The organism is Naasia sp. SYSU D00057 (genome assembly GCF_017916505.1).
Lineage (GTDB): Bacteria > Actinomycetota > Actinomycetes > Actinomycetales > Microbacteriaceae > Naasia.
On record NZ_JAFMSZ010000001.1, the window covers coordinates 959182 to 1069658 of the forward strand.

Genomic DNA, 110477 nt, shown 5'->3' on the forward strand with positions numbered 1-110477 from the left:
CTGCGCGGGCCTCTGCTGTGTCGCGCTCGCGTTCGCCCGCTCGGCCGACTTCGCGTTCGACAAGCCGGCGGGCGAGCCGTGCACCCATCTCGCCGACGACTTCCGCTGCCGCATCCACGCCGACCTGCGGCCGAGCGGCTTCAAGGGCTGCACCGTGTTCGACTGCTTCGGCGCCGGGCAGAAGGTGACGCAGCAGACGTTCGGCGGCCGCACGTGGCGGCAGGACCCGGAGGTGCGGCGCGGCATGTTCGCCGTCTTCCCTGTGATCCGCTCGCTGCACGAGCTGCTGTGGCACCTCACCGAGGCGCTCGCGCTGCCGGCCGCGCGCCTCCTCGTCCCGGAGTTGACAGCGGTACGCGACCGCGTCAAGCTGCTCACAGCGGCCTCGCCGGACGACATCCTCGCCGCGGACCTGCCCGCGCTCCGGCGCGAGGTCGGCGACCTCCTCGGCCGGGCCAGCGGCCTGGCACGGGCCGGACACCGGCCGCCCGGCGGGCGGGGGAGGCGAGTCGGCCCGGGCGCGGATCTCCTCGGCGCGGTGCTGACCGGCCGCGACCTCCGCGGCGCCGATCTCCGCGGCGCCCTGCTGGTGGCCGCCGACCTCCGCGATGCCGACCTGCGCGATGCGGACCTGCTGGGAGCAGACCTTCGCGACGCGGACGTCCGCGGCGCGGACCTCTCGACGGCGATCTTCCTCACCCGTCCGCAGCTCGAATCCGCATCAGGGGATCGGCGCACCCGCGTTCCCGATCACCTGGGCCGCCCCGCGCACTGGCGCTGAACCCGCGGCGAGAGTCAGCTTCCGGCGCGCGTCGGGTGCAGCGCGGTGAGGAACCTCTTGGCGTAGTGCCGCTGCGCGAGCCGCAGCGCGGTCACGGTCGGCCCCCACTTGCGGCCGGCGGGCGCGGAGATCGACCGGATGGTGAGCCACACCGAGCCGTCCTCCTCCCTGGTCACGTACTGCAGCTGCTCGGCGCGGGACGGATGCCCGTGCCGCGTGCCGTAGGCGAAGCCAACGCGGTCGGGCTCATCGATGACGTAGACCACCTTCACGGGTGCCGGCACCGTGAACGGCCCGATGCGCAGCTGCATGACGGCGGTGGTCCCCGCCGAGACGTAGGGCACGCCCTCTGGCGAGAACAGCTCCTCGGCGGGCTCCGACGGGCCCAGCGGGCGCCCGGCGGGATCGAATTCGATGCCGTTGTAGACGGTGTTCGCGTCGCGCGTGATGTCGGTGACGGCGATGCCGCTGTTTCGGTGGATGCCCCATGTCATCAGCGCGCGGGACGCGAGCTCGAAGCGCTCGTCCCCGCTGCCGATGCGGCGGCTCGACTGGAAGGGCCGGAACCCCTTCGGCGGGTACACGACGACGTCGGGGCTCTCGGTGGCGCCCACCGAGGCGTAGTTGAGAGCGCTGTCACTGCCGGTCGCCGTCGAGCGGCGCCTCGGTCCCGTCACGTTCGGTCTCCATCCTGTTCGGCCCTCTCGAGGGCCCCCGGGGTCAGATCGTAGGTGACCCACTCGGTTGCGGTCGCGACGGCGTCGTAGAGGCGCCGCGCGCGCGAGTTGTCCTCGGCCGTGATCCAGCGGACCACCGCCGCGCCCCGCGCGACGGCGATCCCGTCGACCGCGGCGATCAGCGCCCGGCCCACCCCGCGTCCACGGGTGTCCTCCGCGGCGAAGAGATCGTCGAGGTAGATCCCGAGAGTGCCCGTGGCCGGACGGAGGAACGGGCGCCAGTGAGCGAACCCGGCCAGCCGCCCGTCCGCCTCCGCCACGACAGCGTCGAGGTCGGTGGCGTCGTCGCGCAGCCAGCCCCAGACGCGATCCACGACCGCCTCGTCGGGCATCACCTCGTAGAAGCGGCGGTAGCCGCGGAACAGCTCGGCCCACTCGTCCCGATCGCGCTCCTCGAGCGGGCGGACGGCGACGGTGGACGTGTCCGTCGACGTCATGCCGCCGCCCCCGCGCCGGCGTCGCCGAGGGGATGCGGAAGCGGCGAAACCTGGAGGATCCTCACGCCTCGACGCTACCCTCTCCCGCGCCTGCCGCCTGAATGCGCCTGAGCTGCGCGAGGTCGTGAGCGTCGACGTCACGGTGCCGGTAGCCGCGGCGCAGCTCGATGAGCCGCTCCACCCGAGCGACGGTGACCGGCCGGCCCGCCACGCGCGCGCGGGTCCGGTCCGTGGCCCGATGGACGAACTCCGCGTCCCCGCCGCCCCGCTGCACGCCGTTGCCCTCGGCGTCGAGCGCCATGGGGTGGACGTCGACGACCTGCTCGCCCCGGCGCAACTCGACGCGCGCCGGCAGCTCGTCGGTCTCCTCGGTGTAGCCGCGCTCGGTCAGCCAGGCGATGAGCCGCGGCACGGCCGCCTCGTCGAGGAACACGTCGAGGTCGCGGTGCACCCGCGTCTGCCGCCCGACGAGCGCGTCGACGGCCCATCCGCCGTTCACCTGGTACACCGCGCCCGAGTGCTCGAGCCACTCGACGACCGTCATCACCTCGTCGGACGGCATCCCACCGTGCGCCGCGCCATCGCTCACAGCACGAGCATGCCGCCTCGCGGTCCGGATGTCAGGACGGTTTCCCCTCCCGGGGCGCTACTTCTTCTTCGCGGCCTCGGTGTCGCCGGAGAGCGCGGCGATGAACGCCTCCTGGGGGACCTCGACGCGGCCGACCATCTTCATCCGCTTCTTGCCCTCCTTCTGCTTCTCGAGCAGCTTGCGCTTGCGGGTGATGTCGCCGCCGTAGCACTTGGCGAGCACGTCCTTGCGCATCGCGCGGATGTTCTCGCGGGCGATGATGCGCGCGCCGATCGCGGCCTGGATGGGCACCTCGAACTGCTGGCGCGGGATCAGCTCGCGAAGGCGGCCGGCCATCATCGTGCCGTAGGCGTACGCCTTGTCGCGGTGCACGATCGCGCTGAACGCGTCGACCGTCTCGCCCTGGAGCAGGATGTCGACCTTCACGAGGTCCGCCTCCTGCTGCCCGGCCGGCTCGTAGTCGAGGCTCGCGTAGCCCTGGGTGCGGCTCTTCAGCTGGTCGAAGAAGTCGAACACGATCTCGCCGAGCGGCAGCGTGTACTTCAGCTCGACACGGTCCTCGCCGAGGTAGTCCATGCTGCGCATCGTGCCGCGGCGGGTCTGGCAGAGGTCCATGATCGCGCCGACGTAGTCCTTCGGCGCGAGGATCGACGCGTTCACGATCGGCTCGACGACCTTGTCGATCTTGCCGCCCGGGTACTCGCTCGGATTCGTGACCGTGACGGTCTTCTTGTCCTCGGTGGTGACGTCGTAGGGGACGCTCGGTGCCGTGGTGATGAGGTCGAGGTCGAACTCGCGCTGCAGGCGCTCGGTGACGATCTCGAGGTGCAGCAGCCCGAGGAAGCCGCAGCGGAAGCCGAAGCCGAGCGCGACCGAGGTCTCCGGCTCGTACTGGAGCGCGGCGTCCGACAGCTTCAGCTTGTCGAGGGCCTCGCGCAGGTCAGGGTAGTCGCTCGCGTCGATCGGGTAGATGCCGGAGAACACCATCGGCAGCGGATCGGTGTACCCCTCGAGCGCCTGGGTCGCCGGCTTCGCCGCGGTGGTGACCGTGTCGCCGACCTTCGACTGGCGGACATCCTTCACGCCGGTGATCAGGTAGCCGACCTCGCCGACGCCGAGCCCCTTCGACGGAGTGGGCTCGGGCGAGCTCACGCCGATCTCGAGGATGTCGTGGGTGGCGCGGGTCGACATCATCTGGATGCGCTCGCGCGGGTTCAGCTTGCCGTCGACCATGCGCACGTAGGTGACGACGCCGCGGTAGGCGTCGTAGACGGAGTCGAAGATCATGGCGCGCGCCGGGGCGTCCGCGTCGCCCTTCGGCGCCGGGATGCGCTCGACGACGCGGTCGAGGAGCTCCTCGACGCCCATGCCCGTCTTGCCCGAGACACGGAGCACGTCGTCCGGGTCGCCGCCGATCAGCTGCGCGAGCTCGCGCGCGTACTTCTCGGGGTCGGCGGCGGGCAGGTCGATCTTGTTGAGGACCGGGATGATCTCGAGGTCGTTCTCGAGCGCCAGGTAGAGGTTCGCGAGGGTCTGCGCCTCGATGCCCTGCGCGGCGTCGACGAGGAGGATCGCGCCCTCGCAGGCGGCGAGCGAGCGGGACACCTCGTAGGTGAAGTCGACGTGGCCCGGCGTGTCGATCATGTTGAGCGCGAACGTCTCGCCCGCCGACTCCCACGGCATGCGGACGGCCTGGCTCTTGATCGTGATGCCGCGCTCGCGCTCGATGTCCATCCGGTCGAGGTACTGCGCGCGCATGTCGCGGTCGGCGACGACGCCGGTGATCTGCAGCATCCGGTCGGCGAGGGTGGACTTCCCGTGGTCGATGTGGGCGATGATGCAGAAGTTGCGGATCGCCGCGGGATCGGTGGCCGCGGGTTCGAGCGGTCGGAGGGCGCGGGGCATGGCGATCCAGTCTCCCACGTCGGGCGGCCGTTGCCCTGCCCTGAGACCGCGCCCCTTCTCGATCCGCCCGTTCGTCCGCCTGGCCGGGGGCTTCGGTCCGCCTGAGCAGGCGGTCGGCGGCACGTAGGGTGACGGCATGCCGGTGCCCGAATTCGTCCTCACCCTGCGCGAGAAGGTCGGCACCGATCCGCTCTGGCTGCTCGGCGTCACCGCGATCGTCGTCGACGGCGACCGGGTGCTGCTCGGCCGCCGCGCGGACACCGGCCGCTGGTCGACCGTGTCCGGCATCGTCGAGCCGGGCGAGCATCCGGCGGTCGCGGTCGTCCGCGAGGTGCTCGAGGAGACCGGTGTGACCGCCGAGGTGGAGCGGCTCGCGGCGGTGTCGGTGACGAAGCCGATCGTCTACCCGAACGGCGACCGCACGCAGTACACCGACCTCACCTTCCGCTGCCGGTACGTCGCCGGCACCGCGGCCGTCGGGGACGACGAGTCGCTCGAGGTCGGCTGGTTCCCGATCGACGCGCTGCCCGACCTCGACGAGGGCGCGCTCCGCCGGGTGCGGCAGGGTCTGTCCGAGGACCCGGCGGCGGTGCTCGACCTCGAGCCGCGCTGAGGGCCGCGGGCCGCCTGACAAATCAAGGAGATTCCGCCCATCCAGAACCTGGTCATGCGGATCCGGGCGCGTCCGCGGGGAGATCTCCTTGATTTGTCACCGCGCCCTCACGGTCACGCGGGTGCCGGGGCCGGGAGGCGCGACAGGCCCTCGAGGAGGTCGTCGCGAGAGGCGGCCGCGCACACGCGGATCCAGCCCTCGCCCGTGCGGCCGAAGGCCGAGCCGGGGGCGACCGAGACCCGCTGCTCGAGCAGGAAGCGCTCCGCCCAGCCCGCCACGTCACCCTCGGACGCGTGCGACACGTCGATCCAGAGGTAGAACGCGCCGGTCGGCTCCAGGTAGCGGATGCCGCGCTCGTCGAGCAGCGCCGTGGCCGCCGCGAGGTTCTCCCGGTAGTGCGCCGCCGCGCGCCCCACGTGCTCCTGGTCGCCGCGGATCGCCGCAACGGCCGCGCGCTGCGCCGGGGTGTTCACGCAGGAGATGATCGCCTCCTGATAGATCCGCAGCTCGGTGGCGAAGCCGGGCGGCGTGACCAGGTAGCCGACCCGGGCGCCGGTCAGCGCGTACGTCTTCGAGACCGAGAACGCGCTGAACACGCGGCCGTCCCGGTCGAGCGCCGCGACGCTCGTGTGCGGCGACCCGTACGTGAACTCCTCGTACACCTCGTCGCTCAGCACCCAGAGGTCGTGCCGGGCGGCGAAGTCGAGCAGCGCCGCCACCACCTCCGGCGGGAACACCGCGCCGAGCGGGTTCGAGGGCGAGTTGATGACGAGCAGCCGCGTCCGCTCCCCCACGAGCCGCTCGAGCTCGCCGAGGTCGGGCAGGAACGCCGCGTCCGGGCGCAGCGGATACGGCACCGCGACCGCGTGCAGCATCTGCGCGTTCATCGCGAACGTCGTGTAGCCGGGATCCGGGAGGAGCACCTCGTCGCCGGGGCCCAGGGTGAGGCTCATCGCGAGGTGCAGCGCCTGCGTCGCGCCGTTCGTCACCCAGATCTGCTCCAGGTCGACGTCGATGCCGTTGCGCCGGTGCAGCTTCTCGCGGACCGCCTCCCGCAGCGGCAGGATGCCGCCGTTCGGCGTGTAGTCGGTGTCGTCCTCGAGCCAGGCGGCGCTGCCCTCCGCGAGGATGTGCGGCGCGACCGGCACGTCCGGCTCGCCGATGGCGAGGCCTATGACGCCGTCGAGGCGCAGCGCGAGCTCGTGGATGCGCCGGATGCCGGACGCGGGGACCTGGGCGACATGCGGCGCGAGGAGGGGCACGCCGAGTCAGCGTAGTCTCGCCTGCATGGGTCCCTCGGTCGTGCTGCTGCACGGCATCCGGACCTCCGCGAGCATGTGGCGCGCGCAGCTCGAGGCGCTGGCCGCGGCCGGCATCCCGGCCCGGGCGGTCGACCTCCCCGGGCACGGCACCCGGATCGGCGAGACGTTCAGCCTCGACGGCGCCCTCGACGCGATCGACGAGGCGGTCGACGCCTCCCCCGGCCCCGTCATCCTCTGCGGACTCTCCCTGGGCGGCTACCTCGGCCTGCACTGGACCGCGGAGCGCGGCGCCGGCCGGATCGACGGCCTGATCGCCGCGGCCTGCGGCACCACCCCGCGCGGGGCGCCCCTCGCCGGCTACCGCGGCATCGCGGACCTGATCCACCGGCTCCCCGACCGGGGATCGGCGATCAACCAGTTCATGGTCGACCGCTTCATCCCGGACCCGGCGGCTCGCGAGGACGTCGTCAGCGGCGGCGTCGCGCTCGACGTGATGGCGGATGGCCTCCGCGCCATGGCGTCCGTCCGCCCCCTGGCCGCGATCGCGCGGATCCGCGTGCCGATCCTCCTCGTCAACGGGCGCTTCGACCACTTCCGCCTCGAGGAGCGGCGCTACCTCCGCGCGGCCCGGGCTCGTCCCGGCATCCCGCAGTCGTGGTCGCAGCTCGCGATCGTGCCGGGCGCGTCACACCTCGTCAGCCTCACGAGGCCCCAGGAGTTCACGCGTATCCTGGTCACGGCCGCTCGTGCGGCGGCCGACCGGGTCTGAGTCCGCTGGCGGCGGGCCCCGCGGCCTGGTAATGTTCCCTGTTGGCTTTGCGCGCCCCGACGGGCGCGATCCGCCGGTCGAGAACCGCCGTCATCGCGGTCGCCGGCTCCCCCGCCCAGCAGCAACCAGAAGGCATCTCCATGGCAAACATCAAGTCGCAGCTCAAGCGCATCGGCACCAACAAGAAGGCTCACGACCGCAACAAGGCCGTCAAGAGCGAGCTCAAGACCGTCATCCGCCTCACCAAGCAGGCCATCGCCGCCGGTGACAAGGAGAAGGCGGGCGCCGCCCTCGCGACCGCCGCCAAGAAGCTCGACAAGGCCGCCTCGAAGGGCGTCATCCACAAGAACCAGGCCGCGAACCGCAAGTCCGCGATCGCCAAGCAGGTCTCGTCGCTCTGACTCGACTTCCCGGAAAGGCCCCGCTCCGGCGGGGCCTTTCCGTTTTCCGGGCCGGTTTCGCCCCGTCCTAGGATCGAGGAGTGGCGACCCTCCTCAACGTCCTGCACGTCGTCGGCGCTGTGTTCCTCGTCGGGCCGATGGCGATCCTGCCGATGACCGGTCTCCGCGCCCTGCGGGCCGGCGACGCCGACCAGGTGTCGACCCTCGCGCGGTCCACCTTCGTCTTCAGCCTGCTGTCCCTGCTCGTCGCGGTGTTCGGCTTCGGCGTCATGTCGCTCGCCGACGACCGGTTCGATCTCTCGGTGACCACGCCGTGGATCCTGTGGTCGATCGTCCTGTACGCGGTCGCGCTCGTGCTCAACCTGCTCGTCGTCGTTCCGGCGATGCGCTCGGCCGCCGAGGCCCTCGAGCGCGGCGACCTCGGCCGGGGCGGCTACGGCCGCATCGCCGGCGCGTCCGGCGTCTCCTCGCTGCTGCTCGTCGCGGTCGTCGTGCTCATGGTCTGGAAGCCGCAGTAACCCACCCGGCGCGATCTACGCGAGAAGCGGCAGGAATCCGGCGGCGCAGCCGCTTGCCGTACCGGGAGACTGCGGGAATGACGATCACCTCCCCCTCCGCCGCAGCTCCGCTCGCGGTGGCCGCCGCCGCCCACTTCCGCGCCCGCCTCCGGTTCGAGACGGACGTGTCCGACGTCGCAGCGGCCCTCGACACCGGCGAGCCCGGCTTCGTCCTCGTCGACAGCCGCGGACACGCGGCGTGGGCGCAGGGCCGCCTGCCGGGTGCGGCGCACGTGCCCACCGCGACGATCCCGCAGGCTGCGCCGGAGCTCCTGGCGCCCGGCACCCCGGTCGTCGTCTACTGCTGGGGTCCCGGCTGCAACGGCGCCCAGAAGGCGGCACTCGCCTTCGCCGAGCTCGGACACCCGGTGCGGGAGATGCTCGGCGGGTTCGAGTACTGGGCGCGCGAGGGGCTGCCGGTGGAGACGGACGCGGGCGTCGACCGGCGCGTGCCCGATCCGCTCACGGCGCCGAGCACCGTCCCGGTCTGCGACTGCTGAGCGTCAGAGGGCGCCGCGGGCGGCGACACCGCGCACCATGCGCTCCAGTGCGTAGTGCGGGTCGCGGCCCGCGCCCTTGATCCGCTCGTCGGTGTCGGCGAGCAGCTCGAAGCATGCGCCGAGCCCGGCCTCGTTCCAGCCCTCGAGGTCGCGGCGCGCGCGGTCGACCTGCCAGGGCGCGAGACCGAGCGACGACGCCACGGCGGGACCGGAGCCGCGCGCGCCCATCACCTTGGCCATGGTGCGCAGCTTCGCCGCGAAGGCGGCGACCATCGGCACGGGATCGGAGCCGCCCGCGACGGCGTGCCGCAGCAGGGCGAGCGCGTCGCCGGTGCGGCCCGCGATGGCGGCGTCGGCGACCTTGAACGCGTTCGTCTCGATGCGCCCGCCGTAGTACTTGTCGACGACGCCCTCGGTGATCTCGTCGCTCGCATCGGAGATGAGCTGCGCGCAGGCGGCGGCGAGCTCGGCGAGGTCGTCGCTGAACGCGGCGAGCACCGCCCGCAGCGCGCCCGGCGTGATCCGGCGGCCCGCCGCGCGGAACTCCCCCGCGGCGAAGTCGTGCTTGTCCGCGTCCTTCTTCAGCTCCGGACACGCCACCTCGATGGCGCCGCCCGTGCCGGCGCGCACCGCGTCCAGCAGCCGTTTCCCGCGCACCCCGCCGCCGTGGCGCAGCACGATGTAGGCGTCGTCAGCCGGAGCGTCGAGGTAGGCGATCGCCTCGGTGAGGAAGTCGTCGCTGCATTTCTCGACGTTCGCGACGCGGATGAGGCGCGGCTCGCCGAACAGCGAGGGACTGGCGAGCGTCACCAGCTCGCCGCGGGCGTAGGACGAGGCGTCGAGGTCGCTCACCTCGAGGCTCGGGTCCTCGGTGGAGAGGATGTCGCGCAGCCGCCGGGTCGCCCGGTCGGCGAGGAATGACTCGGGTCCGGACACGAGGACGACCGGCGCGGGGCGGATCGCGTTCCACGCCAGCGCCGGCTTGGAAGCCGCTTTCGGTGCCCGGGTCGCCACGCATCAACCCTAACCGCGGCCTACGACGCCGCCCGCTCGGTCCACACCGCGACGCCGGACGGGCCGGCGGCGACGAGGAGCATCCCGGAGCGGTCGGTGCGCAGGGCGGTCGTGCCGGTGCGGCGCAGGATGCCGAGGAGCCGTCGCGTCGGGTGCCCGTAGGTGTTGTCGCTCCCGCAGGAGATGAGGCCCACGCGTGCTCCGAGCCGCTCGTAGAGGGCGACGCTCTGGTCGGCCGAGCCGTGGTGAGCGACCTTGACCACGTCGACCGGCCCCGGCCCTGCTCGACGCAGCATCGAGTTCTGCGCCTCCTCGCCGAGGTCGCCGAGGAACAGGGACTTGAGGCCGCCGCCCGTCACCTCGAGCACGACGCTCGCGTCGTTTCCCGGCTGCACCCCGGAGTCGGCCGGTGGCCAGAGCACCCGCCAGCGCAGGGCGCCGAGGACCCCCTCATCTCCCGCCGCGACGGTGTGGACGCCGGCGCCGGACTCGGCGAAGCGCGCGGCCAGCCGGTCCGCGTCGGGGCCGTCGGAGGGCCCGATGAGGACGGTGTCGACCGCACCGACCAGGCTGGCGGCCGCGCCGACGTGGTCGAGGTCGAAGTGGGTGAGGACGAGCAGGTCGATGCGGGACGCACCGAGCCGCCTCCGGCAGTCGGTGAGCGCCTCGGGGTCGTCGCCCGCGTCGATGAGCGCGAAGCGGCCGCCGCTGCGGAGCACCGACGCATCGCCCTGCCCGATGTCGCAGGAGGCGATCTGCCAGTCCGGCGGCATGGATGCGGCCCGCCCCAGCTGCGCGGCGGCGCCGGCGCCCAGGGCCGCGGCCACAAGGGCTGCGGCGATCGCCGCGGGCGGGCGCTGGCGGCGCAGCAGGGCGACGCCCGCGAGCAGCAGGACGGCGACGAGCAGGAGGGCACCCGACGCGCCCTCGGGCCACGGCACCCGGCCGGCCCCGACCGCGCTCACCGCGCGGGCGACGGCGGCGATCCACGCCGACGGGAGCCAGCCGAGCGCGGTGAGGAGGTCGCCGACGGGCGGCGCGAGCGGGAGCACGAGGCACGCGGCGAGGCCGGCGAGGGTGGCGAGCGGGGCGGCGGGCGCGGCGAGCAGGTTGGCCGGCACGGCGGCCAGGGTCAGCGCAGGATCGAGCAGCACGAGCACCGGCTGGCAGGCGAGCTGCGCGCACGCGGGCACGGCGAGCGCCGCCGCCAGCGGCCCGGGCACGACGCGGGCGAGCAGCTCGGTCGCGGGTCCGGCCAGCACGACGAGCCCGCCGGTGGCCGCGACGGACAGGGCGAATCCGGCGTCGCGCGCGAGCCAGGGGTCGGCGCACAGCAGCACGACCACTGCGGCGGCGAGCGCGGGCAGGCCGCCGCCCGCCCGGCCCCGGGAACCGGCTGCGAGGACGAGCACGCCCATGACCGCGGCGCGGAGGACGCTCGGCTGAGGCGTGACGAGCACGACGAAGGCGAGCAGCGCGAGCCCGGCCAGGACGAGCCGGGGCCCGCGGCGGAGTCCGGCGACTCGCGCGAGCGCGAGCACCACCGCGACGACGACGGCGCAGTTCGCCCCGGACACCGCGGTGAGGTGGCTGAGCGAGGCATCGCGCATGTCTTCGCGCAGAGCGGCGGGCAGGTCGCCGTCGGCTCCGATCGCGAGACCCGGCAGGAGGGCCGCTCCGTCGCCCGGCAGGCGGGCCGCGGAGGCGGCGAATCGCTCGCGCAGTGCGGCCGCCCAGGCGAGCCAGGGCGGGGCGGGCGCCAGCGGGCGCAGGCGCTCGGCGGAGCCGAGATAGGCGACGTCCTCTCCGGGCACGGCCGGCGCCAGGCGCACGCGAGCCTCGATGCGCGAGCCGACACTGCCCGCGAGCGCCTGCTGGTCAGGCGATCCCGCGACGAAGAGCAGCACCGGGGTCCGGGCCGAGACGTCGATGCTGCCCCGGGTGAACCGGACGAGGTCAGCCTCGACGATCGTGCGCGTCAGCACGCCAGCGGTGCGCCGCGGCACGCCGGTGAGGACGAGCTCCGCGGTCCCGGCGTCCGCGAGCGCGCGGGTGAGCGCCGCGGGCGAGCGCTCCGGTGCTCGCACCGCGATCGCCGCCGCCGTCGCGGCCCCGGCACCGGCGAGGAGGGCCACCGCGACGAGGGCGGCCGCGAGCTGGACGCTGCGGCGGGCGGCGAGGACCGCCGCGGCAGCGACCGCCCCGAGCACGGGGGCCGCGACGGGAGCGAGCGCCGGCGTGCCCACGAGCAGCGCGGCACCCGCCCAGGCGCCGGCGGCGGCGGGGACGAGTCGGGCGTCGGCGCTCACGGCAGCACGAGGTCCCGCAGCTCGCCGACGGTCTTCTCGCCGAGCCCCGGCACCTCGAGGAGGTCGTCGGCGGAGGCGAAGCCGCCGTGCTCCTCGCGCCACGCGAGGATGCGTGCGGCGAGCGCGGGACCGATGCCGGGCAGGGTGTCGAGCTGCTCGGCCGTGGCCGTGTTGAGGTCGACCCTGCCGGGCCCCGCGGCCACCGGCGGCGCCTCTCCCACCCGTGGCACCGCGAGCTGCTCGCCGTCGCTCACGCGGCGGGCGAGATTGATGCCACCGGCGTCGGCGTCGTCGGCGAGACCGCCGGCCGCGGCCACGGCATCCACGGCGCGGGAGCCGTCCGGCAGCGAGTAGAGGCCGGGCGCGCGCACGGCGCCGAGCACGTGCACGAGCAGGGTGGGCGCAGCCCGCGGCGACGCGGGCGGAGCCGGGGCGGGAACCGCGACCGTCGTGCCGGCGGAGCCGACGGCGGAGACCAGCACCGCCACCGCGACCGCCACGAGCACCAGCACGACCGCTGCGCCGGTGCGGAGCCGGCGGCGGTCCGCACCGAAGAGCTGCGTCAGTCGGTCGTCCACGCCGGAACGGTAGGCAACGCGGCCACCGGAGGACGCACCTCCGGCAGGGCGGCGGGAAACGTCCCTAGCGCCCTTCCTGGGGAGGAGCCAAGGGGTGGACAGAGAGGTCTAGCGGAGGCCTACCGTGGCCCAGGGGCGCGGTGTCCCCCCGAGTCCGTCCCTCCCCGGCCGGGCCGGGACAGGGAGGCGGCGATGGCGGACTCGCTCGACGCGACCCCGGTCGCGCCCGGGCGGCAGCGCGCGACCCCGAGCGTGCCGGGCCCGAGGCGCGCTTCTTCGGCGGCGCCCGGCCGGCGGCGCGCGGTGTCGCGGCACAAGCGCACCCGGCGCGTGCCGACCGGCCGTCGCGCCCTCGTCGAGCTGGGCCTGCCCGCCCTCGTCCTCGCGGCCCTGGTCGCCGCGATCGTGGCCCTCTGGTCGGTGCCGGGCGAGCGCACCGGGCCGCTGCCCGCGGGCGTCACGCTGGCCGGCTCGATCGCCACCGTCGTGCTCGTCCTCCCGGTCGCCCGGCTGAGCGGCGTCGGGGTCCCCGGCGCGGTGCTGGCGGCGGCGTTCGCCGCCCTGGCCCCGCCGGCCGTCGCCGCCGCCCGCGTCGGCGTGCCCGAGCACCTCGCGGTCGTCGCACTGCTCGCGGCCGTCCTGCTCCTCGCGATCCGCTACAGCCCCAGGGTGACCCTGCCGATCGCCGCGCTCCTGGCCGCCGCGGCCACCGCGCTCAGCCCGCTCGCCCTCGCGGCGGCCCCGTTCCTCGCGCGGCAGGCGCTCACCCGGCTGCGCCGACGGCACCGCATTCCGACCCTCCCTCTCGCGGGCGCGATCTACTTCGCGGGCACCGCGGCGGGCTGGGCGCTCCTCAGCCTGAACTCGGAGGCGGCACCCGTGGCCGGCGCCGCGACCGCCGCCGACTGGGTGACCACGTTCCCCGCCGGGGCGGTCGCGGCGGTCGCGGCACTCGCCTTCGGTCTGGTGGACCGCTCGCTGCGTCCCCTCGCGGGCTTCGCGCTGACCGTCCTCGTCCTCTCCTTCTGGCCGGACGGCGACGAGTCCACGCGGCTCACCGTCCTGCTCACGCCCGCGCTCGCGATCCTCGTCGGCGCCGCCCTGGACCGCATCCTGCGGTGGACGCGCGGCAGGACGCTGCCGACCATCGCCGCCGTCATCGCCGCCGCCCTCGTCGTCTCGAGCGGCGCCGCCGCCTCCGTGGCCGCGGCTGTGACGAGCGAGAACCGCTCCTCGGAGCCCGCCGCTCCCGGCCCCTCGTCGACGACCCCGGCTCCGACCGCTTCCCCGCGAGCCACGCCGGCGCCGGGTGCGGCCGCCCGGGCCGCCGTCGGCGCCGAGCTCGCTCAGAACCCGCGGCTCGCGCTCTCGCCCGGCGCGCGCGCCCTGCTCACCGACGGAGCCGTCGACCGCCGCATCCCCGTCGTGCTCGCCCAGCTGCTGAGCCGGCACGACGTGACCGTGGCCGACTTCCCCGCCGCCGACGGCGACGACCCTTCCGCCCGTCGGCGGGTCTTCGTCACCCAGCTGGACGGGGAGCAGCTCGGCACCGGCGGCGCATCGATGACGGCGCTGACCTCGTTCCTCGCCGCCCTCACCGGCGACTTCACCGTCGAGTCGGTCACCGTGACCGGCGACGGCGTGCTCGCGACCTTCCCCACGGCCCCCGCCGACTGAACAGGAGCATCATGCGCCGCACCGGACTCGCCCTCGGCCTCGCACTGGCCCTCACCGCACTCGCGGCCCCCGCTGGAGCCGTCGCGGCCAGGGCGACGACGTCGGGTACCTGCGTGTCGCCCACCTCTCCCCCGACGCCGCGGCGGCCGACGTCTCGCTCAGCGCGCTGGCAGGCGGGACGACGTTCTACGAGCTGTCCGGGGTGCCCTACGGCGGGGTGTCCAAGTACATGCCGCTCGCGCCGGGCACCTACGCGCTCGGCATGGCGCCCACCGAGCCCGGCACCAACACGCCCGTGGTGACGGCGGAGGTGCAGGTCGCCTCCGGGACCGCGGTCACCCTCGCCGCCCTCGGCCCCAACGCCACCATCCACATCGCCACCATCGAGGACGACCTCACGCCGCCCCCGGCGGGCACGTCACGAGCGCGGGTGGTGCAGGCCTCGACCACGCAGGACGACATCAGCGTGCGCACGGCGGACGGCACCGAGCTCGCCGCGAACGCGGTGTTCGAGTCGGTCGGCGACTACGTCGACCTGCCGCCGGGCCGGGTCGATCTCACCCTCACCACGCCGGACGGGGACACCCCGGCCGCCGTCGAGCTGCGCGACGCGGCGGCTCAGACGATCTTCCTCCTCGACTCGTCCTCCGGGGAGCTCACCGCCCTCGCCGTGGTGGACAGCGCCGGCGTCACCGAGACCCCGGTCGGCGGGGTCGCGACCGGTGGCGGCGCTCTCGCGGTGCAGGCCGGGTCGGCGACCGCGACGGCCGCGGGCCTCGGCCTCCTCGCGGCGCTCGCTCTCGTACTGACCACGGGCCTGGCCCTCGCGCGGCAAGCGGAGCGGCGCGGTGCGTGAGCCGCGCCATCGGGCCGCGCTCCGCCGGCCCCGGCACCGGGCGGCGCGCTCGAGCTGGCGGACCGCCGTTGCCGGAACCGCCGTCCTCGCCGCGCTGACGGGCGGCGCGGCCGCGGCCAGCGCCGCCGTGCCGCGCCCCGGTCCGGTCGTCGTGCCGGTCTCGGCAGCGTGGGCCGCGCCGGGGATCGAGGCGGCCGGGCTGCAGGATCCGCGTCCCCTGGACGACGGCGCGCCCGCGCCCGGCGTACTCCCCGCGAGGGTCGTCATCCCGGACATCGCGGTCGACGCCGAGCTCGCCCCGCTCGCGCTCGGCGCCGACGGGGTCCTTCCGCCGCCCGCCGACCTCGACAGCGCCGGGTGGTACTCCGGCAGCGCCGTGCCCGGCGCGGTGGGCCCCGCGGTGCTGGCGGGGCACGTCGACGACACGTCCCGGGCGGGGGTCTTCGCGCGCCTGGTCGAGCTGCGGCCCGGCGCGCGCATCCAGGTCCTGCTGAGCGACGGCACGACCCGCGACTACGCCGTCACCGGCAGCGCCGACGTCGCCAAGGCCGAGTTCCCGACGGAGTCGGTCTACGGGCCGACGCCGGACTCGCAGCTGCGGCTCATCACCTGCAACGGCCCGTACGACTTCGGGGCCCGGCACTACCGGAACAACCTCGTCGTGTTCGCGACCGCCGTCTGACGCCGAGCGCGCCCCGAAACACCGAGCGCACCCTGGGCACAGGGTGCGCTCGGTGTTCTAGGGCGCTCTCGACGGAAGGGGTCGTCAGCGCTTGGTGGCGATGTTGACGAGGCGCGGCGCGCGGACGATGACGTTCGCGACCTCCCGGTCGCCGATCGCCCGCGCCACTCCCGCGTCGGTTCGCGCGAGCTGCTCGAGCTCCTCCGGGGCGATCTTGGGCGACACGTCGATGCGCCCGCGCACCTTGCCGTCGACCTGCAGGATCGCGGTCACCGACTCCTCGACGAGGAGCGCCGGGTCCGCCTTCCGCCAGCCGTGCAGCGCGACCGAGGGCGGGTAGCCGAGCCGCTCCCACATCTCCTCGGCGGTGTACGGCGAGAAGAGGCTGAGGGCGAGGGCGACCGTCTCGGTGGCCTCGCGGACCGCCGGGTCCGCGGCGCCGGGGCCGGAGTCGATCGCTTTGCGGACCGCGTTGACGAGCTCCATGATGCGGGCGACGACCACGTTGAACTTGAAGGCCTCGACGAGTCCGGGGGCGTCGGCGAGGAACCGGTGCGTGACACGGCGCAGCGAGTCGTCGCCCTGCTTCCAGATCACGTCCGGCGAGCTGGTCACGTCCTGGGCGAGGCGCAGAGCCCGGCTGAGGAACTTGAGCGACCCGGCCGGCGACACGTCCTTCCAGTCGATGTCGTCCTCCGGCGGGCCGGCGAAGGCCATGGTGAGCCGGATCGCGTCGACGCCGTACTGGTCGAGCTGCTCGGACAGGCGGACGAGGTTGCCCTTCGACTTGCTCATCGCGGCGCCGTCCATCTGCACCATGCCCTGGTTCAGCAGGGCGCTGAACGGCTCGGTGAAGCTCACGTAGCCCATGTCGAAGAGGACCTTCGTGATGAACCGCGCGTAGAGGAGGTGCAGGATCGCGTGCGTGACGCCGCCGACGTACTGGTCGACGGGCGCCCACTTCTCGGCCTCCGCCTGGTCGAACGCCTGCGTGTCGTCGTTCGGCGACAGGAACCGCAGGAAGTACCAGGAGCTGTCGACGAACGTGTCCATCGTGTCCGAGTCGCGGCGGGCGGGGCGGCCGTCCGGCGTCGTCGTGGTCGCCCATTCGGTCGCGGCGGCGAGCGGGGACACGCCCTTCGGCTTGAGGTCGAGCCCCTCGGTGGGCGGCAGCGTGACGGGCAGCTGCTCCTCGGGCACGGGGATCTCGTTGCCGTCCTCGTCGTAGACGATCGGGATCGGCGTGCCCCAGTACCGCTGGCGGGAGATCAGCCAGTCGCGCAGCCGGTAGTTCTTCGCCGGCCGGCCGAGGCCGTTCTGCTCGAGGTGCGCGATGACGCGGGAGATCGCCGCGCCCTTGCTGAGCCCGTCGAACGGGCCCGAGTTGACGAGGCGGCCGTCGCCCGGGAGGGCGGTGCCGGTCGACGCGGGGTCGAGGTCCGCGAGCTCGGGCAGGGACCCGTCCTCCGGGACGACGCGGATGGCGCCGGTCACCGGCTGCGTGGTGTCGACCACGACCCGCACGGGAAGGTCGTACTTCCGGGCGAAGTCGAGGTCGCGCTGGTCGTGGGCGGGGACCGCCATGATGGCGCCCTGACCGTAGTCGCTCAGGACGTAGTCGGCGGCCCAGATCGGCAGGCGCTCCCCGTTCAGCGGGTTGATCGCGTACCGCCCGGTGAAGACGCCGGTCTTCTCGCGGTCGGCGGCGAGCCGCTCGATCTCGGTGGTGCGCTGCGTCTGGACGAGGTACTCCTCGAACGCGGCCTTCACGTCCGGCTCGGCGTCGGCGACGAGCTCCGCAGCGAGGTCCGCGTCGGGCGCGACGACCATGAAGGTCGCGCCGTACAGCGTGTCCGGACGGGTCGTGTAGACGGTGATCTTCTCGTCGCGGCCCTCGACGGCGAAGTCGACGTCCGCGCCGGTGGAGCGGCCGATCCAGTTGCGCTGCATCGAGAGGACCTTGGACGGCCACTTGCCCTCGAGCTGGTTGAGGTCGTCGAGCAGCCGGTCCGCGTACGCGGTGATCCGGAAGTACCACTGGGTGAGCTTCTTCTTCACCACGATGGCGCCGGAGCGCTCGGAGGTGCCGTCCGGCAGGACCTGCTCGTTGGCGAGGACCGTCTGGTCCACCGGGTCCCAGTTGACCCAGCTGTCCTTGCGGTACGCGAGGCCCCGCTCGTACATCTTGAGGAACAGCCACTGGTTCCACTTGTAGTAGTTGGGGTCGCTGGTGTGCAGCACGCGGTCCCAGTCGAACGACGCGGCGTAGCGGCGCATCGAGTCGCGCTGCTGGGCGATGTTGTCGTAGGTCCAGGTCACCGGGTTCGCGCCGCGCTTGATGGCGGCGTTCTCGGCGGGGAGGCCGAACGAGTCCCAGCCGATCGGGTGCAGCACGTTGAAGCCCTGCTGCCGCCAGTAGCGGGCGATGACGTCGCCGAGGGCGTACGCCTCCGCGTGACCCATGTGCAGGTCGCCGGACGGGTACGGGAACATGTCGAGCACGTACTTGCGCGGGCGCTTGTCCTCGGGGTCCGAGGTGGAGAAGGGACGCAGCTCGTCCCAGACGGCGAGCCACTTCTCCTGGAGACGCTCGAACGTGGGCAGTTCCGTGCTTGAGGGGGTCGTAACCAACTGCGCTCTCTTCGTGTCACGGCCGCCGACCGGGGCCAACCGTCTAGGTTAGCGACCTTCTCGGAGAGCGGAGAGCAGAGGGGCGGCCTTCAGCGCCACCTCGGCCAGCTCGTCCGCCGGATCGGACAGGGCCGTGATGCCGCCGCCCGCCCCGACGGTCGCGGTCCCGCCCTCGACGAGGATGCAGCGGATCGCCATCGCGAGGTCCGCGGCGCCCGTGCGGGAGATCCAGCCGAAGGCGCCGGAGTAGACGCCGCGCGGTCCCCGCTCGAGCGCGGCGAGGAGATCGATGGCGCTCCGCTTCGGCGCGCCCGTCATCGAGCCGGCCGGGAACAGCGCCCGGACGGCGTCCGCCGCAGTCCGGCCGGGCGCGAGGTCCGCCTCCACCACGCTGACCAGCTGGTGCACGGCCGGGTAGCTCTCGACCGCGAACAGGGCCGGGACGCGCACCGAGCCGACGCGGGCGACGCGGCTGAGATCGTTGCGGACGAGGTCGACGATCATGAGGTTCTCGGCCCGCTCCTTCTCGCTGGCCCCGAGCTCGGCGGCGAGCGCCGCATCCTGCCCGGCGTCGCCGCCGCGCGGGCGGGTGCCCTTGATCGGACGGCTGCGCACCGTCCCCCCGGGCGTGACCTCGAGGAAGCGCTCGGGCGAGGCGCTCACCAGCTCGGTTCCGTCGAGCCGGAGGTAGCCGGCGTGATGCGTCGGGCTCGTGCGGCGCAGCCGGCGGTAGGCGGCCCAGCCGTCCACCGGGCCCTCGACGGTCGCGGTGTTGGTGAGGCAGAGGACGTAGGCGTCGCCGCGTGCGATCGCGTCCTGGCAGGCGGCGATCATCCCGAGGTAGCGGGCGTCGTCGTGTCGCCAGGAGACGGTCCCCGCGCCTCCGACGGGCGGACGCGGAAGCGGCCCGTCCGTCGCGGCGTCGTCGACTGCGGCGCGGGCGTCCGCCTCCCAGCTCTCGCCGTCGCCGAGGAGGCGCACCTCCCGTCGATTCGGATCGAACGCGAGCGCCCGGTCGATCTCCAGGAAGCGCGCTTCGCCCTCGTAGGAGATCCACCCCATCCAGCCCAGCTCGAAGGACCCGGCGTCGCCGTCGCCGCTCGGCGGCACGTCGGGGATGGCGCGGCGGATCCCGGACCCGAGGCCGATGAGGCTCTCGCCGCTGCCGTCCGTCGACTCGAGCAGCGCGGCGTTCCCCGAGGGCGCCAGCCGCTCGAACACGTCGGCCGGGTCGGCCCAGGCGCCGAGGAGCCGGCCGGTCGTCCGCATAGGGTGAGCCTATGGCTGCGGAGGTCCTGCGCTGGAGGGAGGGCCGCCTCGTCCCCGCGTCCGCCGGCGCACCGCTGCTCGTGGCGGACTCGTTCCTCCTCGACGCCGGCACGGTGGTGGCGCTCGACGTCCACCGGGACCGGTTCCTCCGCTCGATCGCCAGCGCGGAGGTCGCGCGCGTGGCGGACGGGCCGGTGCCCCTCGCGGACGCGACCGGGTTCTGGTCGTCCGCCGTCGCCGCCCTGCCGCGGCAAGGCGCCTGGTTTCCGCGCATCGAGCTCGTGCAGACGCCGGCCGGTCCCGAGTACGGGCTCGCGGTGCGGCCCGCTCCCCCGCTGGGGCGGCTCGTGACGGCCCTGACCTGGGACGGCCCGGACCCGCGCCGAGTGCCGTCCGTGAAGGGCCCTGACCTCGAGGCGCTGCTCCGGCTGCGCGAGGCCGGCCGCGAGCGCGGCGCGGACGAGGTTGTGCTCCTCGTCGACGGGGCCGTCGCCGAGGGCACGACGAGTTCGCTCGCCTGGTGGCGGGACGGCGTGCTCTGCGTACCGGCGGACGACCTGCACCGGGTCGCGGGAGTCACGGAGGCGTGCGTGATCGCGATGGCCGTCGAGGCCGGGGTCGCGGTGCGGCGGGAGCGCAGGCGACCCGACGAGCTGGACGCCTGCGAGGTGTGGGTGCTGAACGCCCTGCACGGCATCCGCGGCATCGAGCGCTGGGCGGGCGGTCCCGCCGTCACGGCGCCGGGCGCACGGCTCGACGAGTGGCGGTCCCGCCTCGCGGCCCTGGCGCGTCCGCTGCCGACGCTGCGGCCCTGACCGCAAGCGGCGTTGCACGGCCGTTACGCACAGAGGATTGACGGCCCACGCTCCAGCGGGTTCCCCTAGTGTTCGATGCGTGAACGAGGTGCTGGACACGATCCTCCACACCGTCACCAGCGTCGATCCGGTGCTGCGGACGGCGCTGACAGGCCTCGCCATCTTCCTCGAGACGTCGATCCTCGTCGGCCTGCTGGTTCCGGGCGACACCATCGTCATCGTCTCCAGCACGGCCGTGGACAGCCCGTTCGGCTACTGGGCGCTCGTCGTCACCGTGATCCTGGGTGCGCTCGCCGGCGAGAGCCTCGGCTTCGCGCTGGGCCGCCTGTTCGGCCCGCGCCTCCGCGCGAGCAGGCTGGGCCAGCGGATCGGCGGCCGGCACTGGCGATCCGCCGAGCTGTACCTGGAGCGGCGGGGCGGCCTCGCCGTCTTCATCAGCAGGTTCCTGCCCGTGCTGCACGCGCTCATCCCGCTCACCGTCGGGATGAGCCCGATGCGGTACCGCCGCTTCATGGCCTGGACGACCCCCGCCTGCACGATCTGGGCCTTCATGTACGTCACGGTCGGCAGCCTGGCCGCGGGCAGCTACCGCAACATCGGCGACCGGCTGCACTACGCCGGCTACCTCTTCGTGGGCGGCATCGTCCTTTTCCTGGTGCTCGCCTTCGTGGTGAAGACGGTGCTGCACCGCACGCAGCGCCGCCACATGGAGTCGCTCGAGGAGAGCGCGGAGCCCGAGGAGCGCCGCCCCATCACCTCCGAGGGCTACACCAGCTGACACCGCAACACGCGGGCGGTGCCCGGCCCCGATCGGGACCGGGCACCGCGACGGAGCGGTTCGGCTCAGTCGATGAAGCCGTTCTGGGAGAGCCACTCGGTGGCGATCACCTCGGAGGACTGCTTCTCGTCGACGCTCCGCACGTTGAGAGCCACGAGGGCCTCCGGGGTGAGGGCCGCGCTGACGGGGTTGAGGATGTCGGCGACCTCGTCGGCGATGTCCGCGTTGACGAGCGGGACCACGTTCGAGGCGAGCAGGAGGCCCTCCGGGTCCTCCAGCGTCACGAGGTCCTCGGACTGGATGCGCGGGTCCGCCGTGAAGACGTTGGCGACGTTGACGGTGCCGGCGACGAGGGCGTCGACGGTGGTGTCACCGGTGGCCGTGAAGGCGACCTCGATGCCGTACTTCTCCTGCAGGCCGGTCGGACCGTAGGGGCGCTCCTCGAGCTCGGGCGGGCCGCCGAGGGTGAGCGGGACGTCGACGTTCGCGAGGTCGGCGATGGTCGTCAGCGAGTACTGGTCCGCGAACGCCTTCGTCACCGTGTAGGAGTCCTGGTCGCTCGCGGGCGACTGGTCGAGCACCGTCAGGCCGTCGGGCAGGGCGTCCTGCAGGGCCGCGTAGACGTCGTCCGGCAGGGTCGCGGTCGTCTCGGGGTCGTAGAACTGGAGCAGGTTGCCCGTGTACTCGGGGAACACCTGCACCTCGCCGTCCTCGAGGGCCGGGATGTAGGCGTCGCGCTGGCCGATCTGGAACCGGCGCTCCACCTCCAGGCCCGCGTTCCCGAGGGCCTGCGCGTAGATCTCGGCGATGATCTCGTTCGAGTAGTACGCCTGGGATCCGACGACTATGGTCTCGCTGCCGCCGCTGCCGCCGCTGCCGCCGCCGGTCCCGCCCGAGGATCCGCTGTCGAGCGGGTCGCCCGACGCGCACCCTGACAGGGCCAATGCCGCCCCGACCACGGCTGCCGTGAGGGCGAGCCGGCCCTTGTTCCTTGCTGCGTTCATCTGCATTCCTTCTCTTGATGTCCCCGATGTCCGGGAAGTCAATCAGCGGCGCCCGACAGCGCCTGCGCCCGGGCCGGCCGCGATGCCGCCCGAGCCTCCGTCGCTCCGCGGCCCTCGCGCACCCCGCGTGGCACGGCCACCTGCTCGAGCACGCCGAAGACGGCGTCGAGCAGCAGTGCGAGCACGACGACGAGGATCGCGCCGCCGAGCGTCTGCGAGTAGTTGCGCAGCTGGATGCCCTGCAGGATCGGCAGGCCGAGCCCGCCGAGTCCCACGTATGCGGCGAGGGTGGCGGTGGCCACGATCTGCAGGACGCCCGCACGCATGCCGGACAGCAGCAGCGGCAGGCCGAGCGGGATCTCGACCTTGGTGAGGATCTGCCACTCCGTCATGCCGACCGCGCGCGCCGCGTCGATGGTGCGCCGGTCGATCGCCTCGAGCCCCGCGTAGGCGCCCGCGAGGATCGACGGGATCGCGAGCACGACGAGGGCGACCGTCACGGCCGGGACGATCTGCAGCACGCCGATGAGGAGGACGAGCAGCAGGATGAGACCGAAGGACGGCAGCGCCCGGGCGGCCCCGGACAGGGCGACCGCGACCTCCCGTCCCCTGCCCGTGTGCCCGATGAGGTAGCCGAGCGGCACCGCGATCGCGGAGGCGATTCCGAAGGCCAGGCCGGTGAAGAAGAGGTGCTGGCCGATCAGCGTGGGCACTCCGCCCGGTCCGTACTGGTCGGGGCTGAAGATCCACGCGAGGGCGTCGAGGATGAGGTTCATCCGGCGGCCTCCGCCAGCACTGGTCGAGGGGCGGTCCCGGACGCGCGCGTCCACGGCATCAGGGCACGGCCGGCGAGGGCGAGCAGCAGGTCGACGAGCAGCGCGATTGCCATCGTCATGACGACGCCGGTCAGCACCTCCTCGAGGATGCGCCGCTGGAAGCCGTTGGTGAACAGGTAGCCGAGGCTCTGCACGCCGACGAGGATGCCCACGGTGACGAGCGCGATCGTGCTGACCGCGACGACGCGGAGCCCCGCGAGCATGACCGGCCCGGCGAGCGGGAACTCGACCGCCCAGAAGCGCCGCCAGCCGGAGTAGCCGAGCGCGGTCGCGGCCTGACGCACGTCGGGGTCGACGGAGTCGAGGGCGTCGGCGATGGAGCGGGCCATGATCGCGACGGCATAGATGGTGAGGGCGATGACGACGTTCGCCTCGCTGAGCATGGACAGGCCGGTGATCGTCGGCAGCACCACGAACAGGGCCAGCGACGGGATCGTGTAGAGCAGGCCGGCGACCGTGAGCAGCACGCCCCGCGTCACCCGGTAGCGGTAGGCGAGGTAGCCGAGCGGCAGGGCGACGACGAACCCGAGCACGATCGGCAGCACGGCGAGCCGCAGGTGCTGCAGCGTCAGCCCGAGGATCAGCCCGGTGTTCTCCGCGACCCAGTTCACCTCGCGGGTCCTCCCGCGGCGAGCACCCCGGCGGGCCGTCCGTCGGCGTCGACGACGACTTGGCGGCCGTGGACCACCTCGATGCGCAGGGAGCGGCGTCCGCGGTCCGCGCCGACGAACTCGGCCACGAAGTCGCTGGCCGGGTTGGCGAGGATCTCGGCCGGCGTCCCGACCTGGGCGATGCGGCCGCCGCGCTCGAGCAGGACGACCTGCTGGCCGAGCAGGAACGCCTCCTCGACGTCGTGCGTGACGAAGACGACCGTCTTCTCGAGCTGGGTGCGGAGGCGGATGAGCTCCTGCTGCAGCTCGGTGCGGACGATGGGGTCGACGGCGCCGAACGGCTCGTCCATCAGCAGGATGTTCGGCTCGGCGGCGAGCGCACGGGCGACGCCCACGCGCTGCTGCTGTCCGCCGGAGAGCTGGCGCGGGTAGCGCCCGGCGAGCGAGCGGTCGAGGCCGACCGTGTCCATCAGCGCGAGCGCCCGCTCGCGCGCCTCGTCCTTCGCGACGCCGTTGAGGCGCGGGACGGTGGCGATGTTGTCGACCACGCGCCGGTGCGGCAGCAGCCCCGAGTTCTGCATGACGTAGCCGATGCGGCGGCGCAGGGCGACCGGGTCGACACGCGCGATGTCCTCGTCGTCGATGAGGACGCTGCCGCTCGACGGGTCGACCATCCGGTTGACCATGCGCAGCAGCGTCGTCTTCCCGGAGCCGGACGAGCCGAGCAGCACCGTCGTGGTGCGCGAGGGGATGCTGAGGCTGAACTCCTCGACGGCCACCGTGCCGTCGGGGAACTGCTTGCGCACTCCGCGGAACTCGATCGACATGGGCCCTCGTCCCTTCGGGTTCGCCGGTCGGCGGCGGTGCCGTTCCCGCGACGACACAAGCACAGTTCGCCGCCGTCCGCACGAGCGGATTGCCGGTTCCAATTCCGCGGGGACGCGTTCGTATTCCCGGGAAGCAGCGAGCCGGCCGCCGCACGGGGAGCCGGTCGGCGGCCGCGCGCCATGACGGGGCCGGAGGGCCGGCGCTCTTACCTGCGGTTCGGGTCAGCCCTCGGCGGCGCCGCCGTCGCCGAAGTGGCGCCGGATGTAGTCCACGGCGACCTCCTTCGCCTCGGCCACGAACGCGTCGTCGCCGCGCGGATTCGCCACGAAGGCGCGGTGGATGAGCGACTCGGTGAGCGCGATGACGACCTGCAGCCGGAAGACGAGGACCTCGGGGTCGTGCCGGGCGCCGCGCTCCTCGGCGAGGCCGGCGAGCCGCTCGGCCAGGACGGCGTTGTTGGGCCGCCGGCCGCCGATGAGGCGCTCGTCGACGACGTCGCCGAACCGCACGACGCGGAAGCCGCGCTCCGTCCGATACAGGTCGACGTAGACGTCGATCGCCGCGGACACGCGCTCCTCCATCGTCTCGAGGCGGCTCTCCCGGTAGTGCTCGGTGATGCGGTCGAGGAAGCGGCGGAACGCCCGCGCGCTGAGTCCCTCGAGCACGGCGATCCGGTCCGGGAAGTAGCGGTAGACGGTTCCGATCGAGGCGCCGGCCCGCTCGGCGACCATCGCGGTGGTCAGGCGCTCGTAGCCGACCTCCTCGACGACCTCGGCGGCCGCGTCGAGAAGGGAGGACAGTCGCGCGGCGCTCCTCGCCTGGACGGGCTCGTTCCGGAGGAGGACATCCGACCCGAGAAGCTCGTCGATGGTCATTCCTCCTCCATTCCGCTGTGACAGGAACTGTAGTCCGGGCGCGGAATACGCCGCAGACGGTTGCGCTCGCGCTCGTTTTCCCCCTCGCGGCTAGGCTGAGGCGATGCCCTCAGTGCGGAAGCAGCGCAGCTCAGCGGCCGGAGTGGGACTCGTGCTGGGTCGCGCCGCCCGGATCGAGGACGCGATCCAGGAGTTCCGGGAGCAGTACTCCCGGCGTCGAGGCAAGCGCCCCACGGTCATCCCGTACACCGGCTACGGCTCGCCCGGCTGGGTGCGTGTCCTCGGCCGCGTCCTGCTGACGCGCGAGACGGCGTCCAAGCGCCCGAGCGTGCGCGGCTGGCGCAGCTTCACGAGCGTCGCGGTGAACGACATCGACGTGGTCGTCCAGATCGGCGACGAGGAGCACGTGGTGAAGGCCGACCGCGGCGGCGTCGTCGACGCGCGGGTTCCGGCATCCCTCGCGCCCGGCTGGCACACCGTGCTGCTGCACCCCCGCGAGAAGGGCCGGGACACCTCGGTGCCCGTCGAGGCCCCTGTGTACGTGCACGACCCCGCATCCGGGTTCGGCATCATCTCCGACATCGACGACACCGTGATGGTGACGTTCCTCCCCCGCCCCTTCCTCGCGGGCTGGAACACGTTCGTGCTCGACGAGCACGCTCGCAACCCGACGCCCGGCATGGCGGTGCTCTACGACCGCCTGGCACGCACCCATCCCGGCGCTCCCGTCGTCTACGTGTCGACCGGCGCCTGGAACGTCGCGCCGACCCTCACCCGGTTCCTGTCCCGCAACCTGTACCCGGCGGGGCCCCTGCTGCTCACCGACTGGGGCCCCACCCACGACCGGCTCTTCCGCAGCGGACGGCAGCACAAGGTCGACTCGCTCGCCCGGCTCGCGGGCGAGTTCCCGGACGTGAAGTGGCTACTGATCGGCGACGACGGCCAGCACGACGAGGAGATCTACGGCGAGTTCGCGCTCGCACACCCCGAGCGGGTCGCGGCGGTCGCCATCCGCCAGCTCTCCCCCGGCGAGGCGGTGCTCGCCGGCGGCCGGACCAAGGCCGAGGGCTACGCGGAGAAGACGACGGTGCCCTGGCTCTACGCCCCGGACGGCGCGGGCCTCGCCACCCAGCTGAAGCGCATCGGCCTGCTCTAGCCGCCGGCGCGCCTCAGCCCCGCCAGGACTCCGGTCCGGTCGAGCCGGCGGGGTACTCGTCGAGCGGCACCCTCCCGTCGCGCCAGGCGTCGAGGACGGGCTCCACGATCCGCCAGCACCGCTCCGCCACATCGCCGCGCACGAAGAGGGTCGGGTCGGCGCCGAGGATGCCGCGCAGCACCTCCCCGTACTCGGTGACGCTGCCCGAGGGCAGCTCCGCGCTCACTGCTCCGTGGTCGAGGCGGAACGGAGCATCCTCGCCGTTCATCGTCAGCTCGATGCTCAGTGTCTCGGGCTGGATGCCGATCGTCACGCGGTTGGGCGTGGCCGCACCGCGCAGTCCGCGCGGCACGAACGGCACGGGGCGGAACCGCACCTCGATCTGGCGCCGGGGGTCGCCGATGGCCTTGCCCGACCGGAGGACGAACGGAACGCCCGCCCACCGCCGGTTCTGAACGGCCACCGCCACCTCGGCCAGGGTCTCGGTCCCGCGCTCCGGGTCGACGCCCTCTTCCTCCGCGTACGACGGGAGGTCCTTCCCGCCCACGGTGCCCGCCGTGTAGCGGGCGCGGCGGCTGGCACCGTCGGTGCCGGGAAGAACGGGGCCGTCGCTCCACAGCTCCGTGGCCTCGAGCACCTGGGCGACCGCGGTGCGGAAGCCGATCGCGTCGATCGCGGCCGGCGGCTCCATCGCGACGACCGCGAGCACCTGGAGCAGGTGCGACTGCAGCATGTCGACGAGCGCACCCGCCCCGTCGTAGTAGTCGGCGCGGCCTTCGAGGCCGAGCTCCTCGTCGTAGACGATCTCGACGCGCTCGATCTGCTCCCGGTTCCACACCGGCTCCAGCAGCCGGTTCGCGAATCGCAGCCCGAGCAGGTTGAGCACGGTCGGCTGGCCCAGGAAGTGGTCGATCCGATGGATGCGCTCCTCCGGCACGAGGCGGGCGAGCTTGCGGTTGAGGGCGGCCGCTCCATCGCCGTCCGAGCCGAACGGCTTCTCCAGGGCGAGGGTGGTGTCCTCGGGCAGCTCGACCTCGCGGAGCGCGTCCACCGCGCTCTCGACGACGGCGGGCGGGAGCGCGAAGTAGAGGATCGGGCGTCCCTGGACCTCGTCGAGGATGCGGCGCAGGTCGTCCGCCTCGGTGGGGTCGGCGGTGATCCAGTTCGCCGCCGAGGCGATCCGCTCGACGTCGTCGTCGCCGGCTCCGCCGTCGCGCAGGGCCTCGCGGACCTGGTCGCGCCACTCGTCGACCTCGCGGTCGTGCCGTCCCGAGCCGAGGAGCACGAGTCCATCGGTGAGCGCCGAGTCCCTCTGCTCGCCGGAGGCGAGGAGGCTGCCGAGGCCGGGCAGGAGGAGTCGCTTCGCGAGATCGCCGGAGGCGCCGAAGAGGACGAGGGTGGTGGAGTCCGTCACCTGTCGGAGCGTACTCCGCGAGCCTCCGGCGAGCCTGCTGGTACCGCCCGGTGAGGACGCCGAGGAGGACAGACCGGGGTACATGCGGACAGACAGAGCGGTGTACCCCCTAGTGGGGAGAGCGGAGGCCCTTGCACCCGGCATACCGTCGTACCTGTCGCCGAGTCCTCCATAGTGAGGACAAGTGGCAGGAAAAGACTCGCCCCCATGAGTAAGGAAACCCCGACGATGCCGAGCTCCCTGCGCTTCCCCCGCACGGTCCTCACGCTCGCGGTCGCGCTCTTCGCGCTGTCCGCGGCCGGCGTCGCCACCGTCGCCGCCTCGGCTTCCCCGGCCGAGTCGGCGCAGACCGTCTCCACCTCGGACCTCGCCGGCATTCAGCTGCCGACGCTGGACCTCCCGGAGACACCGGCCGAGTGACCCCGAACTCGGTCTGATCGGCCTACCCACCCGATCGATCCAGGACACCGCCGGCATGTATCCCCAGCATGCCGGCGGTTCTGTCTTTCCGGAGCGTCGGCGGCTGTTCCTAGACTGCGGCCATGGCCGCGCCGCTCCCCCTCGCTGAGGTGGCCGCGATGCGGGCGGCCGCCCAGTCGCTCCTCGACGGTCCCTCACGCGCGCCGGTCGAGACCGTGCGGGCGATGCTCGCCCTGCAGGCTCAGGACTTCGCGGGCGGGCTGTGGGCGGTGGCCGTCCGCGACCGGGCCGGGGAGATGCGCGCCGACCTCGAGGCGGCCCTCGGCACCGGCGCCGTGGTCCGCTCCTGGCCGATGCGGGGGACGCTGCACCTCACGACGCCCGCCGACCTGCGGATGCTGCTGGCGATCACGTCCACGCGGGCCATCGCGGCGGCCCGAGGGCGGCGGACTCAGCTGGGTCTCGAGGAGGCGGACCTCTCCCGCGGACGGGAGCTCGTGGTCGAGCTGCTGGCCGGCGGCGTCGCTTCAACGCGCACCGACCTCATGGCCGCGATCGCCGAGCGGGGGCTCGACACGACGGGCCAGCGTGCTGCGCACCTCCTCGGCTGGCTGTCGCAGACGGGCGTCACCTGCCTGGGGCCGATGCTCGGGAAGCAGCAGGGCGTCGTCCTGCTCGACGAGTGGGCTCCGGGCGTGGCGCCGGAGCGGGAGGACGCGCTGCGGGAGGCGACGCTCCGCTACGTGCGCGGCCACGGCCCGGCGACGGCGCTCGACCTCGCCTGGTGGCTCGGCTTGACGAAGACGGAGGCGACGCGGGCACTCGGGGAGGCGGCCGCACAGCTCGAGGAGGTGCCGACGGAGACGGGCCCGATGTGGTTCGACCCCGCCTCCGCCGCCGGCGACCCTGTCGCGGTCGCCGCGGCGCGGGAGGCCGTGCGCCTGCTGCCTCCCTTCGACGAGCTGCTGCTGGGGTACACGAATCGGGTCGCGTCCCTCGATCCGGAGTTCACGAACCGGGTCACGCCGGGGTCGAACGGCCTCTTCCGCCCCATCGTGTCGATCGGCGGCCGGGTCGAGGGCCTGTGGCGAGTGGAGCGGTCCCGCCCGCCGCGCGTCGAACTCGACCCGTTCACCGGGATCGCGCCGCGGTGGACCGATGCGCTCGAGGCGGCGGCGGAGTCGCACCTCCGCTTCGCGGCGACGCGCTGACCCCTCCCCGCCGAGCGCGCCCTGAAACACCCAGTGCACCCCGTGCCCAGGGTGCGCTCGGTGTTTGCGGGTGCACTCGGTGAACGCGCCGGTGCTGGCCCCTCCGCAACCCGGGCACTCGCCGTCGCGCCGCGCAATACCCTGGACCTCGTGCGCTTGGCCGACATCGTGCAGGCGAGCACGCGGGTGCCGCTGCTGCAGGTCGCGAAGACGGCGGTGGCCGCCGTCGCCTCCTGGTTCCTCGCCCTCGCCGTGTTCCCCGAGCAGGTGCCGGTGTTCGCGTCGGTGGCGGCGCTGCTCGTCGTGCAGCCGAGCGTCAACCAGTCGTTCGGGAAGGCGATCGAGCGCAGCCTCGGCGTGCTCGTCGGCGTGCTGGTCGCGCTCGGCGCCGCGCTGCTGTTCGGCGAGCAGAGCTGGCTGGTGCTCGTCGCGATCGTCCTGTCGCTCTTCGTCGCCTGGGCCCTGCGGCTGACGCCCGGCTCGTCGGTGCAGATCCCGATCAGCGCGATGCTGGTGCTCTCGATCGGCGCCGCGACCCCGGAGTACGCGGCCGCGCGCGTGGTGGAGACGATCATCGGGGCGCTCGTCGGGCTGCTCGTCAACGTCCTCATCGTTCCGCCCCTCGCCCTCGCCCCGGCCCGCCTCGCGGTGCTGCGACTGGGCCGCCGCATCGCCGAGGAGCTGGAGCGTCTCGCCGCCGTGCTGACCGAGCCGGACGACCGCGCCGAGCTGGACGCCGCCCTCGAGTCGGCGCGCGCCCTGCGGGAGCTCCGCCAGGCGGCGTCGGACGCGATCCGCAGCGGCCGCGAGAGCCTCACCCTCAACCCCCGCCGCACTCGCTACCGCGACCAGCTGGAGCGCGACGTCGCACTCCTCGACCGGATGGAGCCGCTCGTCACCCAGGTGATCGGCATGGCGCGCGCCGTCCGCGACCACTGGGACGCCTCCCTCTCGGAGGTGCCCGCCTCGGCCGGCATCGCGGAGGAGCTGCGCCGCGCCGCGCACGACCTGCGCCTGCTCGTCGAGGCGGGAACCGAGACGGACGACGCCGGCCCCGAGGAGCCGCCCGCGCTCACGCGGCCGCTCGTCATCGCGGCGCCGCCGCCCGGGCACTGGATCGTGATCGGCGCGCTGATGGAGGATCTGCGGCGGGTGCGGGAGGAGATCCGCGGCGAGGGGCGCTCCTAGCCGGGCCGCCGCCGCTAGCCGGCCACCGCTAGCCCGCGTCGCGGAGGGCGATCCGCGTCTCGAGGAGGCGCTGCACCGCCGCGTCGACGCGGGCCCCGTCGATGCGACCGTCGGCCACCGCGGCCTCGAGCCCGTCGAGCAGCTCGTAGGGGTCGACGCCCGAGACCGCCGGGTCCGCGGCCAGCACATAGACGAGGAGATCGTTGCCGGCGTTGATCGCCTTGATGGCGTTCGCGAGGGGGTCGGTGTAGCCCGCGACACCGGAGTGCTGGAGCATCAGCATGTCGTCGGTGACGGCGAGGCCGCGGAAGCCGAGGTCGTTCCGGAGGATGTCGTGCCACCGCGTCGAGAGGCTCGCGGGCTCCCCGTCGACACTGGTGAGCACGAGGTGCCCGAACATGACCGCCTCGGCGCCCGCCGCGATGCCGCGCGCGAACGGGACCGCCGGGCCGGCGTTCCAGTCCTCCCAGCCGATGCCGCTCGAGGGCAGCGAGACGTGCGAGTCGGCGTCGGTGAGTCCGTGGCCCGGGAAGTGCTTGAGTGTGCTGAGCACCTTGCCGCGCTCCCCCGCGACCGCCTGCTCGACGCGCGCCGCGGCGTCCTCGGGGGTCGTGCCGAGGATGCGGTCGGCGATGAACGACGACGGGTCGGCCGTCTCGTCCGCGACGATGCCGAAGTTGATGTCGACCCCGGCCGCCTCGACGAGCGCCGCACGCTGGGCGAACGCGTCGCGCGTCGCCTCCGGCGCCTGCCGCCGCAGGGCGGAGGCGGACGGGAACACGTCCTCGTCGAGCCGGGACACCACCCCGCCCTCCTGGTCGATGCCGACGATCGGCGGAAGCTGCGGGTCGAGGGTGAGGGCGCCGGTGACGGCGGCGGTGTCCGCGGCGGTCGCGGCGACGTTGTCGCCCATCACGATGAAGCCGCCCGCCCCGGTGGTGCGCATGAAGTCGGCGAGCGCTGCTTGGTCGGTGCCCGGGTAGTGGAGCATCAGCATCGCCGCGAGCTTCTCCCGCTCGCTCATCCGGGAGAGCCGGTCGGCCGCCTCTTCGGCGGGGGTGGCAGGCGCCGAGGGTGTGGGGGTCGGGGTCGGGGTGGGCGTCGCGCTCGCGCTCGTGGGCGCGGGGGCCGGGGCGGACGCCGGGGCGCAGCCGCCGAGCAGCGTGACCGCGGCGAGCGCGCCGAGCAGGACGGAGGCGGCTCGCGATCGCACCGGACAACCCTACGTCGCCCCTCCGGAAGGCTTCTCAGTCCGGTGCGCCGATAGTGTGGCGGGGTGAGCCGCCGGCCCTCCCTCGTCGCCGTGCTCCTGCTCTCCTCGCACCCCGTGCCCGGTGCAGCCGTGACGGCGGTCGCGCTGACGCTCGCGATCGCGGTCGGCCTGGAGCCGTGGCGGGTCGCCGTCGTCACGCTGGCGTTCGCGGCGAATCAGCTGTCGATCGGGTGGGCGAACGACTGGATCGACGCCGAGCGCGACCGCGTCAGCGGGCGCCGCGACAAGCCGGTCGCCCGCGGCGACATCGAGCCGGCCACCGTGCGCACCGCGGCGTTCGTGGCCCTCGCGCTCTCGGTGCTCCTCGCCTTCGTGCTCGGGCCCGCCGCAGGCGCGGCGCACCTCGTGTTCGTGCTCTCGGCCTGGGCGTACAACGCCGGGCTCAAATCGACGGCGCTCTCCGTCGTGCCCTACGTGGTGAGCTTCGGCCTGCTGCCCGCCGTCGTGACCCTGGCCGCGCCGGAGCCGCGCTTCGCCGCCTGGTGGGCCCTCCTCGCGGGCGCCCTGCTCGGCGTCGCCGCCCACTTCACCAACGTGCTGCCCGACCTCGAGGACGACTCCCGCACGGGCGTCCGCGGGCTCCCCCACCGCCTCGGACTCCGCGACGCCGGCATCACCGCCTTCGGCGCGCTCGCGCTCGGCGCGGCGGTCGTCGCGGCGGGCAGCGGCGGCCTGCCGGGCGCGATCGGGCTCGGCCCGGTGCTCCTGCTGGCGGCGGTCGGCGTCGTCCTCGTCGTACGCCGGCGGATCTCGCGCGCCCTGTTCGTGCTCGTCCTGGTCGCCGCGCTCGTGCTCGTCGCGATGCTCGCGGCCTCCGGCGGCAGGGTCGCCGCCTGAGCGATCCCGCCGAGGGGTAACGTGGAACGGGCCGCCGCGGCGCGGCGGAGAGGACGCCGATGACGGACCGATCGCTGCTCGACGCGGAGCTGCTCGCCAGGATCCACGCCCGCGCTCCCGGCTACGACCGCGCCAACGCGTTCTTCACCGAGGACCTCGCCGAGCTCACCGAGGCCGGCTACCTGCGGGCCCTCGTCCCGGAGTCGTTCGGCGGCTCGGGCCTCACGCTCCGCGAGATCGCCCGCGAGCAGCAGCGGCTGGCGGCGGCGGCCCCGGCCACCGCGCTCGCGGTCAACATGCACCTCGTCTGGACGGGCGTCGCCAAGGTCGTGCACGACCGCGGACTCGACTTCCTCGACTTCCTGCTCGAGGAGGCCGCGGCCGGCGAGGTGTTCGGCTTCGGCATCAGCGAGGCCGGCAACGACCTCGTCCTCTTCGGGTCGCGGACCGAGGCGGAACCCCAGCCGGACGGCGGCTACCGGTTCACCGGCACCAAGGTGTTCACCTCCCTCGGCCCCGCCTGGACGCGGCTCGGGCTGTTCGGCCTCGACACCACGTCGGCGGATGCCCCCAAACTCGTGCACGCGTTCATCCCGCGCGACGGCGGCGGGTTCCGCATCCTCGACGACTGGGACACGCTCGGCATGCGGGCGACGCAGAGCAGCACGACCGTGCTCGAGGGCGCGTACGCGCCCGCCGACCGGGTGTTCCGGCGGCTGGACCCGGGGCCCAACCCGGACCCGCTGATCTTCGGGATCTTCGCAGGCTTCGAGATCCTGCTCGCCTCCGTCTACACGGGGATCGGGCAGCGGGCCCTCGAGCTCGCGGTCGAGGCCGTGAACCGCCGAACCTCGATGAAGAACGGCGGTGCCCCGCTCGCCCACGACCCGGACCTCCGCCGGCGGATCGCCGACGCCGCCCTCGCGCAGGACGCCCTCGCGCCGCAGATCGACGCCATCGCCCGCGACGTCGACGAGCTCGTCGACCACGGCTCACAGTGGTTCCGCAAGCTGGTCGGGGTCAAGGTCCGCGCCACCGAGACCGCCCGCGACGTCGTCGACAAGGCGATCCGCGTCTCCGGCGGCTCCTCCTATTCGAACTCGGCCGAGCTCTCCCGCCTCTACCGCGACGTGCTCGCCGGCATGTTCCACCCGTCCGACGACGAGTCCGCCCACAGCACGGTCGCGACCGCGCTGCTCGGCCCCGTGCCCTGATGCCGAGCATCGAGCTGCTCCTCGACGAGGAGTCGGAGCAGGCGCTGAAGGCCGAGTGGCTCGCGCTGGCGGATGCGGGACTGCCCAGTCAGGCGAGGCACACGGGCGCCTCCAACCGGCCGCACATCACCCTGCTCTACTCGGACGAGCGGCTGGACCCGCCCCGCGTCCTCGGGCTGCCGCTGCCGGTCACGGTCGCGAGCCCGGTCATCTTCGGGTCGGCGCGGCGGGGCTTCCTGGTCGCGCGGCTCGTCCGGCCGAGTCTTCCGCTGCTCGAGCTGCACCGCATCCTCCACGAGGAGGTCGGCGACGCGCCCGGCATCGACCGCCTCACGCGTCCCGGCGCGTGGACCCCGCACGTCACGCTGGCGCGCCGGCTCACCCCCGCGGAGCTCGCCACGGCGCTCACGATCATCGAGCCGAAGCGCGCGATCGAGGGGATGTCAGTCGGCGCTCGGATGTGGGAGTCGGCGACCAAGACGATCACCGACCTCCGCCTGGTCTGAGTCCTCCCCCAGCAGCCGGCGGGCGAGCACGGTGGCTCCCGCGACCGCTGCCGGCGTCGCGAGCACCGCGACGAACGGGAGAAGGAACATCAGGTAGACCGCGACCCCGAAGCCGAGCACGCGGGCGCGGTTCTGCCGGCGCAGCCGCCGCTGCACGGCGGGCGGCACCTCCCGGCCGTCGAAAGGGCGGCCGAGGAGCTCGGCGGCGACCAGCCAGCCGCCGCCGAGCGCGCCGACGCAGAACGCCAGCACTCCCCCGGCGATCGGGATGAGGCCGAGCAGGAACACGCCGAGGCCGAGCAGGGCGGAGAGCGTCACCAGCTTGAGGCCGCTCGCGACTCCCCGGCGCACCGAGCCCCAGAAGCCGAGGGTGTCGGCCTGCCGGAACCCGCCCAGCCGCTGCTCGACCGCGAGCCAGATGCGCTCGTAGAAGGGGTCGCCGACGGCGAGGGTGAGCGCCGTGAACGTCGACACCGCGAGCAGGATCGCGAGGATGAGCAGCGCGAGCGCCGCGGCGAACCGCACCGCCGTGCGCCACACCTCGTCCCAGCGGTCCGCGAAGGGCGTGATCCACGCGGCGAGCCCGTCGAGGTTGACGGCGAGCAGCACGATGGCGGTGAGCACGACGACGCCGACGACGAGCGCGGGCAGCGCGCCGAGCGCCATCAGGCCCGGTGACGAGCCCCAGAGCCGGAAGCCGCGGAACAGCGTTCCGACGCCTCCCGCGAAGGCGGGCAGGCCGCGCTGCCGGTGTGCGGTACGCGGAAGCTCCATCCCGCCGACGCTATCGCGGGTCAGCGGCGCTTGCCGCGCTTCCTCTTCCCCGGCTTCCGCTCGCTCCAGTCCGTCAGGTTGTAGACGGTGACGAGGGTCACGCCGACGAGGAGCCACCAGTTGCGCGCCCTGCGCTCCCGGAACACCCCGGCCAGGAACGGCGCGAGCAGGTAGAGCGGTGCGCTCGCCTTGTCGATCATGCCGTGCAGCGGGAACGGCACGATCTTCTGCGCGGCGTAGGGCTGGTCGGTGACGGCGTTGAGGCCGCCCTGGATGACCGCGACGGTGCGGAAGAGGGTGCGGGCCCGGGCGCTCATGCCGAGCATGCCCGGCACGACGGTGTTCGCCGCGGTGAGGCCGTAATCGAGGATTCCGTGCAGCTCGGGAGAGATCGGTTTGGTCATGACTTCACGACAGCACAGCAGGAGCCTCCCTCACCAGGGCTTGCGACCGTCGCCCGTCAGACGAACCGGATGACGTGCTGCAGCCGGGTGCGGAGATCGAAGAGCTCGGTGCCGCCCACGGTGCGCGCGCCGGGCATCCCCTCGCGGAGCAGCGCCGGCAGCACGGACCGCCGCACGACGGCGACGGCCGCCCCCCGGGAGGACCCGGCGAGAAGGTACGGCTCGTCGAGCTGCGCGTCGGGGACGACGAGCAGGAGGCCGCTGAACTTCACCCGCCCGGCGCGTGCGAGCGTCTTCGCCCGCGCCGCAAGCGCGTGCAGCGGGCGGTCCCCCTCGACCGAGACGCCGGTCACCTCGCCGCGGCGCACCTGCACGACCGCGCCGAAGTCCTCGGACAGCAGCGCGAAGAGGCCGGTCGGACCGAGCACCACGTGGTCGAGTTTGTCCGCCGGCACTCCCGTGTCGACGTCGTGCCAGACCGTGTAGCCCATCCCGAGGTCGCTCACGAGGCGCGCGGTGGCCTCCTCGGCGAGCGCGTCGGCGAGGATGCGGCGGATCTCCCGGGGTGCCCGGCGAACGAGCGCGGGATCGTAGGGATCGTCGATCTCGACGCCCCGGCCCATCCACTCCTGGAGGAGGCGCAGATACAGCTCACGACGCCAGCCGCCGGGATGGCCGTAGGAGCGTGCGGCGGGCCGCCCGGACGGGGTGGTCTGCGGTTTCGGCGGCCCCCAGGAGAAGGTCCGGTCCGAGCCGGTCGACGGCCCGCGTCCTCGGTCGTACTCGGCGCGCGCCTCCGGGGTGCCGATCAGCGCCCAGGCCTGCTGGACGGCGATGAAGCGCGCCGACTCGCCGCCGGTGTCCGGATGGGTCTCACGCAGCAGCCGCCGGTACGCGCGGCGCAGCTCGTCGTCCGTGGCGGAGGGCGGCACGCCCAGCACTTCGTAGGGCGACTCCGAGACCGGGCTCTCCGACATCCTGCACTTCCCGCGGCCGCGCGGAAGCGACCGTCCGAAGCGCCACCCTACCGGGCGCTCGCTGTCCGCCGGCCGCACGACGGGTGCGGGAATGTTGAAGACCATCCCTGGGTTGAGTCGTCTGTACTCAAGTTTTCTGATCCAGGAGGTTCCATGCCGGGATTCCTCGGCCCCCAGTCCGGCGACGGCTCGTTCGACGAGTTCCTCGCTCGGCTCCTCTCCGGCCAGCGTGCCGGATCGACCGGACGCCCGGTCGACATCAGCCGCCTGCTCAGCCGCCGCACGCAGGACCTCCTGCAGCGCTCCGCCGAGTTCGCGGTCCGGCACGGCCACCCCGGCGTGGACGCGCTGCACCTGCTGCACGTCCTGCTGACCTCATCGCCGGTCTCCGGCATCGTCGAGCGCGCCGGGGCGGACCCCGACCGGCTCGTCGAGTCGATCGAGGAGCGGCTCCCCGAGTCGTCCGAGCAGCTCGCCGACCTCGCGCCGGGCCTGCTGCCCTCCGCGCAGCGCGCCCTGTTCGTCGCCGCGCAGGTGGCGCGCGCCTCCGGCTCGACGTTCGTCGACCCCGAGCACGTCTTCTTCGCCCTCGCGCTGAACAGCGACGCGGTGCCCGGCCAGCTGCTCGCCGCGGCGGGAGTCACCCCGCAGACCCTGCAGGCCGCGGCCACCGGCGGGGACGCGTCCGCGTCGCGCACCGAGGCCCGCAGCGGGCAGAGCGAGGCGTCCACCACCCCGACCCTCGACGAGTACGGCACCGACCTCACCGGCCGGGCGCGCAACGGCGAGCTGGACCCGGTGATCGGGCGCACGGACGAGATCGCCCAGACCGTCGAGATCCTGCTGCGCCGCACCAAGAACAACCCCGTGCTGATCGGCGAGCCCGGCGTCGGCAAGACCGCCATCGTCGAGGGACTCGCCCAGCGCATCGCGGACGGCGAGGTGCCGGACCTGTTGCGCGGCAAGCGCGTCGTCGCCCTCGACCTCGCCGGCATGCTCGCGGGCACCCGCTTCCGCGGCGAGTTCGAGGAGCGCCTCACCAAGGTCATCGCCGAGATCGCCGAGCACAAGGACGAGCTCATCGTCTTCGTGGACGAGCTGCACACCGTCGTCGGCGCGGGAGGCGCCGAGGGCGCGATGGACGCGGGCAACATGCTGAAGCCGCGTCTCGCGCGCGGCGAGCTGCACCTGATCGGCGCGACGACGCTCGCCGAGTACCGCCGCATCGAGAAGGACGCCGCCCTCGAGCGGCGCTTCCAGCCGGTCGTCGTGCCGGAGCCGAGCGCGGAGGACGCCGTCCGGATCCTCGCAGGGCTGAAGGGCCGCTACGAGGAGCACCACCGCGTCGCCTACAGCGACGACGCGGTCCGCGCGGCCGTTGAGCTGTCGTCCCGGTACATCCAGGACCGCTTCCTGCCGGACAAGGCGATCGACCTGCTCGACCAGGCGGGCGCCCGCCGGCGGCTCACCCTCGGCGAGCCCACCGACGTGGCGGCGCTGCAGGCGCAGGAGGCCGAGCTCGAGGCGGCGAAGAGCCGCGCGGTCGCGGAGGAGCAGTACGAGGAGGCGTCGCGCCTGCGCGACGAGATCGAGGCCGTGCGCCGCCGGATCGCGGGCGCGCCGGACGAGTCCGTGCCGTCCGCCGAGGAGAGCACCATCGCCTCGGCGGACATCGCCGAGATCGTCGCACGCCTCACGGGCATCCCGGCCGCTCGCCTCACCGAGGGCGACCGGAGCCGGCTCGCGAAGCTCGAGACCGAGCTGCACGAGCGCGTCGTCGGCCAGGACGAGGCGGTCAGCGCGATCGCCCGCGCCGTCCGGCGCAGCCGCACCGGCATGGGCGACCCGCGGCGTCCCACCGCGAGCTTCCTGTTCCTCGGCCCCACCGGCGTCGGCAAGACGGAGCTCGCGAAGACCCTCGCGGCCTCGCTGTTCGGCGACGAGAAGGCGGTCCTCCGGTTCGACATGAGCGAGTACGGCGAGCGGCACACCGTCAGCCGTCTGGTCGGCGCCCCTCCCGGGTACGTCGGCTACGACGAGGCGGGCCAGCTCACCGAGCGCGTGCGGCGCCAGCCGTATTCGGTGATCCTGCTCGACGAGATCGAGAAGGCGCACCCGGACGTGTTCAACCTGCTCCTGCAGGTGCTTGACGACGGCCGGCTCACCGACGGTCAGGGCCGCACGGTCGACTTCCGGAACACGATCGTCATCATGACGTCGAACCTCGGCTCCGAGTTCCTCGCGAGCCGCGGCGGAGCGCTCGGCTTCGTGGCCGCCGACGAGGCGGGCACCGGGTTCGGCTCCGAGAAGGCGCTGCGCGACCGGGTGATGGGCAGGCTGCGCGAGAGCATGCGCCCGGAGTTCCTCAACCGGATCGACGAGATCGTGCTGTTCCGCAAGCTCGACCGCGCGCAGCTGCGGCAGATCGTCCGCCTGCTCCTCGGCGCGACCGCGGCGCGGCTGGAGGCGCAGGACATCCGGCTCGACATCGAGGAGGCGGCCGTGGACTGGCTGGCCGAGCACGGCTACGAGCCCGAGTACGGCGCGCGCCCGCTGCGCCGGCTCATCCAGCGCGAGGTCGAGGACCGGGTCGCCGACCTGCTGGTCGGCTCCGGCCTCTCCGCCGGCGACACCGTGCGGCTGTCCGTCTCGGACGGGCGCTTGACCGCCACGACGACGGCGGACGCGCTGCCGCTCGCCGCGTAGCCCGGCCCGCACTGCGCAGGGGGTCGCCCTTCGGGGCGGCCCCCTGCGTCGTTCCCACCCGCCGGCGCCCTCCCCGCAGCAGAAACGTCCTCCGCGCGCATCGGACGACACCCGCGCCGAGGGCGTATCCCCCGCGCCGAGCGGACCGACGCCCCTGGAGCCGCCGCGGCCCGGCGAGTACCTTCCGCCCATCCCGACCGAGGAGGCACGGATGGACGCGCACGACCCGCCGTTCGACCGCATCGACATCGACGAGCCGTTCGATGCCCGCGAGCTCGCCGACCTGATGGAGCGCCAGCGCTTCGACCCCGAGACGATGCAGCCCGACGAGGAGGGGCAGCGACTCCTCTCGCACCACACCTACCGCTGGGCCGACGCCCTCCGCGCCGGCGTCTTCAGCCTCGCCTGGCCGCAGCGGCTCTACGTGCCCGGGCAGGTCGACCACCGGCGGTACTGGATCCTGCCGCCGCCGCACGAGAACGTGTACCAGCACGACTGGACCCGCTCGACGAGCCCGGCGCCCACCGGCTGCTACGCCGACAACGGAGCCGGCACGATGACCGCGTCGATCAGTCCGACGGAGCTGACGGGCACCCATCGGGCGTACACGGGTCTCGCGATCGAGTACCTCCCCACTGCGAAGCTGGCTCAGGTGCGCTTCAGTGCCGAGGTGGCCGCGATGGCCGTGCGCCGCTTCGACTTCCTCACCGCCGCCCGCTACAGCCGGTTCGACTTCTTCGCGACCGTGCTGCTGCGGGGCTGGGAGATCAATCCGGTCACCGGCACGTGGGAGCTGCTCGCGCCGTTCGCGAATTCCCCGGTGATCGCGCAGACCCACTACGGTCAGCAGGCGGGCCTGCCGTACACGGTGCCGGTGTCGCTGCCGAGTGGGACGCTCGGCGTCAACTTCCTGGTCGAGAAGGGCAAGCGGTACGCGTTCGGCGTGCTGTTCCGCGTGACGATCGTCGCGGATGCTCGCGGCGCCGACGAGCGGAGCGTCTACCGGCCCCGCGCGGACGACCGGATCGCTCTGCAGAGCCTCCTCAGCGGCGCCGTTCCGGAGATGACGGTCGACACCACCGCCGTCTACCAGACCTGAACCCGACTCGGCCGCGCTGTCGCGGCGCCGGTAGGAGACTGCGCGCTTGCCAATACTGTGCGAGACACAGTACCGTGTCGCCAATGGACGGCGAACTGCTCACCGGGCACCTGCAGGAGCTCCGCCGGGGAACGGTGGTGCTCGCGTGCCTCGCCCTGCTCCGCCGGCCCGGGTACGGGTACGCGCTGCTGGAGGCGCTCGAGTCCGCGGGCTTCGCCGTCGAGGCGAACACGCTGTACCCGCTGCTGCGCCGCCTCGAGAAGCAGGGCCTGCTCGAGAGCGCCTGGAACACCGACGAGTCCCGGCCGCGCAAGTTCTACACGACGAGCGCCGAGGGCTCCGAGCTGCTCGCCCTGCTGCTCTCCGACTGGGAGCAGCTGCACGCCGCCATCCGCAATCTGAGCGAAGGGAACGAGCGATGACGACGCTCACCGACCGCTATGTCTACGCCGCCCTCCGGTCGCTGCCGGAGGAGAAGCGGGCCGACATCGACCGCGAGCTGCGGGCCTCGATCGAGGACGCGGTCGACGCCCGCGTCGAGGAGGGCGTCTCGCCGCGAGACGCCGAGCGCGAGGTGCTCACCGAGTTCGGCGACCCGGGCCGGCTCGCCGCGGGCTACGCCGACCGACCGCTGCACCTCATCGGACCGGCGCTCTTCCTCGACTGGTGGCGACTCCTCAAGCTGCTCCTCGCCGTCGTGCTGCCCGTCGCGACGGCCGGCGTCGTCCTCGGCCAGCTGATCGCCCAGCAGCCGGTCGGCACGATCATCGGCACGGCCGTCACCACGCTGCTGTCGGTGACGGTGCACCTCGGGTTCTGGGTGACCCTCGTGTTCGCGGTCCTGGAGCGCACCACGGGGCGGCAGGGCTTCAGCGAATGGACGCCCGACAGCCTCCCCGAGCTGCCCGCTCCCGGCCGGATGGGCTTCGGCGAGGTCATCGCCTCCGCGGTCTTCGCGGTGATCCTCGGCGGGCTGCTCATCTGGCAGCAGGTGTCCTCGGTCTTCCGGGACGAGGGCGGCCGGCCCATCCCCCTGCTGGACCCCGAGCTGTGGAGCCTCTGGATCCCCTACCTGCTCGCCCTGCTGGTACTCGAGGTGGTGTTCGCCTTCGTGGTGTGGCGCCACGGGCGGTGGACGTACGGCTTCGCCGCCGTCAACGTGGTCACCTCCCTGCTGTTCGCGGTGCCGGCGCTCTGGCTGCTCTTCACCGAGCAGCTCCTCAACCGGGCGTTCTTCGCGGAGTTCGGGCGGGATTGGCTGATCGAGCCGGGCAGCGTCACGGTGACGATCACGGCGTTCGTCATCATCGGGATCACGCTGTGGGACATCGTGGACGCCTTTCTCAAGGCGCGCCGCGCCGCCCACCCGGTCGCCACCCCCGCCGCCGCCTGATCCGCTGCCCGGCCGCGTCGAATCCGCTCCGGGCCGTTTCGGCACTTCCGGGCCGCCTAGGTGGCCCGGAACCGCCGTTTCGGCCCGGCTCCGCTTCGGCCCGCCTCCGTCTCGGCCCGGGATGCCGGTCCGACGTCACCCGAACGTGGTGATGGTCCGATCGACGCTCTCCGCCGCTGCGACGACGTCGTCGAGGGAGCCGGCGGGCACGACCACCAGCGAGGAGGCGTCCTCGTCCTCCTCGTCGTCGAGCATCACGAGGCGGAAGCCCTTCGCCGCGAGGATCTCGTCCGCGACCGCCATCGCCTCGGCCAGGTCGTCGGTGTCGGTGACCCGGCCGAGGTCCGGCTGCAGCCGGAACACGCGGGGCAGCTGGGCGAGGGCGTCGGCGAGCTCCATGCCGGTGTCCTCGGCGTCCAGGTAGGCGAGCGCACCGGCGTCGTCGAGCCCGCTGAGGAGCGCTTCCCAGGGGTCGCCGTCCTCCTCGAGCGCCTCGCGGACGCCGGGCCACAGCAGCTCGTCGTCATCGAGAAGCGTGCAGAGCCGCTTCCAGGCTTCTTGGTCCTCCACGATTCCGATTATCCGCGCATCGTTCCGTCGCAGCCGACGGGCTAGACCCTGTCCCGCCCGGTCTCGCCGTCGAAGTCGACCTGGTTCCGGCGGATCTGGTCGTCCTCGTCGGGGTGGAGCAGCGTGCCCTCCGCCTCGAAGTGCCCGCGCTCGCGCGGAGGCTCCGAAGTCGCGACCCTCGGGCGCTCCTCGGGAAGCTCCTCCACGTCGCCGCGGCGCTCCTCACCGCCGCTGTCGTGCCGGGTGAGGCGCGAGGCACCGGGGCTGCGGTCGTAGTAGTGGTGCAGGTCGACCTCCTCCTCCTCGGTCAGCGCGCTCTCCGGATCGAAGTGCGGGGCGTCCTTCACCTGCGCCTTGCTGTACGGGATGCGCAGGACGTCGCCGTCGAGCTGCGCCTCCTCGAGGGGCACGAAGCTCTCCCGGCGGCCGAACAGGCCCGTGCGCACCGTCACCCAGTGTGGCTGGCCGTCGTCGCCGAGGAACGTCTCCCCGACCCTGCCGACGGCGTGGCCGTCGGTGTCCACCACATCGGCGCCCCTCAGGCGGTCGATGTCGCTCCTGCCGATCATCACGAGCTCCTTCAGGTCCAGGCCGCGCGCGCGGCCTCTGGGCTCCGACGCTAGGAGCCCGCGAGCGGACCGCAAGGGCCGCTGGTCCCGACCTCCAGGCGACCGTTGTTCGGCAAAGTCAGCGAGCCTCGGCGGCGACGGCACGGCGCTGGCGGAGGGAGTGCCGGGCGAGCCGGGCCGCGATGTGGGCCGGGGTGTCCTGGGGGCTCACGTAGCAGCGCGGCAGCGTCACCCGATCACCGGGCTCGTAGTCGCCGGTGACGCACGCGTTGTCGTAGCCGGCCGCGCGCACGGCATCCGCCGCGGCCTCGTCGTAGGAGCCCCACGGATAGCAGAACCCGGGGACCTCGCTCTGCAGCACGTCCTCGAGCACCCGCCGGCTCTCCCCCACCTCGGCGGCGAGCTGCACCGGGTCCGCGCCGGCGAGCCGGACGTGGTTCATGGTGTGGCTGCCCACCTCGTGGCCGGCGGCGGCCGACTGCCGCACCTGGTCCGCGTCCATGATCGGGAAGCGGGGGCCGGTGTCCCACGTGTTCTCGCCGCCCATCCGCCCGGCGACCACGTACACCGTGCCGGTCATGCCGTGCCGCTCGAGCACCGGCACCGCGTACTCCAGGAAGTCGGTGTAGCCGTCGTCGAAGGTGAGGCCGACCAGGCCGCCCGCCTCCCCACGGTCGACCGCGCGCACGAGCTCGGTCTGCGAGACGCCGCGCAGGCCGAGCCGGCGCAGGAGTCGCAGGTGCCGGTCGAGCCGGTCCGGGTGCACCCGGAGCCGGTGCGGATCGGGCTCGGTGGACGGACTGATGGAGTGGTACATCAGGATGGCCGGCACGGGCATCCTGAGACCCGCACCGGTCACGCGGCGGTCCCGTCGGCGGCCATCCGCTCGGCGGTGCGGGCGTCCGCGACGCGGATGCTCTGCACGCCGGACCCGGTCCCGGTCGAGGCGACCGCCTCGACGAGCTCGGCGCTGAAGCGCTCCACGGCGTGCAGTCGCCGGGCCCTCGCCGCGTCAGCCACGGCGGCGCCGCGGAAACGGTGCCAGTCGCGGGCGACGCGCTCGACGGCGTCGGCCCAGTCCGCGGGCCGGGCGGGGTCGACCGCCTGCGCCGATGCGTAGCCGGCCGCCGCCTCCTCGAGGCCGCTGTGCGCGCTCACCACGAGGGGGCGGGCGGCGAGCAGCGCCTCGACGGCCGTGTTGCCGAACGACTCGTCGCCGGTCGAGGGGACCAGCACCACATCGGCGTCGGCGAAGTGCGGCCACACCTCGGCGTGGAAGCCGAGGAAGCGGACCCGCTGCTCGAGGCCGGCGTCGGCGACGGCCGCACGCAGCTCGGCCTCGAACCACTCGTAGCCGGGGAACACCGAGCCGACGAGCGTGAGCTGCGCGTCCACGCCGCGGTCCGTCAGCTCGCGGAGCGCCGCGACCGCCACCTGGGGGCCCTTGCGCGGCGAGAGCCGGCCGACGTACAGCAGTCGCAGAGGGCCCGTCAGCAGCTCACGACCGGGCACGACCCCCTCCGGGCCGCGGACCGGGTTGGGCACGACGACGCTGCGCCGGCGCAGCCTCGGCGCCACCTCGGTGAGCACCTCGAGCGTGAAGCGGCTGTTGGCGATGACCCGATCCGACAGAGCGGGGCAGAGCGCCATGCCGCGTCGCAGAAGCCGCGGGGCGGACTGCTCGGCCTCGTGCACGTGGCAGATCGACCGGCGGCCGGCCAGGCGGGCGAGGAGCGTCCAGGAGGGCAGGGTGAGCGTGTTCACGTAGACGCCGGCATCGGCGTGCCGGCGCAGCAGCCCGAGGGCCGGCGGGAAGCCCACCACGGCCTGGCCGAGCAGCTGGACGGCGCCGCGCGGACGCAGGGCCGAGTTGCGCAGGACCGGCATCGGGCAGCGGACCACGCGCAGGCCCCGGGACTGGAGCTCGCGCACCAGCGGCCCCGGGCCGGGCACGGCGACCGTCACCCGATAGCGGTCCGCGAGGGCCGTCGCCGACTCGAGGAGGACCCGGTCGGCGCCGTAGAGCTCTGCGCCGGGGTGCACGACGAGGAGTCCGGGACGGGCGTCGTCGGCCGTCCTTCCGCCTCGGCGCCTCATCGCGGGAGCCGTTCCATCTCGCGGAACCATTTGACCGCGGCGAGGGCGAGGAAGCCGGCCGCCGCAAGGAAGAGAACCGCGTAGACGGGGAAGAAGAGCGCGGGAAGCCCGAACAGCACGAAGGTGACGGCCAGCAGGCCGTAGTCGGTGGGCAGCGTGAGCAGGGACCGGCCGATGCCCACCTTCTGGCCGGTGCGCTGTGCGCGCGTCGGCGCACCGTGCTGCGCCCGGAGCGCCTCGTTGAGCATGGTCCCGAAGTAGGTCACCGCGTCGACGACACAGTAGCCGAGGGGCACCAGCAGCCAGACGGGGTCGAGGTCCGTGAAGCGGTAGAGGCCGACGAGCACCGCCAGGTGCAGCGACGAGGCCTTGGCGGCGTCGACCATGTGGTCGAGCCACTCCCCCGCCGGCGATCCGCCGCCGCGGAGCCGCGCGAGCTGCCCGTCGGCGGCGTCAAGCCCGTAGCCGAGAACCAGACAGGCGGCGACGGCCAAGCCCATGGGCACGGACGGTGGGACGAGCGCGAGCAGAGCGATGCCGGTCACCGTGAAGGCCGCGCTGATCGCGGTGACCGCGTTGGGGGTCAGCCCTACCTGAAAGGCCAGCGCGGCGAACAGCCGGCCGAGCGGACGATTGACGAAGCGGGAATATGCGGGTGCTCCGGCGGAGCCCTTCTGGGCGGCCGAGAGCCGGCGCAGCGTGGCCCGCAGGCCTTCTGCCGACCCAGGGGGCGAATGGACGACGGCCGTCACGTGTTCCTCCGGCTCCTTCATTGGTTCCCCCCGGGCGACCAGCATGGAGGGGCCCGAGCGCGTACGTCAAGCGGCATACGACCTGACGTTGACGAAATCTCACAAGCGGAGGGTGAAGCACCGCGAAGGACCTCGCTTCAGCGCGAATCGGACCTCTTCTCGAAGCCCTGGTCGGTGAGGGTGCCGCCGGCGTGCACGGCGAGCTCGTCGATCGGCGTCGAGCCGAAGTAGAGCAGCCGCTGCGCCTCGAAGGAGGAGCCGGCGGTCGCCCAGCTCCCGTCGGGCCAGGTGAGACGGGTACCGCGCTCGAGCCTCTCCACGGTGACGCCCGCCGCTGACGCGTCCAGCCGGTGGATGTGCGGCGCGAGCCGCTCCATCGTTCCGCTCGGCAGTCCGTTGTAGTAGAGCAGGAACGCGTCCGACACCCGGCTGCTGTTCGTCTGCACCGGGGCCCCGTCCCGTCCTCGGTCGCGAGGCGTGATCGTCCAGACGTCCCCCTCGACGCGGACGAGGTAGTCGACCTCCCAGCCGCCCACACGCAGGCCGTCGCCTTCCTCTCTCACCGCGATGCCGGAGCTTCCCTCCAGCCCGGTGAGGACGCGCGGGTCGAGGAGGCCCCGCACGCCGGGCGGGGGTCCGTCGGGCGCCGAGGGTCCGTGAGCGGCCGGTGCCGGCAGGCGCAGCCTCGATGAGCGGACCGCGGCCATCAGCGCCGCATAGGGCTCCCCTTCATAGCGCAGCAGACCGGCGTGCTCGGTGGAGCGCCCCGCGCCCGTCGAGAGTGCCACGTAGGCGACGAAGTCCTCGGGGACCTCCCAGATGTCGAGACGGGTGTCCCACCGCCGGCCCCGCAAGAGCTCTGGAAGGGGGGTGTACCTTCCCGGATCGGCCGAGGCGAAGCGGCTGTACAGGTCGAGCAGCCGAGGACGCCCGCCGTCGAAGGTCGCGAAGAGTGATCGGCGGAGCCGGTGACCGGTCCCCGCATGCCGCCGCTCGACGGAGACGGTCAGGAGGAATACCCCGAAGAGGACCGTCCCGACGGCGAGCAGCCATGTCCACAGCGGATCGAATCGCGCCGCCACGGCGTTCGCAGTCGACGACGCCCCCTCCGCCTCGCGGCGCGCCGTCACAACCAGCTCCGGCATGAAGAGCGTCGCGAGCACGAGGCCGGCGAGCCCGATCGCGAGCACGAGCAGCCCCGGCCAGAGGACACGCAGCGTCCGGTGGCGGGTGAAGCGTGGATCGGTGTCGAGCGGTGAGCGACGTGCCACGGCGTGTTCCCCCTGCTGCGGATCCGACCTCACAGCCTACGGTCCACGGCGAAGCGAACCCTTCCCGAGCCTCCACGATCGCTCAACGCCGCAGAACGAGAAAGAGCGCCGCCCGAAGGCGACGCTCTTTCTATTGGTGGACCTGAGGGGACTCGAACCCCTGACCCCCTGCATGCCATGCAGGTGCGCTACCAGCTGCGCCACAGGCCCATCGGCTCCGTAAGAAGCCTCGACAACTTTACTACACGTCGGGACCGTCCCGTGACGCGGCAGCGTGTCGTCGACTCCGCCGGCTCAGTCGAAGAGGTCGCTGAGCCAGTTCTCCTTCTTCCGTGGCCGGTAGCCCTGGTTGTAGCCGCGGTCGCGGTCCCGGTACTGGTCGCGGTACGGGTCCTGGTACGGCGCGCCCGTCGGCTGCACGTACGGGGTGGAGGTCGCAGGAGGGGCGGGAGCGGCGGTCGGGGTGGGACCGGCGCGGTCGATGATCTTGTCGAGCTCACCGCGGTCGAGCCATACGCCGCGGCACTCGGGGCAGTAGTCGATCTCGACTCCGCTGCGGTCGCTCATGACCAGGGTCGCACCATCATTCGGGCACTTCATCGAGTCCTCCTCAGTTCTTCCTGCCACCGTACGGAGTCGCGCTGAGCGAACGCCCAGAAGGCGTGCAGAGAAGAAGCAGGAGGACGTGCGGAGCGCGCACCGCGAAGCGGGGGAAGCTCCGCATCCGGGCCACCGAGGCAGGCCGGAAGTGCCGGATCGGCCCGGCGAAGGGAGGCGACTACTCCGCGGCGGGCGTGTTCGGCGCGACCGGGAGATTGACCGGGATGACCGGGCAGTCCTTCCAGAGGCGCTCGAGCGAGTAGTAGAGCCGGTCCTCCTCGTGGAAGACGTGGACGACCACGTCGCCGAAGTCGAGGAGCACCCAGCGACCCTCGGACCGGCCCTCGCGGCGCAGCGTCTTGGCGCCGGCCTCGAGCAGCCGATCCTCCACCGCCTCCGCGATGGCGAGCACGTTGCGCTCGGTGCGGCCCGACACGAGCAGGAAGGCGTCCGTCAGGGGAAGCCGCCCGGCCACGTCGAGCGCGACCGGGTCGAGGGCGTTCTTGGAGTCGGCGGCGACCGCCGCGAGCTGGACCAGCTCGACGGCGCGTTCGGATGCGGCAGTTATCAGAAGATCCTCAGGACGTAACCGGCGAAGAGCAGGCCCACCACGCCGAGCGCCATGAGTGCCGCGGTGATCGCGAGCACGGTCGGCAGCATGGCACCGCGGCTCTTGCGCGGGCTGACCACGCTGCGAGTCGAGGTGTGGGTGGACACTGCACGCGCGGCGCGCACGGGGGCGACGTCGGCGGTGTGGTGCTCTTCCTGGCTGGCCTCGAACAGGCGGTCGATCTCCGACGAGTCGTACTGCTCGGAGGGAGCGCCGGTCGAGGACAGGATGCGGGGAAGGTCCAGCGAGCCGGTGACCATGATCTCGCCCGTGCTGTTCACGGCGGAGAAGAGGTCGGGCTGCGGGTCCCTCGACATGATGAGCGCGTTGGTGGAGCCCGAGGACGTGCCGACGTTGCGGCTCAGCATGCCCTCGAAGGGCAGCTCCTCGTCGTCCTTGTACTGCGCCTGGACCGACCAGTGGCCGGCGGGCGGGGTGTAGGGACGCTCCTGGCGCGCCATCTGGGGCGTCGGACCGGTCGCGGGGGCACCGGAGCCCTCGAGGCCGGCACTCGCCTGGGCGATGAGTGCCTCGAAGCCCTGCAGGCCGGGCATCGGGGCGGACGGCACCTCGGTGAAGGTGCCGGCGGCCGGGGCGGGCATCGGCTCGACGCGCGGCGGAACCGAGGCCTTCGGCAGCGGCTCGGCGAGCGGCGCGATGAACGCCTTCGGCAGCGGGGGGAGCTCGGTCTCGATGCGGTCCATCAGGACGGTGTCGAGCCCGGGCTCGTCGTCCTCGACCTCGGCCTCCGGCAGGAACACCGGAACCTCGGCCTCGACGGCGGCGCGGTCGACGGCCGACATCTCGACGGTCGCCGTGTCCGTGTAGGAGGAGAACGCGGAGCCCGCGAGCTCCTCGGCGGCGGGGGCCGGGGCGACCGGCTCCCACGACGGCGCCCAGGCGCCGTTGGCGCTGCCGGTCGACGGCGCGAACGAGGGGACCTGGCCGGTCTCGCGCATGGCGCGCAGCGCGCGGCGCGACATGGTGTGGTCGAGCGACGCGGACAGGTCGGCGACCGGCGCCTCGTCGGCGACGAGGCGCGGCGCGGCGCTCGACACCGGGGTGCCGAGGATCGAGTCGATGCGCGAGGTGGGACGGGTGCGAGTGTCCTCGGCCTCGGGCAGGATCGGCTCGGGAGCGAAGCTGCGCTGCTGGAACACTCCCGGGATCGACGGGCGGCGCGCGTCGTAGGTCGGCAGCTGCGGCCGGCCCTGCGCGATGTAGCTCTGCGGCTCGGCGGGGCGACCGTCATCCGTGGCACGACGGCCGGTGCGGCGCTCCGCCTCGGTGGCGGCGTCGGTCAGCTGCGACGCGGCGCGACGGGACAGCGTGTCCCAGATGTTCCCCGACGAGTTGAGGTCGTACACGTTCGACGGGTGCACACCCGTCAGGTCCGCCGTCTCGTTCGCACGCCGCTCGGCGTCGCGCGCCTCACGCCGGCTCCGTGGCTGCCCCGTGCCGGAGGTCGTCCCCTGACGCTCCCGCTGCTCCTGCCACAAAGTCATGAAGTCCCCCGATACAGATCATGTTTGGAGATGTACTGCACGACGCCATCTGGTACGAGGTACCAGACGGGATGCCCCCTCTTCACTCGACTGCGGCAGTCGGTTGAAGATATCGCCAGCGCCGGAATTTCCAGCCAGCTTACGTCGTGCTCGGGAAGGTCGGATAGCGACACGGCGTGTCCCGGACGGCTGACCGCGACGAAGTGCGCGAGATCCCAGAGGCCCTGGACGTCCTTCCAGCTGAAGATCTGCTTGATCGCGTCGGCACCGGTGATGAAGAACAGGTCGCTGTCTGGGCGTTCGCTCTGAATATCGCGCAGCGTGTCGATCGTGTATGTGGTACCGCCCCGGTCGATGTCGACCCGGGACACCGTGAAGCGCGGGTTCGCGGCGGTCGCGATGACCGTCATCAGGTACCGGTGCTCCGCGGGGCTCACGCCACGCTTCTGCCACGGCTGGTAGGTCGGGACGAAGATGACCTCGTCGAGGTCGAACGACTGCGCGACCTCACTGGCCGCCACGAGGTGGCCGTGATGGATCGGGTCGAAGGTGCCGCCCATCACGCCGATGCGCGGGCGGCCGCTGCCCGGCTCGATCTGCACGGGCGAGGATCAGCCGAAGTGAGCCGTACCGTGGCCGGAGCCGTCACCGCCCGGCTTGCCGGACACCTGACGGTGCCGGTTGGCCACGTTGCGGTAGCTGAACATCACGATGCCGAGGACGGCGAACACGGCCAGGGTGATGATGCCGAACAGCAGCGGCGGCATCGGCAGCGTGTTGTGCTCGGTCTCGGCGGCGGCCGCGAGAACGACGGCGTGGATCAGCGACATGTACTCTCCTGCAGCATTTCGGCCTCGCCGGCGGCGGCGGTCAGTTCAGTCTAGCGACGGGCCCCGAGCCCGGAGACGCGCGAAGGGCGGGCGGCGCGTTGTGCGCCACCCGCCCCTCGCATGTCTCGGTCAGACGCCGAGCCCGGCCTTGTCGACCTTGCGGTGGAAGCGCATCCCGGCAATGCCGCCGAGCACGGCACCCGCCAGCGCGATGAGCGCGACCACGATGGCGGTGATGATGCCGCCGGCGGTGAGGGCGCCCTCGTTGACGGGGATCCGCGGGAAGCTGTTCAGGTTCGCGAGGACGTTGAACTGGCTGCCCGCGACCAAGCCGAGGATGGCGGCAAGGATCGCGATCACGAGCGCCCAGAGCCAGACCGCGAGGCCCTGCTTGGCGCCGTTGAAGCGGGCCATGCGCCCCGCGACGTAGCCGCCGCAGTAGTAGGACAGGAACAGGATCACCACGAGGGCGATCGCGCCGACGATGCTCACCGTCTGGGCCTGCTCGGCGTTCACGTCGGTCGCGTCGACGTTGGTCGCGAGGCCGACCGCGGCGCCGGCCGCCGCGACGAGGGCGGTCAGAATGACGGCCATGCCGGTGGCGGTGAGCCAGCCGAAGAAGGCGGACCCGAACTTGATGCCGCCGAACTGCTCCTTCTCGCGCGCGACGACATCGTGTCGCAGCGACGACCCACGGCCGGCCGGGACGGCTGCTGTGTCATCGCCGCGGTCGGCGTCACCCTGCGTGGAGAAGGCCTCGGTCTTGTCCTGGTCCGTGTGTCCTGGACGTCCGCTCTCGGGCGTGCTCATGGCGGTCCCCTTCCCGTTCGGGCGCCGCAGCGCGACGCCTGTGGGGAAACGGTACGGAGGACCCGCAAGCTTCAGCCAGGGCTTGACACTTTGCGTGCCGAGAAGGTCAGGAGCGGGTCTGGCCGGATCCGCGCACGATCCACTTGGTGCTCGTGAGCTCCTGCAGGCCCATCGGACCGCGTGCGTGGAGCTTCTGGGTCGAGATGCCGACCTCCGCGCCGAACCCGAACTCGCCGCCGTCCGTGAAGCGAGTGGAGGCGTTCACCATGACGACCGCGGAGTCCACCTCGGCGAGGAAGCGCTCAGCGCTGCGCACGTCGTTCGTGAGGATCGACTCGGTGTGCTTCGTCGAGTACCGGTCGATGTGCTCTATCGCCGCGTCGAGGTCGTCGACGATGGCGACGGACAGGTCGAGCGACAGGTACTCCTCCGCCCAGTCCTCCTCCGTGGCGGGCACGGCGTCGGGGTAGAGCGCGCGGGTCGCCTCGTCGGCGTGCAGGGTGACGCCGGCGGCCCGGAGGCGGTCGAGGACGGGCGACAGCAGCCGCGGGGCGGCGTCCCGGTGCACGAGGAGGGTCTCGAGAGTGTTGCAGACGCTCACCCGCTGCGTCTTCGAGTTGAGGACGACGTCGACGGCGAGCTCGGCGTCCGCGCTCTCGTCGACGAAGACGTGCACGACGCCCGCGCCGGTCTCGATGACGGGGACGGTGGACTCGGCGACGACCGTCTGGATCAGCTGGGCGCTGCCGCGCGGGATGAGCACGTCGACGTAGCCGCGGGCGCGCATCAGCTCGCGGGCGCCGTCGCGCCCGAACTCGTCGATCGTCTGCACGGCGTCGGCGGGCAGCCCGACGGAGGCGAGCGCCTCCTGCAGGATCTCGACGAGCACGCGGTTGGAGTTCTCGGCGGCCGTTCCGCCGCGCAGCACGACGGCGTTGCCGCTCTTGAGGGCGAGCGCCGCGATGTCGACCGTCACGTTCGGCCGCGCCTCGTAGATGGCACCGACGACGCCGAACGGGACGCGCACCTGGGAGACCGAGAGGCCGTTCGGCAGGACGCTGCCGCGCACGGTCTGGCCGACCGGGTCGGTGAGCGCCGCGACCTCGAGCACGGCGTCCGCGAGGGCGCCGATCCGCTTCTGGTCGAGGCGCAGCCGGTCGCGGAGGGCGGCGGAGAGCCCGTTCCGCTCCCCCGCCTCGAGGTCCTGGGCGTTGGCGGCGAGGATGCGCGCCGCGCCGGCGAGGAGGGCGGAGGCGATCGCCTCGAGCCCGCGGTTCTTGATCTCCGCCTTCTGCGTGGCGAGCTGCCGCGAGGCGCGCTTCGCCGCGGCGAAGCGATCGGTGAGGCCGAGGGAGGTGGATGCGCCGGACATGCGGGAATTCTAGAGCGCGGGCTCGCGGACGAGGGGGTCGAACCAGGTGCCCACCGGCTCGCCGCGGAGCGCCTGCGCCACTTGGCGGGTCGCGGTCAGCAGCACACCCGCACCCGCGTCGGCGGCGTGCCGGGCGGCGGCGACCTTGGTGGTCGCTCCGCCGGTGCCGATTCCCGTGCCGACCGAGCCGACCACGACGCCGTCGAGGGGGTCGCCGTAGGGCACGTGCTCGATCCGCTCCGCGCCCGGCTCCTGCGGCGGCCGGGTGTAGAGGGCGTCGACGTCGCTGAGCAGCACGAGCAGGTCGGCGCGCACCAGCGCGGCGACGAGGGAGGCCAGGCGGTCGTTGTCGCCGAAGCGGATCTCGTGGGTGGCGACCGTGTCGTTCTCGTTGACGATCGGCAGGATGCGCAGCTCGAGCAGCTTCCCGATCGCCCGCTCAGCGTTCTTCCGCGAGGTGGCGTTCTCGAGGTCGCCCGCCGTCAGCAGCACCTGTCCGGCGACGATCCGATACTGCCGGAGGCTCTCCTGGTAGCGGTAGATGAGCACGTTCTGGCCGACGGCCGCCGCGGCCTGCTGCGTGGCGAGGTCGCTGGGGCGGCTGTCGAGGCCGAGGAACGGCATCCCGGTCGCGATGGCGCCGGAGGAGACGAGGATGACCTCGGCCCCCCGGCCGTGGGCCTCGGCGAGGGCGTCGACGAGGGGCTGGATCTGCCCGGCGTTCTCACCGCTGATCGAGGACGAGCCCACCTTCACGACGATGCGCCGCGCGGCGAGGATCTCCTCCCTGCTCGCTGTCGTCACTCCGCCTCGTCCTTCGTCACTGTCTCGTCCCTCGACCCTGCGCTGCTGAGTCGCGCGTCCGTCGACCCCGCGTCCCTCGACTCGGGCTCGTCCTCGCGCCACAGGCCGGCCTCGCGCTCGCGCAGCAGCTCGGCGCGCGCCTCCGCCTTGGCGTCCATCCGCTCGAAGTACAGGTCGCGGCGCTCGTTGCGGGTCGGCCGGGCGTTGCGGTCGAGGCGCGAGTCGGTGCCGCGGGGGCTCGTCATCAGCTCGGCCGCCGACGCGAGCGCCGGCTCCCAGTCGAACACCACGCCGTTGTCGCCGCCGATGACGACGGTGGAGCCGGGGATGGCGCCGGCGTTGAAGAGCTCATCCTCGACGCCGAGCTTCGCGAGCCGGTCGGCGAGGAAGCCGACGGCCTCCTCGTTCTGGAAGTCGGTCTGCGCCACCCAGCGCTCGGGCTTGGCTCCGCGGATGCGATAGATGTTGCCGCCGGAGCCGCCCTCGACGCGGACCGTGAACTCGGCCTCGTCGACCGGCTTCGGGCGCAGCACGATGCGCGGCTTCGGCGCCTCGATCACGGCGCGCGCCTGCTCGATGAGACCGGCGAGCGCGAAGGACAGCTCGCGGAGCCCGGCGTGCGTGACCGTCGAGATCTCGAACACGCGGTAGCCGCGGGCCTCGAGGTCCGGCCGGACGAGGTCCGCCAGGTCCTTGCCCTCGGGCACGTCGACCTTGTTGAGGGCGACGAGCTGCGGGCGCTCGAGCAGCGGGAGCTGCCCCTCCGGCACCGGGTACGCGGCGAGCTCGCGGAGGATCACGTCGAGGTCGCTGATCGGGTCGCGGCCGGGCTCGAGCGTGGCGCAGTCGAGGACGTGCAGCAGCGCGCTGCAGCGCTCGACGTGGCGGAGGAACTCGAGGCCGAGGCCCTTGCCCTCGCTCGCGCCCTCGATGAGGCCGGGTACGTCCGCGATCGTGTAGCGGGTGGATCCGGCCTCGACCACGCCGAGGTTCGGCTGGAGGGTGGTGAAGGGGTAGTCCGCGATCTTCGGCCGTGCCGCGGACAGCGCCGCGATGAGGCTCGACTTGCCCGCCGACGGGAAGCCGACGAGCGCGACATCCGCGACGGTCTTCAGCTCGAGGCGGACGTCCCCCTCCCAGCCGGGCGTGCCGAGCAGCGCGAAGCCGGGCGCCTTGCGCTTCGGCGTGGCGAGGGAGGCGTTGCCGAGGCCGCCCTGGCCGCCGGGGGCGACGACGAACCGCATGCCCGGGGTGTCGAGGTCGACGAGCTCTGCGCCGTCGGCGTCCTTCACGACGGTGCCGACCGGGACGGGCAGCTCGAGCGGGGCGCCGCTCGACCCGTGCCGGTGGTCGCCCATGCCGGGCTGGCCGTTCTCGGACGAGCGGTGCGGGCCGCGGTGGTACGCGAGCAGCGTGGTCACCTGGGGGTCGGCGACGAGCACGATGTCGCCGCCGCTGCCGCCGTTGCCGCCGTCCGGGCCGGCGAGCGGCTTGAACTTCTCGCGGCGCACCGAGACGCACCCGTTCCCGCCGTGACCGGCGCGCAGGTGCAGCGTCACCTCATCGACGAACGTCGCGACCACGGGTCCTCCAGGTGGTTCAGATCGGGTGGATAAACAGAAAATGGGCGAGCCGAGGCTCGCCCATTTCCCTTGGTGCAGCTGCCTACTCGGCGGCCGCCACGATGTTGACGACCTTGCGGCCGCCCTTCTGGCCGAACTCGACCGAGCCCGCGGCGAGAGCGAACAGGGTGTCGTCGCCGCCACGGCCGACGTTGACGCCGGGGTGGAAGTGGGTGCCGCGCTGGCGGATGAGGATCTCGCCCGCGTTGACGACCTGGCCGCCGAAGCGCTTCACGCCGAGGCGCTGCGCGTTGGAGTCACGACCGTTGCGAGTGGAGCTCGCGCCCTTCTTGTGTGCCATGTCAGGTGCCTCTCAGCTCTACTTGATGCCGGTGATCTTGACCCGCGTGAGCTCCTGGCGGTGGCCCTGGCGCTTCTTGTAGCCGGTCTTGTTCTTGAACTTCTGGATGACGATCTTCTTGCCGCGGAGGTCGCCGAGGACCTCGGCGGTCACCGTGACCTTCGCCAGCGCCGACGCGTCGTGGGTGACGTTGTCGCCGTCCACGAGGAGCACCGGGGCGAGGGTGACGTTGCCGTTCTCGTCCGCCTTGATGCGGTCGAGGGTGACGATCGAGCCGATCTCGACCTTCTCCTGACGCCCGCCGGCGCGCACAACTGCGTAAACCACGTTCCAGCCAATCTGTTGGGATGTCCGCGGCTGTGCCGCGGCGAAGACTCGGTGCGGGCAGGGCCGCGCACACCGACGGTCTAGATTACCCGAACATCGATGCCCGGGCAATCCGGCCGCCCGCGGGGCGCATATCCGGGGTTTCCCGCCGGCGGCGCCACCGCTTCCTACAATTCTGCCATGGCCGTCCTCATCGATCCCTCGATGTGGCCGGCCCACGGCACCGTCTGGTCGCACCTCGTGAGCGACACCTCTCTGGAGGAGCTGCACGCGTTCGCGCGGGCGAACGACGTGCCGCGCCGGAGCTTCGACCTCGACCACTACGACGTGCCGGAGCATCGGGTCGCCGAACTCGTCGCGGCCGGCGCCCAGCCGGTGTCCGGCCACGAGCTTGTCTCGCGCCTGATCGCGAGCGGCCTCCGGGTCCGCGCCAGGGACCGCTGACCGGTTCCCGGTGCTCGAGGCGCGAGCGCAGTGGGCCTCAAGACCACCATCCGGACGATCGCCGTGGTGGTTCCGAGACGGCCGCTAGTGCGGCCTCCTCGATCGCGGAGGCCGCACGTCGGCTCAGTGCTTGTCGACCCCGGTGACGCCCGGCGTGAGGGCCGGCGTCGACACGCGGCGGCTGCGGGCGCGGCCCTGCCCCGGCTTCTTCGGCTCGGGCAGCGCGTCGAGCACGGCGCCGAGGAGCGACTCGGCGTCGGGCGCGATCTCGCGGCTCTTCGGCGCGGGCACGATCTCCGGCAGCGGGATGATCGGCTCGGCCTCCGCCTTCGGCGGGGCGACCGGCTCGAGCACGACCGGCTCGACGACGGCGGCCTGCGCGGCGGGGGCGGCCGGCTCGGCGTGCTCCGGGTGCTCGCCGTGCTCGCCGTGCTCGTCCTTGTGGATCGTGCTGGCGGCGATCTTCGCGAGCGCGTTGCGGGCGTCGTCGGTGATCGCGTGCGTGCTGCCGGCGGCCGGGCGCGGAGGCTGGGCGGCGGGCTGCTTGCGGCCGCCGCGGCCGCGCGGCTCCTGCTTCGACTCGACCTGGCGCGCGGGCGCATCGGCCATCGACTCCGCCAGGCCCAGGCCGAGCTTCTTGCGGGTCATCTGCACGAGGCCGAGCGAGGTGACCTCGGCCACCTGGTGCTTCGTGCGGTCGCGGCTCAGGCACTCGACGAGGCGGCGCAGCACGAGGTCGCGGTTCGTCTCGAGCACCATGTCGATGAAGTCGATGACGATGATGCCGCCGATGTCGCGCAGCCGCAGCTGGCGGACGATCTCCTCGGCCGCCTCGAGGTTGTTCTTGGTGACCGTCTCCTCGAGGTTGCCCCCCGAGCCGACGAACTTGCCGGTGTTGACGTCGATGACCGTCATCGCCTCGGTGCGGTCGATGACGAGCGAGCCGCCGGAGGGCAGCCAGACCTTGCGGTCGAGGGCCTTGTCGATCTGCTCCTGGATGCGGAAGTCGGCGAACACGTCGCTCTGGCCCGCATGCCGCTCGACGCGGTCGAGCAGGTCGGGTGCCACCGAGGTGAGGTAGTTCTCGATCGTGTTCTGCGCGTCCTCGCCGGCGATGACGAGACGGGAGAAGTCCTCGTTGAAAACGTCGCGGATGATCTTGACGAGCAGGTCCGGCTCGCTGTGCAGCAGCGCGGGCGCCTGCACCTTCTCGACCTGCGAGCTGATGTGCTGCCACTGCGCGGTGAGGCGGTTGACGTCGACGGTCAGCTGCTCCTCGGTCGCGCCCTCCGCGGCGGTGCGCACGATGACGCCGACGCCGTCGGGCAGGACCTCCTTGAGGATCTTCTTGAGGCGCGCGCGCTCAGTGTCGGGCAGCTTGCGGGAGATGCCGTTCATCGAGCCGTTGGGGACGTAGACGAGGTAGCGGCCGGGGAGGGACACCTGGCTGGTGAGGCGGGCGCCCTTGTGGCCGACCGGGTCCTTCGTGACCTGGACGAGCACCTTGTCGCCGGCCTTGAGCGCGAGCTCGATGCGGCGGGGCTGGTTCTTCTCGCCGTTCTCGGCGGCGGCGTCCCAGTCGACCTCGCCGGAGTAGAGGACGGCGTTGCGGCCGCGGCCGATGTCGACGAACGCGGCCTCCATGCTCGGCAGCACGTTCTGCACGCGGCCGAGGTAGACGTTGCCGATGAGGGACGCGTTCGCCGCCTTCGCGACGTAGTGCTCGGCGAGCACGTTGTCCTCGAGCACGCCGATCTCGATGCGGTCCGCGGTGCTGCGCACCACCATGACGCGCTCGACCGACTCGCGGCGGGCGAGGAACTCGGCCTCGGTGACAACCGCGCGGCGGCGGCCGGCGTCGCGGCCGTCGCGGCGGCGCTGCTTCTTCGCCTCGAGCCGGGTGGAGCCCTTGACCCGCTGCGGCTCGGTGATCTCCTCGACCACGCGGCGGCGCGGACGGGGCGCCTCCTCCTCGCGCGGCTCCGGACGCTCCTCGGCGACCGCCGCACCGTTGGCGCCCGACCGGCGGCGGTTGCGGCGGCGGCTCGCGGGCTGGGCGGCCGTCTCGGCCTCCTGCTCGGGCTCGTCGTCCCGGATGGCCGGCAGCGGGGCCAGCACGGGCGGCGCCTGGAAGAAGAGGGCGGTCGTGGGACCGGTGGGGCGCTCGGGCGCGGGCTCCTCGGCGGGCGCAGCGGCCTCGGCGGGGGCGGCGGCCTCGCCGGCCGCAGCCTGCCCGGCCGCAGTCTCGTCGGCCGCGGCCTGCTCGGCCGCGGGCTCCTCGGCCGGGGACTCCTCTGCGGCGGGCGCATCGGCGGCGACGGGCTGCTCGGGCTCCTGTGCAGGGGCTTCGGCGCGGGCGGGCGCCTCCGACTGCTCGGCCGGCGCATTTTGAGGCGCGGCGGCGGGCGCCTGCGCCTCCTGGGGAGCGGCATCCCCCGGCGCGTCGACGACGGCGGGGATCTCCTCCGGCGTCACGACGGGGACGGTGCCGAGCCCGGTGGATGCCCGGCGCGGCATGAACGTCCGCCGGCGTCGTGTGGGGGTCTCCGGAGAGTCGGCCTTCTTGTTGTTCTCTTCCACCATCGCTGGTGCACTCCTTGCGGGTGCGGCGTCCGCGCCGCCACATCCCGTGCTACGCGGTGGGCCCTGCCCACCTCAATCCTCTGTGCCGAGCCGTCGGCTCGCGGGCGTGCTGGGACGCCCAGCGGATATGTTCTCCGCAACCCGGGAGGCGCCTCGAGGCGATCCGGGAAAGTCCTTCGTCCCGCGCGCGGCGCGGGTCTTCCCTGATTATCGCATGAGCGGCGGTGCGCGCGTTGGAGGCGCCCTTCCCGGATGCAGGGGACGGACGAATGCCCGTGCGAGAATTCCACCCATGATGGCGCAGACACCGGCGCGACAGCCGGTCGCCATCGCCCTGCTGTTCATCGTGACCGGACTCGTGGGTCTCTACGGATCCTTCCAGCTCACGGTCGAGCGGTTCGCCCTCATCGCGGACCCCGAGACGAAGCTCAGCTGCGACATCAATCCGTTCGTCTCGTGCGGCCCTGTCATCCAGAGCGCGCAGGGCTCGCTGTTCGGCTTTCCGAATCCGCTGATCGGGCTGATGGCGTTCGTGGCGCCGGTCGCCGTCGGGGTCGGCCTGCTGGCCGGGGCGCGGTTCGCGCGGTGGTTCTGGATCCTGTTCAACGTCGGCCTGCTCGCCGCGATGGTGTTCATCCACTGGCTGATGGTGCAGACCGTGTTCGTGATCGGCACGCTCTGCCCGTATTGCATGCTCGTGTGGCTCGTGACGATCCCGCTGTTCTGGTTCGGGACGATCAACAACCTCGGGCGCAACTTCGGCCTGCCCGAGGGGGCGGCATCCCTGTTCCGGGCGGCCCTGCCGTGGGCGTGGCTGATCGTGCTGCTGAACTACCTGATCATCGTCGCGATCATCCTGCAGCACTTCCCCACCCTGCTCACGGTCCTGTTCGGCGGCTGAGCCCCTTCCCCGGTGGTTGAGGAGGCCGCGCAGCGGCCGTCTCGAAACCACGCGACCTGCGCCGAGAACCCAGCGACGCTCGTGGCTGAGTCCGGAGACAAGGTTGCCTGATTTCGAGACGCCGCCTGCGGCGGCTCCTCAATCACCGGAGGGGCGGCTCCTCAACCCGGCTGACAGGAACGCTGCGCGTTCCGGTCAGCCGAACCAGAGGGCGAGCTCGCGCCGGGCCGACTCCGGGGAGTCGCTGCCGTGCACGAGGTTCTGCTGCACCTTGAGGCCCCAGTCGCGGCCCAGGTCGCCGCGGATGGTGCCCGGTGCGGCGGTCGTCGGGTCGGTGGCGCCGGCGAGCGCCCGGAAGCCCTCGATCACGCGGTTGCCGGCGACGCGGATCGCGACGACCGGGCCCGACTCCATGAACTCGACGAGGGGCTCGTAGAACGGCTTGCCCTCGTGCTCGGCGTAGTGCTGTGCCAGCAGCTCGCGCTCCGCCTGCAGGAGCTTGATGTCGACGAGCGAGTACCCCTTCGCCTCGATGCGGCGGAGGATCTCCCCCGTCAGGTTCCGGGCGACACCGTCCGGCTTCACGAGCACCAGGGTCTCTTCCACGTCCACGCTTGTCTCCTATTCCGCGGCGGCGTTCCGCCGGTCGATACGTCCGCCCACAATGATGCAGTACGCCCACATGGCGGCGAACAAGACCCCGACGATGTACAGCTCGGTCAGCAGCACGCCGCTGAGGATGAGCGCCACCTGCACGAGCCAGCCCAGCACGATGCCGACCCGGGACCGCAGGGTGCCGACCGCGACGATGGCGAGCAGGATGAGCGCTCCCCCGCCGCCGAACGCGAGGCCCGCGGGCAGCGCGCCGAGCCCCCACACGACCAGGGCGCCGAGGAACAGCACGACGATCTCGGTGCCGAGCACGACCGAGCCGAGGGTCTCCTGCACGCTCCGGGCGCGCCGCTGACGCGCCACTACGGCTTCCACCCCTCGTCCGCGGCCATCTCGATGGCACGGCCGACGAGCGCGATGGAGCCGAACACGACGACGGCCCCGTTCTCGTGCTCGGCGGCCTCCTCGCGGGCGACGTCGAGGGCGGCGCCGATCGACGGCTCCACCCGGACGCGGTCCGCGCCGGCGACCTTCACCGCGACGGCGGCGAGATCGTCGGCGTCGCGCGCACGGTCGGACGGCGCAGTGGTCACGACGAACTCGGCGACGAGCGGATTGAGCGCGCGCAGCATCCCCTCCGCCTCCTTGTCGCCGAGCACCCCGACCACCGCGATGATCGGCGAGAACGAGAAGTAGGTGGTGAGCGCGGCCGCGAGCGACTGCGCGCCATGCGGGTTGTGCGCCGCGTCGACGAGCACGCTCGGCTCGACGCCGACGAGCTGCAGCCGGCCGGGCGAGGTGACCGCGCCGAGCCCCCCGGAGACGACCTCCGGGTCGAGCGGCGTCGTGCCGCCGCCGAGGAACGACTCGACGGCCGCGACCGCGAGCGCCGCGTTGTGCGCCTGGTGGTCGCCGTAGAGGGGCAGCACGACGTCGCGGTACTCGCCCGCGCGGCCCTGGATGGTGATGAGCTGCCCGCCCACCCCGACCGAGGTGGTGACGGAGAACCCGTTCCCCTCGACGACGAGCCGCGATTCGGTGAGCTCGGCCGCACGCTGCAGCTCGGCGAGCGCCGAGGGCGGCTGGACGGCGCTGACGACCTCGGACAGCGGCTTGATGATGCCCGACTTGGTGCGGGCGATCTCGGCGAGCGAGGAGCCCAGGCGGTTCTGGTGGTCGAGCGCGATGGGGGTGAAGACGGACACCTGGCTCTCGACGACGTTGGTGGCGTCCCACTCACCGCCCATGCCGACCTCGATCACGGCGACGTCGACGGGCGCGTCGGCGAACGAGGCGAACGCGAGCACGGTGAGCGCCTCGAAGAAGGTGAGCCGCTGCTCCCCCGCCTCGGTGAGCGACTCGTCGACCATCCGCAGGTACGGCTGGATGTCGTCCCAGTTGTAGGCGATCCGCTCGTCGGCGATCGGCTCGCCGTCGACGAGGATCCGCTCGGTGAACCGGGTGAGGTGCGGGCTGGTCAGGAGCCCGGGGCGGAGTCCGTTCGCCCGAAGGAGGCTCTCGATCATCCGGCTCGTGCTCGTCTTGCCGTTCGTCCCCGTGATGTGGATCACGGGATACGCGCGGTGCGGGTCGCCGAGCAGCTCGAGCACCCGGCGCACCGGCTCGAGGCGGGGCTGCGGGTCGCCCTCGCCGAGGCGCTGAAGCAGCTGCTCGAAGACGCGGTCCGCGCGCTCGCGGTCCTCGTCGGTGGCCTCGGGGCCGAACTCCGGCAGGTCGGGGCCGAGCTGCGGGGAGGTCAGGTCGAGTCCCGCATCCTCGGCGTCGTACTCGGGCTCGGACCCGAAGTCCGAGCGGAACCTCGGGTCGAGCCTCGGGTCGTCGGGATCGTACGTCGGCTCGTCGCGATCAGACATTGCTCACCATCCGTCCCGCCTTGCGCAGCTCGAACCGGCCGCCGTCGGCGGCTCCCCAGCTGCCGGCGGCGAGCACCGTGAGGTGCCCGTCCGCCCACGCCATCACGCGATCCGTCGACCCGGCACCCGCGGGCGCGAACTCGATGTCGAGGGCGAGCGTCTCGCCGCGGATCAGCTCGCCGAACTCGTCGAGGACGGCGGAGAGCTCGCCGTCGCCCTCGAACCGCAGCTCGATCCGGTCGGACACGTCGAGGCCGGCGCTGCGCCGGGCCTGCTGGATGTCGCGGATGAGGTCGCGCGCGTGCCCCTCGGCCTCGAGGGCCGGGGTGAGGGCGGTGTCCAGCAGGAGGAAGCCTCCACCGGGCAGGAGCGCGATCGCCGACTCGGAACCGCCGGAGATCTCGAGCGCCAGGTCGTACTCGCCCGCCTGCAGCTCGATTCCTCCCGCCACGACGGTGTCGCCGTCCTGGCTCCAGTCGCCGCTCTTCGAGGCCTTGATGACGCGCTGCACGTCCTTGCCGATGCGCGGGCCGAGGGCCCGGGCGTTGACGGTGAGCCGCGAGGTGATGCCGTACGCCTCCGCGCTCGTCTCGGCGAGATCGGTGAGCGTCACCGACTTGAGGTTGAGCTCGTCGCGCAGCAGGCCCTCGAAGGGCGCGAGCCGCGCGGCGTCCGGCGTCACGACGGTGAGGCCGGCGAGCGGCAGGCGCACCCGGAGCCCCGCCTGCTTGCGCAGCGCGAGGGCCGAGGACGTGATGGTGCGCACGCGGTCCATGTCGCGGACGAGGCCCTCGTCCGCCGGGTACGCGGCGGCGTCGGGCCAGTCGGTGAGGTGCACGCTGCGCTCCCCCGTCAGGCCGCGCCACACCTTCTCGGTCGCGAGCGGCAGCAGCGGCGCGGTGAGGCGCGCGAGCGTCTCGAGCACCGTGTAGAGGGTGTCGAACGCGTCGCGGTCGCCCTGCCAGAACCGGTCGCGGCTGCGCCGCACGTACCAGTTGGTGAGGACGTCGGCGAACTCGCGCAGCCGCTGCGCGGCGTTCGACGCGTCGAGCGCGTCGAGCTCGCCGGTCACCTCCTCGACCAGGTCGCGGAGCTTCGCGAGCACGTACCGGTCCAGCACGTCGGCCGAGTCGGTGCAGATCCGCGCCTCATAGCCCTCGCCGTCCGGGCCGCCGGCCGCGTTCGCGTAGAGGGTGAAGAAGTAGTAGGTGCTCCACAGCGGCAGCAGCAGCTGGCGCACGCCCTCGCGGATGCCCTCCTCCGTCACGACGAGGTTCCCGCCGCGCAGCACCGGGCTCGACATGAGGAACCAGCGCATCGCGTCCGAGCCGTCCCGGGCGAACACCTCGGACACGTCCGGGTAGTTGCGCAGGCTCTTCGACATCTTCTGCCCGTCGTTGCCGAGCACGATGCCGTGGCTGACCACGTTCTTGAAGGCGGGCCGGTCGAAGAGCGCCGTCGACAGGATGTGCAGCGTGTAGAACCAGCCGCGCGTCTGCCCGATGTACTCGACGATGAAGTCGGCGGGGCTGTGGGTGTCGAACCAGTCCGCGTTCTCGAACGGGTAGTGCACCTGGGCGAACGGCATCGAGCCGGAGTCGAACCACACGTCGAGGACGTCCGGGATCCGGCGCATCGTGCTCTTCCCGGTCGGATCGTCCGGGTTCGGCCGGGTCAGCTCGTCGATGAACGGGCGGTGCAGGTCGGTGGGGCGGACGCCGAAGTCGCGCTCCAGCTCGTCGAGCGAGCCGTACACGTCGACGCGCGGGTACTCGGGGTCGTCGCTCTTCCACACCGGGATGGGGCTGCCCCAGTAGCGGTTGCGGGAGATCGACCAGTCGCGGGCGCCGGAGAGCCACTTGCCGAACTGGCCGTCCTTCACGTTCTCGGGCACCCAGGTGATCTCCTGGTTGAGCTGCTCCATCCGGTCGCGGAACTCGGTGACCCGGACGAACCAGCTGGAGACCGCCTTGTAGATGAGGGGCTTCCGGCACCGCCAGCAGTGCGGGTAGGAGTGCTCGTAGCTCGCCTGGCGCAGCAGCCGGCCGCGCTCCTTGAGGTCGCGCGTGATCGGCTTGTTCGCCTCGAACACCTGAAGGCCGGCGATCTCGCCGTACATCGGCAGGAAGCGGGCGCCGTCGTCCACCGACATGATCGTCGGGATGCCGGCCGCGGTGCAGACGAGCTGGTCGTCCTCGCCGTAGGCGGGCGCCTGATGGACGATGCCGGTGCCCTCGCTCGTGGTCACGTACTCGGCGACGAGGACGCGGAACGCGTTCTGCATCCCCCACTTCTCGGTGTCGGCGTAGTAGTCCCACAGCGGCTCGTAGTGGATGCCCTCGAGCTCGCGGCCGAGGATGGTGCGCTCGATCGAGGCCTCCGCCTCCTCGGGCGTCGGGTAGCCGAGGTCCTTCGCGTAGTTCCGGACGAGCGCCTTCGCGAGCAGGTAGTCGGCGCCCCGCACCTCGCGGTCGAGGGGCGGGTACTCGCCGAGGTCGCTCGGCAGCCCGTCGGGGGCCTCGGAGTCGGGGGTGCCGTTCGGGCCGGAGCGGATGACGGCGTACTCGATGTCGGGCCCCACGGCGAGCGCCGCGTTGGTCGGCAGCGTCCACGGGGTCGTCGTCCAGGCGAGGGCGCGGGTGCCGGTGAGGCCCATGCTCTCCGCCTTCGTGCCGACGAGCGGGAACGTGACGGTCACCGTCTGGTCCTGGCGCATCTGGTAGACGTCGTCGTCCATCCGCAGCTCGTGGTTCGACAGCGGCGTCTCGTCGTTCCAGCAGTACGGCAGCACGCGGAAGCCCTCGTAGGCGAGGCCCTTGTCGTGAAGCTGCTTGAACGCCCAGAGCACGCTCTCCATGAACGTGATGTCGAGCGTCTTGTAGTCGTTCTCGAAGTCGACCCAGCGGGCGGAGCGGGTGACGTACTCCTCCCACTCCTGCGTGTAGCGGAGCACCGACTCGCGGGCGGCCGAGTTGAACGACTCGACCCCCATCGACTCGATCTCCTCCTTGCGGGTGATGCCGAGCTGGCGCATCGCCTCGAGCTCGGCCGGGAGACCGTGGGTGTCCCAGCCGAAGCGGCGGTGCACCTGCTGGCCGCGCATGGTCCGGTAGCGCGGGAAGACGTCCTTCGCGTAGCCGGTGAGGAGGTGGCCGTAGTGCGGCAGGCCGTTCGCGAACGGCGGGCCGTCGTAGAAGACCCACTCGGGGGCGCCCTCGCGCTGGTCGATGGACGCCTGGAAGGTGCCGTCCTGCGCCCAGTAGGCGAGGATCTCCTCCTCGATCTCCGGGAAGCGCGGCGACGGCGGGATGCCGAATGCCGCCCCCGTCTGCTCGGCCGTATCCGACTGCCGCGACCGGTCCTTGGGGTACATCTGGCTGGACTCCTGTGCTCGAACGATCTCTGCACGAGGACGCCTTGCGACGCGGTACCACCCCGTTTGGCCCCGCCCGCGGCGGGACCCACTCAATGCGGCGCTGACGAGCCGAACCGTCCGGTTCTACTGAGCCCGCTTGCCGGAGCCGCGCGGCCGTTCTTCCGGAGACTCCCCGGTGATGGCCGGATCACAGTCTGTGCCCGTCATCCTACCGGCTCCCCGCAAGGGACCCTTCGGCAGGATGCGCTGGTCCTCCCGACGGGATGCGCCCTGCTGCTGTCCCTCAACAGGCACTTCTGCCACCAACAGGCGGAAACCGCCCGATTCTGCCTGTTGGCGGGATTTCCGCCTGTTGAGGGACGGTCAGGAGGTGGGCGGCAGCAGCGGGGCGAAGGCGTCGACGAGGGGACCGAGGGCGACATCGACCGCCTCCCCCAGCGCCCCGCGGTCGGACCCGGTGTCGAGCCAGCGGACGCCGGCCGCGAGCAGCGCGCCCGTCGCCCCGGCGGCGAACGCCTCGGGGATGCCGTTGCGGGCCGCCGTGCGCGACAGGGTGAAGCGGCGGAGAGCCGACTCGACGGCCAGCATGCGCGGAAGGCCTGACTGGGCGACATCGCTTCGGGCACCGATCGTGACCCGCTCGACCAGGACGACCGGGGCGAGTTGCACCCGCCCCGTCAGCTCCACGAGCGCGGTGCGGACTCCCTGAGCCGGCGACTCTCCCTTCGGCAGAGCTGCGAGCACGTCGGGGAGGGCGTCGAGAACGGGATCGAGGTCGGCCCACAGCAGGTCCCCCTTCGCGGGGAAGTAGTTGAAGAAGGTGGCGCGGGCGACTCCCGCCCGCCGGGCGATCTCGTCGACGGTCGTCTTCTCGTAGCCCTGCTCGAGGAACAGCTCGGTCGCGGCGTCCTGCAGGGTCTCCCGCGAGGAGCGGCGGGGCCGGCCCGTCCCCGGACTGCCCGGCGTCCTGCTAGCGTTCATGGCGACCCTTTCTGGACTCGGTACACAAAGTACCGAACATCTCTCCGCAGGAGCCCGGCGTGACCGCAATCGCCCCCGACAAGGCGGCCTCATCCTCGTCCGTCCCCCGCCGTGTCGTCTGGGCGTCCTTCGTCGGCACCGCCCTCGAGTCGTACGACTTCTACGTCTTCGCGTACTTCGCCGCGTTCTTCGTGGGGCCGCTGTTCTTCGAGCCGCTCGGCCAGTTCGGCGGCACCCTCACGGCGTTCCTGACGATCGCGATCGGCTTCGTGGTCCGCCCGATCGGCGCGATCGTCTTCGGCCATCTCGGCGACCGGATCGGGCGCCGCAAGACGCTGCTCATCACGATCGCGATCATGGGCGTCGCGACCGGCCTCGTCGGCGTGCTGCCGCCCTACGCGGTGGCCGGCTGGCTGGGCGCGATCCTCCTCGTCGTGCTCCGGCTCCTGCAGGGCCTCTCCCTCGGCGGCGAGTGGGGCGGCGCGATCCTCCTCGCCACCGAGCACGCGACCCCCGGCCGCCGCGGCCTCTACGCCGCGATGCCGCAGCTCGGCTCCCCCGTCGGCTCGATCCTGTCGGCCGCGCTCTTCCTGCTGCTGACGGCGACCCTGCCTCCCGAGGCCCTCGCCGAGTGGGGCTGGCGCATCCCGTTCCTCACCGCGATCCCGCTGCTGCTCGTCTCCCTCTATCTGCGCTGGTCGATCGACGAGACGCCGGTGTTCAAGGCGGTCGTCCGCGAGGGCCGCCGCGACCGCATCCCGCTCGGCGCCCTGCTCCGCCGCCAGCCGGTCGCGCTGATCGTCGCGGTCGCGGCCGCGCTGCTCGGCATCGGCTCCTACTCGCTGATGAACACGTACACCGTCAACTACGGCGTCGCCGTGCTCGGCTTCAGCTACCAGGACCTGCTCGTCGCGACCACCATCGGCGGTCTCCTGCAGCTCGTCACCATTCCGCTGTTCGGCGCGTGGGCGAACCGGATCGGATCCGCCCGCGTCGTCGCCATCGGCGCGATCGGCACGCTCCTCATCGCGTTCCCGATGTACTTCCTGCTGCAGTTCTCGACGTTCGCGATCCTCGTCGGCACGATGATCATCGGCGGCATCCTGCCCACCCTCAGCTGGGCGGCGCTCGGCGGGCTCATGTCCGACCTCTTCGACGACGACTTCCGCTACTCCGCGCTCTCGGTCTCCTACAGCATCGCCGCGGTTCTCTCCGGCTTCGTGCCGGCGGTGACCCTCGCCCTCGGCGAGGCGTCCGACAACGCCTGGTGGCACCCGGGCATCGTGCTCGCGGTCATGTCGGCGGTCACCCTCGCCGGCGCGATCGCCGCCGCCCGGCTCTCGCCGCGCATCCCGGCCGGCACGGAGGCGATCGTCGCCGAGGTGGGCGAGGACGGGACGGTCCCGGCCAACCGCTAGCGAGCACGGGCCGGATCGGCCCGTCCTCCACCCCGGCCCTCGCCGCGGGGAAAACGACGTCGCCGCGCCCGAAACAACACCCGCGCGGAGGACGTTCCTGCCGCGGGGAGCGAGTCACCCTCGGCGCGCCCCTGGGGGCGGGCGGCCCGCGGCGCTCCGGTACTCTTGTGAGGCCGCGCGACGCGGCGACATACAGGCACCCTCACGCGGTGCCGCACATATCGAGACCGGAGCCCTTCATGACCGACGCCCCCCGCATCCCCGACAAGCCGGCACTCGAGGGGCTCGAGGCGAAGTGGGGCGAGCGCTGGGAGGGCGAGGGCACCTACCTCTTCCCGCGCGAGGATGCGACGCGCGAGACGATCTACTCGATCGACACTCCCCCGCCGACGGCCTCCGGCTCGCTGCACATCGGCCACGTGTTCAGCTACACGCACACCGACATCGTCGCCCGCTTCCAGCGCATGCGCGGCAAGACCGTCTTCTACCCGATGGGCTGGGACGACAACGGCCTGCCCACCGAGCGCCGGGTGCAGAACTACTACGGCGTCCGCTGCGACCCGACCCTCCCCTACGTGCCTGACTTCACGCCGCCGTTCGAGGGCGGCGACAACAAGAGCTCGAAGGCCGCCGACCAGGTGCCGGTGTCCCGCCAGAACTTCATCGAGCTGTGCGAAAAGCTGACCTTCGAGGACGAGAAGCAGTTCGAGAAGCTGTGGCGCACTCTGGGCCTCTCCGTCGACTGGACCCAGACCTACCGCACCATCGGCGATGACGCCCGCGCCGCCTCACAGCGCGCGTTCCTCCGCAACCTGGCCCGCGGCGAGGCGTACCAGGCGGATGCGCCCACCCTGTGGGACGTGACGTTCCGCACCGCGGTCGCCCAGGCCGAGCTCGAGGACCGCGTCCAGCCGGGCGCCTACCACCGCATCGCCTTCACCGCGGAGGACGGCGCCACGGTCGAGATCGAGACGAGCCGCCCCGAGCTCCTCCCCTCCTGCGTCGCCCTGATCGCGCATCCGGACGACGAGCGCTACAAGCCGCTGTTCGGCAAGACGGTGCGCACGCCGGTCTTCGGCGTCGAGGTGCCGGTTCTCCCCCACCACCTCGCTCAGGCGGACAAGGGCACCGGCATCGCCATGAACTGCACCTTCGGCGATGTCACCGACATCGCCTGGTGGCGCGAGCTGGACCTGCCGAACCGGGCCGTGATCGGGTTCGACGGCCGACTCACGGGCGAGACCCCCGAGTGGATCACGAGCGAGCAGGGCCGCGAGGCCTACGCCCGCATGGCCGGCAAGACGGTGTTCTCCGCCAAGCAGGCGATCGTCGAGGCCCTCCGCGAGACCGGCGAGCTGCTCGCCGAGCCGAAGCAGATCACCCACCCGGTGAAGTTCTACGAGAAGGGCGACCGCCCGCTCGAGATCGTCTCCACCCGCCAGTGGTACATCACGAACGGCGGCCGCAGCGAGGAGCTGCGGGAGCGCCTGCTCGGCCTCGGCCGGGAGGTCGACTTCGTGCCCGACTTCATGCGCGTCCGGTACGAGAACTGGGTGCGCGGCCTCGCCGGCGACTGGCTGGTCTCCCGCCAGCGCTTCTTCGGCGTGCCGATCCCGGTCTGGTACCCGCTCGACGCGGACGGCAACCCGCGCTTCGACGACGTGATCGCCCCGAGCGAGGACCTGCTGCCGGTCGACCCGGCGAGCGACGTGCCGCCGGGCTACGACGAGTCGCAGCGTGGCCGGCCGAACGGGTTCATCGGCGAGCTCGACATCATGGACACCTGGGCGACCTCGTCGCTCACCCCGCAGCTCGCGGGCGGCTGGGAGCGCGACGAGGAGCTCTGGAACCTCGTCGCCCCCTACGACCTGCGACCGCAGGGCCAGGACATCATCCGCACCTGGCTGTTCTCGACGTCGCTCCGCTCGCTGCTCGAGGACGGCCGCGCGCCGTGGAAGCACGCCACGATCTCGGGCTTCATCGTCGACCCGGACCGCAAGAAGATGTCGAAGTCGAAGGGCAACGTGGTCACGCCGGCCGGGATGCTCGAGCAGCACGGCTCGGACGCGGTCCGCTACTGGGCGGCCTCGAGCCGCCTCGGCACCGACGCGGCCTTCGACCCGCAGAACCCGACGCAGATCCGGATCGGGCGACGCCTCGCCATCAAGATCCTCAACGCGGCGAAGTTCATCCTCGCCTTCCCGGGCGACGGCGCCGGGCGTGAGGCGGTGCGGCACCCGCTCGACTGGAGCATGCTCGCGACGCTCGACGAGGTGGTCCGCACCGCGACCGACGCGCTGAACGAGTACGACCACGCCCGCGCGCTCGAGACGGTCGAGACGTTCTTCTGGACGTTCTGCGACGACTACCTGGAGCTCGTGAAGGAGCGCGCCTACGGCGCCGGCGAGATGGATGACGACGGCCAGGCGTCGGCGATCGCCGCCCTTCGAGAGGCGCTCGAGACGCTGCTGCGCCTGTTCGCCCCGTACGTGCCGTTCGCGACCGAGGAGGCGTGGTCCTGGTTCCAGGAGGGCTCGGTGCATCGCGCGTCGTGGCCGGAGCCGGGCCCCCTCGCCGAGTCGGCGACCCCGGAGCTGCTGCAGCTCGCCGGGGAGGCGCTGGTCGGCATCCGACGCGCCAAGACCGACGCGAAGGCGTCGCAGAAGACGCCAGTAGCATCGGCGGTGATCGCCGGACCGGACGGAAAGGTCGAGCTGCTGCAGCTCGCGGAGGGCGACCTCCGGGCGGTGGGGCGGATCGAGGACCTGTCGTTCGAGCACGGGCCCGAGCTGCAGGTCAGTCGGATCGAGCTCGCGCCGAGCGAGGAGCTCGAGAGCATCCGCGGCGACCACGCCGCACGCGGGGACAACGGCCTCGGGGACAAGGCCAGCTAGGGGAACAAGGGGAATCATGAGCACCGAAGAAGAGACCAGCACCGGCCGTTCGCGCCGCACCCTGGAGATCCGGGTCCGCCCGCTCGAGCAGGGCGACTTCTTCGCCTGGTACGAGCTGTTCGCCGGCTACGCGGAGTTCTACAACACGCCGCTCTCCGACGAGCGGGCGATGCGGGCATGGGCGTGGCTGCACGGCGCGGACTCCTCCGCCGTGCGCGGACTCGTGGCGGTCGACGCCGAGGGCAAGGTCCTCGGCATCGCGCACGTGCAGGAGTTCGAGCGCCTGCTCGAGAACGACCGCGGCCTCTACCTGGAGGACCTGTTCGTCGCCCCCGCCGCCCGGAACAGGGGCGTGGCGACGGCGCTCATCAACCACCTCAAGCAGGACGCCCGCGATCGCGGCTTCGGCGTGATCCGCTGGATCACCGCCGAGGACAACGCGACCGCCCGCGAGCTCTACGACGCGGTCGCCGAGAAGACCAACTGGGTCACCTACGACCTGAACGTCGGCTGACGCGATGATCGGCCTCGGCACCCGCTGGCGCTTCGGCACGCCGCCGCCCGCGCGACTGCCGGAGGCCGCCGCCGCGGCGGTCGCCTCCGCCGAGGAGGAGCTGCGCGGAACGGCCCCCGAGGCCGAGTCGGCGTCGTGGACGCTGACCTGGCTCGAGGGCCGTCCGGTCGCGGAGCTCGACGTGGAGACGGACCGCGGCTTCCCGACGGTCACCGTCGATCCGGTCTCCGGCGAGGGCCGGCTCTCCTTCGAGGCCTGACCCTCGCCGTCCGCCGGTCGTGCGGACATCCGCTCCCCTGATCGGGTGCCGGGTGTCCGCACGGCCGGCTTTCTGCGTTTCAGCGGCCGAGCATGCTCAGCGGTAGAGCCCCGCGCTCGCGATCAGCCGGTCGCGCTCCTGTTCGGCGCTCTGCCGCTCGAGGTGCAGTCGGTGCGCCTCGGCGGGATCGATTCCCGCGGCGCGGCGCTGCCCCCAGAGGAGCAGGGCCAGGCCGACCCGCAGCGCGATCCGGTCGATGGGACGCAGCTCGGGGTCGTGGGCCGAGATGGATATTCGTTCGGTGGTGGTTTCGAGATCACGGATCTCGAGCAGGGTGTTCACAGTGGTTCCTTCGGAGTGAAGCGGAGGGGTCGAGGCGGTCGGCACGGAAGGTGCCAGGCGCGCTCGGATGCGTCACGAGCGCGGTTGGGCGACGGGGAACGTCACCGGCTGCCGGTTCGGCGGGAGGTTGCGGAGCCGCAGGATTCGCGGGTCAGCCGCAGAGGACGCCGAAGGAGCCACGGGCAGATTGATTCGCGGTCATCGTGGTCTCCTTTCTGGGTCTCGGCGAGGACGCCAAGCTATCGGAGTTCTTCTTCTGGGGGCAAGAGGACTCGCGTCCCGAATCGGCGGGACATCCGCGGCGGCAGTGTTGCGCTCCGTGACGGCGGCACTCGGCGGCGGAAGGAGCCGCGCCTAGCCTGGACCGCACGACGGGAAGGGAGCACCGAGATGGCTCGTGGGCACCAGAAGCAGAACGTGGTCGGTCAGAACGTCATCGGACAGAGCGTTGGCACCTGCGACCACGGCATGCTCTGCGTCGACGACCGTCCCGGTCACGCGATGACGCTGCTGCGCCTGCGTCTCTCGGCATCCACCCCGCGCGGCTGGGCGGATGCCGTGGTCGCCGAGGCGGGCGAGGGCGGCTGGGTGCGCCTGCAGCTGTGGGAGGACGGCGAGGAGCGCTGGGTCTGGCATCACGCGTCGCTCGCCGACTCGCTGCACGCCGGCGATCCCGTGGCGCTGCACGAGGCCTACTCGGTTCTGGCGGTCGGCGCCGACCGCTACAACGTCGCTCAGCTCTGAGCCGCGCGCCGCCTGCCGGCGGCGGAGGTGGGGTGTCGCTAGACGTTCCGCATGGCGGTCAGCATGTCCTGGCAGGCCGTCATGCAGGCGTCGCACGCGGTCGCGCACATGGCGGCGGTCTCGCTCATCTGCATGTGGGTCGAGCACTCGTCGCGGCAGACGCGGCACATGGCGATGCACGCCTCGAGCATGGCGACCATGCTGTCCCGCTCCATGCCCATCGGGCGGAGCATCATCCGCATCATGGTGTCGCACATGTCGGCGCAGTTGGCGCAGAGGGCGGCGCACTTGCCCATGCCCTCCATGCCGGCCATGGAGTCGGCGCACATCATGCACGCCTGCATACACGCCGAACACGCGTCGATGACGTTGGCCATCGCGGTCATGTCCATCTGGGACATGATCGACGTGTCCGACATCGGCATGTTCTTCATCATCTCGGTGGCCGCGCTCATGGTTCCGCTCCATCCCGCGTCGCCGTGGGCCGTCAGGAGCGGCCGGATGGGTAACGGCGGCGTCGTCGACACCAGCGTAGGAAGCGGTTCCTCCGCGCACCAGGGGTGGACGGAGCCCGGGCGCGTCAGACGCGGGCGAGCAGCTCCCCGTGCGGGAACGCGAACCAGGCGTCCTCGCTGTCCGCCCACTCACGCCAGGCGGCGGACATGTCCTCGAGGTCCTGCTGGGTGGCGAACCCGCCCTCGACGGCCTGCCGGGCGAAGTCGGATTTGACGGCGCGGTCGGCCCAGAGCCCGCCCCACCAGGCGCGCTCCGCGGGCGAGCTGAATCCCCAGATGGAGGCGCTGGTCGTGATCTCGGCGAAGCCGGCCTGGTGGGCCCAGGCACGCAGCCGCCGTCCGGCGTTCGGCTCTCCGCCGCCGGCGCGATGCACGGCGTCGTAGACGCGGATCCACTGCGCCATGCCGGGCAGCTCGGGGTACCAGATGGTGCCGCCGTAGTCGACGTCGCGGGCGGCGACGATGCCGCCCGGCTTCACGACGCGCTTCATCTCCTGCAGCACCGCGACCGGGTCGGCGACGTGCTGCAGCACCTGGTGGGCGTGCGCGATGTCGACGCTGTCGTCCGGCAGGTCGAGCGCGTAGGCGTTGCCGGTGCGGAACGACACGTTCGCCAGCCCGCGCTCCTCCCCCAGCTTGGAGGCGCTCGCCACGATCTCCGCCGAGGCGTCGACGCCCACGACGGTGCCGGGCGCGACGCGCTCCGCGAGGTCGACGGTGATGGTGCCCGGCCCGCTGCCGAGGTCGAGCACGTCGAGGCCCGGACGGAGGTGCGGCAGGAGGTAAGCGGCGGAGTTCTCCACGGTGCGCCACGTGTGCGAGCGCAGCACGCTCTCGTGGTGGCCGTGGACGTAGCGCTCGTGTTGCATCTGTCGAAACTAGCTTGTCCGCCGAGGGATGCCGGACCGCGGCGCCCTATGTTGCGACGCTGGGGTTGAGCGGGGCGGCTGGCACTTCTTGCGCACCCGCACCGTGGGATTGGAGGCGCGTCGTCGCGCCTCGTCAACTCGACCGGTATTGCGACGCACGCAGGTTCGAGTTTTGAGAGCCGGCGCGGCCGGGCGGCAACCGCAGCGCTCGCAATCTCCGCTGTCGCGTTCGCCCTTCGTTTCTGGCGACTACAGCCGGTAGCGGTTAGTGGCGAGACGAGAGACTTACCCTAGCGGACGAGCGAGGACCGTTCAGCTGAAGCGGCCCGTAGCGGGCAGTCGAGAATGAGAGGTCGGCCGGCGATGAGCGTCAGAGTGAGGCAGGCCCTTTTCTTCGGCGGAGCGGGGCTCCTGGCAGTCTGCCTTGGCGTCTCCCTGCTCGCCGGCGGCACCCTTGAGACGAGAGATGCGATCGCTGCGACCGTCGTCGTGGTGATCGGCGCAGGCGTTGCAGTCTTCGGCCTTATCCAAGGCATCCGCGCTCTTTCTGATCGGCGATGATCTCGGCATCGTTTGTGTCCGCGGATGTTTGCGGTCTGTCCTCAGATAGACATATGCGACGGACTGATGTCGAGCGTGTAAGGAGTGCGACGGTGCCGGAAATGCGCAAGGAAGACATTGAGGCGCGGCTCACTGAGCTCGGACGACGACGTGAGGAACTGCTGTCGATGGGCTTCCGTCTGGACCCGGCGTTCCAAGCTGCATCGCTCGAGGAGCTCGATGCGATCCAGGAGGAGGAGAGGCAGCTCCTCAAGCGATCGGGGGACAGCTAGCCCCGGCTCATCTTCGTTTCTGCAGCGCTCCATGTAGTGTCCTCGTCTAGCGGCTTCACTCGATGGAGTCGGGCTACTTGGCGGTCCCCTGGACCTGTTGGGGCCCCTTGGTGCCGGGCTCGGCGGGGTCGCCCGCCAAGAGCAGGTTGTAGATCGGGCGCAAATCTGTGGCGGGGATGCTGCCGAGTTCCATCAGGTCTTTGACGAGTCGACCATTGCTCGTGAACTGGATGCCACTCCAGGTCGTATCGAATGTGGGCAACCCGAAATCCTCGGTGAGCGTTTCCCTGTAAGCGAGAAGACCTCCACCTCCCATGTCAGCCATTCGCTGCAGCTGGCCCTTCACCGTATGGGCATCCCAGCTCTTCGATCGTCGTGGCTCCTCATTCGGCATGGGGAACTCGTCGGATCGGTCTATCAGTGCGAGAAGGCACAGTTCGAGCCAGGACAAGCCTTCTGCCGTTCGAAGCGCGAAGTTAGCGGTTGCCGCGTCGATTGAAGGGGCAAACGCAACGTTGGCTAGCAGATTTCCGAGATAGGGAATCTTGCGCTCCTCGAAGGAGTCCATCGCCGCGAACATGACCCCTTCTGCGAACTCATGCCCGAAGGATCTGTCGCCGTCGAAGAAGCCGTCATCCCGCAGGGTCTGTCCTAGAACCTCCTTCGCCTTGATCGCCGCGCCGGCCTCCATGAAGACAGCACCCACGCGGATCTCCTGCCGAGGACTGAGAACGCGCGCTGCGATGTCGCTCCCGATCGCCCCCACTGCTGTGCCTGCCATGGCGGCTACCGCCGCCGAAGCAGGATCGCCACCTGCGCCCAGAAGGGTGCCAGCTCCCGCGCCGAGGACCTCTATACCGCGGGACACCAGGCGCTGAAGCGCGCTTTCCGAACTTGACATATGGCTTCGACCATATAGTTCAGCCCCGTCGGGCGCACATGGCCCCTCCCAGTCGGCCATCGCTCTTTAGCCGCAATGACGGCGCGGGCACCCAGGTGAAGGCATGCCGCGTCGCGATAGTCCTAGGACGAGTTCGCGACCCAGGACAGCGCGGATAGAGTGCGATCGGTGGATCAGAGCAACGTCATCAACCTCGGCCTCTTCCTTCTTACGGCCGTCGGCGTGCTCGTCTCATGCTGGCAGGCACTCGACGCGCGGCGCGCAAGGAACGACGCGCGCGTGGCTAGCGCCGACGCGGAGCGGCACGAGCAAGCCGCTCTCGACGCCGCTCGACGGTCCGCCCTCGCGGCCGAGGAGTCTGCCTCCGCCTCCACGCGGAGCGCTGACGCATCCGAGCGCATCGCCGCAGCGGTCGAGATGACCGCCACCCCACCTAGGCCATGGCTCCTCGAGTATGAGGGGGGCGAGCGGTGGAAGGCCATCAACAACACGGGTGTCAACGTCGACTTCGTGGCGGTCACGGGGAAGCCTCAGGCATGGGTGGTGCCAGACACCGAGGTCCCACGCGACGTAGCCGCCGGTGAGAGCATCTCCTTCAGGCTGCCAAAGAGGCTGAATAGCCCCTCCTCGGTCACGGTGAAGGTGGTCTGGCGCAATCCCGACATGACAGGCGACGAGTACTTCGAGACGGTCCGCCCCCAGTAAGGCACTTCATGGGGCGCGTCTGTTCGTCGTTCTGGTGCTGCTGCGATGCCGCGCAACGCCGCGATCGTTTCTGCACTGGCTTGACGATTGCGAAAGTGCTCGTTCCCGGTGCGTCCTACATACCGCAGTCACACCAGGTCGCTCTTGTCGTGCGTTAGGAACCTCACGAGGACGAGGATCACCGCGACCATCGAGCCGGCTACCAGTGCAACAGTGGCCCACATGAACGAGTAGCGAGCGGCTAAGGCAGCCATCAAGAGTCCCAGTGCTGCCAGCACGACCAAGGCGACCACGCACGCACCGATCACGCGACCAGGCTTAGAGTGCAACCACATTTCCCTCACCGCCCCCGGCCGTCGAATGTACCGGTGCGCGACGACGGGCAGCGCGAATGCGACCAGGACGCTCAGGACGACCATCACCCACACCGCCACATCCCGCCAGTCCTCAAACATGCACCGAGCGTAGGACCCCCACTGCGCGGATGACGCACATAGGTGGAACCCCAAGAGGCCGTATTGGGTACCGCCGGAAGATTGTTGCCGCACAGGCCATGCTCGTGCTGCTGGTGGCGCTCGTAGCGGTGATCTTCGGACGTAGCGACGGACTGTCGCCTGCCGACCTGATCATCAAATTTGACCGAGGCAGCTCGCAATTGGTCGGCGCTTCACCCTGACGCCCCGTCGGCGCACATATGGAGCGCGAGGAGGAGTGAGGCCGAGGCGAAGCAAGGCGGCACTCGGTTCTGACGTCGCATTGAGCGATCACGGGCAGCCGGGGTAGCGGTCTGGAAGGAATGCTCCGGAGATCGGCGGGCGCCGGAATATCGAGGGTAGTGTCGGATGCCCGGATCACAGCGAACCAGGGCGAATGTCGGGAGGGGTGGATGGGCAAGGCCGGACGGGCGCAGAACCTTCAGCGGGACGCCAAGCGGGCTCAGCGGCTGTTGCCCGAGCTGACTACGGCGATCGGCGACATGTATGGGACCGAGGCGGAGTGCGTCGAAGCGACGGCGCTGCTGTGCATTGTTGCGGGGCGGCTCGGCATCACAGCCCGGCCGCGGGCTGTGTCGCTCTTCGCCTACTCGCCATCGCTTCGCGCTGTCGCCATTACGGGAGCTCGCGGGCTTGCTGAGGCGCAGGAGCGCGGGTTGGCTCCCTCCGATCGAAGCGTCGACGACTACCCAGGGGAACGTCCCTGGGCGGAGGTCGGGCATATGGTCGCGCTGACAAGCAATCCACTCATGGTTCTCGACCCGGCCTTCCGTCAATTTTCGGCCGCGGGCCTCCCACGCATTTCGGTCCTCGGAGCAGTGCGGTCAGCAACTCCAGAGGACGGAGTCTGGCGGGTTTGGATTCCGGGGAGTGATGTGGAGATCGCGTACTTTTGCGCCGACGACAGCACCGGCTGGCAGGAAGACTTCGAGGCGGTCAAGCCGCAGCTCCGGGGGGATGCTGACACGCTTACGGAGTGGTTCCGTCGCGGTGGCGACGCCGATGGGCTCAGACAACACATCATCCCTCGGACGTTCTTCCCGAGCGACGACGATTAGGTCCGCAGAGGATCGAGCCGGTGGCATCGCGGGGAGGGGCTCAGAGCCGGAGCCGGATGTCGCCTCGTGTTTGGGAGCCAGATCCCATCCGGGAATCGTTACTGCCTCTAGGCTCCAGCTGTGGGGAGAACGCGCCGGCTTCGCGTTACCGCCGTGATCTTCGCGATCGTGGCTGCGTCCGCGGCTGTTGCGGGCATCGTGCTCGCCGGCTTCGGTGTTCGATGGCTACCGTTCGGTTTCGTCATGACCTTCTGCGGGATGGGCGCACTCCTGATTTGGTCGCGGTCGGATCCTGTCTTCGACGAGCGACACCGCGACGGTGACCATCAAGAGGACGACTGAGCGATTCGGCTCGCGCTTCTCGATCGAATATGACCCGCCCCACCCGCCATCGCGCAGGGTTCGTACTCTCACGGCATGAACCACAACATGACGGGAACGAAGCTCGGCTACCTGCGGGTGAGCACCAGATCCCAGGATCTGCAACTTCAGCACGACGCCCTCGACGCCGCCGGAGTTCTGAAGCGCAACCGCTACATCGACCACGGGGTGAGCGAATCAACCACCACCCGTCCCGGACTCAACGCCCTCCTCGCTGTTGCCGTGCCGGGCGACACGGTCGTGACCTACGCCCCTGACCGTCTCGGCCGAAACGCGGCGCACGTGCTGACTCTCCTCGAGGACCTCAGCGAGCGCGACATCAACGTGGTCAGCATCCGAGACGGTTTGGATTCCTCAACCACTCAGGGGCAGATCATGATGAAGCTGCTGTCCGTTGTCGCCGAGCTCGAGCGCAGCTTCATCAGCGAACGAACCGTGGCCGGCCTGGCGGCCGCGAAGGCGCAAGGACGAGTGGGCGGGCGACCGCGAGCCTTGGACAGCAAACGTTCCAAGCAGGCTCAGGTGCTGCGGTCCGCCGGAAACTCACCCCAGGACATCGCGAAACTTCTTGGCTGTTCGGTGTCGACCGTGTACCGAATCACGAGGGCGTCAGACGCCACGAAGGCAGCGACGCTGACCTGACGTGCGGGGCGCTGTCCTTCCTGAGAGAGCAGTCGACCGGTCGGCACTGATGGCCGCCTGTAAGTCAACTGAGCGGCGAGCCTTCGGGCTAACTCGTGTCCGTACGCTCGACATCGGAGGCAGGAATGCGGCTGGGGCTTCGGAGGGACATCTCGCGCTCGGCGACCGAGGCTGGGGAGAAAGCCTCCTTCATCGAACTGTTCTTCGACCTGGTGTTCGTGCTCGCGGTGACGCAGGTGGCGCACACGGTCGTCGTGTCGCTGGAAAAGGGCGAGACCCTGCTCGGCCTGCTCGAGGCGGCGGTGCTTGTGCTCGCGCTGTGGTGGGTGTGGGTCTACACGGCGTGGATCACCAACTGGCTGAATCCTGAGACCGCGCCGGTTCGCGGCCTCCTGTTGGTGCTCATGCTCGTCGGGTTGCTCATGAGCACCTCGATACCGGAGGCGTTCGCCGGCCGGGGCCTGATCTTCGCACTCGCGTACGTCACCATGCAGGTCGGCCGTTCGCTGTTCGCGGCGTTCGCGATGGCGCGGCACAACCCGGATGGCGCGTCGAACCTCCGTCGACTCGCGCTGTGGTTTTCGCTAGGGGGCGTGTTCTGGATCGTCGGCGGCGTCATCGCCGACCCGTGGATCCGTCTGGGACTCTGGGCGCTCGCAATAGCCATCGATTACGGGGCCGCCAGCCTGCGCTACCGACTGCCGTGGTTCAAGGAGAGCGCCTCGAACGTCTGGGACCTCGCCTCCGCCCACCTGGCGGAGCGCACGGCGCTGTTCATGATCATCGCGTTCGGTGAGGGGATCCTCGTCACCGGCAGCTTCTTCGCGGAGCACGAGATCACTCCGGAGGGGGTGACGGCGTTCCTAGCCGCGATCACCGGAACGGTGCTGCTGTGGCTGGTCTACTTCAACCGGGCTGAGCGGCGCGGTCGGAAGTTCATGGAGGAGTCCGACGAATCCGTTGAAGTGGCGCGTTACAGCTACACCTATGTGCACGTGGTGCTGGTGGTCGGGGTCGTGCTGGTGGCCGTCTCGGACGAGCTCTTGCTCGCCCACCCGCTGGAGGGCACGGGCGGCTACACCCCGCTACTGATCTACGCAGCGCCGGCGATCTACCTTGTCGGCAACGTGTGGTTCAAGAAGTCGACCGGCACGTTCCCGCTCGCCTCGCACCTCGTCGGCATCCTTCCGCTCATGGCACTCGCGCTCCTGGTCCCGCTGCTCGCGCCGCGTTCCAGTCCGCTCCTCCATGCCTGGGTCGCGAATGCGCTGGTCCTGGCGGTGCTGATCTTCGAAGAGGTCGGCGTTCGGCGCGCACGCGCGCGGACGGGCGGGCGGGATGAACAGCCGGACGAGTTGGAGCTCGAGGAGCCACCCGAGGGGGACGGCGCCAAGGAGTAGATCAGGCCGGTGACACGGGTACCCAAGGCTCGTCCGGCCTCGCCGACGAGCGTTCCTTCGGAAGTCGCCGAGGGTCAGCGGCCAAAGGCAATCCGGTCGACCTTCCGGTGGTGGTGCATGCTGGGGATGGACCCGAAGGCCCGATACTTTGACCTCGTGCAGAACGATCCCCAGGAGAAAAATCCGTGGTGGTTGCTCACGAACGACCAGGGAACTGCTCGCTGGTGGGTCGTGGGATCCGCAGTCTTCGTCCTCGCTGATGCGCTCTCTCTCCTGATCGGTGCCACGCCTCCCGGGGCGATGCTCGCGTTCGCGGTGATCTCCCTGACCTGCGGGATCGCGATTCTCGGAATGGCAGTCGCTTCATGGTTGAGGGCGAGTGGGCTGAAGCGATCCAGCGGACGGACCGAGGGTGGCTCCAACGCGCACGCGCTCACTCGAGGTGACCAGGATTGACCATCATTCGCACCGCCGCAGCAGCAGCCGCCCTGCTCGCGCTCGCCGCGCTCACCGGCTGCACCGCTGGGGCGGGCTCGGTCCTGCCCGACACCGAGTCGAGCGCCCCGTCGATCGGCGCGGCGAGCCCCGCGCCGATCGACGGGGACTCGAACGGTGACGGCGAGCTCTCCGAGTTCGAGAAGCAGGTGCACGCGAAGGACGCTCCCCGCGACATCACCCTCCACGACGGCACCGTCGTCGCAGTGACTCCCGGCCAGCCCCTCCCCCAGCCGGTCATCGACCAGATCGCCGCCGACGCGGCGCCTGGGGCGGCCCTGGCGCAGTCCGCCGACGACGAGCGTGCGCCTGTCGCGGGGATGAGGAGCATCCGTGAGGTCGCGGGCTCGTACGCGGACGAGCTCGGCCGCACCGTCGTCATCGTCTACCGGGACGGCTTCGGCTACTGGGGCTCGATCTCCTCCGTCGGCAACTCCGGCGTCACTGGGCTCAGAGGCACCACCGACCGGGACGCGATGGTCGCGGCGGTGGCCGACTGGGCCGCGACGAACGACGCCTACATGGTCGTCGTCGACTGACCGAGGTCCCGGCCGGCGATCGGCCTCCCCTGTGGGGAGTCACGGGCGCAACCTCACTCCCCCGCGGCTCGCTCGCCTCGCGCCGGTACAATCCTGGCTATTCGGCGGGAAGGCACCTCAATGGCCGGCGAACGCACCTACCCCGTGCTGCCTTGCGCGGACCTGGACGACGCACTCGCGTTCTACGTCGCGCTCGGGTTCACCGTCAGCTTCGAGCAGCGCCGCCCGTATGCCTGCGCGGTCGTGGAGCTGGACGACATCGCGATCCATCTGTTCGTCATCGATGGCTTCGATCCGGCGGACTCCTACGGCAGCGCCATCATCACCGTCGCGGACCCCGGGAAGCGGCACGAGGCGTTCAAGGCCGGGCTGCGGGAACGGTTCGGCAGAGTCCCGGTCAAGGGCATCCCCCGCCTCCTTCCTCCGCGGCGCAAAGCCGGCACCGCGACCGGGTTCTCCGTCGTGGACGTCGGCGGCAACTGGCTCCGCTTCTACCGAGCGGGCGCGACCGAGGAGGAACCGACGGAACGACGGTCCGGCCTTCTCCGGGTGATCGACGTCGCTGCACGGCAGGGCGATTCTCGCGGTGACGAGGCCCAGGCGATCGCGGTGCTCGACGCAGGTATCGGTCGCTATCCCGACGCACCGCCGACCGAGAGGTTCGAGGCGCTGCTCTACCGCGCGGAGCTCAAGGCGCGCACCGGGGCGGACGCGGCGCCCGACCTCGCCGCCGCACGCTCGCTGCTCGCCGAGCACGAGCTGGGCGCAGAGGCAGAGCAAGCGTGGACGGTCGCGGAGGAGGCAGCCCGGTCCTAGCCCTCCTCATGCTGTCAGCGTGCGGCCAGCCAGCCCAGCCGTTCGAGGATCTCCTGCACGGACTCGTCGACCGAAGCGGGGTGGGTGACCACCTGGAAGTGCCGGATGCGCCCGTGGTCCGACCGTGCGTGGTAGACGTCGACCCACTTGCGCAACGCGGTCGCCCACTCGTCGGTGGGCTCGCGTTCGGTCACCCGCTTCTTCAGCACGTCGATCGGTGCGGTCGTCTCGCAGATGGTGAGCCTCGCTCCCGGCAGAGCTGCCTGGATGAGGTCGACCTCCTCCTCATCGCTGAACACCATCGGGACGATCAGCTTGATGTCGAGGACGGCTGCGACATAGTTCGGCCAGATGGCCCGCAGGTTGTCGCGGGGGAACCACCTGCCGGGGTACGGGTGCACGAGACTCAGCTCGTCCATGTCGATGACGCCGTGCGCGATGTCCGCTTCCCGGAGCGCCTCGGAAAGGGCTCGTGCGAGGGTGCTCTTCCCGGAGCCCGGGGAGCCGTGCAGCACGAGGACTTCCGCCATGGCCACCCATCCTTCCAAGCGTTGGGACCATCGGCGTGGTAACTACCGGGAGCAGTTCCCACGCCGCCCCACCGGATGCGGCGACTGGCGCGGGTCAGCGCACGATCGGCTTGTGGGAGCTGAACGCCATCACGAGGGCGACGATCCACAGGATCACGGTCCACCCGCCGAGGAGGTTGATCCAGAAGATCGCCCAGTGGTTCGACTTGCCCCGCAGGGCCGCCACCGCCCACGGCAGCATGTAGCCCGCGGTGAGAAGCGCCACGACGACGGCGACGAACGCACTGACCGGGCGGTCCCGCTGATCGGTGAGGTAGCTGCTCATGGGCCCAGCCTAGGGGCGGCGCGCCAGACACGAACCAGGGGCAGGACGCTGCTCATTGGCCGCCCGCGGCGGCACCGCCTACGCTGTGGTTCCCATCGACCGAAGGATCCCGGTGTCTCTTCTCCCCGAGCATTCCCCTCATGAGCACGTGCCCGGCCCCGACGAATCGACCCTGCCCGAGCTGGAGGAGGACCAGAGCGTCGCGCCCCGTCCGGAGGAGGAGGTCGCCGACGTCCTGCGGGCGAAACCGGACGTCGAGGATCACAGCCGGCATTCCGAGTAGCGACACCCGGCGGTGACGAGGACTGCGGATTCGATCCCGCGCAACGGCGAGCTGCTCCTCATCGGTGGCCCCGAGTGCGGCGCTCAGTTGATGATCTCGCCCCGCTCGTGCTCGCGGAGGACGGCGAGTCGGTCCCGCCACCCCTGCAGCGCCTCCGGCGTGAGCCGCGTCCAATCGTCGACCTCGCCGACGATCCGCAGCGGTGCGGTGCTGCGATACGACCGGGTGGGGTTGCCGGGGAACTTCTTGTCGGTCACGTTCGGGTCGTTCTCGAACGGCCCGGTCGGCTCGACGAGGTAGACGCGCGGAGGGCCGTCGCCGGGCGCGAGCTCGGCAGCGAGGCCCGCACCGTCGCGCAGAGCCGTGAAGTAGATGTGGTTCATGACGATCTCCGGGCGGTAGTTCGACCGGAACCCCGCCGTCAGCAAATCGCCGATTGCGAGATCGGCCTTTGTGCCGTGGAAGAACGGACCGTCGTCCAGCGCCTCGCTCACCGCGACAGCCTAAGTCGACGCCGTCCGCCGGCGCAGGTGTTCCGCCGCCTCGTCGGCGTCGCGCTTCCTCGATGCCTACCGGCTGGTGCGGCGAGCGAATACCAGATGGATGACACCGCGCGGAGACGGGGTCGCCTCGATGGTGAAGCGCTCTTCGAGCCCTTCGAGACCGTCCCAGAGCCGTTCGCCCCGGCCGAGGACGATCGGCACGAGGACGATGTGCAGGTGGTCGATCAGGTCGGCCTCGAGGAACTGCCGGACCGTGCTCACGCCGCCGCCGATCCGGACGTCGAGGCCGCCGGCGAGGGCGCGGGCCTGCTCGAGCGCGGCGGCGGGATCGGCGTCGACGAAGTGGAAGGTCGTGCCGCCCGCCATCTCGAGCACGGGCCGCGGATGGTGGGTCAGGACGACGACCGGGGTGTGGAAGGGCGGGTCGTCGCCCCACCAGCCCTTCCAGTCCTCGTCCTCCCAGGGGCCGCGCTGCGGGCCGAACTTGTTGCGCCCCATGATCTCGACACCGATCCCGGGTGCCCACGCGCTGGCGAATGCCTCGTCGACGCCCCGGGACGCCTCGCCCTGCCCGTGGAGGCCCATCTCGCGGAAGGTGCGCGTCCCGAACGCCCACTCCATCAGGCGGCTGCCGGCGTGACCGAACGGGGTCTCGAGCTGCTGGCCCTCGCCGGTGCCGAAGCCGTCGAGCGAGACCGAGAAGTTGTGCACGCGGACGAGGACATGTCATCTCCTGAGTGCTGGTCGTTCCCTTCCGGGACCCTAGCGGCCCCGCGCTGCGCACGCGGGCGGATGTCGCCGTCGGTGGATCGTCCAGCCATCCGGGTCGTACCCGATCCGGCTGAGGTCCCCCAGCGCCCCCTGGCCGCAAGCCGATCCGATGACCACCTCTAGCCATCCGGTGGCGAGGGCTCGACCGGCGCTCTCCTCCTTCGGCCTCGGCTCGCCCGCCGCACCAGCACCCGGTCGAGCGGCAGGATCGCGAGCCAGACGAGCGGCGTCCACGAGCCGAGCACGAACGCGAGCGGGATGCTGATCCCGAATCCCGCGGCGCCGAGCAGCCCGCGCGCGGCCTCGAGCCGGGACGCCGGCTCGAGCACCGCCTCGCGGAGCAGCCCCCGGCGGCGCACGTGCACCTCGAGCAGGACCTGCGTCGCGTTCACCCCGCCGAGCACGAGCGCGTAGAGCACGTACGACAGGGGCTCATTGGCGTAGGTGCCGAGCAGCTGGTGCGGCAGCGGGATGAGCGCGACGAACCCGAGGAGCACGATGTTCCGCACGAGCAGCCCGCCGTCGATCTTCTGCACCATGCCGAACAGGTGCCGGTGATCGGACCACGCGGCCGCGGCGACCGCGATGCTGAGCGCCATGATCGAAAGGCGCGGAATCAGCTCCACGACGGCCGCGGTGAACTCCCGCGACGACAGGCCCGGCGGGATGACGATGCTGATGACGAGGAGCGTCATCGCGACGCCGAAGATGGCGTCGCTGAGGTTCAGCACCCGCGCGAACTCGAGGGGGTCCTCGTCGCGATCGATGGGCCGGTTCACCGCATCACCGCCTTCGGTCGAGCTACGAGTGTCTTCCAGAAGGGACGCGTCCGCACCCGCGGCTGGGGCCGCTACCGGGTCGCGTAGCGCTCGACGAAGCGGCGCACGAGCGCGGGCGGATGCTGCACGCCGCTCTCGCGGGCCCGCTCCTTGAGCGCCTCCGCCTCCTCGGGCGCGAAGTAGCCCGCGTACTTGTAGACGTCGATCCGGGTGGCGATGCCCGGAACGTCGAGCTCCGGGTGGAACTGGGTGGCGTAGACGTTGGCGCCGATCCGGAACGCCTGCACCGGGCAGCCGGGTGACGAGGCCAACCGGACCGCATGGGGCGGCAGCTCGCGAATCGCCTCCTTGTGCCCGACGAACGCGTCGAACTCGGGCGGCAGCACGCCGAACAGCGGATCGCCGCGGCCCTCCTCGGTGAGCGTCACCGTCACGGGGCCGACCGGCTCCGAGTAGGTCCGGTCGACGACCGCGCCCTGATGGGTGCCGATCGTGCCGACGCCGTAGCAGGCGCCCAGCATGGGGAAGTCGGCGGCCACGACCTCGTCGAGCAGCCCGGCGAGCTCGGCCTCGACGCGCCGCTGCACGTCCGACTTCGCCTCGACCGGGTCGGAGGAGTTGAACGGACTGCCGCCCATGATGAGCCCCGAGTAGTCCCCCAAACGGATGTCGCCGAGCGGCCGCTGCTCGAGCCGGATGCGGCGCAGCTCCGACTCCTGCAGTCCACCGAAACGTCGGAACGCGTCGTACTCCCCCTCGGCCGCCGCGTCCTCGGCGCGGGTGCCCAGCAGGAGGAACGGCTTCATGCCGACAGGGTAGACACGGCCGAGGCTCCGGTGGGCGCCGGGGCGTCATTCCGTGTCATGTGCGCACTCCGCCGTTCCGCGCCTCGCGATCGGGGCCCCACCAGGGCTTCTCCTCGAAACCCCTCCGCTCCCTGCCGGGCTCCCGCAAATCCCCCTGCCCGCCCCCCAACCGATGCCGGGCCGCGGCGCGTCGCATCCTTCTAGGGACCTCTCGGTCGTAGCTTCTGCCGCGACAGCGCACCGTTCGCACCCGGCAAGGAGGCCGAATGAACAGCGCAGGCAGGGCCCGAACCCCGCACAGGTACCACCCGAGCGAGACGACGCTGCGTCGCGGACTCCTCCGCGTTCGACTCCCCCGCTACCTCGCCTCTCAGCGGAGCGCGCTTCCCACGAGAGCGCGGACGAGGTAGCGGGATGCGCGTCGGCAGAATCCTGCTCGTCACGCTCCCCGTCGCCGGCGTGCTCGCCGGCGCGTTGCTCCTGGTTCCCCCCGCGCTCGCGCAGGTGCCGAGCGCTCCCCTCGCGTCCGACTCGACGTTCACTCTCGGCGCCCGGGATGGGACGGGGTTCGTGTCCGTGACACTCTCCGCGGGGTGGACCCGGATCGGCACCGGACCGTTCCTCCCCGACGACCGCGCCACGCTCGTCGCCCCGGACGGCGTCTACCGCGTCGAGCTGGAGCTCGTGCCCGGCTCCCCGTCCACCCCGGACGGCGCCGACTCGGTTCCGGGCCAGGTCGGGAAGGAGCTCGCGGCCGTCATCGACGCCGCTTCCTGGAGCACCGAGACCCTGCTCGCCGGGAACGAGGTCCGCTACACGAGCTGCCCGGACGGCGGAGACGCGGTCACGGTCGCGATCGTCGACCCACCGCGGGCGCTGACGGCTGCGCACGGCACCGGCACCGTCCCCGACGACGTCCGGTTCGTGCTCGTCGCCTCAGCACCGGCGGACGAAGCGCCGAGGTACCGGACGGTGACCGCGGACCTCGTCTCCTCGGCGGTGTTCAGCCGGGAACGACCGGCACCGTCGCCGATCGGGGAGCCTCAGTCGTGATGCGGCGCACACGCCTCGTCGCCGCTCTCGCAGTGTCCGGTCTGCTGCTCGCAGCCTGCGCGACCCTGCACACCACTCCCGGCTGGACGCCCCGGCCCGCCGCCGAGCCCGACCTGGTCCTCGCCGTCGACGCCGCCGACCCCCCGCCCCCCGCCGTGGCCGACGGTCTCGACACCCGGCTGCTCTACACGGCCGACCCGGGTGCCGGCGTCGGTGCCCGCTGGGCCGAGATCCCCGGCAACCCCCGCTTCAACGAGGAGCTGCGGGCCCGCGTGAAGGACGCCATCGACGCTCAGGCGGCCGCGACCGGCGTCCGGTTCCGGCCCGCGGCGGATGCGCCGGGCGGCTCGCGCGGGTGCGCGCCGGGCGCCGCGAGCCGCCCCGCCGCCGAGATCGCGGCCGATCCCGCGCTCACTCCCCAGACCGGTGGGCCCACGGTGACGATCGTCTGCGAGATCGCAGCCGCCTCCGGAACGGTGCTCGCCGAGTCACTGCGCATCGTCGCCGCCGTAGCCGGCGAGGTGCTGACCGACACGACACGCCTCTACTACGCCGACACGGCCGGCGAGTTCCTCACGACCGCCGACACCCTTCTCACCGACGACGGCCTCCGGACCCTGCTCGCCCGCGTCGTGCAGTCGCTCAAGGTCGGCGCCGGCGCCCTCGAGCCGCAGATGAAGGAGGACCCCGCATCGTTCCCGATCGAGCAGCTGAGGGCCTGGTTCGCCGACTTCAGCTTCGGTGCCGACGGGTCGCTCACAGTGCGGCTGCCCGAAGGGTTCAGCACCGCCGAGCTCGAGCGGCTGGCCGACGTGCCGCCGACCTCGACGGTGGCGGTCACCGTGCCGGCCGCCGACGCCTCAGCTCTGCTCAGCGCCGACGGCAAGCGGGTGCAGTCCGCGCTCGCCTCCGGGGCCCCGCTGACGCTGCCGACCGCACCTGCGCGCGGGCAGGAGGACGTCGACTGCGCCTTCTTCGCGTGCATCGCCCTCACCTACGATGACGGGCCCGGCCCGTACACCGCCGACGTGCTCGACACGCTCGCCTCCCGCCGCTCGGCCGCGACGTTCTTCCTGCAGGGCGTCTACGTGAGCCGGTACCGGAGCCTGCTCCTCCGCATGCGCGACGAGGGCCACCAGCTCGCGAACCACACGTGGAATCATCCGGATCTGCGGAAGCTGCCCGCGCCCGAGATCGCCGACCAGATAGCGCGGACCAACGCGCTCATCCGCTCGATCACCGGCACCACACCCTCGATGTTCCGGCCGCCGTACGGCGCCTACGACGACACCGTGCTCGCCGCGGCCGGGCTGCCCGCCATCCTCTGGTCGCGTGACACCAACGACTGGCAGAGGCCCGGTGACGCCGCCCTCTACGAGCGCGCGGTGACTCTCGCGAAGCCGGGCGACATCGTGCTCATGCACGACGTGCACCAGAGCACGGCGCGCATGGCGGCACCCATCATCGACGGGCTGCTCGACCGCGGCTTCACCCTCGTGACGGTGGAGCAGATCCTCGGCGGGACTCCCGCCGCGGGCACCGCCACGAAGCGGTGACGGGAGCGGTTCAGACGGCCGCGAGCCCGCGATCGGCGGCGCCGGGGATGCGGCGCTCCTCCTCGACGGGCACGAAGGGGCGCACCGGGTCCCCCGTCCAGCGGCAGAGGGTCAGCCGGCTGGTCTGCAGACCGCCCACCGCGTCGGCGGTGGAAAGGTAGAAGAGGCCGCCGCCGAGAGCGGCGATGCCGACATCCGCCCGCTGGTACCAGCCGCGGATTCCGGTCGAGCGATCGGCGAGGCCATCCGCGGAAAGCGGCAGCTGCCGGCCCCGCTCCCCCGCCAGGCCGGCCAGTGCCTGGCGGCGGGGCCGGGCATCCGCGTCCAGCGAGAAGAGCGTGAAGTTCGGGAAGGCCGGCTTGCGTCCCGGGTAGACGCCGAGGAACCAGCGCCGCAGCTCCTCGTCGTACTCGAGGTTCTGCACGCCGAAGGTGGTGTTGCCCGTCCGGACGAAGTACTTGCCGTCGGGTCGTGCGGGCCCGCTGCGGTGCGGGGCCGCCTCGACGAGCGGACGGGCGAGCGTGTCCCACCAGTCGTCGGCGGCGTACTGGAGCAGCACCTGGTGGTCGTTGTCGTCGCGGTCCGGTCCCGAGTAGACGCCGTAGGCGATCGTGAGCAGCCGGCGACCGTCGGAACTGCCGAAGCGGGGGCCCATCGCGATGCCGTCGAAGCCGCTGCAGCCGTAGCGCCCGCGCGCCGTGTCGTCGGCTTGGGCAACCGACGGCGGCGCGACGAAGTCGGCGGTGACCTCGGCGAGATGCACGGTCCGCATCACGCGGGGATCCGTCGCCTCGAGACCCACCCGGTGGATCGCCTCCGCGTCGAAGACCGCGACATAGAACGCCTCCGCCGCCTTGTACTCGAGGGATCCGTACACCTTGCGGGTCGCGGGGTCGAACGTCACATCGCCGAGGTGACCGGAGAGGCCCTCGACGGTGGCGAGCAGGTTGCCGTGCAGGTCCGTCTTCACGAGGGCGGTCGTGAACGAGAAGTAGAGGTGGCCGCGAAGCCGGTCGACGGCGATGCCCTGCACGTGGCTCGTCGGCCACCAGCCGCCGCTGACGCTCCGCGGATAGGACGGAGGAAGCACCTCCGGGCGGTCGACGGGCGCGGCGGGGAGGGTCGGAAGGGTCTCCATCACCGCACAGCCCAGCGGTCGCGGGCGAACGGGACGCCTCCCCGCGGTGACGCGTCGGCTAACAGTGCCGGTCCGTGCGGTGGTGCGAAGCGGCGGGTCGGAGGGCTCGACTCACCCCGAGCGACCGGTCCGCCTGCGCGCCGAGCGGAGCCACTCGGAGCTCGGCTCGAGGAACGCGAGCGCCGTCGCGGCGACCATGCACGCGAACTGCAGGAAGCTGGCGAGCCCGTTGAAGATGCTGCTGATGCTCAAGAGCGCCAGCACCGCGATGCCCCAGCGCGACCATCCGATCCCGCGCCGGAGGAGCAGACCGCAGACGAGGTAGCCGACGGCGAAGAGCACGCCAGAGGTGACGCCGATCACGAGTCCGGTGACGAAGACGCCCTCGGCGATCTCCGGCGGCAGGGTCTGGCCCTGCGCGTCCGGCTGCTCGAACACGCGGCGGCGCAGCGCGTCGAGGTTGTTGAGGGTCGCGAGCAGGGTGAGCGCGGCGAGCACCGCGGCGGCGACGCAGAGCCAGAAGGCGGCGTCCACGGTTCGGGGACGTGCGCCCGGCGACGGGGTCGACGGCTCGGACGCCGGCGTCGGCACGGTCATCGGGATCCTCTCGTCGCCCTGCCCTCAGGCTAACGGGCGACGAGAGGCGACCCGACGGCTAGGCCTGGCGCGGAGCGGTGGGCCCGAACGCGGAGTCGCGACGGGCGCGGCGGTACTCCTTGACCCTGCGGAACCACTCGTTCGACGGCCGCAGCCAGATGAGCACGGTGGCGGCGACCAGGCAGAGGCACTGGAGGATGCCGATCAGCTCGCTGCCCGGCGCGGGCTCGGCGGCGCCGCTCGCGCCGGTGACGGAGGGAAGGGCGAGCGACGCGATCGCGAACAGCGTGCCCAGGATCGAGAGGCCGGCGAGGACGGTCATCACGATGCGCGCCCAGTTCGCCCCTCGCCGCACGAAGATCGCGAACAGCACGTAGAGCAGGATGCCGATCACCCCGGTGGCGATGCCGACACCGAATGCGGAGTCGGCGATCGTCTCGATCGTGCCGGGCGGCAGGACGTCCTCCTGGCCCTGCTGCTCGAGCTGACGCTGGGCGTCCTCGAGCGCCTGGGCGCGCAGCGCGGGGTAGGTGGACGCTGACAGGATCAGCCCCACCACGCCGAGCGCGGCCGTGAGGATGTAGAGCCAGAAGGCGATCTCGACGGGACGCGGCCGCGGCGGGATCTCGGCCGGCGCGGCCGAGCCGTACGGCGACGGCGGATGCGGGGTGCTGGCGGAGCCGGTCATCGGGGTCCTCCTAGGGTCGAGGGCTGAGTACGGCGGTCGGGGACCACCAATCTACTGCGGTCCCTCGGCTTCTCCACAGCCCGGTCTCGCCCGTTGCGGAGGAGTCACTCAGCCCCCGTCCAGAAGCGTCGACCGGGCTAACGACGAAGGACGCCGGCCCGGAGGGGCCGACGTCCTATTCACGTCGAACCGCCGCTCGGCGCGGCGGCGCGGTCAGCGCGTCAGGCGCTCTTCTCAGCGCGCAGCGGCTTGCGCGGAACGATGGTCGGGGCAGCGTTCTCGAGCACCGACTCACGGGTGATGACCACCCGGCCGACCTCGTTGTTGGAGGGCACCTCGAACATGACGGGGCCGAGCACCTCTTCGAGGATCGCGCGGAGGCCGCGGGCGCCGGTCTGACGCAGGACGGCGAGGTCGGCGATCGCCTCGAGGGCGCCCTTGTCGAACTCGAGCTTGACGCCGTCGATCTCGAACATGCGCTGGTACTGGCGGACCAGCGCGTTCTTCGGCTCGGTGAGGATCTGCATCAGCGCGTGCTGGTCGAGCTGGCTGACGGTGGTGACGACGGGGAGGCGGCCGATGAACTCCGGGATGAGCCCGAACTTGTGCAGGTCCTCGGGGAGCACCTCGCCGAACACGTTGACGTCGTCGCCCTTGGTGTGGAGCGGGGCGCCGAAGCCGATGCCCTTCTTGCCCGCACGGCTCGAGATGATGTCCTCGAGACCGGCGAACGCACCCGCCACGATGAACAGCACGTTCGTCGTGTCGATCTGGATGAACTCCTGGTGCGGGTGCTTGCGCCCGCCCTGCGGCGGAACCGACGCGACCGTGCCCTCGAGGATCTTCAGCAGCGCCTGCTGCACGCCCTCGCCGGAGACGTCGCGCGTGATCGACGGGTTCTCTGCCTTGCGGGCGATCTTGTCGACCTCGTCGATGTAGATGATGCCCGTCTCGGCGCGCTTGACGTCGTAGTCGGCGGCCTGGATGAGCTTGAGGAGGATGTTCTCCACGTCCTCGCCGACATAGCCGGCCTCGGTGAGGGCGGTCGCGTCGGCGACGGCGAACGGCACGTTGAGCCGCTTCGCGAGCGTCTGGGCGAGGTAGGTCTTGCCGCAGCCGGTGGGGCCGATCAGCAGGATGTTCGACTTCGCGATCTCGACGTCGTCCGCCAGGGCCTCGGCGGGCGTGAGCGTCTGGCGCGAGCGGATGCGCTTGTAGTGGTTGTAGACGGCGACGGCCAGGGAGCGCTTCGCGGGCTCCTGCCCGATGACGTACTCCTCGAGGAAGTCGAAGATCTCGCGCGGCTTCGGGAGGTCGAACTCCCCCGTGGTCTCCTCGCCCGCTTCGGCGAGCCGCTCCTCGATGATCTCGTTGCACAGCTCGACGCACTCGTCGCAGATGTAGACGCCCGGGCCGGCGATCAGCTGCTGGACCTGCTTCTGGCTCTTCCCGCAGAACGAGCACTTAAGAAGATCTGCGCTCTCCCCGATTCGCGCCATGCTTCTCGTCCTCCAGGTCTGCCCGCCCGCCGGCGCGCGTCGATGTGGCAATGAGCCTAACCCGACCGGCGGACACACGGACGCAGAACCACGGCGGGTTCCGGCGTGCCGCGAATCCGTCCCCCGGGCTCGTCCCCCGTCGGCCGTTTTCCCCGCGTTTCCGCGGTTCGCCGCCTCCTCCCATGGAACACGAAGTGCACAGGAGGAGGGCGGCGTCTCGCGCTCGGCGAACGGCGGCGTGGCGCCTGCGCACCTGCGCGGACGTCCGCTTCGTCAGTCGGCGGCGTCCGATCGGCCGGACGGCGTCCTCGTCCCGTCGATCACCACCTTGCCGAGGGCGCGCCCGTCGACGAGCAGCCGGAACGCCTCCGGAGCCTCGTCGAACGGGAACACGTGCCCGATCGCCGGCCGGATCCGTCCGGCCAGGGTGAGCTCGGCGACCTCCCGCAGGTCGTCGAGGCGGGCGCGGACGATCAGGAGCCGGATGCGCTTCCGCGTGAAGGGCCGCAGCACGGCGCCCGCGAGCAGCAGCCACAGCATCCGCCGGACGGGACCGCCCACGAAGAGGAGGATGCCGCCGGGGCGCAGCGCGCGGAGGTAGGCGGACAGAGACCGCCGGACGAAGACGTCGAAGATGACGTCGTAGCGCTTGCCGCCGCGCGTGAAGTCCTCGCGCTCGAAGTCGACGACGGCGTCCGCGCCGAGGTCGCGGAGGAACGCCGCCTTCGCGGCGCGGTCCACCGCCGTGACGTCCGCGCCGTGCAGCTTCGCCAGCTGGACGGCGAAGCTGCCCGCACTGCCGCCCGCCCCGGAGACGAGCACCGCCTGTCCGGGAGCGACTCGTGCGGCATCGCGGATGCCCTGCAGCGCGATCACGGCCCCCTGTGGGAGGGCGGCCGCCTCCCGGAAGCCGAGCCCCTCGGGGATCCGTGCGAGCGACCTATCCTGCGCCGAAGCGACCTCGCCGAGGCCGCCCAGCCGGCTCAGGTTGTCACCGAACACGGGGTCGCCGACGGCGAAGCGGGTGACCTTCCCGCCGACCGCCTCGACGCGTCCGGCGAGATCGGAGCCGAGGATCGGGCGGCGCGGCTTCCGCAGGCCGCCGAGGCGGGCGTAGCCGGGATAGCCGCGCAGCGCCTCCGAGTCCGAGCCGTTGAGCGAGACGGCGGCGACCCGCACCAGCACCTCGTCCTCGCGGGGTGTCGGGACCGGCACGTCGGCGAGCCGCAGCTCGTCCGGTGTCCCGTACCGGTGGTGGACCCACGCCTTCACGGGGAGAGGCTACGCCCGCTCCCGTCAACCACGAATTGCCACTTTCCGCCCCTATCCCGGAGGAATGAGGGCGGAAAGTGGCAACTCGGGAGCTCCGACAGGAGCCCTGGGGACTAGCGGACGAGCGCGGGGAGGTTCTTCCGGCTGGTCAGCACCTGGTCGATGAGGCCGTACTCGAGGGCCTCGTCGGCGGACAGGATCTTGTCGCGGTCAATGTCGCGGTTGACCTGCTCGACGGTGCGGTTCGAGTGCTTCGACAGGGTCTCCTCGAGCCACTCGCGCATGCGCATGATCTCGCGGGCCTGGATCTCGATGTCCGACGCCTGGCCCCGGCCGGCGTCGCCGGTCGCGGGCTGGTGGATGAGGATGCGCGCGTTCGGCAGCGCGAGGCGCTTGCCGGGCGTGCCCGCCGCGGTGAGCACGGCCGCCGCCGACGCCGCCTGGCCGAGGACGACCGTCTGGATCTGCGGGCGGATGTACTGCATCGTGTCGTAGATCGCCGTCATCGCGGTGAACGAGCCACCGGGTGAGTTGATGTACATAACGATGTCGCGGTCGGGATCCTGGCTCTCGAGCACGAGCAGCTGGGCCATGATGTCGTCGGCCGAGGCGTCGTCCACCTGCACGCCGAGGAACACGATGCGGTCCTCGAAGAGCTTGGCGTACGGGTCCTGGCGCTTGTAGCCGTAGGCGGTGCGCTCCTCGAAGCTCGGGAGGATGTAACGCGCGCTCGGCGCCTCGCCCGATCCGAACGCGGTGCCACCGAAGTCGTAGTTCGTCATGTCGTCTTTCGTCTCTTCCGTTCGCTCGGTGGAACTACAGCTCGCCCTTGGAGGCGGGCTCGAGGGTGCCGCCGCCGCCGGTGACGTCGCTCGCGGACTCGCGGATGTGGTCCACGAAGCCGTACTCGAGGGCCTCCTCGGCGCTGAACCAGCGGTCGCGGTCACCGTCGGCGTTGATCTGCTCGACGCTCTTGCCGGTCTGGTTCGCCGTGATCTCGGCGAGGCGGCGCTTCATGTCGAGGATGAGCTGCGCCTGGGTCTGGATGTCGCTGGCCGTGCCGCCGAAGCCGCCGTGGGGCTGGTGCAGCAGGACGCGCGCGTTCGGCGTGATGTAGCGCTTGCCCTTGGTGCCCGCGGTGAGGAGCAGCTGCCCCATGGAGGCGGCCATGCCGATGCCGACCGTCACGATGTCGTTCGGCACGAACTGCATCGTGTCGTAGATCGCCATGCCTGCCGTGATCGAGCCGCCGGGCGAGTTGATGTAGAGGTAGATGTCCTTCTCGGGGTCCTCCGCGGCAAGGAGCAGCAGCTTCGCGGCGATCTCGTTCGCGTTCTCGTCGCGCACCTCGGAACCGAGCCAGATGATGCGGTCCCTCAGCAGTCGGTCGAAAACGTTCGGCGCCATTACTGGATCAGCCATCGGGAATTGCTCCGTTCTGTGGGAAGTGCCTCGAATCTATCGAAGGGGTCGGACGCGATCCGGCCTGTTCGCCGTCGGCAGAGAGCGTGGCGCACGGCTCTTGACCGCTTCCCCGCCCGGGTCTATCGTTCCTCGTATTCAACCGATTGGTTGATCAAAGGAGAGGTTGATGACAGCGCTGACGGAGGACCGGCTCGACACGGCGTTCCTCGCCCTGGCCGACCCGACCCGGCGGTCCCTGCTCGCCCGGCTGTCCGTCGGCGACGCGACCGTCGGCGAGCTGGCCGCACCGTTCGCGATGTCGGTCCAGGCCGTGTCGAAGCACCTCACCGTGCTCGAGCAGGCGGGGCTCATCACCCGCCGGCGGGAGGCGCAGCGCCGGCCCTGCAGTCTCAACCGCGAGGCCATCGGACCGCTCGTCGACTGGCTCGACGCGTTCCGCCGCCGCACCGAGGAGAAGTTCGCTCGGCTCGACGAGGTCCTCGCCCGCGACCTCTCCCCCACGACACCGTCCCCCGCCCACCCCGACAGAGAGGAATGAAGTCATGGCATCCACCGACACGACGACCATCGTCGCGCCCGACTCCCTGCCCGTCATCGAGATCACCCGAGACTTCCGCGCGCCGATCGCCCAGGTGTTCCGCGCGTTCAGCGACCCGGAGCTGATCCCGCAGTGGCTCGGCCCCCGCGAATACGAGTTCGTGGTCGACCACCTGGACGTGCGCAGCGGCGGGTCCTACCGCTACGTCCACCGCGACCGGGACGGCAACGAGTTCGCCTTCCGCGGCTGCTACCACACGGTGGAGGCGCCGACGACGGCGATCCAGACCTTCGAGTTCGAGGGCTTCCCGGGCGAGGTGTCGCTCGAGTTCATGCACCTCGAGAGCACCGGCGAGGACGTGACCCGCGGCCACTTCACGAGCCACTACCGCTCGCTCGAGGCCCGCAACGGGCTCATCGCAAGCGGGATGGAGCGCGGTCTCCGCGACTCGCACCAGCGCCTCGACGAGCTCCTCACCCGCATGTGACGAGCGCGAACGACAGAGCGGGCCGGCCCGGTCACCCGGATCGGCCCGCTCTGTCGCGTTCAGGCGAGGCTCAGTGGTTGTGGCCCTCGTGGTCGTTCGCGTCGCCCAGAGCATCGGTCGCCGCCGAGACGTCGAAGCCGTCCTCGTCGTCCGCCTTGGCGGCGAAGTCGGAGAGGTCGACCTCCTTGCCGTTGCTGTCGACGACCTTCGCCTTGCCGAGCACGACGGCGAGGGCCTTCGAGCGGGTCACCTCGGCGATGACGCCCGGGAGCTGACCGTTCTGCTGCAGCACCTCGGCGAACTCCTGCGGCTGCATGCCGTACTGCTGGGAGGCCTGGATGACGTAGTTGGTGAGCTCGCCCTGGCCGACGCGCACCTGCTCCTTCTCGGCGATCGCGTCGAGAAGCAGCTGCGAGCGGAAGGTCTTCTCGCTCGACTCGGTGACCTCGGCGCGGTGCGTGTCGTCCTCGAGGCGGTTCTCCTGCTCGAGGTGGCGGTGCACCTCGTCCTCGATGAGCTTCGCGGGGACCGGGATCTCGACCTTCTCGAGCAGCGCGTCGACGAGCTTGTTGCGCGCCTCGGTGGCCTGGCCGAACGTCTTCGAGCGGGCGACCTGCTCGCGCAGCTGCTCCTTCAGCTCGTCGAGCGTGTCGAACTCGCTCGCCATCTGGGCGAAGTCGTCGTCGGCGTCGGGGAGCTCGCGCTCCTTGACGGCGAGCACCTTCACGGCGATCTCGGCGGTCTGGCCCTCGTGGTCGCCGCCGAGCAGCGTCGACTCGAAGGTGGTCTCCTCGCCGGCGCTGAGCGAGTCGAGCGCCTCGTCGATGCCCTCGATGAGCTCGCCGGAGCCGAGCTCGTAGGAGATCGCGTTGGCGGAGTCGACCTGGTTGCCGCCGATGGTGGCGGTGAGGTCGATCTGGGCGAAGTCACCCGTCTTGGCCGGACGGTCGACCGTGATGAGGGTGCCGAAGCGCTCGCGCAGGCGGTCCAGCTCGGCGTCGACCTCCTCGTCGGTCACCTCGGCGGCGTCCACCGTGACGGTGACGTCCTCGTACTCGGGGAGCTCGAACTCGGGCCGGACGTCGACCTCGATCGTCAGCTCCAGGTCACCGGAGTAGTCCTGCAGCTCGGGCAGCTTCGTCACGTCCGCCTCGGGGCGGCCGAGCGGGCGCAGGTCGTTGTCGGCGAGCGCCTGACGGTAGAACCCGTCCATGCCCTCGTTGATGGCGTGCTCGATGACCGCGCCCTTGCCGACGCGCTGGTCGATGATGGGCGGCGGAACCTTGCCCTTGCGGAAGCCGGGGATGTTGATCTGCTCGGCGATGTGCTTGTACGCGTGCTCGATGCTCGGCTTCAGGTCCTCAGGGGGAACGGAGATCTCGAGCTTGACGCGCGTGGGGCTCAGCTTCTCGACGACGGACTTGACCATGTCTGTTTCGGTTTCCTGATCTGTGAATGAGTCTTGGGGAAGCTCGTGGTCGGGGCGACAGGATTTGAACCTGCGGCCTCCCGCTCCCAAAGCGGGCGCTCTACCAAGCTGAGCTACGCCCCGGTCGTGGCGACCGCTGTGGCCGGGGGTTCGGAGCGTGCCCCGAAAAATGGCCTCGTCGAGTCTAGCGGGTCGATTCGCGAGGGTCCTGAGTGGGGGCAATGCCGCCAGCCCCTGGCGATCCGCAAGCGTGAGGGGGACAATGCCCGCAGGATCAACCCGCGGAGGTCGCCATGACCGCATCGATCGTCTCACCGCCGTCCTACCTGCCCACCCTGTCGGCCGGACGGCACCGCACTCCGAAGCGCGGCGCGTGCTTCATGGAGTACGCCTCCTTCCTCGCCGGTGAGCGCTGGAGTGATCACCCCAGCTGCACTCATCCGGTGCTCGCCGCGATCGCCCGCGGCGTCAACGACCTGACGTCGGCGTCGACGCGCAACGAGCTGGCCGTCCACATCCCCCGGGTCATCGGGCTCCGGAGCGAGGATCCCGTCCTCGCCCTGCGGCTCGCTCTGCGCGCCGGGCTCTCCGCCCTGCCGGTGGCGAGCATGGAGCGCCAGCGGGCGCTCGCGGTGGGGGTCCGCCACATGCTCGTCGAGCTCGACCGCTACGGCGCCGGCGACGACGCGACCCGGCAGGAGGTCGCGGATGTGTTCGCGCTCGTGCCGGACGCCGACCGCTGGAGCTACCGCTTCTGCCTGGCGGTAGGTCACGCCGAGACCCGGTCGCCGCTGCGCAGCTGCGAGGCGATGGCCACCGTGTCGGTGCTGGGCATCGCGGAGGCGTGCGTGCCGGACACCGATGCGCGGCTGCGGAGGCTGCTCGAGGAGTCGATCGGCGAGGCCGAGCGCCACATCGGCACGGCGGCCTCGGTGACGCCCGCGCCTGAGCCGGCGGCGCGGATCCCGGAGCCGGCCCGCCGCTGACGAATGGCGAGCAGCGCGGAGGACGTGCAGAGCGCCCTCCGGGAGCGGGCGCGCCCGGAGGACGCCGTGTTCCTCGCGCGCTTCTTCCGGGCCGGGCCGGGCCAGTACGGCGAGGGCGACCGTTTCCTCGGCATCCGCGTGCCCGAGACGCGGAAGGTGGTCGGGAAGTTCCACGACCTCCCCCTTCAGGCGGTGCGGCGGCTGCTCGAGAGCCCGTTCCACGAGGACCGGCTCGCCGGGCTGCTGGTGCTCTTCGCCCGGTTCCGCCGCGCGTCCGCGCACCGGAGCCGGGACGACGCGGAGCGGCGGGAGCTGCACGAGTTCTACCTGGACGCCGTCCGGTCGGGCCGTGTCAACAACTGGGACCTCGTCGACACGTCCGCCGACACGCTCGTCGGGCAGTACCTGCTCGGCCACCCCTCCGACCTGCTGGAGCGCCTCGCCGACGGGAAGAGCCTCTGGGAGCGGCGGGTCGCGATGATTGCCACCTTCACGGCTCTCAAGGCCGGCGACGCGTCGCCGACCCTCGCGATCGCCGAGCGACTGCTGCCCGACCGCGAGGACCTCATCCAGAAGGCGGTCGGCTGGATGCTGCGCGAGGTCGGCAAGCGGGTGTCGCGGGAGGCGCTGACGCGGTTCCTCGACGAGGCTGCGCCGCGGATGGGCCGGACTGCTTTGTCCTACGCGACCGAGCACCTCGACGAGGCCGAGCGCGCCCGCTACCGGGCGATGCCGCGAGTCGCCGCCGAACGGATGCGTTAGGCTGGTTCGCGCTGTCGCGGCTCGATCGCGCACGCGGGGCGGTAGCTCAATGGTAGAGCCTCAGTCTTCCAAACTGATTACGCGGGTTCGATTCCCGTCCGCCCCTCCACACCGTCGGCAGAGCCGACAGGTCCGGCCCCGGAAAGACCTGGACCGAGATCGCCGGCGCCTGCGCGGCCGCCTGCGCCACCACGACCGCGGTGCCGGCCGCTTCGGTGAGGTTGTCGGCGCGCAGCGAGATGTGCGCGGCGAGGTATCCGCGCTCCGTGCGGATCACCTCCGGCACGTACCCCGCGAGCTCGGCCCGCACCGCGTCGGCACGTCGCTCGTCCGGGTCCCGATCGAGCAGCTCGACCACGGCTCTGTAGGTCTCGACCATTCGCAGGCGCTCCCAATCGCAATCGCTTCGATCATCGTCACGGCTGGGAGGCGGTTCACACCCTAGGCAGTGGAGCAGGGCGGACGGAAGAGGCCAGTGGTCCCTCACCGGGCCGATTCCCCTCCGAACGCACTCACCCACCCATTCCCTGATCGGCATGGGATTCGATCCGGTGGAGCCGAGGTGTCTCGAGAGCACCGGGGCTTTTACGCCCCCTCTCGGCGTCAGTCAAGCCCCTTCCGTCGTGTCTGCCTCGCCCATTCCGCACCCTTGTGACCCTTCCGAGGCAGGCGTAGCGTGACGAGCCTCCGAGGGGATCGGTGGTCGCGACCCGGCTCAGATCCCCCCGAAGAATCCGACATCACTCACCGAAACGGCAAACCCGGCGTGAGCCGGGGACGCAAAGCTACGGGACCTCCGCGGGAGGTTCGCCGGGCCACCGAAAGAGACCTCCCTTGCACAATCTGCGCGCACACATCCTCACCGCCGCATACCCCCTCTTCGCCGAGCGCGGGATCGATGACGTCACCGAGGAGGACATCCGTGAAGCGGCACACGTCAGTCAGCAGGAGCTGATCGCTGCCTTCCCGTCCAAGAGCGCGATCGCCGCGGCGTGCATGATCCAGCGGGAGCGCGAGTGGACCATCGCGGCCGCCGAGAAGGCCGCACGGGCCCGCGGCGCGACGCCGGAGGCGCGCCTGCTGTCGCTGTTCGACGTGCTCGAGGAGTGGTTCCAGCGCGACGACGAGGAGGGGAAGACGTTCCTCGACGCGCTCGTCAACCTCTCCCGCGACAGCCGGATCGGCCGCCCCGACGCGGAGCACCTTGCGAAGATCCGGGCGACCATCGCCGGGATGGCCCGCGAGGCCGGCCTGCGTGATCCGGACGCCTTCGCGCTGACCTTCCACGTGCTGATCAAGGGCTGCGTCCTCAGCGCTCTCGAGGGCGACACCATCGCCGGAGTCCGCGCCCGCGACATGGGCCGCGAGTTGATCGCGGGCCACCGGCGCGACGCCCTCGCCGCCGAGTCCGCGCTGCAGCCGGGGACCACCTGGTTCGGCGATCCGTCGTTCGACTTCGACGACGGTCTCCCCCGCGGCGCTGCGTCCTCGTCTGCCGCCGTGCTCGACTGGTACGACGACATCGAGCTCGGCCGGGAGCAGCAGGCCGACTGACCGCTCCGGCGACGCGCCCTGCGCCTCGCCGGCGGGCTACACGAGCTCCGCCGGCGACGGCTCGACGATACGGATCCCGTCCCTGCCCTCGCGCTTCGCGGCGTACATCGCGGCGTCCGCGGCGGCGACCAGACCGTCGGCGGACAGGAACTCCTCGCCCGACGGGTGCAGAGCGGCGACGCCGATGCTCGCGGTCACCCCGACGCCGGGCGGCATGTCCGCGAGAGGGGCGCGGACCGCCCCGGCGAGGCGCTCCGCGATCGCTCGCGCGGTGCGCGGGTTCGCTCCGCGGCAGATGACCATGAACTCGTCGCCGCCGTACCGGCCGATGGTGTCGCTGCGCCGCACGACCTGCGACAGCCGCTGCGCCACCTCCGCGAGGACCCGGTCGCCGACGGCGTGGCCCAGCTCGTCGTTGATCGCCTTGAATCCGTCGAGGTCGACGAAGATGAGGGCGACCGCCCGTCGCTCAGCGCGGGCCTCCGCCAGCGCCTCAACCAGCCGCCCGCGCAGCAGGGCGCGGTTCGGCAGCCCGGTCAGCTCGTCCTGGAGCGCCAGTTCCCGCAGCGTCTCCTGCAGCGCGATGCGAGTCAGCGCCTGGCCCGCGAGCCGGCACAGGGACGCCTGCAGGTCGAGCTCCTCCCGAGTGAGCTGCCGCGGCCGGCCGAAGAAGCAGGTGAGCACCCCCGCGGCCTTGCCCTCCTCCCGCACCAGCGTCGCGCTGAGCGCCTCGACGCGGGCGCGGCGCAGCGGAGCGGCGAGGTGCGGGAAGGAGGCCTCCACCTCGGCGGGATCGCTCAGGACCAGCTCGTCGTCCCCGCGGAGGACGCGGAGCTCCGGCCCGTCCCGGTCGAGCAGCGCGTCCGCGCCGAGCGGGTGGCTGCCGCCGGCGATCCCCAGCTCGCGGTTCTCGAGGAGCAGGACGGCGCTCTGGGCGGCGTCGAACGCCCGCCCGGCGGCATCCGCGAGGGCGTCCGCCACCCCCTGCCTCGTCACCGTGTCGGCGAACGCGGTCGCGGCCGCCTGCAGCATCCGCACGCCCGACTCGGACCGCTCCGCCGCACGGCGGGCCTGCAGCAGCTCACGCTCGTAGTCGCGTCGCTGGGTCGCCTTCATCACCGCGATGTGCACGGGACCATCCGGGACCGCGGCGACAGCGTTCATCAGCACCGTCAGGGAGCCGCCGTCCGCGCGCCGCAGCTCGAGTGCGAGCTCGTGCACGCTGCCCTCGAGCCGCAGCACCGGCAGGAAGCGGGTCTCCACGAATAGCCGTCCCGCAGCGGTGAGCAGCGAGTCGAACCGCTGCCCCTCGACCTCGTCTCGGCGATGGCCCGTCCACGCGAGGAAGGTGCGGTTGGCGCGCTGGACGATTCCGCCGCCGTCGGTGAGCAGCAGGCCGCACGCGGCGTGCTCGTAGAGCTCCCCGGGATCAGCGGCCATGTCCGCGCTCCTCACGAAAGGAACGCCCGGATGGCCTCGGTCAGCTTCCCGGGCTCGGACAGGTTGGGCGTGTGGCCGGTCGCGTCGAGCAGGGTGAACGCGCTGCCGGCGATCCGCTCGTGCACGTACTCGCCGACGCTCGTCGGGGCGATCGCGTCCTCGCGCGTCTGGATGACGAGGGTCGGCACGGTGACCTCCTCGAGGTCCCGGCGGTTGTCGGACAGGAACGTGACCCGGGCGAAGTGGCCGGCGATCTCCGGATCTGTGCGGCAGAAGCTCTCCGTCAGCTCCTCGCCGAGCTCCGGCCGGTCGGCGTTGCCCGTGATGATGGGCGCGATGGCCGACGACCAGCCCAGGTAGTTCGCGTCGAGGGTGTCGAGCAGGCCTTCGATGTCGGTGCGGGAGAACCCGCCCCGGTAGTCCCCGTCGTCGATGTAGCGGGGCGACGGGCCGACGAGCACCAGGGCGCCGAACCGGGAGGGGTCGCGGATGGCCGCGAGCACGCCCATCATCGCGCTGACCGAGTGGCCGACGTACACCACGTCCTGCAGGTCGAGCGCCTCGATGATCTCGAGGATGTCGTCCGCGTAGCCGTGCAGCGTGTCGTACTTGCGCCGGTCGTAGGCATCGAGCTGCGAGCCCCCGGCGCCGACGTGATCGAAGAGCACGACCCGGTGGTCCTCGGCGAAGCCGGGGACGACGTGCCGCCACATCTCCTGACTGCACCCGAATCCGTGGGCGAAGAGCATCGGTCGCGCTCCTGCGGGACCCAGCACCGTGACGTTGTTGCGCGCCAGGACGTCGGCCTCGACGGCAGTGGTTTCCTGCACCTTCACCCCTCACACCGGCACTCGAGGCCGGAGTCGTCATTGTCGCCTTTGCTGGGAGCGGCAACAAGCACTATTGGTCCCTTAGGAGGCCCCAGCTTCGGCGAGCACGCGGAGCGTGGCGGTGCGGGTCGCGAGGTCGGGCCCCTGCGGCACCACGATCACCTCGTCCGCCTCGGTGGCCTCGACGAGCGCGCCGATCCTGCTGCGCACCGTGTCGAGGGAGCCGATGGCCTGAGTGCCGATCCGCTCGTCGAGGTAGGCGTTCTCCGCCTCCGTCCACGCATGCGCCTCCGCCTGCGCGAGGGTCGGCGTGCGGCCGGGCCGACCGGAACGAAGCCGCAGCATCGAGAGCGCGCCCGGCAGCATCAGCCGGCGTGCCTCCGCGTCGCTGTCGGCCGCGATGACGGCGACGGCGACCATGGCGTGCGGCTCGCGGAGCACGACGGACGGCGTGAAGCTGCGGCGGTAGACGTCGAACGCGATCGGCGTGTTGCGGCCGCCGGCGAAGTGGTGGGCGAACGCGAAGGGCAGGCCCATCATGCCGGCGAGCCGGGCGCTGAAGTCGCTGGAGCCGAGCAGCCACAGCTCCGGGGAGTCGCCGGCGCCGGGCACCGCGACGATGCGCCCGCCCTGCCCGCCGGGCAGGGCCGGGATGGTGCCGAAGTACGCGAGCAGCTCGAGCACCTGGTCCGGGAAGTCGTCGACCGTCTCCGCGACTGCTCCGCGGCGGACGGCCGAGGTCGTGATCGGGTCGGTGCCGGGCGCCCGGCCGAGCCCGAGGTCGATGCGGTCGCCGTGCAGAGCGACGAGGGTGCCGAACTGCTCGGCGACGACCAGGGAGGAGTGATTCGGCAGCATCACTCCCCCGGAGCCGACGCGGATGCGCTCCGTCGCCGCCGCGATCGCGCCGATCAGCACGGCGGGCGCGGAGCTCGCGACGCCCGGCATGCCGTGGTGCTCGGCCACCCAGAAGCGCCGGTAGCCCAGCTCGTCGGCGGTGCGGGCGAGCGCGACGGTGTCGGCGAGCGCCTCGGCGTGGGTGGCGTCGTCGGCGACGGACGCGAGATCCAGGACGGAGAGTGGTGCAGTCATCCCTCGGGCGAACCGGGCGGGAGGGTGCCGCATTCCCCTTCCTTCGTGCCTCCGCCCCACCCGGTGATTGAGGAGGCCGCGCAGCGGCCGTCTCGAAATCACGCGACATCCCTCCGAACCCGAGGCGGCTGGGTCCTAGGACAAGCTCGCCTGATTTCGAGACGCGGGCCTCCGGCCCGCTCCTCAATCACCGGGGTTGGATGAGGCACGACCTCCACGTCCGAGGCGTCTCGATCACCGGGGTTGGTTCAGAGGGCGCGATGGGTGAAGCGGCCGCCGAGGAGGGTCGCCGAGACCGGCATCGCGCGGAGGGTCGGCATGTCCGCCGTCTCCGGATCGGCGTCGAGGATCGCGAGGTCCGCCACATCGCCCACGCCGACGGTGCCGCGTCCGCGCGTGGACGCCGCGAGTGCCGCGGAGACCGGGATGCGCTGCTCGGGATGCCAGGCCGGGCGGTCGTCGCCCGTGCGGAAGACGGCGGCCGCGATGCCGAGCCACGGGTCGAGCGGCGACACGGGCGCATCCGACCCGAACGCGAGGGTCGCCCCGGCTTCCAGCAGGGACCGGAGCGGGAACGCTCGGCCGGTCCTGCCGGCCCAGTGATGGTCCGCGATGTCCCGATCGTCGAGCGCGTGCATCGGCTGGACGCTCGCGACGACACCGAGGCGCGCGAAGCGGGCGACGTCGGCATCGGTCAGCAGCTGCGCGTGCTCCACGCGGCCGCGGGTTCCGACCCGCTCGAACGCGTCGAGCGCGACCCGATTGGCGGCGTCGCCGATGGCGTGCACTGCCGGCAGGATGCCGCCGCTCGACGCGCGGGTCAGCAGCTCCTCGAGGTCCGCCTCGGGCCAGGTGAGCACACCCCGGGGATCCGGGAGGCCGTCGACCTCCGGATAGGGGTCGGCGCAGAACGCGGTGCGGGTGTTGAGGGAGCCGTCGATCAGGACCTTGAGGAACCCGACCGTCAGCAGTCCGCTCTCCCCCACGGCGTCGCCGGTGCGCAAGCCGTCGCCGATGGCGCGGTCGAGGTCGGGCGGGTAGACGCCGAACTGGATGCGCAGCTCGTCCGTCCCGGCGGCGATGCGCCGCAGCCAGGTGTCCCGGTTCCACGTCATCTCGAGGTCGACGACTCCCACGACGCCGCGCCGGGTCGCTTCGGCCGCGGCCTCCGCTGCCCACGCGTCGACCACGCTCTGCGGCAGGTCGTCGAGGGCCGCGATCACGGCGAACGCGTCGTCCTCCCGGACGAGCCCGTCCTCGCCGGGACGGAAGCCGAGGCGGCCGGCGGCGGCGGTGTTGAGCCAAGCGGAGTGCAGGTCGGCGCTCAGCAGCACGACCGGCTCGCCCCCGGCGACCTCGTCGAGCAGCGCGAGGCTCGGCCGGTCGGGCCACACGGCGTCCCGGAAGCCGACGCCGACGAGCGGCCCGGCGACCGGCATCCCGCCCCGCTGCAGATGCTCGCGGACCCGCCGGGCGGCGTCCGCGGCGGTCGCCTCGGCGGACACGTCGAGCCGGCGGCGGAACAGCGCCCACTGGCTGAAGTGCACGTGCTCGTCCCACAGCCCGGGGATCACGAAGCGGCCGTCGAGGTCGACCCGCTCGCCCGCGCCGCCCTCCGCGTGCGGCGCGAGCTCGGCGATGCGTCCGCCGGACAGAGTGATGTCCCAGACCCCGTCCCGCCCCGGGATGCGGGCGGCGGCGAGGGTGAGGTCGGCGTCAGCCATTCCGAGCCTGTCGCAGCCGCTCGTGGGCTCGCCGCATCTCGGCCGCGAGCGCCGGCTGCGCGTAGGGCCCGTCGCCCTCGAGCCGGCCGATGATCACGTCGACCGTCTCGGCGGGCCGGTTCTGGCTCAGCTTCGACTTCGCGACGATCCTGGTCGGGGTCAGCCGGAAGCCGACCGTGCCGGTGGCGATGCGGCGGGCGTAGTCGGAGTTCTCGGGCGTGCCCTCCATCCGCCGCGGCTCCGGAAGCCGGTCCTCGAAGTGATCCACGAGCTGCCCGAGGACGGCGTAGTTCTCCTCCGGCGAGAGGATCTCGGGCACGCCGTAGAGGTGCGCGACCACGAAGTTCCAGGTGGGCACCGCGGGCTTCGCGTCGTACCAGCCGGGCGAGATGTAGCCGTGCGGCCCCTGCACGATGAACAGCACCTCGCCCTCTCCCAGCACGTGAAGCAGGTCGTCCGGCCGGCCCACGTGGGTGAGGATCGAGATCTCCTCGCGCCCCTCGTCGAGCACGATCGGGTAGTGCGAGGCGACCATGCCGTCCGCGGTGGAACTGACGAGCGTCGCCCACGGGTTCTCGCGGATGAGCCGCTTGATCTCCTCGGGGTCCTGCAGCGTGAAGCTCGGGTTCTGCCGCACGTCAGCCGCCGGTCCCCGGCCGGACCTGCCAGCCGGGCGCCCAGTACAGGTTGCGGCCGCCCATGTCCTCGATCACGATGTCGCCCTCGCCGCGCGGGCTCGGCAGGCCGTGCCTCTTGTAGACGTAGTGGCGCTCCTGCTGGTCGGCCATCGCCTTCGACCACTCCTCCTCGGTGAGGTCGTCCTTCGTCATCATCTGGCCGGTGCGCACGCCGAGCTCGAGCAGCCGCGCCCAGTCGCGCCACAGGGCGCGGACCGTCTCCTCCGGCACCTCACGACCCGGCGTGTGCGGGTCGAGGCGGGCGCGGAAGAGCAGCTCAGCGCGGTACACGTTGCCGATGCCGCTGACGACGCTCTGATCCATGAGCAGCAGACCGATCGGCTTCGTCGTGCGGCGGACGGCGCGGACGAAGCGCTCCTCCGCCTCGGGCCCGGCGTCGACGAGGGGGTCGGGTCCGAGCTTCGCGATGACGGTCTCCACCTGCTGCGGGTCGAGCACCTCGCACGCGGTGGGGCCGCGCAGGTCGGCGACGGCCGTCTCGGTGAGGAGGCGCACCCGGACGGCGCCGACCGGGTCGGGCGGGAAGGCGTCGAGGGTCTCCTCCTTCTCCTGCTCCGCCATCCGCAGGCGGCGGGGTGCGCCGATGCTGCCGCCGAAGTCGAGGGGCGTCTGCTCCCCGTACTGCTCGAGGAGAGTACCCCTCTGGTTGGTCTGGCCCATCCGCCCGTTCGAGGAGGCGATGGTCGCGTCGGCGCTGATCTCGCCGGCGAAGTCCCAGGCCCCGTAGAGGCCGAGGTGCACCCGGAGGATGCGGTCGTCCTCGAACTCGAGGAACAGCTGCTTGCCGATCGCGGTCGCGGCGAGCATCGTCCGGCCGTCGAGCTCGGCGGCGCCGTCGGCGAAGCGGCCCTGCGGGCTCGAGGCCGCGATCCGGTGGCCGACGAAGTTGTGCCGGAACTGGATCGCGATCCGGTGGATCGAGTGACCCTCAGGCATCGCCCCGAGCGATTCCGGGAGTGTGCTCGCCCGCCTCGATGGCGCCGGTGCGCTCGAACTCGGCGAGCTGGGCGATGCGGCGCGCGTGCCGCTCGTCGCCGGAGAACGGCTCGGTCACGAACGCGTCGATGAGCGCAGTCACCTCGTCGAAGGAGTGCTGGCGGGCGCCGATGGAGATGACGTTCGCGTCGTTGTGCTCGCGGGCGAGCTTCGCGGTGGAGTCGTTCCAGACCAGGGCGGCGCGGACGCCGTGCACCTTGTTCGCGGCGATCGCCTCGCCGTTGCCCGAGCCGCCGAAGACGATGCCGAGCGCCTCGGTGCCGGCCTCCTGGTCGCGGACCACGGCCTGTGCGGCGCGGATGATGAACGCCGGGTAGTCGTCGAGCGGGTCGTAGTCGGTCGGCCCGTGGTCGATCACCTCGTGCCCTGCGCCCTCCAGATGCCCCACCAGCTGCCGACTGAACTCGAGTCCGGCATGGTCCGTGGCCAGGTGGATCCGCATGCGGCCAGTCTAGGGAAGGCGTGCGTTCCGACGCCTCCCGCCGGAGCTCCGCGGCCGGTCCTTGCAACGGAACGACCGTCTTGCAACGGCGCGCGGTTGCAGAACGGTCGTCCTGTTGCAAAGACGCATGGGTAGCGTCGGGGGATGCAGTTCGGGAACCTCGACTTCCAGCCCGTCGCCCAGCACCTCGAGCTCGTCGCCGCGCCCGTGCGGGAGGCCCTCGCCGAGATGGACGGCGCCGAGGTGCTCGCCGCGCCGATCGACCCCGACGTCGCGGACACCGCCGCGTTCTGTGAGCGCTACGGCATCCGGATGGCGGACGGCGCGAACTGCGTCATCGTCGAAGGCAGGCGCGGGGACGTCGTCCGGCATGCCGTCTGCATGATCCTCGCCACCGACCGGATCGATGTGAACGGCGCCGTGCGGCGGCTGCTCGACGTGAAGAAGGCGTCCTTCGCCGCCATGGACACCGCGACCGCGCTGACCGCCATGGAGTACGGCGGCATCACCCCGATCGGCACCCCGGCCGAGTGGCCGATCCTCGTCGACCAGGCGGTCGCGGCCGGCGGGCACCTCGTCATCGGAAGCGGGGTGCGGGCGTCGAAGCTGCTCGTGACGGGCGCGGTGCTCGCGTCGCTGCCGAACGCGCACGTCGTGCCGATCGCGAAGAGGGCTGTGCCTGCGCAGTGAGGAGGGTCGGTGGTTTCGAGGCTCGCTTCGCTCGCACCTCAACCATCGGGTCGCCCACCGCGACCGCTCCGCTGTGGGGTCGGGTGGGCGCGCGGACTCCCTAGGCTTGATCCGACCCCGAATCGAAGGATGGACCGACACATGCCTGGAGAGAACCTCACCCGCGTCGAGGCGCAGGAGCGCGCTGCGCTCCTCACCGTGCACGACTACGCCGTCGAGCTCGACCTCACCACCGGGCCGGAGGTCTTCCGCAGCATCACCACGGTGCGCTTCTCGGCGCAGGAGGGCGCGTCGACGTTCATCGACGCGATCACCCGCACCGTGCACTCGGCCACCCTGAACGGTCGCGAGCTCGACCCGGCGGCCGTCAGCGACGGCGTGCGCATCCAGCTCGACGGCCTCGCCGCCGAGAACGAGCTCCGCGTCGACGCCGACGCGATCTACACGAACACCGGTGAGGGCCTGCACCGCTTCGTCGACCCGGTCGACGACGAGGTGTACCTCTACTCGCAGTTCGAGGTCCCCGACTCCCGGCGCATGTTCGCCGTGTTCGAGCAGCCCGACCTCAAGGCGACGTTCCAGTTCACGGTCACCGCCCCGAGCCGCTGGGAGGTCGTGTCCAACTCCCCCACGCCGCAGCCGACCGAGGCCGGCGACGGCGTCTCCCGCTGGGAGTTCCCGCCCACCCCGGTGATCTCCAGCTACATCACCGCGCTCATCGCCGGACCGTACGCGGTCGAGCGGCGCGAGCTCACCTCGAGCGACGGGCGCACCATCCCGCTCGGCGTCTTCTCCCGCAAGTCGCTCGCCCAGTACCTCGACACCGACTACATCGTGGAGAAGACGAAGCAGGGCTTCGCCTTCTACGAGGAGATCTTCGACTTCCCGTACCCCTTCGAGAAGTACGACCAGCTGTTCGTGCCCGAATTCAACGCGGGGGCCATGGAGAACGCGGGCGCCGTCACCTTCACCGAGACGTACGTCTTCCGCTCGAAGGTGACCGAGGCGGTGCGCGAGCGCCGGGTGATCACGATCCTGCACGAGCTCGGCCACATGTGGTTCGGCGAC

117 protein-coding genes, 3 tRNA genes and 1 riboswitch (2 of these 121 only partly in view) are annotated in these 110477 nt (G+C 71.8%); of the genes, 49 read left to right on the forward strand and 71 right to left on the reverse strand.

The features are described from left to right. A protein-coding gene (locus tag J3P36_RS04500; protein ID WP_210506033.1) for a pentapeptide repeat-containing protein crosses the window boundary here: on the forward strand, positions 1 to 781 show its 3' portion. 53 nt of this gene lie to the left of the window's left edge; 781 of the gene's 834 nt are visible here — the last part of the coding sequence; the start codon falls outside the window, past its left edge; it ends in the stop codon at positions 779 to 781. Positions 782 to 795: 14 nt separating this feature from the next. On the opposite strand, the gene J3P36_RS04505 is transcribed toward J3P36_RS04500, so the two are convergent. From J3P36_RS04505 to lepA, 4 genes are all read right to left on the reverse strand, one after another. After that, entirely contained in the window at positions 796 to 1458 is a 663-nt protein-coding gene (locus J3P36_RS04505) for a DUF1990 family protein (protein ID WP_210506034.1), read from the reverse strand. Then, positions 1455 to 1955: a GNAT family N-acetyltransferase gene (locus tag J3P36_RS04510; RefSeq protein WP_210506035.1), complete on the reverse strand. Its 501-nt coding sequence runs from the start codon at positions 1953 to 1955 to the stop codon at positions 1455 to 1457. Before J3P36_RS04510 ends, J3P36_RS04505 begins: the two co-directional genes overlap by 4 nt. A 61-nt stretch (positions 1956 to 2016) precedes the next feature. Further along, on the reverse strand, positions 2017 to 2544 hold the full coding sequence (locus J3P36_RS04515) for a nucleotidyltransferase domain-containing protein (protein WP_307806947.1): 528 nt from the start codon (positions 2542 to 2544) through the stop codon (positions 2017 to 2019). A gap of 57 nt (positions 2545 to 2601) precedes the next feature. Further along, on the reverse strand, positions 2602 to 4449 hold the full coding sequence (gene lepA, locus J3P36_RS04520) for a translation elongation factor 4 (RefSeq protein WP_210506036.1): 1848 nt from the start codon (positions 4447 to 4449) through the stop codon (positions 2602 to 2604). Between the two features lie 136 nt (positions 4450 to 4585). Here lepA and J3P36_RS04525 point away from each other — a divergent pair, with 136 nt between their 5' ends. After that, the gene (locus J3P36_RS04525; RefSeq protein ID WP_210506037.1) at positions 4586 to 5062 is read left to right on the forward strand and encodes an NUDIX domain-containing protein; all 477 of its coding nucleotides are present in this window, start codon (positions 4586 to 4588) and stop codon (positions 5060 to 5062) included. Positions 5063 to 5175: 113 nt separating this feature from the next. On the opposite strand, the gene J3P36_RS04530 is transcribed toward J3P36_RS04525, so the two are convergent. Further along, entirely contained in the window at positions 5176 to 6324 is a 1149-nt protein-coding gene (locus tag J3P36_RS04530) for a pyridoxal phosphate-dependent aminotransferase (RefSeq protein ID WP_210506038.1), read from the reverse strand. A gap of 25 nt (positions 6325 to 6349) precedes the next feature. Between J3P36_RS04530 and J3P36_RS04535 the strand changes: the two genes are divergently transcribed. The 4 genes from J3P36_RS04535 (at position 6350) to J3P36_RS04550 (ending at position 8551) form a co-directional block, all read left to right on the forward strand. Then, on the forward strand, positions 6350 to 7093 hold the full coding sequence (locus J3P36_RS04535) for an alpha/beta fold hydrolase (RefSeq protein WP_210506039.1): 744 nt from the start codon (positions 6350 to 6352) through the stop codon (positions 7091 to 7093). A gap of 140 nt (positions 7094 to 7233) precedes the next feature. After that, entirely contained in the window at positions 7234 to 7494 is a 261-nt protein-coding gene (rpsT, locus tag J3P36_RS04540; protein WP_210506040.1) for a 30S ribosomal protein S20, read from the forward strand. 80 nt (positions 7495 to 7574) lie between these two features. Continuing rightward, positions 7575 to 8012: a DUF2269 family protein gene (locus J3P36_RS04545; RefSeq protein ID WP_210506041.1), complete on the forward strand. Its 438-nt coding sequence runs from the start codon at positions 7575 to 7577 to the stop codon at positions 8010 to 8012. Positions 8013 to 8089: 77 nt separating this feature from the next. Continuing rightward, positions 8090 to 8551: a rhodanese-like domain-containing protein gene (locus tag J3P36_RS04550; protein WP_210506042.1), complete on the forward strand. Its 462-nt coding sequence runs from the start codon at positions 8090 to 8092 to the stop codon at positions 8549 to 8551. 3 nt (positions 8552 to 8554) lie between these two features. On the opposite strand, the gene holA is transcribed toward J3P36_RS04550, so the two are convergent. From holA to J3P36_RS04565, 3 genes are read right to left on the reverse strand one after another with little or no spacing between them, the layout of a single operon-like run. Beyond that, the gene (gene holA / locus J3P36_RS04555; protein WP_210506043.1) at positions 8555 to 9565 is read right to left on the reverse strand and encodes a DNA polymerase III subunit delta; all 1011 of its coding nucleotides are present in this window, start codon (positions 9563 to 9565) and stop codon (positions 8555 to 8557) included. A 20-nt stretch (positions 9566 to 9585) separates the two neighbouring features. After that, positions 9586 to 11874 carry a ComEC/Rec2 family competence protein gene (locus tag J3P36_RS04560; protein ID WP_210506044.1) on the reverse strand — a complete coding sequence of 763 codons (2289 nt, stop codon included), beginning with the start codon at positions 11872 to 11874 and terminating at the stop codon, positions 9586 to 9588. Next, positions 11871 to 12452 (reverse strand): ComEA family DNA-binding protein, encoded by a 582-nt coding sequence (locus J3P36_RS04565; protein ID WP_307806948.1) that lies wholly within the window; start codon positions 12450 to 12452, stop codon positions 11871 to 11873. Before J3P36_RS04565 ends, J3P36_RS04560 begins: the two co-directional genes overlap by 4 nt. Before the next feature lie 192 nt (positions 12453 to 12644). Between J3P36_RS04565 and J3P36_RS04570 the strand changes: the two genes are divergently transcribed. The 3 genes from J3P36_RS04570 to J3P36_RS04580 all read left to right on the forward strand — a co-directional run bounded on the left by J3P36_RS04570 (position 12645) and on the right by J3P36_RS04580 (position 15667). Next, complete coding sequence (locus J3P36_RS04570; protein WP_210506045.1) at positions 12645 to 14129, forward strand: hypothetical protein; 1485 nt, start codon at positions 12645 to 12647, stop codon at positions 14127 to 14129. Between the two features lie 109 nt (positions 14130 to 14238). Further along, positions 14239 to 14985: a DUF4397 domain-containing protein gene (locus tag J3P36_RS04575; RefSeq protein WP_210506624.1), complete on the forward strand. Its 747-nt coding sequence runs from the start codon at positions 14239 to 14241 to the stop codon at positions 14983 to 14985. Next, positions 14978 to 15667 (forward strand): sortase domain-bontaining protein, encoded by a 690-nt coding sequence (locus tag J3P36_RS04580; RefSeq protein WP_210506046.1) that lies wholly within the window; start codon positions 14978 to 14980, stop codon positions 15665 to 15667. The genes J3P36_RS04575 and J3P36_RS04580 overlap by 8 nt, the downstream gene beginning before the upstream one ends. Before the next feature lie 84 nt (positions 15668 to 15751). Here J3P36_RS04580 and leuS read toward each other — a convergent pair whose 3' ends face one another. Then, the gene (leuS, locus tag J3P36_RS04585) at positions 15752 to 18298 is read right to left on the reverse strand and encodes a leucine--tRNA ligase (protein WP_210506047.1); all 2547 of its coding nucleotides are present in this window, start codon (positions 18296 to 18298) and stop codon (positions 15752 to 15754) included. A 48-nt stretch (positions 18299 to 18346) separates the two neighbouring features. After that, positions 18347 to 19567, reverse strand: a complete 1221-nt coding sequence (locus tag J3P36_RS04590; protein ID WP_210506048.1) for an anthranilate synthase component I family protein — start codon at positions 19565 to 19567, stop codon at positions 18347 to 18349. Positions 19568 to 19578: 11 nt separating this feature from the next. On the opposite strand from J3P36_RS04590, the gene J3P36_RS04595 reads away from it, so the two are divergent. Both J3P36_RS04595 and J3P36_RS04600 read left to right on the forward strand, forming a co-directional pair. Continuing rightward, complete coding sequence (locus tag J3P36_RS04595) at positions 19579 to 20382, forward strand: aminotransferase class IV (RefSeq protein ID WP_210506049.1); 804 nt, start codon at positions 19579 to 19581, stop codon at positions 20380 to 20382. Between the two features lie 79 nt (positions 20383 to 20461). Beyond that, positions 20462 to 21160: a DedA family protein gene (locus tag J3P36_RS04600; protein ID WP_210506050.1), complete on the forward strand. Its 699-nt coding sequence runs from the start codon at positions 20462 to 20464 to the stop codon at positions 21158 to 21160. 65 nt (positions 21161 to 21225) lie between these two features. Here the strand turns inward: J3P36_RS04600 and J3P36_RS04605 are convergent, their stop codons facing one another. The 5 genes from J3P36_RS04605 to J3P36_RS04625 form a co-directional block, all read right to left on the reverse strand. Next, the gene (locus J3P36_RS04605; RefSeq protein ID WP_210506051.1) at positions 21226 to 22164 is read right to left on the reverse strand and encodes an ABC transporter substrate-binding protein; all 939 of its coding nucleotides are present in this window, start codon (positions 22162 to 22164) and stop codon (positions 21226 to 21228) included. Between the two features lie 38 nt (positions 22165 to 22202). Further along, the gene (locus J3P36_RS04610) at positions 22203 to 22940 is read right to left on the reverse strand and encodes an ABC transporter permease (protein ID WP_210506052.1); all 738 of its coding nucleotides are present in this window, start codon (positions 22938 to 22940) and stop codon (positions 22203 to 22205) included. After that, complete coding sequence (locus J3P36_RS04615; protein ID WP_210506053.1) at positions 22937 to 23611, reverse strand: ABC transporter permease; 675 nt, start codon at positions 23609 to 23611, stop codon at positions 22937 to 22939. The genes J3P36_RS04610 and J3P36_RS04615 overlap by 4 nt, the downstream gene beginning before the upstream one ends. Next, positions 23608 to 24438 (reverse strand): ABC transporter ATP-binding protein, encoded by an 831-nt coding sequence (locus J3P36_RS04620; RefSeq protein ID WP_210506054.1) that lies wholly within the window; start codon positions 24436 to 24438, stop codon positions 23608 to 23610. Before J3P36_RS04620 ends, J3P36_RS04615 begins: the two co-directional genes overlap by 4 nt. A gap of 222 nt (positions 24439 to 24660) precedes the next feature. Beyond that, positions 24661 to 25314, reverse strand: a complete 654-nt coding sequence (locus J3P36_RS04625) for a TetR/AcrR family transcriptional regulator (RefSeq protein WP_210506055.1) — start codon at positions 25312 to 25314, stop codon at positions 24661 to 24663. A gap of 103 nt (positions 25315 to 25417) precedes the next feature. Between J3P36_RS04625 and J3P36_RS04630 the strand changes: the two genes are divergently transcribed. Further along, positions 25418 to 26470, forward strand: coding sequence for an App1 family protein (locus J3P36_RS04630; protein ID WP_210506056.1), 1053 nt, complete (start codon positions 25418 to 25420; stop codon positions 26468 to 26470). Between the two features lie 13 nt (positions 26471 to 26483). Here the strand turns inward: J3P36_RS04630 and J3P36_RS04635 are convergent, their stop codons facing one another. Continuing rightward, the gene (locus J3P36_RS04635; protein WP_307806949.1) at positions 26484 to 27884 is read right to left on the reverse strand and encodes a glucose-6-phosphate dehydrogenase; all 1401 of its coding nucleotides are present in this window, start codon (positions 27882 to 27884) and stop codon (positions 26484 to 26486) included. A gap of 207 nt (positions 27885 to 28091) precedes the next feature. Here J3P36_RS04635 and J3P36_RS04640 point away from each other — a divergent pair, with 207 nt between their 5' ends. The 3 genes from J3P36_RS04640 to J3P36_RS04650 all read left to right on the forward strand — a co-directional run bounded on the left by J3P36_RS04640 (position 28092) and on the right by J3P36_RS04650 (position 30703). Continuing rightward, positions 28092 to 28304, forward strand: a complete 213-nt coding sequence (locus tag J3P36_RS04640; protein WP_210506058.1) for a hypothetical protein — start codon at positions 28092 to 28094, stop codon at positions 28302 to 28304. Positions 28305 to 28426: 122 nt separating this feature from the next. Beyond that, positions 28427 to 29515, forward strand: coding sequence for a winged helix DNA-binding domain-containing protein (locus J3P36_RS04645; protein ID WP_210506059.1), 1089 nt, complete (start codon positions 28427 to 28429; stop codon positions 29513 to 29515). A gap of 150 nt (positions 29516 to 29665) precedes the next feature. Beyond that, a complete protein-coding gene (locus J3P36_RS04650) occupies positions 29666 to 30703 on the forward strand; it encodes an FUSC family protein (protein ID WP_210506060.1) in 1038 nt (345 codons plus the stop codon). Positions 30704 to 30731: 28 nt separating this feature from the next. Here J3P36_RS04650 and J3P36_RS04655 read toward each other — a convergent pair whose 3' ends face one another. Further along, entirely contained in the window at positions 30732 to 31916 is a 1185-nt protein-coding gene (locus J3P36_RS04655) for a glycoside hydrolase family 3 N-terminal domain-containing protein (RefSeq protein WP_210506061.1), read from the reverse strand. A gap of 63 nt (positions 31917 to 31979) precedes the next feature. Between J3P36_RS04655 and J3P36_RS04660 the strand changes: the two genes are divergently transcribed. Genes J3P36_RS04660 through J3P36_RS04670 form a run of 3 tightly spaced genes read left to right on the forward strand, consistent with a single transcriptional unit; the run spans position 31980 to position 34533 of the window. After that, a complete protein-coding gene (locus J3P36_RS04660) occupies positions 31980 to 32813 on the forward strand; it encodes a UbiA family prenyltransferase (protein WP_210506062.1) in 834 nt (277 codons plus the stop codon). Between the two features lie 59 nt (positions 32814 to 32872). Further along, positions 32873 to 34027 carry an acyl-CoA dehydrogenase family protein gene (locus J3P36_RS04665; protein WP_210506063.1) on the forward strand — a complete coding sequence of 385 codons (1155 nt, stop codon included), beginning with the start codon at positions 32873 to 32875 and terminating at the stop codon, positions 34025 to 34027. After that, positions 34027 to 34533, forward strand: a complete 507-nt coding sequence (locus J3P36_RS04670) for a 2'-5' RNA ligase family protein (protein WP_210506064.1) — start codon at positions 34027 to 34029, stop codon at positions 34531 to 34533. Before J3P36_RS04665 ends, J3P36_RS04670 begins: the two co-directional genes overlap by 1 nt. Here J3P36_RS04670 and J3P36_RS04675 read toward each other — a convergent pair. From J3P36_RS04675 to J3P36_RS04685, 3 genes are read right to left on the reverse strand one after another with little or no spacing between them, the layout of a single operon-like run. Further along, positions 34471 to 35307: an EI24 domain-containing protein gene (locus J3P36_RS04675; RefSeq protein WP_210506065.1), complete on the reverse strand. Its 837-nt coding sequence runs from the start codon at positions 35305 to 35307 to the stop codon at positions 34471 to 34473. The two genes, J3P36_RS04670 and J3P36_RS04675, sit on opposite strands and share 63 nt — an antisense overlap. 20 nt (positions 35308 to 35327) lie before the next feature. Then, a complete protein-coding gene (locus J3P36_RS04680; RefSeq protein ID WP_210506066.1) occupies positions 35328 to 35711 on the reverse strand; it encodes a hypothetical protein in 384 nt (127 codons plus the stop codon). Positions 35712 to 35767: 56 nt separating this feature from the next. Then, on the reverse strand, positions 35768 to 36688 hold the full coding sequence (locus J3P36_RS04685; protein ID WP_210506067.1) for a DnaJ domain-containing protein: 921 nt from the start codon (positions 36686 to 36688) through the stop codon (positions 35768 to 35770). A 153-nt stretch (positions 36689 to 36841) separates the two neighbouring features. On the opposite strand from J3P36_RS04685, the gene J3P36_RS04690 reads away from it, so the two are divergent. The 4 genes from J3P36_RS04690 to J3P36_RS04705 all read left to right on the forward strand — a co-directional run bounded on the left by J3P36_RS04690 (position 36842) and on the right by J3P36_RS04705 (position 41886). Next, complete coding sequence (locus J3P36_RS04690) at positions 36842 to 39394, forward strand: ATP-dependent Clp protease ATP-binding subunit (protein WP_210506068.1); 2553 nt, start codon at positions 36842 to 36844, stop codon at positions 39392 to 39394. A gap of 211 nt (positions 39395 to 39605) precedes the next feature. Further along, positions 39606 to 40493 carry a hypothetical protein gene (locus J3P36_RS04695; protein ID WP_210506069.1) on the forward strand — a complete coding sequence of 296 codons (888 nt, stop codon included), beginning with the start codon at positions 39606 to 39608 and terminating at the stop codon, positions 40491 to 40493. Between the two features lie 83 nt (positions 40494 to 40576). Then, positions 40577 to 40915: a PadR family transcriptional regulator gene (locus J3P36_RS04700; protein WP_210506070.1), complete on the forward strand. Its 339-nt coding sequence runs from the start codon at positions 40577 to 40579 to the stop codon at positions 40913 to 40915. Next, positions 40912 to 41886 carry a permease prefix domain 1-containing protein gene (locus J3P36_RS04705; protein ID WP_210506071.1) on the forward strand — a complete coding sequence of 325 codons (975 nt, stop codon included), beginning with the start codon at positions 40912 to 40914 and terminating at the stop codon, positions 41884 to 41886. Before J3P36_RS04700 ends, J3P36_RS04705 begins: the two co-directional genes overlap by 4 nt. A 135-nt stretch (positions 41887 to 42021) precedes the next feature. On the opposite strand, the gene J3P36_RS04710 is transcribed toward J3P36_RS04705, so the two are convergent. From J3P36_RS04710 to rplU, 18 genes are all read right to left on the reverse strand, one after another. Beyond that, positions 42022 to 42456, reverse strand: a complete 435-nt coding sequence (locus J3P36_RS04710; RefSeq protein WP_210506072.1) for a hypothetical protein — start codon at positions 42454 to 42456, stop codon at positions 42022 to 42024. A 41-nt stretch (positions 42457 to 42497) separates the two neighbouring features. Then, positions 42498 to 43025, reverse strand: a complete 528-nt coding sequence (locus tag J3P36_RS04715) for a PRC-barrel domain-containing protein (RefSeq protein WP_210506073.1) — start codon at positions 43023 to 43025, stop codon at positions 42498 to 42500. Positions 43026 to 43143: 118 nt separating this feature from the next. Then, positions 43144 to 43857, reverse strand: coding sequence for a polysaccharide deacetylase family protein (locus tag J3P36_RS04720; RefSeq protein ID WP_210506074.1), 714 nt, complete (start codon positions 43855 to 43857; stop codon positions 43144 to 43146). A 23-nt stretch (positions 43858 to 43880) separates the two neighbouring features. Continuing rightward, positions 43881 to 45122, reverse strand: coding sequence for a glycosyltransferase family 4 protein (locus J3P36_RS04725; protein ID WP_210506075.1), 1242 nt, complete (start codon positions 45120 to 45122; stop codon positions 43881 to 43883). Continuing rightward, positions 45119 to 45874, reverse strand: a complete 756-nt coding sequence (locus J3P36_RS04730) for a CDP-alcohol phosphatidyltransferase family protein (protein ID WP_307806950.1) — start codon at positions 45872 to 45874, stop codon at positions 45119 to 45121. The genes J3P36_RS04725 and J3P36_RS04730 overlap by 4 nt, the downstream gene beginning before the upstream one ends. A gap of 137 nt (positions 45875 to 46011) precedes the next feature. Continuing rightward, a complete protein-coding gene (locus J3P36_RS04735) occupies positions 46012 to 47145 on the reverse strand; it encodes a hypothetical protein (RefSeq protein ID WP_210506077.1) in 1134 nt (377 codons plus the stop codon). 134 nt (positions 47146 to 47279) lie between these two features. Further along, positions 47280 to 47355 (reverse strand) — tRNA-Ala (locus J3P36_RS04740). 84 nt (positions 47356 to 47439) lie between these two features. After that, positions 47440 to 47745 (reverse strand): zf-TFIIB domain-containing protein, encoded by a 306-nt coding sequence (locus J3P36_RS04745; protein ID WP_210506078.1) that lies wholly within the window; start codon positions 47743 to 47745, stop codon positions 47440 to 47442. Between the two features lie 178 nt (positions 47746 to 47923). After that, complete coding sequence (rsfS, locus tag J3P36_RS04750) at positions 47924 to 48316, reverse strand: ribosome silencing factor (RefSeq protein WP_246854353.1); 393 nt, start codon at positions 48314 to 48316, stop codon at positions 47924 to 47926. After that, on the reverse strand, positions 48313 to 49860 hold the full coding sequence (locus J3P36_RS04755; RefSeq protein WP_210506079.1) for a hypothetical protein: 1548 nt from the start codon (positions 49858 to 49860) through the stop codon (positions 48313 to 48315). The genes rsfS and J3P36_RS04755 overlap by 4 nt, the downstream gene beginning before the upstream one ends. Beyond that, a complete protein-coding gene (gene nadD, locus J3P36_RS04760; RefSeq protein WP_374100709.1) occupies positions 49857 to 50456 on the reverse strand; it encodes a nicotinate-nucleotide adenylyltransferase in 600 nt (199 codons plus the stop codon). The genes J3P36_RS04755 and nadD overlap by 4 nt, the downstream gene beginning before the upstream one ends. A gap of 15 nt (positions 50457 to 50471) precedes the next feature. Continuing rightward, positions 50472 to 50690 (reverse strand): hypothetical protein, encoded by a 219-nt coding sequence (locus tag J3P36_RS04765; RefSeq protein ID WP_210506081.1) that lies wholly within the window; start codon positions 50688 to 50690, stop codon positions 50472 to 50474. Positions 50691 to 50819: 129 nt separating this feature from the next. Beyond that, positions 50820 to 51500 carry a hypothetical protein gene (locus J3P36_RS04770; RefSeq protein ID WP_246854141.1) on the reverse strand — a complete coding sequence of 227 codons (681 nt, stop codon included), beginning with the start codon at positions 51498 to 51500 and terminating at the stop codon, positions 50820 to 50822. A gap of 106 nt (positions 51501 to 51606) precedes the next feature. Beyond that, positions 51607 to 52872, reverse strand: coding sequence for a glutamate-5-semialdehyde dehydrogenase (locus J3P36_RS04775; RefSeq protein ID WP_210506082.1), 1266 nt, complete (start codon positions 52870 to 52872; stop codon positions 51607 to 51609). A 9-nt stretch (positions 52873 to 52881) separates the two neighbouring features. Further along, positions 52882 to 53676 (reverse strand): glutamate 5-kinase, encoded by a 795-nt coding sequence (proB, locus tag J3P36_RS04780; RefSeq protein ID WP_210506083.1) that lies wholly within the window; start codon positions 53674 to 53676, stop codon positions 52882 to 52884. Beyond that, positions 53673 to 55259: a GTPase ObgE gene (gene obgE / locus J3P36_RS04785; protein WP_210506084.1), complete on the reverse strand. Its 1587-nt coding sequence runs from the start codon at positions 55257 to 55259 to the stop codon at positions 53673 to 53675. The genes proB and obgE overlap by 4 nt, the downstream gene beginning before the upstream one ends. 82 nt (positions 55260 to 55341) lie before the next feature. Beyond that, the gene (gene rpmA, locus J3P36_RS04790; protein ID WP_210506085.1) at positions 55342 to 55599 is read right to left on the reverse strand and encodes a 50S ribosomal protein L27; all 258 of its coding nucleotides are present in this window, start codon (positions 55597 to 55599) and stop codon (positions 55342 to 55344) included. Positions 55600 to 55617: 18 nt separating this feature from the next. After that, entirely contained in the window at positions 55618 to 55926 is a 309-nt protein-coding gene (rplU, locus tag J3P36_RS04795) for a 50S ribosomal protein L21 (protein WP_210506086.1), read from the reverse strand. A 180-nt stretch (positions 55927 to 56106) separates the two neighbouring features. On the opposite strand from rplU, the gene J3P36_RS04800 reads away from it, so the two are divergent. Continuing rightward, the gene (locus tag J3P36_RS04800; RefSeq protein ID WP_210506087.1) at positions 56107 to 56370 is read left to right on the forward strand and encodes a DUF4031 domain-containing protein; all 264 of its coding nucleotides are present in this window, start codon (positions 56107 to 56109) and stop codon (positions 56368 to 56370) included. A gap of 123 nt (positions 56371 to 56493) precedes the next feature. Here J3P36_RS04800 and J3P36_RS04805 read toward each other — a convergent pair whose 3' ends face one another. After that, complete coding sequence (locus J3P36_RS04805) at positions 56494 to 58887, reverse strand: Rne/Rng family ribonuclease (RefSeq protein WP_374100710.1); 2394 nt, start codon at positions 58885 to 58887, stop codon at positions 56494 to 56496. A gap of 358 nt (positions 58888 to 59245) precedes the next feature. On the opposite strand from J3P36_RS04805, the gene J3P36_RS04810 reads away from it, so the two are divergent. Beyond that, on the forward strand, positions 59246 to 59854 hold the full coding sequence (locus tag J3P36_RS04810; RefSeq protein ID WP_246854142.1) for a vitamin K epoxide reductase family protein: 609 nt from the start codon (positions 59246 to 59248) through the stop codon (positions 59852 to 59854). Between the two features lie 195 nt (positions 59855 to 60049). Here J3P36_RS04810 and ndk read toward each other — a convergent pair whose 3' ends face one another. The 5 genes from ndk to J3P36_RS04835 form a co-directional block, all read right to left on the reverse strand. After that, on the reverse strand, positions 60050 to 60466 hold the full coding sequence (gene ndk / locus J3P36_RS04815) for a nucleoside-diphosphate kinase (RefSeq protein WP_210506089.1): 417 nt from the start codon (positions 60464 to 60466) through the stop codon (positions 60050 to 60052). 9 nt (positions 60467 to 60475) lie between these two features. Then, on the reverse strand, positions 60476 to 60829 hold the full coding sequence (locus tag J3P36_RS04820) for a DUF4233 domain-containing protein (RefSeq protein ID WP_307806951.1): 354 nt from the start codon (positions 60827 to 60829) through the stop codon (positions 60476 to 60478). Continuing rightward, positions 60829 to 62340: a folylpolyglutamate synthase/dihydrofolate synthase family protein gene (locus tag J3P36_RS04825; RefSeq protein WP_210506091.1), complete on the reverse strand. Its 1512-nt coding sequence runs from the start codon at positions 62338 to 62340 to the stop codon at positions 60829 to 60831. The genes J3P36_RS04820 and J3P36_RS04825 overlap by 1 nt, the downstream gene beginning before the upstream one ends. Further along, positions 62333 to 65713: an isoleucine--tRNA ligase gene (gene ileS, locus J3P36_RS04830; RefSeq protein ID WP_210506092.1), complete on the reverse strand. Its 3381-nt coding sequence runs from the start codon at positions 65711 to 65713 to the stop codon at positions 62333 to 62335. Before ileS ends, J3P36_RS04825 begins: the two co-directional genes overlap by 8 nt. Before the next feature lie 366 nt (positions 65714 to 66079). Further along, positions 66080 to 66697 (reverse strand): TetR family transcriptional regulator, encoded by a 618-nt coding sequence (locus tag J3P36_RS04835; protein ID WP_210506093.1) that lies wholly within the window; start codon positions 66695 to 66697, stop codon positions 66080 to 66082. Positions 66698 to 66756: 59 nt separating this feature from the next. Here J3P36_RS04835 and J3P36_RS04840 point away from each other — a divergent pair, with 59 nt between their 5' ends. The 4 genes from J3P36_RS04840 to J3P36_RS04855 all read left to right on the forward strand — a co-directional run bounded on the left by J3P36_RS04840 (position 66757) and on the right by J3P36_RS04855 (position 71782). Then, entirely contained in the window at positions 66757 to 68115 is a 1359-nt protein-coding gene (locus tag J3P36_RS04840; protein WP_307806952.1) for an MFS transporter, read from the forward strand. A gap of 239 nt (positions 68116 to 68354) precedes the next feature. Continuing rightward, positions 68355 to 71009 carry a valine--tRNA ligase gene (gene valS, locus J3P36_RS04845; RefSeq protein ID WP_210506094.1) on the forward strand — a complete coding sequence of 885 codons (2655 nt, stop codon included), beginning with the start codon at positions 68355 to 68357 and terminating at the stop codon, positions 71007 to 71009. A gap of 16 nt (positions 71010 to 71025) precedes the next feature. Then, complete coding sequence (locus J3P36_RS04850) at positions 71026 to 71523, forward strand: GNAT family N-acetyltransferase (RefSeq protein ID WP_210506095.1); 498 nt, start codon at positions 71026 to 71028, stop codon at positions 71521 to 71523. A 4-nt stretch (positions 71524 to 71527) separates the two neighbouring features. Further along, positions 71528 to 71782 carry a hypothetical protein gene (locus tag J3P36_RS04855; RefSeq protein WP_210506096.1) on the forward strand — a complete coding sequence of 85 codons (255 nt, stop codon included), beginning with the start codon at positions 71528 to 71530 and terminating at the stop codon, positions 71780 to 71782. A 96-nt stretch (positions 71783 to 71878) separates the two neighbouring features. Here J3P36_RS04855 and J3P36_RS04860 read toward each other — a convergent pair whose 3' ends face one another. After that, positions 71879 to 72124 carry a hypothetical protein gene (locus tag J3P36_RS04860; RefSeq protein WP_210506097.1) on the reverse strand — a complete coding sequence of 82 codons (246 nt, stop codon included), beginning with the start codon at positions 72122 to 72124 and terminating at the stop codon, positions 71879 to 71881. 390 nt (positions 72125 to 72514) lie between these two features. Between J3P36_RS04860 and J3P36_RS04865 the strand changes: the two genes are divergently transcribed. Beyond that, the gene (locus J3P36_RS04865) at positions 72515 to 72868 is read left to right on the forward strand and encodes a hypothetical protein (protein WP_210506098.1); all 354 of its coding nucleotides are present in this window, start codon (positions 72515 to 72517) and stop codon (positions 72866 to 72868) included. Between the two features lie 38 nt (positions 72869 to 72906). Here J3P36_RS04865 and J3P36_RS04870 read toward each other — a convergent pair whose 3' ends face one another. Next, positions 72907 to 73287: a hypothetical protein gene (locus tag J3P36_RS04870; protein WP_246854143.1), complete on the reverse strand. Its 381-nt coding sequence runs from the start codon at positions 73285 to 73287 to the stop codon at positions 72907 to 72909. A gap of 161 nt (positions 73288 to 73448) precedes the next feature. Further along, on the reverse strand, positions 73449 to 74252 hold the full coding sequence (locus J3P36_RS04875) for a methyltransferase domain-containing protein (RefSeq protein ID WP_210506100.1): 804 nt from the start codon (positions 74250 to 74252) through the stop codon (positions 73449 to 73451). A gap of 363 nt (positions 74253 to 74615) precedes the next feature. Here J3P36_RS04875 and J3P36_RS04880 point away from each other — a divergent pair, with 363 nt between their 5' ends. Further along, positions 74616 to 74813 (forward strand): hypothetical protein, encoded by a 198-nt coding sequence (locus J3P36_RS04880; protein WP_210506101.1) that lies wholly within the window; start codon positions 74616 to 74618, stop codon positions 74811 to 74813. Between the two features lie 92 nt (positions 74814 to 74905). Then, on the forward strand, positions 74906 to 75085 hold the full coding sequence (locus J3P36_RS04885; RefSeq protein ID WP_210506102.1) for a hypothetical protein: 180 nt from the start codon (positions 74906 to 74908) through the stop codon (positions 75083 to 75085). 73 nt (positions 75086 to 75158) lie between these two features. On the opposite strand, the gene J3P36_RS04890 is transcribed toward J3P36_RS04885, so the two are convergent. Beyond that, complete coding sequence (locus J3P36_RS04890) at positions 75159 to 75791, reverse strand: hypothetical protein (RefSeq protein ID WP_210506103.1); 633 nt, start codon at positions 75789 to 75791, stop codon at positions 75159 to 75161. A 363-nt stretch (positions 75792 to 76154) separates the two neighbouring features. Between J3P36_RS04890 and J3P36_RS04895 the strand changes: the two genes are divergently transcribed. Next, positions 76155 to 76691, forward strand: coding sequence for a hypothetical protein (locus J3P36_RS04895; RefSeq protein ID WP_210506104.1), 537 nt, complete (start codon positions 76155 to 76157; stop codon positions 76689 to 76691). Positions 76692 to 76819: 128 nt separating this feature from the next. On the opposite strand, the gene J3P36_RS04900 is transcribed toward J3P36_RS04895, so the two are convergent. Beyond that, positions 76820 to 77146 (reverse strand): hypothetical protein, encoded by a 327-nt coding sequence (locus tag J3P36_RS04900; protein ID WP_210506105.1) that lies wholly within the window; start codon positions 77144 to 77146, stop codon positions 76820 to 76822. Between the two features lie 431 nt (positions 77147 to 77577). Between J3P36_RS04900 and J3P36_RS04905 the strand changes: the two genes are divergently transcribed. The 6 genes from J3P36_RS04905 (at position 77578) to J3P36_RS04930 (ending at position 82516) form a co-directional block, all read left to right on the forward strand. Continuing rightward, the gene (locus J3P36_RS04905; RefSeq protein ID WP_210506106.1) at positions 77578 to 78243 is read left to right on the forward strand and encodes a hypothetical protein; all 666 of its coding nucleotides are present in this window, start codon (positions 77578 to 77580) and stop codon (positions 78241 to 78243) included. A 153-nt stretch (positions 78244 to 78396) separates the two neighbouring features. Beyond that, on the forward strand, positions 78397 to 78585 hold the full coding sequence (locus J3P36_RS04910; protein WP_210506107.1) for a hypothetical protein: 189 nt from the start codon (positions 78397 to 78399) through the stop codon (positions 78583 to 78585). A gap of 75 nt (positions 78586 to 78660) precedes the next feature. Beyond that, a complete protein-coding gene (locus J3P36_RS04915) occupies positions 78661 to 79266 on the forward strand; it encodes a recombinase family protein (protein WP_210506108.1) in 606 nt (201 codons plus the stop codon). A gap of 125 nt (positions 79267 to 79391) precedes the next feature. Then, complete coding sequence (locus J3P36_RS04920) at positions 79392 to 80666, forward strand: low temperature requirement protein A (RefSeq protein WP_210506109.1); 1275 nt, start codon at positions 79392 to 79394, stop codon at positions 80664 to 80666. A gap of 452 nt (positions 80667 to 81118) precedes the next feature. Continuing rightward, entirely contained in the window at positions 81119 to 81700 is a 582-nt protein-coding gene (locus tag J3P36_RS04925; protein WP_210506110.1) for a hypothetical protein, read from the forward strand. Between the two features lie 120 nt (positions 81701 to 81820). Beyond that, entirely contained in the window at positions 81821 to 82516 is a 696-nt protein-coding gene (locus tag J3P36_RS04930; protein WP_210506111.1) for a hypothetical protein, read from the forward strand. 14 nt (positions 82517 to 82530) lie between these two features. Here J3P36_RS04930 and J3P36_RS04935 read toward each other — a convergent pair whose 3' ends face one another. Both J3P36_RS04935 and J3P36_RS04940 read right to left on the reverse strand, forming a co-directional pair. After that, the gene (locus J3P36_RS04935) at positions 82531 to 83046 is read right to left on the reverse strand and encodes a hypothetical protein (protein WP_210506112.1); all 516 of its coding nucleotides are present in this window, start codon (positions 83044 to 83046) and stop codon (positions 82531 to 82533) included. 94 nt (positions 83047 to 83140) lie between these two features. Then, entirely contained in the window at positions 83141 to 83371 is a 231-nt protein-coding gene (locus J3P36_RS04940; RefSeq protein WP_210506113.1) for a superinfection immunity protein, read from the reverse strand. Between the two features lie 112 nt (positions 83372 to 83483). Between J3P36_RS04940 and J3P36_RS04945 the strand changes: the two genes are divergently transcribed. Beyond that, positions 83484 to 83654, forward strand: coding sequence for a hypothetical protein (locus tag J3P36_RS04945; protein ID WP_210506114.1), 171 nt, complete (start codon positions 83484 to 83486; stop codon positions 83652 to 83654). A gap of 83 nt (positions 83655 to 83737) precedes the next feature. Here J3P36_RS04945 and arr read toward each other — a convergent pair whose 3' ends face one another. From arr to J3P36_RS04965, 4 genes are all read right to left on the reverse strand, one after another. Then, the gene (gene arr, locus J3P36_RS04950) at positions 83738 to 84148 is read right to left on the reverse strand and encodes an NAD(+)--rifampin ADP-ribosyltransferase (RefSeq protein ID WP_210506115.1); all 411 of its coding nucleotides are present in this window, start codon (positions 84146 to 84148) and stop codon (positions 83738 to 83740) included. A gap of 75 nt (positions 84149 to 84223) precedes the next feature. Next, positions 84224 to 84868, reverse strand: a complete 645-nt coding sequence (locus J3P36_RS04955) for a dihydrofolate reductase family protein (RefSeq protein ID WP_210506116.1) — start codon at positions 84866 to 84868, stop codon at positions 84224 to 84226. A 179-nt stretch (positions 84869 to 85047) separates the two neighbouring features. After that, positions 85048 to 85707: a TMEM175 family protein gene (locus tag J3P36_RS04960; RefSeq protein WP_210506117.1), complete on the reverse strand. Its 660-nt coding sequence runs from the start codon at positions 85705 to 85707 to the stop codon at positions 85048 to 85050. A gap of 71 nt (positions 85708 to 85778) precedes the next feature. Continuing rightward, positions 85779 to 86513 carry a glutamine amidotransferase gene (locus J3P36_RS04965; protein ID WP_210506118.1) on the reverse strand — a complete coding sequence of 245 codons (735 nt, stop codon included), beginning with the start codon at positions 86511 to 86513 and terminating at the stop codon, positions 85779 to 85781. A gap of 414 nt (positions 86514 to 86927) precedes the next feature. Between J3P36_RS04965 and J3P36_RS04970 the strand changes: the two genes are divergently transcribed. Beyond that, positions 86928 to 87566, forward strand: a complete 639-nt coding sequence (locus J3P36_RS04970) for a hypothetical protein (protein WP_210506119.1) — start codon at positions 86928 to 86930, stop codon at positions 87564 to 87566. Then, positions 87566 to 89122: a polysaccharide deacetylase family protein gene (locus J3P36_RS04975; protein ID WP_210506120.1), complete on the forward strand. Its 1557-nt coding sequence runs from the start codon at positions 87566 to 87568 to the stop codon at positions 89120 to 89122. The genes J3P36_RS04970 and J3P36_RS04975 overlap by 1 nt, the downstream gene beginning before the upstream one ends. Before the next feature lie 10 nt (positions 89123 to 89132). On the opposite strand, the gene J3P36_RS04980 is transcribed toward J3P36_RS04975, so the two are convergent. The 7 genes from J3P36_RS04980 to J3P36_RS05010 form a co-directional block, all read right to left on the reverse strand. Then, complete coding sequence (locus J3P36_RS04980) at positions 89133 to 90260, reverse strand: hypothetical protein (protein WP_210506121.1); 1128 nt, start codon at positions 90258 to 90260, stop codon at positions 89133 to 89135. A 111-nt stretch (positions 90261 to 90371) separates the two neighbouring features. After that, entirely contained in the window at positions 90372 to 90857 is a 486-nt protein-coding gene (locus J3P36_RS04985) for a hypothetical protein (protein ID WP_210506122.1), read from the reverse strand. A gap of 58 nt (positions 90858 to 90915) precedes the next feature. Beyond that, entirely contained in the window at positions 90916 to 91545 is a 630-nt protein-coding gene (locus J3P36_RS04990) for a hypothetical protein (RefSeq protein ID WP_246854144.1), read from the reverse strand. 221 nt (positions 91546 to 91766) lie between these two features. Beyond that, complete coding sequence (clpX, locus tag J3P36_RS04995; protein ID WP_210506123.1) at positions 91767 to 93044, reverse strand: ATP-dependent Clp protease ATP-binding subunit ClpX; 1278 nt, start codon at positions 93042 to 93044, stop codon at positions 91767 to 91769. 273 nt (positions 93045 to 93317) lie between these two features. Beyond that, entirely contained in the window at positions 93318 to 94316 is a 999-nt protein-coding gene (locus J3P36_RS05000) for an NAD(P)-dependent alcohol dehydrogenase (protein WP_210506124.1), read from the reverse strand. A 113-nt stretch (positions 94317 to 94429) separates the two neighbouring features. Next, positions 94430 to 95098: an ATP-dependent Clp protease proteolytic subunit gene (locus J3P36_RS05005; protein ID WP_210506125.1), complete on the reverse strand. Its 669-nt coding sequence runs from the start codon at positions 95096 to 95098 to the stop codon at positions 94430 to 94432. A 34-nt stretch (positions 95099 to 95132) separates the two neighbouring features. Then, positions 95133 to 95738, reverse strand: a complete 606-nt coding sequence (locus J3P36_RS05010) for an ATP-dependent Clp protease proteolytic subunit (RefSeq protein WP_210506126.1) — start codon at positions 95736 to 95738, stop codon at positions 95133 to 95135. 169 nt (positions 95739 to 95907) lie between these two features. Between J3P36_RS05010 and J3P36_RS05015 the strand changes: the two genes are divergently transcribed. Beyond that, positions 95908 to 96279: a helix-turn-helix transcriptional regulator gene (locus J3P36_RS05015; RefSeq protein WP_210506127.1), complete on the forward strand. Its 372-nt coding sequence runs from the start codon at positions 95908 to 95910 to the stop codon at positions 96277 to 96279. A gap of 4 nt (positions 96280 to 96283) precedes the next feature. Beyond that, a complete protein-coding gene (locus J3P36_RS05020) occupies positions 96284 to 96766 on the forward strand; it encodes an SRPBCC family protein (RefSeq protein WP_210506128.1) in 483 nt (160 codons plus the stop codon). A gap of 70 nt (positions 96767 to 96836) precedes the next feature. On the opposite strand, the gene tig is transcribed toward J3P36_RS05020, so the two are convergent. Both tig and J3P36_RS05030 read right to left on the reverse strand, forming a co-directional pair. Then, positions 96837 to 98195 carry a trigger factor gene (gene tig, locus J3P36_RS05025; protein WP_210506129.1) on the reverse strand — a complete coding sequence of 453 codons (1359 nt, stop codon included), beginning with the start codon at positions 98193 to 98195 and terminating at the stop codon, positions 96837 to 96839. Positions 98196 to 98241: 46 nt separating this feature from the next. Then, positions 98242 to 98318, reverse strand: a tRNA-Pro gene (locus J3P36_RS05030). A gap of 170 nt (positions 98319 to 98488) precedes the next feature. Here J3P36_RS05030 and J3P36_RS05035 point away from each other — a divergent pair. The 4 genes from J3P36_RS05035 (at position 98489) to J3P36_RS05050 (ending at position 101497) form a co-directional block, all read left to right on the forward strand. Then, positions 98489 to 99181, forward strand: a complete 693-nt coding sequence (locus J3P36_RS05035) for a hypothetical protein (protein WP_210506130.1) — start codon at positions 98489 to 98491, stop codon at positions 99179 to 99181. Between the two features lie 3 nt (positions 99182 to 99184). Further along, positions 99185 to 99943 carry a DNA alkylation repair protein gene (locus J3P36_RS05040; protein ID WP_210506131.1) on the forward strand — a complete coding sequence of 253 codons (759 nt, stop codon included), beginning with the start codon at positions 99185 to 99187 and terminating at the stop codon, positions 99941 to 99943. Between the two features lie 35 nt (positions 99944 to 99978). Then, positions 99979 to 100052, forward strand: a tRNA-Gly gene (locus tag J3P36_RS05045). A 635-nt stretch (positions 100053 to 100687) separates the two neighbouring features. After that, positions 100688 to 100766: riboswitch (cyclic di-GMP riboswitch) on the forward strand. 11 nt (positions 100767 to 100777) lie between these two features. Then, positions 100778 to 101497, forward strand: a complete 720-nt coding sequence (locus J3P36_RS05050; RefSeq protein ID WP_210506132.1) for a TetR/AcrR family transcriptional regulator — start codon at positions 100778 to 100780, stop codon at positions 101495 to 101497. A gap of 36 nt (positions 101498 to 101533) precedes the next feature. On the opposite strand, the gene J3P36_RS05055 is transcribed toward J3P36_RS05050, so the two are convergent. The 7 genes from J3P36_RS05055 to J3P36_RS05085 form a co-directional block, all read right to left on the reverse strand. Beyond that, positions 101534 to 102937 carry a diguanylate cyclase gene (locus tag J3P36_RS05055; protein ID WP_210506133.1) on the reverse strand — a complete coding sequence of 468 codons (1404 nt, stop codon included), beginning with the start codon at positions 102935 to 102937 and terminating at the stop codon, positions 101534 to 101536. 11 nt (positions 102938 to 102948) lie between these two features. Next, a complete protein-coding gene (locus J3P36_RS05060; RefSeq protein ID WP_374100701.1) occupies positions 102949 to 103767 on the reverse strand; it encodes an alpha/beta fold hydrolase in 819 nt (272 codons plus the stop codon). A gap of 81 nt (positions 103768 to 103848) precedes the next feature. Continuing rightward, positions 103849 to 104859, reverse strand: a complete 1011-nt coding sequence (locus tag J3P36_RS05065; protein ID WP_210506134.1) for an LLM class flavin-dependent oxidoreductase — start codon at positions 104857 to 104859, stop codon at positions 103849 to 103851. 248 nt (positions 104860 to 105107) lie between these two features. Then, a complete protein-coding gene (locus J3P36_RS05070) occupies positions 105108 to 106583 on the reverse strand; it encodes an amidohydrolase (RefSeq protein WP_210506135.1) in 1476 nt (491 codons plus the stop codon). Beyond that, positions 106576 to 107220 carry an FMN-binding negative transcriptional regulator gene (locus J3P36_RS05075; protein WP_210506136.1) on the reverse strand — a complete coding sequence of 215 codons (645 nt, stop codon included), beginning with the start codon at positions 107218 to 107220 and terminating at the stop codon, positions 106576 to 106578. The genes J3P36_RS05070 and J3P36_RS05075 overlap by 8 nt, the downstream gene beginning before the upstream one ends. Position 107221: 1 nt before the next feature. After that, the gene (locus J3P36_RS05080) at positions 107222 to 108217 is read right to left on the reverse strand and encodes an Fpg/Nei family DNA glycosylase (protein ID WP_210506137.1); all 996 of its coding nucleotides are present in this window, start codon (positions 108215 to 108217) and stop codon (positions 107222 to 107224) included. Further along, on the reverse strand, positions 108210 to 108719 hold the full coding sequence (locus J3P36_RS05085) for a ribose-5-phosphate isomerase (protein WP_210506138.1): 510 nt from the start codon (positions 108717 to 108719) through the stop codon (positions 108210 to 108212). The genes J3P36_RS05080 and J3P36_RS05085 overlap by 8 nt, the downstream gene beginning before the upstream one ends. A 144-nt stretch (positions 108720 to 108863) precedes the next feature. On the opposite strand from J3P36_RS05085, the gene J3P36_RS05090 reads away from it, so the two are divergent. Then, entirely contained in the window at positions 108864 to 109409 is a 546-nt protein-coding gene (locus J3P36_RS05090) for a YbaK/EbsC family protein (RefSeq protein ID WP_210506139.1), read from the forward strand. Positions 109410 to 109550: 141 nt separating this feature from the next. Next, positions 109551 to 110477, forward strand: partial view of an aminopeptidase N gene (pepN, locus tag J3P36_RS05095; RefSeq protein ID WP_210506140.1) — the 5' end (the start) only. Its footprint extends 1611 nt past the window's final position; only the first 927 of its 2538 coding nucleotides appear in the window; it begins with the start codon at positions 109551 to 109553; the stop codon falls past the right edge of the window.

Excerpts from the sequence above, each read along its gene's own strand:
- J3P36_RS04510 (WP_210506035.1), bottom strand. The coding sequence starts at position 1,955 with ATGACGTCGACGGACACGTCCACCGTCGCCGTCCGCCCGCTCGAGGAG.
- lepA (WP_210506036.1), bottom strand. The coding sequence starts at position 4,449 with ATGCCCCGCGCCCTCCGACCGCTCGAACCCGCGGCCACCGATCCCGCG.
- J3P36_RS04525 (WP_210506037.1), top strand. The coding sequence starts at position 4,586 with ATGCCGGTGCCCGAATTCGTCCTCACCCTGCGCGAGAAGGTCGGCACC.
- J3P36_RS04535 (WP_210506039.1), top strand. The coding sequence starts at position 6,350 with ATGGGTCCCTCGGTCGTGCTGCTGCACGGCATCCGGACCTCCGCGAGC.
- rpsT (WP_210506040.1), top strand. The coding sequence starts at position 7,234 with ATGGCAAACATCAAGTCGCAGCTCAAGCGCATCGGCACCAACAAGAAG.
- J3P36_RS04550 (WP_210506042.1), top strand. The coding sequence starts at position 8,090 with ATGACGATCACCTCCCCCTCCGCCGCAGCTCCGCTCGCGGTGGCCGCC.
- J3P36_RS04570 (WP_210506045.1), top strand. The coding sequence starts at position 12,645 with ATGGCGGACTCGCTCGACGCGACCCCGGTCGCGCCCGGGCGGCAGCGC.
- J3P36_RS04590 (WP_210506048.1), bottom strand. The coding sequence starts at position 19,567 with ATGCGGACGACCGGCCGGCTCCTCGGCGCCTGGGCCGACCCGGCCGAC.
- J3P36_RS04595 (WP_210506049.1), top strand. The coding sequence starts at position 19,579 with ATGGCTGCGGAGGTCCTGCGCTGGAGGGAGGGCCGCCTCGTCCCCGCG.
- J3P36_RS04605 (WP_210506051.1), bottom strand. The coding sequence starts at position 22,164 with ATGAACGCAGCAAGGAACAAGGGCCGGCTCGCCCTCACGGCAGCCGTG.
- J3P36_RS04610 (WP_210506052.1), bottom strand. The coding sequence starts at position 22,940 with ATGAACCTCATCCTCGACGCCCTCGCGTGGATCTTCAGCCCCGACCAG.
- J3P36_RS04620 (WP_210506054.1), bottom strand. The coding sequence starts at position 24,438 with ATGTCGATCGAGTTCCGCGGAGTGCGCAAGCAGTTCCCCGACGGCACG.
- J3P36_RS04625 (WP_210506055.1), bottom strand. The coding sequence starts at position 25,314 with ATGACCATCGACGAGCTTCTCGGGTCGGATGTCCTCCTCCGGAACGAG.
- J3P36_RS04630 (WP_210506056.1), top strand. The coding sequence starts at position 25,418 with ATGCCCTCAGTGCGGAAGCAGCGCAGCTCAGCGGCCGGAGTGGGACTC.
- J3P36_RS04640 (WP_210506058.1), top strand. The coding sequence starts at position 28,092 with ATGAGTAAGGAAACCCCGACGATGCCGAGCTCCCTGCGCTTCCCCCGC.
- J3P36_RS04645 (WP_210506059.1), top strand. The coding sequence starts at position 28,427 with ATGGCCGCGCCGCTCCCCCTCGCTGAGGTGGCCGCGATGCGGGCGGCC.
- J3P36_RS04665 (WP_210506063.1), top strand. The coding sequence starts at position 32,873 with ATGACGGACCGATCGCTGCTCGACGCGGAGCTGCTCGCCAGGATCCAC.
- J3P36_RS04670 (WP_210506064.1), top strand. The coding sequence starts at position 34,027 with ATGCCGAGCATCGAGCTGCTCCTCGACGAGGAGTCGGAGCAGGCGCTG.
- J3P36_RS04675 (WP_210506065.1), bottom strand. The coding sequence starts at position 35,307 with ATGGAGCTTCCGCGTACCGCACACCGGCAGCGCGGCCTGCCCGCCTTC.
- J3P36_RS04680 (WP_210506066.1), bottom strand. The coding sequence starts at position 35,711 with ATGACCAAACCGATCTCTCCCGAGCTGCACGGAATCCTCGATTACGGC.
- J3P36_RS04685 (WP_210506067.1), bottom strand. The coding sequence starts at position 36,688 with ATGTCGGAGAGCCCGGTCTCGGAGTCGCCCTACGAAGTGCTGGGCGTG.
- J3P36_RS04690 (WP_210506068.1), top strand. The coding sequence starts at position 36,842 with ATGCCGGGATTCCTCGGCCCCCAGTCCGGCGACGGCTCGTTCGACGAG.
- J3P36_RS04695 (WP_210506069.1), top strand. The coding sequence starts at position 39,606 with ATGGACGCGCACGACCCGCCGTTCGACCGCATCGACATCGACGAGCCG.
- J3P36_RS04700 (WP_210506070.1), top strand. The coding sequence starts at position 40,577 with ATGGACGGCGAACTGCTCACCGGGCACCTGCAGGAGCTCCGCCGGGGA.
- J3P36_RS04705 (WP_210506071.1), top strand. The coding sequence starts at position 40,912 with ATGACGACGCTCACCGACCGCTATGTCTACGCCGCCCTCCGGTCGCTG.
- J3P36_RS04715 (WP_210506073.1), bottom strand. The coding sequence starts at position 43,025 with ATGATCGGCAGGAGCGACATCGACCGCCTGAGGGGCGCCGATGTGGTG.
- J3P36_RS04725 (WP_210506075.1), bottom strand. The coding sequence starts at position 45,122 with ATGAGGCGCCGAGGCGGAAGGACGGCCGACGACGCCCGTCCCGGACTC.
- J3P36_RS04745 (WP_210506078.1), bottom strand. The coding sequence starts at position 47,745 with ATGAAGTGCCCGAATGATGGTGCGACCCTGGTCATGAGCGACCGCAGC.
- J3P36_RS04755 (WP_210506079.1), bottom strand. The coding sequence starts at position 49,860 with ATGACTTTGTGGCAGGAGCAGCGGGAGCGTCAGGGGACGACCTCCGGC.
- J3P36_RS04765 (WP_210506081.1), bottom strand. The coding sequence starts at position 50,690 with ATGTCGCTGATCCACGCCGTCGTTCTCGCGGCCGCCGCCGAGACCGAG.
- J3P36_RS04770 (WP_246854141.1), bottom strand. The coding sequence starts at position 51,500 with ATGAGCACGCCCGAGAGCGGACGTCCAGGACACACGGACCAGGACAAG.
- J3P36_RS04775 (WP_210506082.1), bottom strand. The coding sequence starts at position 52,872 with ATGTCCGGCGCATCCACCTCCCTCGGCCTCACCGATCGCTTCGCCGCG.
- rpmA (WP_210506085.1), bottom strand. The coding sequence starts at position 55,599 with ATGGCACACAAGAAGGGCGCGAGCTCCACTCGCAACGGTCGTGACTCC.
- J3P36_RS04800 (WP_210506087.1), top strand. The coding sequence starts at position 56,107 with ATGGCCGTCCTCATCGATCCCTCGATGTGGCCGGCCCACGGCACCGTC.
- J3P36_RS04805 (WP_374100710.1), bottom strand. The coding sequence starts at position 58,887 with ATGCCGCGCCGGGCATCCACCGGGCTCGGCACCGTCCCCGTCGTGACG.
- J3P36_RS04810 (WP_246854142.1), top strand. The coding sequence starts at position 59,246 with ATGATGGCGCAGACACCGGCGCGACAGCCGGTCGCCATCGCCCTGCTG.
- J3P36_RS04825 (WP_210506091.1), bottom strand. The coding sequence starts at position 62,340 with ATGTCTGATCGCGACGAGCCGACGTACGATCCCGACGACCCGAGGCTC.
- ileS (WP_210506092.1), bottom strand. The coding sequence starts at position 65,713 with ATGTACCCCAAGGACCGGTCGCGGCAGTCGGATACGGCCGAGCAGACG.
- J3P36_RS04835 (WP_210506093.1), bottom strand. The coding sequence starts at position 66,697 with ATGAACGCTAGCAGGACGCCGGGCAGTCCGGGGACGGGCCGGCCCCGC.
- valS (WP_210506094.1), top strand. The coding sequence starts at position 68,355 with ATGACCGACGCCCCCCGCATCCCCGACAAGCCGGCACTCGAGGGGCTC.
- J3P36_RS04850 (WP_210506095.1), top strand. The coding sequence starts at position 71,026 with ATGAGCACCGAAGAAGAGACCAGCACCGGCCGTTCGCGCCGCACCCTG.
- J3P36_RS04855 (WP_210506096.1), top strand. The coding sequence starts at position 71,528 with ATGATCGGCCTCGGCACCCGCTGGCGCTTCGGCACGCCGCCGCCCGCG.
- J3P36_RS04865 (WP_210506098.1), top strand. The coding sequence starts at position 72,515 with ATGGCTCGTGGGCACCAGAAGCAGAACGTGGTCGGTCAGAACGTCATC.
- J3P36_RS04870 (WP_246854143.1), bottom strand. The coding sequence starts at position 73,287 with ATGTCGGACACGTCGATCATGTCCCAGATGGACATGACCGCGATGGCC.
- J3P36_RS04875 (WP_210506100.1), bottom strand. The coding sequence starts at position 74,252 with ATGCAACACGAGCGCTACGTCCACGGCCACCACGAGAGCGTGCTGCGC.
- J3P36_RS04880 (WP_210506101.1), top strand. The coding sequence starts at position 74,616 with ATGAGCGTCAGAGTGAGGCAGGCCCTTTTCTTCGGCGGAGCGGGGCTC.
- J3P36_RS04900 (WP_210506105.1), bottom strand. The coding sequence starts at position 77,146 with ATGTTTGAGGACTGGCGGGATGTGGCGGTGTGGGTGATGGTCGTCCTG.
- J3P36_RS04905 (WP_210506106.1), top strand. The coding sequence starts at position 77,578 with ATGGGCAAGGCCGGACGGGCGCAGAACCTTCAGCGGGACGCCAAGCGG.
- J3P36_RS04915 (WP_210506108.1), top strand. The coding sequence starts at position 78,661 with ATGAACCACAACATGACGGGAACGAAGCTCGGCTACCTGCGGGTGAGC.
- J3P36_RS04920 (WP_210506109.1), top strand. The coding sequence starts at position 79,392 with ATGCGGCTGGGGCTTCGGAGGGACATCTCGCGCTCGGCGACCGAGGCT.
- J3P36_RS04930 (WP_210506111.1), top strand. The coding sequence starts at position 81,821 with ATGGCCGGCGAACGCACCTACCCCGTGCTGCCTTGCGCGGACCTGGAC.
- J3P36_RS04935 (WP_210506112.1), bottom strand. The coding sequence starts at position 83,046 with ATGGCGGAAGTCCTCGTGCTGCACGGCTCCCCGGGCTCCGGGAAGAGC.
- J3P36_RS04940 (WP_210506113.1), bottom strand. The coding sequence starts at position 83,371 with ATGAGCAGCTACCTCACCGATCAGCGGGACCGCCCGGTCAGTGCGTTC.
- J3P36_RS04965 (WP_210506118.1), bottom strand. The coding sequence starts at position 86,513 with ATGAAGCCGTTCCTCCTGCTGGGCACCCGCGCCGAGGACGCGGCGGCC.
- J3P36_RS04970 (WP_210506119.1), top strand. The coding sequence starts at position 86,928 with ATGCGCGTCGGCAGAATCCTGCTCGTCACGCTCCCCGTCGCCGGCGTG.
- J3P36_RS04975 (WP_210506120.1), top strand. The coding sequence starts at position 87,566 with ATGCGGCGCACACGCCTCGTCGCCGCTCTCGCAGTGTCCGGTCTGCTG.
- J3P36_RS04980 (WP_210506121.1), bottom strand. The coding sequence starts at position 90,260 with ATGGAGACCCTTCCGACCCTCCCCGCCGCGCCCGTCGACCGCCCGGAG.
- J3P36_RS04985 (WP_210506122.1), bottom strand. The coding sequence starts at position 90,857 with ATGACCGTGCCGACGCCGGCGTCCGAGCCGTCGACCCCGTCGCCGGGC.
- J3P36_RS04990 (WP_246854144.1), bottom strand. The coding sequence starts at position 91,545 with ATGACCGGCTCCGCCAGCACCCCGCATCCGCCGTCGCCGTACGGCTCG.
- clpX (WP_210506123.1), bottom strand. The coding sequence starts at position 93,044 with ATGGCGCGAATCGGGGAGAGCGCAGATCTTCTTAAGTGCTCGTTCTGC.
- J3P36_RS05005 (WP_210506125.1), bottom strand. The coding sequence starts at position 95,098 with ATGACGAACTACGACTTCGGTGGCACCGCGTTCGGATCGGGCGAGGCG.
- J3P36_RS05010 (WP_210506126.1), bottom strand. The coding sequence starts at position 95,738 with ATGGCTGATCCAGTAATGGCGCCGAACGTTTTCGACCGACTGCTGAGG.
- J3P36_RS05015 (WP_210506127.1), top strand. The coding sequence starts at position 95,908 with ATGACAGCGCTGACGGAGGACCGGCTCGACACGGCGTTCCTCGCCCTG.
- J3P36_RS05020 (WP_210506128.1), top strand. The coding sequence starts at position 96,284 with ATGGCATCCACCGACACGACGACCATCGTCGCGCCCGACTCCCTGCCC.
- tig (WP_210506129.1), bottom strand. The coding sequence starts at position 98,195 with ATGGTCAAGTCCGTCGTCGAGAAGCTGAGCCCCACGCGCGTCAAGCTC.
- J3P36_RS05035 (WP_210506130.1), top strand. The coding sequence starts at position 98,489 with ATGACCGCATCGATCGTCTCACCGCCGTCCTACCTGCCCACCCTGTCG.
- J3P36_RS05040 (WP_210506131.1), top strand. The coding sequence starts at position 99,185 with ATGGCGAGCAGCGCGGAGGACGTGCAGAGCGCCCTCCGGGAGCGGGCG.
- J3P36_RS05055 (WP_210506133.1), bottom strand. The coding sequence starts at position 102,937 with ATGGCCGCTGATCCCGGGGAGCTCTACGAGCACGCCGCGTGCGGCCTG.
- J3P36_RS05065 (WP_210506134.1), bottom strand. The coding sequence starts at position 104,859 with ATGACTGCACCACTCTCCGTCCTGGATCTCGCGTCCGTCGCCGACGAC.
- J3P36_RS05070 (WP_210506135.1), bottom strand. The coding sequence starts at position 106,583 with ATGGCTGACGCCGACCTCACCCTCGCCGCCGCCCGCATCCCGGGGCGG.
- J3P36_RS05080 (WP_210506137.1), bottom strand. The coding sequence starts at position 108,217 with ATGCCTGAGGGTCACTCGATCCACCGGATCGCGATCCAGTTCCGGCAC.
- J3P36_RS05085 (WP_210506138.1), bottom strand. The coding sequence starts at position 108,719 with ATGCGGATCCACCTGGCCACGGACCATGCCGGACTCGAGTTCAGTCGG.
- J3P36_RS05090 (WP_210506139.1), top strand. The coding sequence starts at position 108,864 with ATGCAGTTCGGGAACCTCGACTTCCAGCCCGTCGCCCAGCACCTCGAG.